The sequence below is a fragment of the Pseudomonas sp. B37(2017) genome, from assembly GCF_002112885.1.
GTDB lineage: Bacteria > Pseudomonadota > Gammaproteobacteria > Pseudomonadales > Pseudomonadaceae > Aquipseudomonas > Aquipseudomonas paraglycinae.
The window spans coordinates 274857-390199 of the sequence record NZ_NEIX01000001.1; the positions used below are offsets into that span (position 1 = coordinate 274857).

Here is a 115343-nt window from a genome sequence, read left to right on the forward strand (position 1 = left end):
CGGAAACTGTCGCAGATCCGGCGGCTGATCGCCGTTGAACAGTTCCGGGCTGGCCACTGCGATGTGCCGTTCCATCACCAGCAATTGACTGACGCAGTGGGGCGCTGCCGCGAGACCGAAACGGATGTGGCAATCGACTTCCGTCAGGCTGTCGTGGCCGATCTGGTTACTCACGCTGAGGTTGATGTCCGGGTAGCGCTGGCAGAACGCGCGCAGGTGCGGCGACAGCCAGCGGGTGGCCCAGGTCGGCGGTGCGAGTACTTTCAGGCGCTGGCGCAGATTGGGCACGCGCACTGCTTGCAGGGCACGTTCGATGTGATCGAAGGCCTCGGCCAGATGCGGGGAAAGATTGCTGCCGGCTTCGGTCAGCGACAGCCCTTGAGGCGTGCGCACGAACAGCGCCACGCCGAGGTAGTCTTCAAGCTGTTTGATCTGGCGACTGACCGCGCCCTGGGTGACGTTCAGCCCGATGGCGGCCTGACTGAAACTGCGATGACGGGCGACTTCTTCGAACACGCGCAGGGTGTTGAGCGAGGGCAGTTGACGCATGGAGGCGGGACTCCGGATCGGGCGGTTTTTGTTGTTTTGGAATGAGGGCTATCTGACTATCGGGACGGTGCGGATGCAAGATGAATTCGCAGCGGGCAGGCAAAAAAAATCGCAGCCCTGGCTGCGATTTTTTCGAGCGTCAGAAGTAATACCCGACGTTCACATATAACTGGTTTTCCCACTGATCCAGTCCCCCCGCACCAAGGCTCTGGGTGTAGCTGCTGCCACCGATGTACGGATCGTTTTTACCGAACAGCCATTCGGTCGCGACCCACAACTTGCTGACCGAGAACGACGTTCCGAGGATCATCCGCTCGGACGTCTTGAACCCGCTGGCAGACTTGTCGAAGGCGCTGTAGTTGGCGTACAGCTTGATCCCGCTGATCTGGTCGAACAGGTATTTGCCGCCGACGTCGTAGCTCAGGTCAGCCACGTACAGATTTCCGCGACTGGCCACGTTGTAAGTACCGTCGTATCCACCGAGGGTCACCAGTTCATCGGTGCCGGCATTGCGTGGCGACATCTGCTGCCGCGCCGCCTGCAACTGCACGCCCCACGGGCCGTTCTTGCCGAGGTAATGCACGGCCACAGCGTTGCGTCGGCCGTCGTTGTCGGTGTCCTTGTTTTCAAGAGTCGAGGTCAGGCCGGAGATCCCGACTTCGGATTTCCACGACCCCAGATCCAGCGACCTGGCCACTCGCAGCACCACGGTGCTGCGTTCCTGGTTGTCACTGCCGTCGGCTACGTAACTGTCGGCCCCGGATACGACGCTGGAATAGGTCACGCCTTTGCTGGTGCCTTTGCCTTGCCACGCCGGACGCAGGTAATAACCGGCCTGAAGGTTCCAGTCGCCGCTTTGCTGGATGTACTTGGCGCCGACCTGTTGCACGTCTTCCAGGCCGATGACGTTGCCCAGGGTTTCGTAGAAGGTGCTGCCGAAGTACGGCTGCAAACCGAACGGCACGGTGTTCAGGCCCACTTGCACTTGCTGGTCCGGGTTGAACTTGTAGCCGACCCACGCGAACTTGGCGAAGCGGATATCGCCATAGTCCTTGGTGTACTGGTACGGGTAGGAGCGACCGTAGAAGCGGTATTGCGCTTCTCCGATCCAGGTGTCGGAGTTGTACTTGGCGCTGAGGAACACCGTGTCGAGACCGAACTTCTGAATGTCGCGATCCGGGTCCACATCCCAACGGGCACGAATGGCGCCGTCAAGGTCGAGATTGTCGGTAACCTGGACCGCCATGGCTGGGGCGGCAATGCTGCAGAACAGAGCGATGGAGGTGGTGCGCAGGCGCAAAGAGGCAGGGAAGGGCATGGAGCGGCTCTCGATTGTTTTTATTAGAGATGCCGCGCAGTTTTGCGATCTGCAGGTTGTTGAACAAACGATAAAAACGGTGGGGAAACCTGCATCGAATGCATGTTACTCGGAAAATCCTGTAGGACAATTCGCCATTGTCGTGGGATGCTTTGCGCCTTGTCAGTGGTTTTCGAGTGCCTTGTATGAAACGCAAAATGCCCGGCCTGAATGCACTCAAAGCATTCGAAGTGGCCGGCAGCACCGGCAGCTTCACCCGCGCCGCCGAGTTGCTCAATGTCACCCAGAGCGCGGTCAGCCGTCAGGTGCGGCAGTTGGAAGAACAACTCGGCGAGAGTCTGCTCGAGCGCCGCCATCACCATCTCGAACTGACCGGTGCCGGCAAGATTCTGCTGCGGGCGCTGCACCAATCGTTCGACAAGATCGAGCTGACGGTGCGCAGCATCCAGCAGAAAACCCACGCCAACCGCCTGCACATCAACGCGCCGCCCACCTTCACCAGCCGCTGGCTGATGCCACGTTTGGGGCGCTTGCGCGAGCAGCATCCGGAACTGGAATTGAGCATCACCACCCGCTTGCAGGACAGCCTGGCGGAAACCAGCACCCTCGATTGCGCGATCCGTTTTGGCGACGGCGAGTGGGACGGGCTCGACAGTTCACTGCTGATTCAGGAACGGCATATCGCGGTGTGCGCGCCGAGCCTTTATGCGCGGGAGGGTGGCGAGCAGGGCATCGACCTCAATCGCCTGACCCTGCTGCATGTGCTGGCCCGCGAGGATCAGCGTTACCTGACCTGGAAACACTGGCTCGACGCGGCGCGGATCACGGGTGTCGATACCCAGGGCGGTTATGAATTCGACCTGTTGGACCTGGCGATTCAGGCGGCGGTCGATGGTCTGGGAATCACCATTGCCGACTGGCACATGGTTGCCTCGGAGCTGGCCAGCGGGCAGTTGACCCAGGTGCACAACGTGCATGTCGAAGGTCACCAGTCCTACTGGCTGGTGACCCGCCCGGAACAGACGCAGATGCCGCAGTTGCAGGCGTTCAGTCAGTGGTTGCAGGAAGAGATCTGGCTGGCGCAGCGCCAGCTTGAGCCTTCGAAGGCGATTTTCTGAGTAACGTGCCTTTTTCGAATGTTTGATCGCCGGATAAATCGTTTGTTGAACCCGCTGTCGATGACAAGACTGGCGGCATCGATAAAAACAAACGATGGGCGATGCACATGCGAGTCGAGCGAAATTTTGTTAACGGCCACTTCATCGAGCCGGCCAGCGCGGCGCTGATCGCGGTCTACAACCCGGCCACCGAAGCGTTGATCGGCCAGGTGTCGGCCGCCACTGCCGAAGAGGCCACGGCGGCAGTCGATGCCGCCGCCAAGGCGCAAAAGACCTGGGGCAAACTCACCAGCATCGAACGCGCCGAGCACCTGCGAGCGTTTGCAACGGCCCTTGAAGATCGCGCCGAAGCCATCGGCGCCGCACTGGCCGCCGAGTCCGGCAAAAGCCATAGCGACGCCAGCAACGAAGCCCGTTATGCCGCGCAGATCACCCGTTACCACGCTGAATGGGCGCGCCGCATCGAAGGCGAGATCATTCCCAGCGACAGCCCCGACGAAAACCTGTTTCTGCACCGCGAGCCGATTGGCGTGGTCGCGTGCCTGATTCCGTTCAACTACCCGGTCTACACCCTGTTGCGCAAAATCGCTCCGGCGCTGATTGCCGGCAACACCGTGGTGGTGCGTCCGAGCAACAACACCCCGACGTCGGCGTTCGAAATCGCCAAAGCGGTGGAGCAATCGGGCATGCCGGCCGGTGTGATCAACATCCTGACCATGGATCACGCCACCGCCGCCGCCGTGTGCACCCATAAAGCCGTGGGCCTGATCACCCTGACCGGCAGCGTCAACGCCGGGCGCATCGTTCTCGATTACTGCAAGGCCAACATCGCCAAGCCGTCGCTGGAACTGGGTGGCAAGACCCCGGCAATCATAGAGGCCGACGCCGATCTTGAAGCCGCCGCGAGCGCAATCATCGCCTCCAAAACCACTCACTGCGGCCAGTTGTGCACGGCAGTGGAGCGGGTCTATGTACAGGAAAGCGTCTACGACCGTTTCCTTGCATTGCTCAAAGCGAAGATCGCTGCCGTGAAGTTCGGCGACCGCGCCACAGACGCGAGCCTGATGGGCCCGCTGGTCAACGCCAGTTCGCAGAAGAACATTCACGCCATGGTCGAGCGTGCGATTGCCGACGGCGCCGTCCTCGAAAGCGGCGGTGTGCTGCCTGAAGGCCCGGGACATTTCTACCCGCCAACGCTGCTCAGCGGTTGCCGCCAGGACATGGAAATCGTCCAGGAAGAAATCTTCGGCCCGGTGCTGCCGGTGCTCAAGTACCGCGACATCGACGAAGCGCTGGCCATGGCCAACGATCACCAGTTCGGCCTGTCGTCGGTGCTGTACTCCGAGAACTACCGCACCGCGCAGAAAGTCGCCAACGCCATCGAAGCCGGCGAGTTGTACGTCAATCGCACACCTGCCGATCCGTATCAGGGCTATCACGCCGGCTGGAAACGCTCGGGCCTGGGCGGCGATGACGGCAAGCACGGCATGCTCGAATTCACCCAGACCCGACTCGTGGTCATGAAGTACTGATCCACCGCCTCACGCCTCACGCTACACCTATAAAAACAATTATCAGGGGCGCCCGGAGCACGGGTTGCCCGAGGTCACTTCAATGTCCAAGCATGCATCCTCTGCTGCCGCTGTTCAGGGTTCCAACTCGGCTTCGAAAAGCCGGAGCGACAAGGGAAGTCGCTATTTCCAACTGATGTTGCTGGTGCTCGCCGCCGGCGCGATCTACCCGATTCTGTACCTGCGCCAGGTCTATCAGACCACCATGCTCGAGGTGTTCCAGATCAACCACAGCGAGCTGGGTTATCTGTACTCGATGCTCGGGACGATTTTCCTGCTCAGCTACTTGCCGAGCGGTTGGCTGGCCGACCGTATCGCGCCGCGTTTCCTGATCTTCTTCTCACTGGTGGCCACCGGCGTGCTGGGCCTGTGGTACTCGACCGCGCCGTCGATGACCGGGCTGATGATCATCTTCGGCTGCTGGGGTCTGACCACCGGCCTGACGTTCTGGGCCTCGGTGCTCAAGCGCGTGAAGATGATTGCCCATCACACCGAGCAGGGCCGGTTCTTCGGCATTCTCGATGGTGGTCGCGGACTGGTTGAAGCGCTGTTGGCAACGGTTGCGCTGGGGCTGTTCGCCTACGCCACCGAAACCCGTGGCGAGTCCACCGCCGAAGGTTTCAGGCACGTGGTTTACCTCTACGCCTTCACCTGTATCGCCATCGGCTGTGTGCTGGTGCTGATCAAGGACCCGAAGTCGATGGAAGACACGCCGCCGGTGGAGAAGGGCAAGTTCAACCTGTTCACGGATCTGGCAACGTTGGTGAAGATCCCTGAACTGTGGCTGGTCACCGCGATCGTGTTTTGCGGTTATCACATCTTCTGGGCCACCTACAGTTTCTCGGACTACCTGCAAGGCAGCGGCCTGACCGCCGTCATGGCCGGCACCATCACCACCATCAAACTGTGGATGCGCCCGATCGGCGGCATCGGCGGCGGCTGGCTGGGGGACAAGTTCTCGAATATTTCGGTGCTGATCGTCGCGCTGTTGCTGGCGAGTCTGGCGATTGTCGGTCTGATCGTGTTCCCGGCGCTCAACAGCATGGGGTTGCTGATCGCGACAGTGATTTTCATCGGCCTGATGACCTACGCGATTCGCGGTCTGTACTGGGCGATCCTCGACAGCTGCAACATTCCGCTGCGCATCACCGGACTGGCCATCGGCATCGTCTCGGTGGTCGGTTACATGCCGGATGCTTTTATTCCGTTGATCAACGGCTACCTCACTGAGCATTTCCCTGGCGCCCTCGGCTACAAGCTCTATTTCGGTTACATCGCCGCAATCGGTCTGATCGGCACTCTGGCTGCCGTGACCCTGCGTGCCCGGATCAATCGCAAATCTTTGAAAAAGACAGGTGCCTGAGATGAAAATCGTCGCCCTTGAAACTCATATCGTCGCCGTACCGCCACCGCACATCGGCGGCATGTACTGGCTGTTCGTCAAGCTCAAGACTGACTGCGGCATTGAAGGCGTCGGCGAGATCTACGCCGCGACCTTCGGCCCCAAAGCCATGCTGCCGATCATCGAAGACGTGTTCGAACGCTACCTGTTGAATCAGGACCCGCACCACATCGAGCGCTTCTTCCGTCAGGCCTATTCGAGCGGTTTCACCCAGCGTCCCGACCTGACCATGATGGGCGTGGTCAGCGGTCTGGAAATGGCTTGCTGGGACATCATCGGCAAGGCTGCGAACAAGCCGGTCTACGAACTGCTCGGCGGTAAGGTTCACGAACGCCTGCGTTCCTACACCTACCTGTACCCGGTCAACAGCCGTGGCGAGTACGACTATGACGACCCGGATCTGGCCGCTGAATGCGCCGTTGAAAACATGAACAAAGGCTTCACCGCGGTGAAGTTCGACCCGGCCGGGCCGTACACCGCGTACTCCGGGCATCAGATTTCGCTGGAAGTGCTGGAACGCTGCGAAACCTTCTGCCGCAAGATCCGCGAAGCAGTGGGCAACAAGTGCGATCTGCTGTTTGGCACGCACGGGCAAATGGTGCCGTCCTCGGCGATTCGCCTGGCCAAACGCCTGGAGAAATACGATCCGCTGTGGTTCGAAGAACCCGTGCCGCCGGGCCAGGAAGAGGCCATGGCGCAGGTCGCGGCCAAGACCAGTATTCCGATTGCCACTGGCGAGCGCCTGACCACCAAGTACGAATTCTTCAAGCTGTTGCAGGCCGGCGGTGCGTCGATTCTGCAGATGAACGTGGCGCGCTGCGGCGGCCTGCTCGAAGGCAAGAAGATCGCCAGCATGGCCGAGGCCTATTACGCGCAAATCGCCCCGCATCTGTACAACGGTCCGATCGGTGCAGCGGCAAGTTTCCAGCTCGCGGCCTGCACGCCGAATTTCCTGATCCAGGAAAGCATCGAGACCTGGGGCGGCTTCCACGCCGAAGTCCTGAAAAAACCGTTGCAGTGGGAGGACGGCTACATCATCCCGTCCACCGAGCCAGGCCTGGGCGTGGAGCTGAACATGGACGTGGTGCGCAAGCATTCGCCGTACACCGGTGAGCGTCTGCACCTGCAAATGGCCCCGACCCCGGCCGACGTCAAAGACACATCGCCGGCCAAGGGCTGACGGGATTTCCCCGCCCGGCAACGGGCGGGTTCGATAAAAAGACTTACGCGGTAACCGTGCATGACATACGACTACATCATCGCTGGCGCAGGCGCCGCTGGCTGCGTGCTGGCCAATCGGCTCTCGGCCTCGGGCCAACATACGGTGCTGCTGCTGGAGGCGGGCGGCAAGGACAGTTCCCTGTGGTTCAAGATCCCGGTCGGCTTCGCCAAAATGTATTACAACCCGACCTTCAACTGGATGTACTACAGCCAGCCGCAGAAGCAGTTGGGCAATCGCGAAATCTACGCTCCGCGTGGCAAGGTCCAGGGTGGTTCGGGCTCGATCAACGCGATGATCTACGTGCGTGGTCAGGCCCATGACTTCAATGACTGGGCGGCCAACGGCAACGACGGTTGGGGCTTCAAGGATGTGCTGCCGTATTTCCGCAAACTGGAAAACCATCCGCTGGGCGACAGCGAATACCACGGCGGCAGCGGCCCGATCAGCATCACCCCGATGGCCGGCCAGACGCACCCGATCTGTGACGTGTTCCTCAAGGGCTGCGATGAGCTTGGTTACCCGCGCAGTGATGATTTCAACGGGCCGAAATTCGAAGGCGCGGGCATCTACGACGTCAACACCCGCAACGGTCAGCGCAGCTCCAGCAGCTTCGCCCATCTGCACCCGGCGCTGAGCCGGCCGAACCTGACGGTCGAACATTACGCGCTGGTTGATCAAGTGCTGTTCGATGAAAGCCAGCAGCGCGCCACCGGTATTTCCATCACCCAGCATGGCGTGGCGCGGACCTTCACGGCGCGCAAGGAAGTGATCCTGTGCGCCGGCGCCGTCGACACGCCGAAGATCCTGCAACTGTCCGGCGTGGCAGATCGTGCCTTGCTGGCCAAGCATCAGATTCCCGTGGTGAAACACCTGCCGGCAGTGGGGCAGAACCTGCAGGATCACCTGTGCGTCAGCTACTACTACAAGGCCAATATTCCGACCCTGAACGATGAACTCAGCTCGTTGTTCGGCCAGTTCAAACTCGGCGTGAAATACCTGCTGACCCGCAAGGGCGCGCTGGCGATGAGCGTCAATCAGGCTGGTGGTTTCTTCCGTGGCAACCCGGAGCAGAGTCATCCGAACCTGCAGCTGTATTTCAACCCGCTGTCGTACCAGATTCCGAAAAACAACAAGGCCAGCCTCAAGCCCGAGCCGTACTCAGGTTTTCTGCTGTGCTTCAACCCGTGCCGCCCGACCAGTCGCGGGCACATCGAGATTGCTTCGAAGAATCCACGTGATGCGGCGCTGATCGACCCGAATTACCTGAGCACGCAAAAGGACATCGATGAGGTGATCCAGGGCAGTCGCCTGATGCGCAAGATCATGGGCGCGCCTTCATTGAAGGGCATCACGGTTGATGAAGTCTTGCCGGGGCCGGCGGTGGAAACCGACGAGCAAATGCTGCAGTACTTCCGTGACAACTGCGGCTCGATCTATCACCTGTGCGGCTCCTGCGCGATGGGTGCAGACGAGCAATCTTCTGTGGTCGATAAGCGCCTCAAGGTGCATGGTCTCGACGGGTTGCGGATCGTCGATGCGTCGATCTTCCCCAACGTGACGTCGGGCAATACCCATGCGGCGGTGCTGATGGTGGCGGAGAAGGGCGCGGATCTGATTCTGCAGGATGCGTAATGCCCGGTGACACTTGATCGCAAGCGTCTTTCCAGCGTGCACTAGGCTTTGAATGCCGGCCCATTACGGGCCGGCATTGCTGTTTTGGGAGGACTGTTTTTTTGATTCAAGGAGCGACCGATCATGGATGATCTGGTGAAAGAAGTGGTAACGCTGTTGCAGTATCTGATCCCGGGGGTTGTCTCGGCCTGGATTTTCTACACCCTGACGGCGTTCAAGCGGCCGGATACGTTCGGGCAGATTGTGCAGGCGTTGATTTTCACGTTTGTGATTCACGGGATGGTGCTGGGGATTGGGGCGGTTTGTGTGTGGGTGGGGGAGAAGGGGTTTTCTGTAGGAAAATGGGATGCGAAAGCTGAAGCGTCGTGGGCATTTTTTGCTTCGCTGCTGCTTGGGTTGATGGATTGCTGTCTGGCAACCAATGGCAAATTGCATAGGTGGTTGCGCAGTAGAAACGTAACGAAACAATCTTCCTATCCCAGTGAATGGTTCTGCGCTTTTGCTCAATATGACCGATTCATCACCCTTCATCTGGAGGATGAAAGGCGCGTTCTAGGCTGGCCAGTCGAGTGGCCGCCGGAGTCGAACACCGGGCAGTTTTTGATGAGGTTTCCACGCTGGCTCAACGAAGATGGCAAATTGGATCCTATTGGCGCCGAATTTTTGCTGATAGATTCCGCGAAGGTTAAATGGGTTGAATTCAGCCCGGCATCAGAGGGTTCATCATGACCGCAAGAGCACCGCAACCAATGCCACAACATCTGGAGCGACTTTTCGTTGGGCCCGACGGGAAGCTGTTGGAGAAACCATTGATCACGGGCCCAAAGGCCCCTCCACCGCTGAAGTACCCCCCATCACCGCAAGCCCGCTACTAACCCCATCCATCCTTCACCGCCCGGCGAATGCCCTCCAGCAACATCGCAAACGCCGGGTTGTCATTGTTCTCCCGCCAGATCAGATGCAGTTCGCTCTGCACCCCTTCGCCCAGATCGATCTCGCGAAACACCACATTCCTGAACACCACGCTGGTCGCGCAACGCGGCACCAGTGCCAGCCCCATGCCCGCGTTGACCAGCGCCAGAATCGTCAGCGAAGACCCCAGCCACTGCACGTAATCCGGAGCGACCCGGGCCGAACGCAGCATACCGGTGAGCAATTCGTTGAACGGCGGATAGGCCGCATGGGAATACATCAGGAACGGCTGCCCATCCAGGTCCTTCACTGACACGTCGTCGGCCTCGGCCAGTCGATGACCACTCGGCACCGCCAGCACAAACGGCTCACGCACCAGGCATTCGGTGGCGTAGCCCGGCTCCAGCAATGGCGCGCGGACGATGCCCAGATCGATGCGTCGGGCGCGCAGGGCTTCGTGTTGCTGATAGGTGTTCATTTCGGTCAGGTCGATCTTCACCTGCGGCTGCTTGAGGCGCGCCTCGGCGATGACCTTGGGCAGAAACTCGTACACCGCGCTACCGACAAAACTGATGTTCACCGAACCGATATCACCCTCGGCAAAACGTCGGGCGGTGACGGCGGCCTGTTGCGCGCGTTCGAGCAGGTTTTGCGCCTCGATGAAGAATGCGCGGCCGGCAGCGGTGAGCGCCACACTGCGCGTACTGCGGGTAAACAATTCGACACCCAGATGATGTTCCAGCAACTGGATCTGCCGGCTCAGTGGCGGCTGGGTCATGTTCAACCGCTCGGCGGCACGCCGGAAGTTGAGCTCGGTGGCGACGGTGGTGAAGCAGCGCAGTTGGGTCAGTTCGAACATTGATCTAATCCAGGTATCAATCGAATGCCAAGTTAGATTAGACGGGATCAATTGCCCCGTCCATGATCGCTCTACGCCTCAAAGGCCACCGCTATCCCTACAAAAACAAAGATCGGGAGTCGCCCCTTGAATACCCTCCAGAGTCCGCCGGACATCACGGTACTCGCCCGCGCCGCCGCCAAGGTCAAGCGCCATGTGCTGCCGTTGTTCGTGGTGATGTTCATCGTCAACTACGTCGACCGGGTCAACATCGGCTTCGTGCGCAGCCATCTGGAAACCGATCTGGGTATCGGCGCTGCTGCCTATGGCCTTGGCGCCGGTCTGTTTTTCATCGGTTACGCCTTGTTTGAAGTGCCGTCCAACATGCTCCTGCAACGCTACGGCGCCCGGGCCTGGCTGACGCGGATCATGTTTACCTGGGGCGCCGCCGCGATGGCCATGGCGTTCGTCAAAGGTGAAACCAGTTTTTACGTGTTGCGCTTCATCCTGGGCGCTGCCGAGGCCGGGTTCTTTCCGGGAATCATTTATTACTTCACCCAATGGCTGCCAGCCTCGGAGCGCGGCAAGACCATGGCGGTGTTTCTCAGCGGTTCGGCGATTGCTTCGGTGATATCCGGCCCGGTGTCCGGCGCGTTGTTGCATATCAGCGGTTTGGGTATGCACGGCTGGCAATGGATGTTCCTGATCGAAGGCGCCGCGTCGGTGGTGCTCTGCGGGTTTGTCTGGTTCTGGCTGCAATCCCATCCGCGTCAGGCCAAGTGGCTGAGCGAGGAGGAGCGTGAAGCGCTGGTGACGGCAATCGCTGAAGAGCAGCGTGCCCGTGAAGCAACTCACGTCGCCAAACCATCGATGTTCAAACTGTTGGCGGACCGGCAGATCGCGCTGTTCTGCTTCATCTACTTCTCCATCGCCCTGACCATCTACGGCGCCACTTTCTGGCTGCCGAGCATGATCAAGAAGATGGGCAACCTCGGCGACTTCCAGGTCGGGCTGCTCAACTCGGTGCCGTGGATCATTTCCATCGTCGCGATGTACGGCTTTGCGGCGCTGGCCGGCAAGTGGAAATTCCAGCAGGCGTGGGTCGCGCTCACTCTGGTGATCGCCGCGTTCGGCATGTTCATGTCCACCACTGGCGGGCCGATTTTCGCCTTCGTCGCCATCTGTTTTGCGGCCATCGGCTTCAAGGCTGCTTCGGCACTGTTCTGGCCGATTCCGCAAAGCTATCTGGATGCGCGCATCGCAGCGGCGGTGATCGCGCTGATCAACTCCATCGGCAACCTCGGCGGCTTCGTTGCGCCGACCGCGTTCGGCTTTCTGGAGCAGACCACCGGCTCTATCGAGGGCGGTCTGTATGGCCTGGCCGCGACTTCGCTGGTAGCGGCAGTAGTGATCTTCTTCGCCCGCATGGCGCCCGGCGCCAAAGGCAAAACCCCGGCAAAGCCTGAACCCGAAACCGCCGTTGCGCCGACGGCCAACCCGGTGGTGAGCCACTGATTCCGACTCAACAGGAGCGTCATTTTGAAAATCACTCGCGTAACCGTCACTCCGATCGCTTTCCGTGATCCGCCGCTGCTCAATGCCAGTGGCATCCACGAACCGTTTGCCCTGCGCTCGATCATCGAGATCGAGAGCGACAACGGCTACATCGGCCTCGGCGAAAGCTATGGCGATGCCCCGGCGCTGGCGATCCAGCAACAGTTGCAGTCGCAGTTGATCGGCCTTGATCCGTTCAACCTCAATCAGTTGCGTCGGATCGTTCAGGCGACGGTTGCTGCCAACAAACCGGCCAGTCTGGCGGGTGCTGAACTCGCCCCCGGTTCTCACGCCAGCAAGGCCGTGAGCAACGCGTATTCGGCGTTCGAAGTGGCGTTTCTCGACTTGCAGGCGCGCTATTTGAATGTGCCGTTGGTGGATCTGCTGGGCGGGGCGGTGCGTGATGAAGTGCCGTTCAGCGCCTATCTGTTTTTCAAGTACGCGCAACACGTCGATTCACCGTACAAGCCGGACAACTGGGGCGAGGCGCTCAACGAGCAGCAGATCGTCGCCCAGGCCGCGCGAATGATCGAGGCGTACGGTTTCAAGAGCATCAAACTCAAGGCCGGTACGTTGCCGCCGGAACACGAAGTGGCGTGCATCAAGGCGCTGAAAAAGGCCTTTCCCGGTTATCCGCTGCGCATTGATCCCAACGGCAACTGGTCGCTGGAAACCTCGATCCGCATGGCCGAGTTGCTGGGTGATGATCTGCAGTATTACGAAGATCCGACCCCGGGCCTTGAAGGGATGGCCGAGTTGCACAACCGTACCGGGTTGCCGCTGGCGACCAACATGGTGGTCACCGATTTCGACGAGTTCCGCCGCAGCGTAGCTTTGAACAGCGTGCAGATTGTCCTCGCCGATCACCATTACTGGGGCGGCCTGCGCGACACCCAGACCCTGGCGAAAATGTGCGACACCTTCGGCCTCGGCGTGTCGATGCATTCCAACTCACACCTGGGCATCAGCCTGATGGCGATGGCTCACGTGGCGGCCGCCGTGCCGAATCTGGACTACGCCTGCGACACCCATTACCCGTGGCAGGAACCGGATGAAGAGGTGATCAAGGGTGGCAAACTGCCGATCGTCGACGGCTGCGTGAAGATCACTCGTGCACCGGGCCTGGGGTTGGAGCTGGATCACGATCAACTGGGCAAGCTGCATGACCAGTACCTGACCTGCGGCATCCGCCAGCGCGATGATGTGCGGCAGATGCAGCGCTACAAACCTGACTGGAAAGCGGTGAAACCGCGGTTCTGATCGAGCAAAACCAGAGGGCGCCTAACGGCGCCCTCTGTTGTTTCAGAGCGTGCGCATCAACCAGTCGCGAAACGCCTTCAGCGATGGCAGCGACTCATTACGCGCGGGATACACGAGGTAATAGCTGCGCCGGCTGCTGATCGGTTCGCCCAGTTGCAGCAGCTCGCCGTTGTGCAACTCATCCTCCACCAGAATCCTCGGCACCAGCCCGATGCCGATATTGGCGCGCACCGCCTGGATCAAGTGCGAGGTCATCTCGAAACTCGGCCCGATGCGCATGCTGCGATGGGGCAGGGCGTGATGGCTGAACCACTCGGACCAGGCCTGAGCGTTGCTGCTGACGTTGAGCAGCAGTTGCCCGGCGATATCCTTGTCGGAAGCCAGACGTTCGGCATCGGACAGCTGCGCGCTGGCGATCACCACCAGTTCTTCGGTGTGCAGACGGTGGGCGGTCAGCCCCGGCCAGTCACCGCCGCCGACACAAATCGCCGCGTCGATTTCGCTGGTGTCGAAGTCGATGGTTTCGATGCGTGAATGCAGGTGCACGGTCATGCCGGGATGCGCGGTGTAGAAATCCTTCAAGCGCGGCAGCAGCCATTTCGAGCCGAAGGTCGGCAGTGTCGCCAGGCGCAAACTGTGGATGCCCGAGCCAAACGCCATGGCCTGCAACGTCGCGCTGCGAATCTGGCCGAGGGCTTCGGACAGTTCGCGCTGATACATGCGCCCGACGTCGGTAAGGATCACCCGTCGGCCTTCGCGGCTGAACAGGCGCATGCCGAGCATCTTTTCCAGAATCTGCACCTGCCGGCTGACCGCGCTCTGGGTCAGCGACAGTTCGTGGGCGGCGCGGGTGTAGCTTTCATGGCGTGCGGCGGCTTCAAACGCCAGCAGCAACGACATCGAGGGAGTGAGGGTTCGCGGATTCATTCGTTTTAGTCATGGATTGCGGGTCGATTTTACGGTTGTCCCGGCGTCGCTCTGCAATGAACATAGGACCTATGAGATGGCGGGAGCGTGACGCAATCATTCATTGCGCACAACTGTTCACCGCCACACGGCCCGTTTTTGACCGAGATTGCCCTCCCGATGATTGCCCAGCTGTCGCCTTCCACCGCGCTGAACACCGATTACCAACAGTTTCTCAAAGCCCTTGAAACCAGCGGTTTTCGCGGCGAAATCAGTGCCGACTACGCCAGCCGCGTGGTGCTGGCCACCGACAACTCGATCTATCAGCGCTTGCCGCAAGCGGCGGTATTCCCGCGTGACGCCGACGACGTAGCGCTGCTGGCGCGTCTGATCGCCGAACCGGCGTACCAGAAAGTGGTGATCACGCCTCGCGGCGGCGGCACCGGCACCAACGGCCAGTCGCTGACCGACGGCATCGTCGTCGACCTGTCGCGGCACATGAACCGCATCCTCGAAATCAACGTTGAACAGCGTTGGGTGCGGGTGCAGGCCGGCGTGGTGAAGGATCAACTGAACGCCGCGCTGAAATCCGCCGGGCTGTTTTTCGCCCCGGAACTGTCGACTTCGAACCGTGCAACCGTCGGCGGCATGATCAACACCGACGCCAGCGGCCAGGGCAGCTGCACTTACGGCAAGACCCGCGACCACGTGCTGGAGCTGCACATGGTCCTGCGCGGTGGCGAGCGTTTGCACGGCCGCCCGCTGGAAGAAAGCGAACTGGCAGCGGAATGCGCCCGCGAGGGCCGCGCCGGCGAGGTGTATCGCTGCGCGCGGCAGATCATCGATGAGCAGGGTGAGTTGATCCGGGAAACTTTCCCCGACCTCAACCGTTGCCTGACCGGCTACGACCTGGCGCACCTGCGCGAGGCCGACAATCGTTTCAACCTCAACAGCGTGCTGTGCGGCGCTGAAGGTTCGTTGGGGTTTGTGGTCGAGGCCAAGCTCAACGTATTGCCGATCCCCAAGCACACGATGCTGGTGAACATTCGCTACGCCGGCTTCATGGATGCCTTGCGCGATGCCCGGGCGCTGATGGCGCTCAAGCCATTGTCGATCGAAACCGTCGACTCCAAAGTGCTGTTGCTGGCGATGCAGGACATCGTCTGGCATGGCGTCGCCGCATACTTCCCGGAAAGCGCCGAGCGGCCGACGCTGGGGATCAACCTGGTTGAGTTTTGCGGTGACGATCCCGAGGAGCTGCAAGGTCGGGTCGAGGCCTTCGTCCAGCACCTGGGCACCGACGCCACCGTCGAGCGCTTGGGCCACACGCTAGCTGTCGGGCATGCGGCGGTGAATCGCGTCTACGGTATGCGCAAACGCGCGGTGGGTCTGCTCGGCAACGTCGCCGGTGAAGCGCGACCTCAGCCGTTTGTCGAAGACACCGCTGTGCCGCCGCAGCACCTGGCCGAGTACATCGCCGAACTGCGCGACCTGCTCGACAGCCACCAATTGCAGTACGGCATGTTCGGCCACGTCGATGCCGGCGTGCTGCACGTGCGGCCGATTCTCGACATGAAGGATCCGCAACAAGCCGCACTGGTGCGCCCGGTGTCGGACGGCGTCGCCGCGTTGACCCAGCGTTACGGCGGCCTGCTGTGGGGCGAGCACGGCAAAGGCCTGCGTTCGGAATACGCGCCGGCCTTTTTCGGCGAGTTGTACCCGGCGCTACAAGCCTTGAAGGCGGCGTTCGATCCGTTCAACCAGTTCAACCCCGGCAAGATCGCCACGCCGAACATTCCCGGCGCGGCGTTGTTGAAGATCGACGAAGTGACCCTGCGCGGCGAACTCGACCGGCAGATCGACGAAAAAGTCTGGCAGGACTACGGCGCGGCCATGCACTGCAACGGCAACGGCGCCTGCTACAACTTTGATCCCGACGATGCGATGTGCCCGTCGTGGAAAGCCACCCGCCAGCGCGCGCAATCGCCCAAGGGCCGCGCTTCGCTGATTCGCGAATGGCTGCGTTTGCAGGGCGAGGCGGGTGTTGATGTGTTGGCCGATGCCAGCCGCCGTCCGCCGTTTTTCAGCACATTGCTGCAGCGCTGGCGCAACAGCCGTGCGCAGGAACAGGACTTCTCCCACGAGGTGTACGACGCCATGGCCGGGTGCCTGGCGTGCAAGTCCTGTGCGGGGCAGTGCCCGGTGAAAGTGAACGTGCCGGACTTCCGCTCGCGGTTTCTCGAGCTGTACCACACCCGTTATCTGCGGCCGGCGCGGGATTATCTGATTGCCTCGCTGGAGTACACGATTCCGTACATGGCGCGGATTCCATTTCTCTACAACGGCTTGATGGGGGCTTCGTTCAGTCGTCGCTTGATCGAGCGCCTTGGTGGCATGGTCGATGTGCCGTTGCTCAGCCGTTTCGATTTCCACGCGGCGATGCGCCGCTGGCAGGTTCAGCCGGCGTCGGTCGAGGTACTTTCGGCGCTGACCCAGGCACAACGTGAACGCAGCGTGGTGCTGGTGCAGGATGCGTTCACCCGTTACTTCGAAGCACCGCTGCTGGCGGATCTGATCGAGTTGATTTCGCGCCTCGGCTATCAGGTCTATCTGGCGCCGTTCAGTGCCAACGGCAAACCGCTGCATGTGCAGGGTTTCCTGTCGGCGTTCAATCGCGCGGCGTTGCGCAATGCCGGGCAGTTGCGCGCGCTGGCCGAGATCGGCGTGCCGTTGGTGGGGCTCGATCCGGCCATGACCCTGGTCTATCGCCAGGAGTATCTGAAAGTGCCGGGGATGGAGAAATGCCCGGAGGTGGCGCTGGTGCAGGAGTGGTTGCTCAAGGTCATGCCGGAGCAGGCCGATCAGCGCCGCGACGACACTTTCCGCCTGCTGGCGCACTGCACCGAAAAAACCAACGCTCCGGCCGCCACCCGCCAATGGGAGCAGGTGTTCGAACGTGTCGGCCTGAAGCTGGCGACCCAGGCCACCGGTTGCTGCGGCATGTCCGGCACTTACGGACACGAAGCACGCAATCGCGAGACGTCGGCAGTGATCTACGAGCAATCCTGGGCGAAGCAGATCGAGGCCCCGGCGGAGAAGGGCGAGGCGCTGGCCACCGGGTATTCCTGCCGCAGTCAGGTCAAGCGCCAGGCCGATCAACAGTTGCGCCATCCGTTGCAGGTCGTGCTGGAAACCCTGCGCACAGCGTGATCGCTGTTTGAGAACCGCTAGCGATTGGATCGGCTTTTCATGTTATAAGGTAACGCAAATTATGCGGCCGCTTTCGGGCGGTCGCATCGATCAACCTTTCGATTGCGATACCTCCATGACGATTGCGGTTCCCCGTTCTGCCCCCTCGGCGACTGGCCGGTTGCTGTCCATTGATGCGCTGCGTGGCCTGGTGATTCTGTTCATGTTGCTGGACCACGTGCGCGAAACCTTTCTGCTGCATCGCCAGGTCTCCGACCCGATGGACATCGCCAGTACCGAGCCGGCGCTGTTCTTCAGCCGTACCCTGGCGCATCTGTGCGCGCCGGTGTTCGTGCTGCTGACCGGGTTGTCGGCGTGGCTGTTCGGCGAGAAGTACGACGGCAAGGCTGACGTCAGTGCCTTCCTGTTCAAGCGCGGTTTGTTTCTGATCGCGCTCGAATTCACCCTGGTGAATTTCGCCTGGACGTTCCAGCTGCCACCGACCGTGATCTACCTGCAAGTGATCTGGGCGATCGGCCTGAGCATGATCGCGCTGTCGCTGCTGGTCTGGCTGCCACGCTGGCTGCTGCTGACGTTGAGCGTTGCGATCATCGCCGGGCACAATCTGCTTGACGGACTGCACTTCGGAACCGAGTCCGTGCTGCACGTGCCATGGGCAATCCTGCATGACCGCGGCTGGATCGAGGCCGGCGAGACTTTGCGCCTGCGCACCTCGTACCCGTTGTTGCCGTGGATCGGCGTGATCGGTCTGGGTTACGCGCTGGGGCCGTGGTTCGCTCGCGCAGCCGATGCAGGCGTGCGCCAGCGCCGCTTGTTGATCGCTGGCGTCGCCGGGCTGTTGGGGTTCGTGGCACTGCGGTTGGTCAACGGTTACGGCGAGAAACCCTGGGCATTCGGGGACGGCGGTCTGCAAACCCTGATGAGCTTTTTCAACATCACCAAATACCCGCCGTCGCTGTTGTTCATCGCGCTGACGGTGAGTGTCGGGCTGCTGCTGTTGCTGGTGTTCGAGCGTGCGCAGGATCGGCGCTGGATTCGCTGGCTGACCGTGTTCGGTTCGGCGCCGATGTTTTTCTACCTGCTGCACCTGTATGCGCTGAAGGTGCTGTACCTGATTGGCGTGGCGCTGTTCGGGCTCAATCAGGGCACCTATTTCGGTTTCTCGTCGGTGACGGCGGTGTGGCTGGCGGCGGTGGTGCTGGCGGTCGCGTTGTTCCCGGCCGTGCGCTGGTTCTCGGGATTGAAGGCCCGGCGCCGCGACATTGCCTGGTTGAAGTATCTCTAGAACGGCTTAGCCCGTTTTGCCTTCGCGGGCATTGCGGGCGAAATCGATAAACGCCTTGAGCGGCGCCGGTACGTGGCGTCGGCTCGGGTAGTACAGATGGAGGCCGGGATAGTACGGGCACCAGTCCGCCAGCACCTGTACCAGCCGCCCACTCGCCAGGTGTTCCCGGGCCATGTCCTCGAACACATAGGCCAGACCCAAGCCCTGCAATGCGGGGCCGATCATCAGGCTGACATCGCCCAGGGTCAGCGGGCCGTTGACCTCGATTTCCTGAACGATGCCACCGCGTTCGAATTCCCAGCGGTACAGCGCGCCGCTGGGAAACCGGTGACGGATGCAGGGCAGGGCGTGCAGATCCTCCGGTTTTTGCGGCGCGGTGTGCCGCTCCAGAAACGCCGGTGAAGCGACCACCACCGAACGCAGGGTCGGGCCGATCGGTAGTGACACCATGTCCGCCTCCAGCCGATTGCCGAACCGCACCCCGGCATCAAAACCGCCGGCGACGATATCCAGCAGCGCGTCGCTTTCGACCACTTCCAGGCGGATGTCCGGATAGGCTTGCAGGAACGCCCCGGCAATCGGCAGCAGCACCAGTTCGCACGCTTGGCGCCCGGCAGTGATGCGCAGGTTACCGGAAGGTTTGTCGCGAAAGTGGTTGAGGTCTTCGAGGGCGTCGTCGATGTCGCGAAACGCCGGTTTCAGCCGCGCATACAGCCGTTCGCCAGCTTCGGTCAGGGCGACGCTGCGGGTGGTGCGATTGAACAGGCGAACGCCGAGGCGATTTTCCAGCGCTCGCAATGAATGGCTCAGGGCCGACGGTGTCAGGCCCAGATCCACCGCTGCACGACTGAAATTCAGATGCTGGGCAATGCAGAGAAAGATCGACAGATCCGCCGTGGACGGGTTTTTCATTTGTGAGCGCCTTTCACAAAGTCATGCAAATTTGTTGGGATTATCACATCAGTAGCACGGCTTTAAAGTCGACTCAACTCATCAAGAAGGCCCGGCAATCTCGCCAGGGTCACCGACAGGAGGAGTTGATATGCGTACCTGGCTGATTACCGGAGCTTCCCGTGGTTTTGGCACCCTTATCGCTGAACAGGCCCTGCGTGCCGGTGACGCGGTGATTGCCACCGCCCGCAACCCGCAAGACATCACCGACCGCCTCGGCGATCACCCGAACCTGCTGGCGGTGCGCCTCGATGTCACCCGCGAAGAAGAAGCCCACCAAGCGGTGGCTGCAGGCATCAAGCGCTTCGGCCGCATCGACGTGCTGATCAACAATGCCGGCTTCGGCGTGCTGGGCGCCGTTGAAGAAACCAGCGCCAGCGAAACCGAGCGCCTGTTCGCCACCAACGTGTTCGGTCTGCTCAACGTCACCCGCGCCGTGCTGCCACATATGCGCGCCCAGCGCAGCGGACGGGTCATCAATATCTCGTCGATTGGCGGCTATCAGGCGTACATGGGCTGGGGCGTCTACGGCTCGACCAAGTTCGCAGTGGAAGGCATCAGCGAAGCGCTGCATCAGGAACTGGCGCCGCTGGGCATTCATGCCACGGTGGTCGAACCGGGGTTCTTCCGCACCGACTTCCTCGACGAGCAATCGCTGATCAAGACCGCCCTGGTGCTGCCGGACTACGACGAAACCGTCGGCAAGATGCGCACGTTTGCCGAAGCGGCCAACCATGCACAACCGGGTGATCCGCTGAAGTTTGCCGAAGCGATGCTGGCGCTGGTCAACGCGCCGAACCCGCCGCAACGGCTGGCGCTGGGCAGCGACACGATTGCGCGGATCGAAGCGAAGAACCGCTTGGTGGCGCAGGAGTTGGCTGAGTGGAATGAGCTGGCGCTGTCCACGGATTTCAAGGACTGACACAAAAACTGTGGGAGCGGGCTTGCCCGCGAAGGCGGAGTGTCAGGCACCTTAAACGGAGACTGACACTCCCTCTTCGCGGGCAAGCCCGCTCCCACAGGGTTTATCGGATCGACCGGATCAGCGGCGATCCAGCCACACCGTCTGCGCATTGCAGAACTCGCGAACGCCGAAGTGCGACAGCTCACGGCCGAAACCGCTTTTCTTCACGCCGCCGAAGGTCACGCGCGGGTCGCTGGCGGAGTAGCCGTTGATGAACACGCCGCCGGTTTCCAGTTCGCTGGTCAGTTGCTGGGCCAGGGCGACGTTGGCGGTGTAGATCGTGGCAGTCAGACCGAACTCGCTGTCGTTGGCCAGGGCCACGGCGTGAGCGCAATCGCGGGCGGTGATGATTGAGGCCACCGGGCCGAACAGTTCCTGCTTGAACGAAGTCATGCGGTCGGTGACATCGGCCAGTACGGTTGGCTCGTAGTAGTTGCCCGGCCCTTGGCCTTTGCCGCCGCCGAGCAGCAGGGTGGCGCCTTCTTCCAGGGTGTCGCGCACTTGTTGATCCAACTCGTCACGCAGATCGAAACGGGCCATCGGGCCGATGTAGTTGTCGGCGGACAACGGATCGCCCATCTTCAACTGGCGGGTGGCTTCGACGAATTTGCGGGTGAATTCTTCGACCACGCCTTCTTCGATGATCAGGCGTTTGGCGGCGGCGCAGACCTGGCCGGAGTTCTGGTAACGACCGATCACTGCCGCTTGCACGGCTTCGTCGATATCGGCGTCGTTGAGCACGATGAACGGGTCGGAGCCGCCCAGTTCCAGCACGCATTTCTTCAGCGCGGCACCGGCCTGTGCGCCGATGGCCATGCCGGCGCGGACGCTGCCGGTCAGGGTCACGGCAGCAATGCGCGGATCAGCAATGGCGGTGGACACGCCTTCCGGGGTGACGTTGATCACTTCGAACACGCCATCGGCAAAACCGGCGCGGGTGAAGGCGTCGCGCAACAGATAGGCGCTGCCCATCACGTTCGGCGCATGCTTGAGCACGTAGGTGTTGCCGGCGATCAGCGCCGGGACTGCACCGCGCAGCACTTGCCAGATCGGGAAGTTCCACGGCATCACGGCGAGGATCGGGCCGAGTGGGCGGTACTCGATGCGCGCCTTGCCGCCTTCGACCAACGTCGCTTCGGCGTTGAGCATGGCCGGGCCGTGTTCGGCGTACCACTCGCAGAGTTTGGCGCATTTCTCGATTTCGCCACGGGCCTGGGCGATCGGTTTGCCCATTTCCCGGGTGATCATGGTCGCCATGTCTTCGCTGCTGTCACGCAGAGCACCGGCCAGCGCAGTCAGGGCGCGGGAGCGATCCTGCAGCGGTTTGCGTTTCCACTTGTTGAAGCCGAATGCGGCGCGGCTCAGCGCAGCGTCGAGGGCTTCGGCGGATTCGAAGGCGTAGTGACCGATCTGCTCGCCGGTGGCGGGGTTGATCGAGATGGCGTGGGTCTGGCTGGAAATCGGGCTCATGGCATCGTCCTGCGAGGTCAGTGGATGCGCTCAGAGTAGGGTGGCGTTTGGTTTCTGGAAACTGAATAATAAAGAGCGTTTCTTTCACGATTGGAGAATGACTGTGGATCTGGTGCAACTGGAAATCTTCAAGGCCGTTGCCGAGCACGGCAGCATCAGCGCGGCGGCGGCGCAGATCCATCGCGTGCCGTCGAACCTGACGACCCGCATCAAGCAGTTGGAGGAAGACCTGGGCGTCGACCTGTTCATCCGCGAGAAAAGCCGCTTGCGCCTGTCGCCGGCCGGCTGGAGTTTTCTCGAGTACGCGCGACGGATTCTCGACCTGGTCCAGGAAGCGCGCGCCACGGTGGCCGGCGAGGAACCGCAAGGTGCGTTCCCGCTTGGCTCGCTGGAAAGTACGGCGGCGGTGCGGATTCCCGGTTTGCTGGCGACCTACAACCAGCAACACCCGAAGGTCGATCTGGACCTGTCGACCGGGCCGTCCGGGACGATGATCGACGGTGTGCTTTCCGGGCGACTGGCGGCCGCGTTCGTCGACGGCCCTGTTTTGCACCCGGCGCTGGAAGGCATCCCGGCGTTCGAAGAGGAAATGGTCATCATCTCGCCGCTTCATCACGGGCCGATCCAGCGTGCTGCGGATGTGAACGGCGAGAACATCTATGCGTTCCGCTCGAACTGCTCCTATCGCCATCACTTCGAAAAATGGTTCAGCACCGATGCTGCGGTGCCGGGCAAGATTTTTGAAATGGAGTCCTATCACGGCATGCTCGCCTGCGTCAGTGCGGGTGCCGGCCTGGCTTTGATGCCGCGCAGCATGCTGCAGAGCATGCCTGGCTGCGCGACGGTCAGTGTATGGCCGCTGGCGTCGGATTTCCGCTTTCTGACGACGTGGCTGGTATGGCGGCGGGGCACGGTTTCGCGCAGTCTGAGCATGTTTGTGCGCTTGCTGAAAGAGCGCGGTGTGGTGCGCGCAGAAGAGAATTGACACGTTGTGTCATGGTTGTATCTTAGGCGTCCTGTTTCGCAATATAAAAAACTATACAGCGCTAACGATTAGCCAGAAGGAATCAGCGATGACCACAGCCCTGAGCGGAAAAGAAGCGGTAGGTGAGCGTTTTGTGCTGGAAACCATGCGCCACGCCCAGCAGTTGACCTGGAAGGCCGTGGACGAGATTGCCAAGGTGATCAAACCCGGGATGCGCGAATCGGAAGCGCATGCGCGAGGCAAAGAAATTCTCGTCGAACTGGGCATGGACCGGATCTGGCATCCGCTGTTGATCCGCTTCGGCGCCAACACGCTGAAGACCTTCAAGGAGCGTTCCGACGGCGATCCGGTGCTGGGCGAGAACGACATTTTCTTCATCGACATGGGCGTGGTCTGGGAAGGTCACGAAGGCGATGCCGGGGCGACGTATGTCACCGGTTCCGATCCGCAGATGATTGCCTGCGCAGCGGCCTCTAAAGAACTCTTCGACAAGGTCGAAGCCTTCTGGCGTCAGGGCGTGACCGGTGTCGAGCTGTACCGTTACGCCACCGATCAGGCCGAGACGATGGGCTGGAAGCTGAATCTGGACATCAAGGGCCACCGGGTCAGCGATTTCCCTCACGCGATTTATCGGGGTGGCAATCTGGGTGACTTTGATCAGGCTCCGAATGCCGGTGTGTGGATTCTGGAAATCCAGATCGAACACCCCGAGCTTCCGTACGGTGCTTTCTATGAAGACCTGCTCATTTGATTGAAAAGCTTGCCCGGTTCGGAGATTCGCCGAACCGGGCATTTTTTATTGGCCGTCGATGCTGCGGGGCAGGTCGAGCGGATTACCGTCGCGCAACACCTCCGGCAGCAACGCATCGGGAAAGCCCTGATACGCCACCGGCCGCAAGAAACGCTCGATTGACGTCATGCCGACCGAGGTGAAGCGACTGTCTGAGGTGGCCGGGAACGGCCCGCCGTGTACGGTGGCGAAGGTCACTTCCTGCGGATGGGCGAAGGCGTTGACCACGATGCGTCCGGTGCGGCATTCGAGGATCGGCAGCAGACGCCGGGCCAGATCCAGATCGCGATCTTCAAGGTGAATGGCTGCGCTGAGCTGACCCTTGAACGAACGGGCAACTGCCAGCAGCTCTTCCTCATCGCTGACCGTCACCAGCAGTGCAGCCGGGCCGAACACTTCATGGGCCAGCGCGGTTTCGTTGAGAAAGTGCTGGCCACCGACTTCCAGCAACGCCGAGCGGCCCTCAAACTGGCCATCCGACGGCGCGCCGACCGCTACCAGATTCGCTCCCACACTTTCCATTGCCACCAGCCCTTTGACGTATGAACCGTGAATCCCCGGCGTCAACATCGTGCGTGCCGGCGCTTCGCTGACCCGTTTGATCATCGCGCTGCGCAACGCTTGCAGACCTTCGCCTTCGATTGCGATCAGGATCGACGGACACAGGCAGGCTTGCCCGACATTCACCAGCATCCGCTCGATAAAGCCATCACCGACTTCACCGCCACGCGCGGACAGAGCTGCAGGCAGAATGAACGTCGGGTTGACGCTGGTCATTTCGGTGAACACCGGAATCGGATCAGGCCGCAACTGCGCGCGACGATAAAGCGCCATGCCGCCCAGCTCTGAACCGGTGAACGTCACCGCTTTAATCAACGGATGATCGACCAGCGCCTCACCGATGACATTGCCGCCACCGCGCACCATGGAGAAAACCCCTTCGTGCAGGCCATGCATCTGCACCGCTTTGCGGATAGCGCGAGCCTGAATTTCCGAGGCCCCAGGATGCGCGTTGTGCGCCTTGAGAATCACCGTCGCACCGGCCGCGAGTGCCGACGCAGTGTCGCCGCCGGCTACCGAATAGGAGATCGGAAAATTGCTCGCACCGAAGATTGCCACCGGGCCGATGGCGACTTTCTGCAGGCGATGATCCATCCGTGGTCGCGGCTGGCGATCAGGTTGCGCCGGGTCGATCGCCAGTTGCAGAAAGCGACCTTTGCGCACCACCTCGGCGAACTGATGGAACTGGGTCGCGGCCCGGGCGGCTTCGCCTTCGAGCTGCGCCTGAGGCAGGCCGGTTTCCAGCGCAGCGCGGGCGGCCAGTTCCTCGCGCACGGCGTCGAGGTTGTCGGCGATGCTTTCGAGAAACGCCGCACGTTCGGCCAGCGAAGTGTGGCTGTAGCTGTCGAAGGCCGCATCGGCGAGGGTTGCCGCCTTATCGACTTGCGCCGCGCCGCCGAAGGCGAATTCCGGTTCGATCAGCGAGTTGGTCGCCGGATTCAGCGCCTTCATCGTGCCCTCGGTGGCGGGCACGTCAGCGGCGCCGATCAGCAGGTGGCCGGTCAGACTCATTTCGCTTCCCCCTGGGACTGAAGGCTGGCGATCAGTTCGTCCGTGGTGGTGATGACATGAGCGAACGTCGGGCCGTTGAGTTCGTGGGCGGCGTGCATCATTTCTTCCTTGAACGCGGCAGTGGCATCGCGCACCAGCGTGACGTGATAGCCGAGTTCCGATGCATAGCGCGCGGTGGCTTCGATGCAGGTGTTGGCCAGCAGGCCGACGATGATCAAGTGGGTGATGCCTTGCTGTTTCAGGCGAAAATCCAGGTCGGTGTTGGCGAAACCGCTGGAGCCCCAGTGTTCCTGAACCACGATGTCGCCGTCCTGCGGTGCGAAATCCGGGTGCCATTCACCGCCCCATTCGCCGCGTGCGAAGTGGTGCATGTGCATGATCTTTTGTTGGGTCGGGGTTGGGTGATCCCAGTTCTCGTAGTCGCCTTTGACCCAGCGGTGATGGGGTACGATGACGACCGGAATCGGCAGGGCCCGCACGGCGCGATCGAGTTTGCGCAGGTTGTCGAGCAGACCGTTCTGCTCGGCCATCGGCTTGATCAGCGGAAAGATCTTGCCGCCGTCCGAAAGAAAATCGTTGTACGGATCGACCAGCAGGTAGGCGGTTCTGTCGAGCGGATAGAGAGGTTTCGACATGACGATGTACTCCGGCAATGAGAGTGATCGATGCTCAGGGCTTGTTCCCGCATCGTGTTGATATGATAATCATAGTAACTGTGAAAGAGGCAAGCCCTGATGGCTGTAAACGATAGTCTTCCCGACACGCTGTGCCCGATTTCCCGGGCCGAGTCGATCGTCGGCGACCGCTGGACGGTGCTGGTTTTGCGCGAATTGTTCATGGGCAGCCATCGCTACGACGAGATCCTGGCCCAGACCGGCGGTACGCCGCAGATGGTCGCCGCCCGTCTGAAAAGCCTGGAGGCGGACGGGCTGGTCGAGCGCCGCTTGTACAACGAGCGGCCGAAACGCTACGAGTACCACCTCACCGCGAAGGGCGAGGCGTTTTACCCGGTGGTGATTGCGTTACGCGCCTGGGGCGAGACCTGGTGCAAGTCGCCGGAGGAAGGGCTGGCGGTGAACATGACCCACAAGAATTGCAACCACAGCGCCGGCCTCGGGCCGTTGTGCGATCACTGCGGTGAGGTGTTGCGCCGTGAGGATCTGATCAGCCAGCCGCAAGAGGCGTACGCCGCGGAACGACAGGCGCGGCGTGAGGCGTTCAAAAACAAGTGACCGGAATCACGGTGTGCCGTTTCGTCCATGTAACCGGTAAGCGGGGCGCTGGCTCAAACGTTCGTAATAAGCGCTCACCGCCGGCAAGTGCGGATGTTCCAGCGGCGTCTCGAACCAGCGATTGACCGACAGGCCGATCGGGATGTCGGCGAGGGAAAACTGCTCGCCGCTGACATAGGCGCCGGTCTTTTGCAGCTGCCGGTCGAGGATCTCCATGTGCCGTGCCCACTCCCGGCAACCGGCCGCGAGAGCAACGCTGTCCTGATGCGCAGGTGACTTGCGTACCAGCGACATGAACGCGTAAGACCAGGACTTGTTCAGCTCCGAAGCCTGCCAGTCGATCCATTGATCCACCCGTGCGCGGGCGCGCGCCTCGCTCGGGTACAGTTGTTCGCCGTCATAGCGCGACGCCAGATAGCGAATGATCGAGTTCGATTCCCACAGCGTGAAGTCATCGTCCTGAATCACCGGCACCATCGCGCAGGGATTGAGTGCGAGGAACTCCGGCGTCAACGTCGATTGAAAACCTGAGCCCCAGTCTTCGCGTTCGAAGGGCAGGTTCAGTTCAGCACAGGTCCACAGCACTTTGCGCACATTGATCGATGAGGCTTTGCCCAGAATTCGCAGCATTGGATTTCCATCTCCGGTTGTCGTTGGGCGTAAAGAAATAGCACAACGCAAAGCAGAAGGCCCGCACAGGGCGGGCCTTGTTGGTGCATCGACTCAATCTCAGAGACTGCCCGCCAGCTTCCCGGAGGTCAGCCGCCGACGGTACGCACTGTCACGAGTCGCCAGCCAGAAATACAGCGGCGAGGTCACCAGCAAGCCAACCACCCACGACAGGTCCGCGCCGTTGATGTGCGCCGACACCGGGCCGACGTACAGCGGCGTGTTCATGAACGGAATCTGCACCGCGATACCGATCGCGTAAGCCAGCAAGGCCTGCGGGTTGTAACGGCCGTAGATGCCGCCATCGACCTGGAAGATCGAGCCGATGTCGTACTGGCCTTTGTGGATGGCGTAGAAGTCGATCAGGTTGATCGCGGTCCACGGCACCAGTACGACCAACAACACCAGCACCATGTCGACGAAGTGGCCGATGAAGTCTGCCGAAGCGCCGACCGCAGCGAAGCAGCAGGCCAGCAGGACGATGATCGAAATCACGGCGCGGCTCTTGGCGGTCGGAATCCAGCGGTAGGCAAAGGTCTGCACCAGCGTGATCAGCGACAGCACTGCGCCGTACAGGTTGAGGGCGTTGTGGCTGATCACGCTGAGCAGGAACAGCACCAGCATCAACGGGCCGATGGCGCCGGTGGCGAGTTTCACCGCGTCCATGGTGTCCATGCCCACCGGGGTTGCCAGTACGGCGACCGCGCCGAACACGAACGACAGGCTCGAACCCAGCGCCGATCCCAGATAGGTCGTCCAGAAGGTCGCCGCCACCGGCACATTCGCCGGCAGGTAACGCGAGTAGTCCGACACGTAAGGCGCAAACGCGATCTGCCACAGCGCCGCCAGCGACACGGTGGCGAGCCAGCCCGAGATGTTGAAGCTGCCGCGAGTGAGGAAATCATCGGTCTGGATGTGGGTGAGGATGTAACCGAAACCGACCACGATGCCGATTCCCAGCACCCAGGTGCCGATGCGGTTGAGCACGTGGATGAAGCGGTAACCGATGATCCCGATGATCCCGGAACCCAGCGCGCCGATGACGATGCCGACCGGCACCGGAACGCTGTCGACCACGCCATGCAGCGACTTGCCGGCGAGCACGATGTTGGAGGCGAAGAAACCGATGTACATGACGCCGGCGATTAACACCACCAGCAGCGCGCCGAGGGAGCCGAACTGCGCGCGGCTCTGGATCATCTGCGGAATGCCCATCTGCGGGCCCTGCGCCGAGTGCAGCGCCATCAACACACCGCCGACCAGATGGCCGACCAGAATGGCGACGATGCCCCACACCAGGTTCAGGTGAAACAACTGCACGCCGAGGGCGCCGGTGACGATGGGCAGCGGCGCGATGTTGCCGCCGAACCAGAGGGTGAACAGATCCCGAACCTTTCCGTGGCGATCTTCAGGCGGCACGTAGCCGATCGTGTGTTTCTCAATGAGCGGTGCGGACGTTGTTGCAGAGGTGGTCATGACGAACTCCAAGGCAAGGACGAGTACGTGGACGTACTTCAGTGAGCGCCGGCACGGACGGCGCATTTCTTGTTGGGGTTGATCATGGGCAAGGAAAGGGGAGAGATAAATTAGTAGTTTTGTTGCTTCAGGCGTTAAAAAAACGAGGCTCTCCGGTCAGGTTGAAACGCTCTGTTTCGGGCGTTTCAGCACCATGAACGACAACGCAGCTGACCTCCATCGGAGCAGCTGTCTGTCGGTAATCCTGCGGCGCGGCTGCGGGTTGAATCCAGCAGCCAGACCGGTTTTTTCAGAGGCGAATCGAAGCCAGCATTCGTTGCAGCATCTCATCGCAGGCCGTGAGCTGATCGACGCTGACGAACTCGTCCGGCTTGTGGCCCTGATCCATGCTGCCGGGGCCGCACACCACTGTGGGAATTCCCACCGCGTCGAACAGTCCGCCTTCAGTGCCAAAGGCCACTGTGCCGAAATCGTCCGAACCACAGAACGTGGCGATCAATTGCGCAGCCTGGCTTCGGGCATCCGTCGCCAGCCCTGGATAGGCCGACAATTCGCTGAAACGGATATCGCTCTGCTCGCTGACGGACCGCATGCGCGGCAGCATTTGCTGCTCGGCGTAGGCCTTGAGTTGTTGGGCGACAAGCGCCGGATCCTGCGAGGGCAGGGCGCGGATTTCGAAGTCGAAACGGCAATCGGCGGGAACAATGTTCAGCGCCTTGCCACCGTTGATCACGCCGGTTTGCACCGTGGAGTACGGCGGGTCGAAACGCGGATCGAAGTGTTCATCCTTGAGTTGCCGACCGATGCGTCCCAGCTCGCCGATCAGCTCGGCGGCGCATTCGATGGCGTTCACTCCAAGTGGCGCGTAGGCCGAGTGACAGGCGTGACCCTGGACATCGCAGCGCATCGCCAGCTTGCCCTTGTGCCCGAGTACCGGTTTGAGTTCGGTCGGTTCGCCGATGATGCACAGCAGCGGTTTGACCGGACGCTGCTCCAGCACTTTGAGCAGCGAGCGCACACCGATGCAGCCGACTTCTTCGTCGTAGGACAGGGCAATGTGCACTGGCAGTCGCAGCGGTGCTTCGATCAACGCCGGCACCAGCGCCAGCACGCAGGCGATGTAGCCTTTCATGTCCGCCGTGCCGCGACCGTAAAGCTTGCCGTCGTGCTCGCTGAGTTCGAACGGCGGCAGCGTCCACGGCTGGCCATCGACGGGCACCACATCGGTGTGCCCCGACAGCACGATGCCCGGCTGATCGGCCGGGCCAATCGTGGCGAACAGATTGGCCTTGCTGCGCTCATCGTTGTAGATCAGCTCGCACGGCACATCGAAACTTTCGAGGTAGCTGCGCACGAAGTCGATCAATTGCAGGTTGGACTCGCGGCTGGTGGTGTCGAACCCCACCAGCGTCTTGAGCAACGCGACGCTGTCGCTCATCGGTCGTCTCCGGCAACCCCGTAACCCGGCGCCTTGGCCGGGTCGAGGGCGCGGTCGATGTAGTCCTGAAGCTGCGGGCGATAGGCGTCCCAGAGTTTCTGCAATTGGCCGATCGGGTCTTCATCGGCCCAGTCCACCCGCAGGTTGACGATGGGCCAGGTCAGTTCACCGACCACGACCACGGCTGCCGAATGCACCGGGCCTGCTTCACCGCCCAGGGCCTGAGCGGCGTGCAGGGCGTTGATCAGGCGATCGGCCAATTGACCTTCGCCTTCTTCGAACGCGCTGACCATGGCTTCGATCACCGAGCGCCCGGCGAGCATGTTGCCCGCCGCCACGCATTGCTCGCCGGATACGGCGTTGTGCACGCCCAAGGTTTGCGCGCCGCTGAAATGCGCGGTCTGGCCGAGGTGGTTGATGGCCGTGATCTGCCGGTACTGACTGTAGCCGTTGCGGGTCAGCACCTTGTCCAGCGCCGCCTCGGGCGCCAGGCCTTGCTCCATCAAGGCGAGCACTTCCGGGCCGAGCGACGGCAGGGTGATGTTCTGGCTCGACACCGCGCCGACACCCGGCAACAACCACGGGCAGCGGGCGCCGACGGCAATGCTGGAGGAGCTGATGGCGATGCCGAACTGACCGGTTTCGGGGCAACGGGCGGCGATGGAAAATGTCATGTGTGGCCTCCTTTCGCTAAGGTCGAATTACTCGGGAATCACCGCAACCACATCAATTTCCATCAGCCACTGCGGCTGACCCAGAGCCGACACCACCAGACCGGTGGAGATCGGGAACACGCCCTTCAGCCATTTGCCGACTTCCTGGTACACCGGCTCGCGGTAGCGCGGGTCGATCAGGTAAGTGGTGGTCTTGACGATATGGCTCAGGTCGCTGCCGGCCTCTTCGAGCAGTTGCTTGACGTTGCGCATGGCCTGTTCGGTCTGCGCGCGCGGGTCGCCGAGGCCGACCAGCTCACCATCGAAATTGGTGCCGACCTGACCACGGACATACACGGTGTTGCCGGCGCGTACGGCCTGGCACAGGTCGTTATCCAGGGTCTGGTTCGGGTAAGTGTCCTTGGTGTTGAACATGCGAATGCGGGTGTGGGTTGGCTGACTCATGTGCGGCTCCTGACGAAATCGGACCCGGCGCGACGGGCGCCGGGATTGAAGAAGGAAATCAAGCGTCGACGGTGTCGACAGCGTTGTTGTGCAGCGCGGCTTCGCGTTGTTCGGCATCGCGATAGGCCAGGTATTTGCGCTGGGTGGCGATGTGATCGGCCACGTGCTTGGCGTCGTGCCACACACCCCAGATGAACGACGAGCCGCGTCGCGACTGCCACGGCAGACCGAGGAAATACACGCCCGCTTCGCTGGACACGCCGCGCTGGTGCTGCGGCTTGCCGTTGTCGTCGAACGCGGCAACTTTCAGCCACGAATAGTCCACGGCAAACCCGGTGGCCCATATGATCGAAGTGATGCCGGCGGCGGCCAGATCGAGATCGGCCAGCGGGTTTTTCACGCATTCAGGATCCGGATACGTTTCGCGGGCCTCCGGTTCCAGCGGCAGATCGAGGCCGTTGCGTTCGATGTAGGCGTCGGCGGCATCCAGCAGCGCGAGGTAGTTCTCGTCGCCACGCTTGAGGTTGTCGCGCAGGTCCTGTTTGAAGGTCACCACGCCATCGCTGAACGATTCGGTGACGCCGACCAGGGTCATGCCACGGTGGGCCAGACCACGGAAATCGATGGTGCGGCCACCGTGGGCGCCGCTGACGGCGATGGTCACGTGCTCGCGGCCGGGTTTCATCGCGGCCTGGTCCCACTCGCCGAGTACGCCCAGCCACCAGCAGAAATCACGGTTGCGGTAAGCGCGAGGAGGGCGATCGTGAGCGCCGACCGAGAGGTAAACCTGCTTGCCCGAGCGCTGCAATTCATCGGCAATCTGTACGCCCGACGAACCGGCACCGACCACCAGCACTGCGCCGGCCGGCAGTTGTTGCGGGTTGCGATAGTCGGCCGAGTGGATCTGCAGCAGACGCTCATCTTTCGGCGCAATCGCCGGGATCACCGGACGCTGGAACGGACCTGTTGCAGCGACGACGCGGGCCGCTTCGATCACGCCTTCGGAGGTCTCGACGGTGAAGCCCGGGCGCCCCACATTACGCACCACGCTTTTCACATCGACGCCGGTGCGGATCGGCGCGTTGAATTTCTTCGCATAGGCTTCGAAGTAATCGGCGACACGTTCCTTGTGGGCGAAACCGTCCGGATCGACGTCGTCGAATTCCATCCCCGGAAATCGGTCGTGCCACGCCGGACCGTTGGCCACCAGCGAGTCCCAGCGCCCGGTGCGCCAGCGTTCGGCAACGCGGTTGCGCTCCAGCACCAGGTGCGGCACACCGAGTTTGCTCAGGTGTTCACTCATGGCCACACCCGCTTGACCGGCGCCGACAACAAGCGTGTCTGTTTTTATTATTTCAGTGGTCATCTCTGATCCCTTCTCACGAGGCCGTTGGATTCAGGTCGCTGTCGACCTGTTCTCTGTGCTTGGGATCAGACTAGGGAGGGGGGGGGTATCGGTAAAATATTATTAAGCTGGCATGTGAAGATAAAAACGTGATGCAGAGGCCTGAAAGCCCCTTAAATACGGGGCTTCGACCTGGCACCGGAATCCGGGACAACAAAAAAAAGGACCGCCGACAGGGTTGTCGGCGGCCCTTTTCAAGGCGTGTTCAGATCACAAGGACTCAGCGATCGAGAAACGCCAGCAGGTCTTCATTCAATTGCTGCGCATGGGTCACCGCAAAGCCGTGCGGTGCGCCTGCGTAGACTTTCAGTTCAGCGCCCTTGATTTGCGCAGCCGCTTGTTTGCCGGTGGTTTCGAACGGAACGATCTGATCGCCATCACCGTGAATCACCAACGTCGGTACGTCGATTTTCGCCATGTCCGGGCGGAAGTCGGTTTCCGAGAACGCGGTAACGCAATCCACGGTGCCTTTGAGCGAGGCCAGCAGCGCGATGTTCAGGGTTTGGGTCAGCACGCCGTCGGAGACTTTCTGACCCTGATTGGTGCCGTAGAACGGGGCGTTGAAGTCTGCAATGAACTGCGCGCGATCCTTCAGCAGGCCGGCCTTGATTCCGTCGAACACCGACTTGTCGACGCCTTCGGCAAAGTCCGGTTTCTTGCCGAACAGCGGTGTCACCGCGCCTAGCAACACCAGCCCGGCGACACGCTCGCTGCCGTGGCGCGCAATGTAGCGGCTGACATCGCCGCCGCCCATGGAGAAGCCGACCAGGGTCACGTCACGCAGATCCAGGTGCTCGATCAACTGCGCGATGTCGTCGGCGAACGTGTCGTAGTCGTAGCCGGTCCACGGCTGCTCGGAACGGCCGAAACCACGACGGTCGAAGGCGATGGTGCGGTAGCCACGGCTGCTCAGGTATTCCATCTGGTATTCCCACATGTCGCCATCCAGCGGCCAGCCGTGGCTGAACAGCACGGGCTTGCCGCTGCCCCAGTCCTTGAAATAGATCTCGGTGCCGTCTTGGGTCGTGAACGTGCTCATGAAAACTCCTTGGGTGTGGGCCTGCGTGGATGCCGTGATGGCAGCGTTCACTATCGCGACAAAGGGCATTGGCCACTTGTACGCAGGTGCTAAGTTTCGTGGCGCACGCGTTAACGGTTTGGCGACATGAGTTGTAAGATGCAACCGCATCGAACCTGCCGTTTTGCCGGAGACACCCCAAATGAAGCGCAAAAGCCTTGCGGGCAATGCCTGCCCGATCGCCCGGACACTCGACCTGATCGGTGACTGGTGGTCGTTGCTGATCATCCGCGATGCGCTGGAAGGCATTTGTCGTTTCAGCGATTTCGAGAAGAGCCTGGAGATTGCCAAGAACATGTTGAGCACCCGGCTCAAAGGGCTGGTGGAACGCGACATCCTGCGCCTGGTGCCGGCGTCCGATGGCAGCGCTTACAAGGAGTACGTGCTGACGGAAAAGGGGCGAGCGTTGCAAACCGTGATCGTTGCGTTGTCGCAGTGGGGTGGGGAGTTCATGTTCGAGCCTGGCGAGCCGGGGTCGGTGATGGTGGATGCACAGAAGCGTCAGCCGATCAGGAAGCTTGAGTTGCTGTCGGCCGATGGTCGGGTGCTGGCGCCGGACGATGTGGCGACGAAACTGGCGGTTGAGCACTGAGAGGAAACTGAAAAGCAGGTCCCGGATGACATTTACTGATGCCGCTGGTCGGCAATACACATTTAGTAATAACAAAAATTGACGTCAGAATAGTGGCTCATTACTATCGCGCCACTATTTTGATATCAGTTTCCGTCTCGAGGGATCGAACATGTACTCACCCGCCCTTGGGGCGAGGTTGTGCCTGGCTTTGCTGTGCCTGTCTCCGCTTAACGCTGTATTTGCTGCACCCACTCCTGGTGAAACCGACCTGATCCGTGAACGCCAGGATCGACTGCTCGACGAGCAGCGCCGTCGCCTCGAAGAACTCAAAGACCTGCCGGGCAAGGAAGCCCGGCCAGTTCAACCGGTGGCGCCGACCGACACCCGTTGTTTCCCGATCAAGGACATCGAACTCAAAGGCGCCGACAGCCTGTCGGACAGTGACAAGGCGCGCCTGCTCAAACCGTACATCGGCCAGTGCCTGGGCGTGGCGCAGCTCAATGAACTGCTCAAGACCATTACCGACCATTACATCGGGAAGGGGCTGGTGACCAGCCGTGCCTATCTGCCGCAGCAGGATCTGTCTGCCGGGCACCTGAAAGTGCTGGTGGTCGAAGGCAAGCTCGAAAGCCTTAAAGGGGCCGAGAACAGCAAACTTTCCGAGCGTGAACTGGCGATGGCCTTTCCCGGCAAGGCCGGCGAACTGGTCAACCTGCGCGAGATCGAGCAGATGGTCGATCAGCTCAATCGACTGCCGTCCAATCAGGCCAAGATGGAATTGTCTCCGGGCAAGAACGTCGGCGGCAGCGACGTGCTGGTCAACAACGCGGCGCAAAAGCCTTGGCGCGCAGGCCTGTCGCGCAGCAACGACGGCCAGCGCAGCACCGGTGAACAGCAGTGGGGCACCACGTTCGATTGGGACAGCCCGTTGGGTCTGGCCGACCAGTTGAGTCTGCGCGGCGGCCACGACGCGATGACCGATCACCAGCACACCTCCAACAACGCGATGCTCAACTACAACCTGCCGTGGGGCTGGTGGAATTTCAGCTACACCTACAGCCAGAGCGAGTACCGCTCGCTGATCGCCGCCAGCGGCTTCAATTTCAAGCAGACCGGTGACAGCGAAAACCATCAGCTGCGCGCCGAGCGGGTGATCCACCGCGACTCGGTCAGCAAGACCTCCCTCAGCGCCGGACTTTCATATCTGCGCACCAACAACTTCATCGAAGACAGCAAGCTCAAGCTGAGCAGCAACCGCATCAGCGAAGCGCAGTTCGGCTTCAACCACGGACGTCGTATCGGCAGCGCCTTCGTCAACTTCGACGCCGGCATGCAGGAGGGTATCGGTGCATTCGACGCTCAGGGCATCCACGACCCGGGCCCCGGCGAGCCGGACGCGCGCTACCGCAAATACACCGCAACCCTGAGCTATCTGCAGCCATTCAAAGTGTGGGGCGAGTCCTTCACCTTCAGCAGCCTGATGACCGGTCAGCGCAGTGAAGACGTGTTGTTCAGCCCGCAACGCACCAGCCTCGGCGGGCTGTCGTCGATCCGTGGCTACAAGGATCAGTCGTTGTCCGGCGACAGCGGCGGCTACTGGCGCAACGACCTGCGCTGGGCACGCCCGGTGAGCGCCGAATGGCTGCGCCCGGTGTTCGCCGAATACGGCACCAGCCTCGGCTACGACCAGGGCGTGATCCGTGGCGACCGTTACAACGGCGAGCAACACGGGCGCATGTCGAGCAACTCGCTGGAGCTGTTTGCGCGTGGCGAACACGTGGCAGCCAGTGTGACTTTTGCCCATTCCCTGGAACGACCGGCCGCACTGACCGAGCGCGAAGCGCCGATCTATTTCCGCCTGGATTTCTTTATCTAATTCTGCCTGCTCCGAGATTCTAATATGGACATTCGCCACCTGGCTTTTCTGGCCAGTCAGCCTTCTGCTGCCGTAAAAAACCGCGAACGCTTCTGGGGCATGCCCAAACGCGGCCTGGCGTTCCTGCTGGCCAACGTCATGTTCTGGCAGCCGATGTGGGCGCAGGCAGACGGAATTGTGGTCAGCGCGCCCGGCACCACGCTCGACCGGGCGGGCAACGGCGTGCCGATCATCAACATCGCCACGCCCAACGGCGCAGGGCTGTCGCACAACCAGTTCCACGATTACAACGTGGACGCCCAAGGCCTGATCCTCAACAACGCGACCAGTCGCACTCAGTTGACGCAGATGGGCGGGATCATTCTAGGTAACCCGAACCTGCGTGCAGCGGCTGCGCAAACCATCCTCAACGAAGTCAACGGTGGCAGTCCGAGCCAGTTACGCGGATATACCGAAGTGGCGGGGCAGTCAGCGCGGGTGATCGTCGCCAACCCGTACGGCATCAGCTGTAACGGTTGCGGCTTCATCAATACACCACGCGTCACCCTCACCACCGGTAAACCGGTACTCGATGGCGCGGGTCGGCTGGATCGTTTCCAGGTCGATCAGGGCAGCGTATCCATCGATGGCAAAGGTCTGGATGCCGGCGCCGTCGACAGCTTCGAAATCATTACCCGCAGTGCGCAGATCAACGCGCAGATCCACGCCAAACGCCTGAACATCACCACCGGTCGCAACGATGTAAACGCCGAAACGCTGAACGCCACCGCGCGTGCCGATGACGGCAGTGCCAAGCCGCAGCTGGCGATCGACTCTTCGGCGCTCGGCGGGATGTACGCCGGGGCAATCAAACTGGTCGGGACCGAGGCCGGTGTCGGCGTGAAACTGGCAGGAGAACTGGCGGCCAGCGCCGGTGATATCCAGATTGACGCCAATGGCCAACTGACGCTGGCCAAAGTCACGGCCAGCAATGCGGTCGACATCAAAGCCAAGGGTCTCGAAGCCCAGCAGTCCGTTTACGCGGGCACGCAACTGGCGGTGCAAACCGCACAGGATCTGGTCAACCAGCAAAGCCTTGCTGCCAGGGACAGCGTTCGCCTGACCAGTGGCGGCAAACTGGTCAATGCCGGCGTGATCGAGGCCGGGGTGAATGCGGACAACAGCCGCAACAGCAATGGCGATCTCACCCTCAACAGCGGCACCGTGAGCAACCGTGGCAGTGTGTTGGCCAGTCGCTCGCTGAGCGCCAATACCGCAGGTTTGTTCGATAACCAGAACGGTATCGTTCAGGCCAAAAACGTCGCGCTGAGCACCACTCGCCTGGTCAACCAAGGTACTGGTGCGCGGATCTACGGCGAAACCAGCCTTGCTTTCAATGTCCCGGCCATCGTCAACCTCAGCGGCTTGATCCGCTTCGCCGATGGCCAGGCGGCAACACTCTCCGTCGACAATCTGGACAACCGCAAAGGCCGGATTGAAATCGCCGGCGGCAGCCTGAAACTCAATGCACGGGCGTTGCATAACGACGACGGCAAAATCATCGCCGGACGTCTGGATATCGATACCCGACAACTCGACAACGCTGGCGGCCTGATTGCTGCCAGCCAAAGCGCAACCAAGGTTGTCGCCCGCGAGCGTCTGGACAACGGCAAAGGCAAGATCCAGGCAAAAACCGACCTCGTCGTATCGGGCGCGGAGCTGCTCAATCAGGGCGGTACGTTGGCCGCCGATTCGATTCGGATCACCGGCACTCGGCTGGACAACAGCAGCAAGGGTGTCATCAGTGCCGAAAACGGCAATGTCGATCTGACGCTGGATCAGGATCTCGACAACCACGACGGCAAGGTTCAGGCATCGAAACGCTTGAGCATCGCTGCCCAGAGCATCGACAACCGCAATGCCAGCCTGACCGGCAAAACGCTGGGGTTGACCAGTCGCGGCAAACTCGACAACACCCAAGGCACGATTTCATCGGATGACAGCGTGCTGGCCAGCGAAGACCTGGACAACACTCAGGGCCTGATTCAGGGCAACACGACCCTGAACCTGACCGTCCGTGATCTGGACAACACCAACGGCCAACTGCTCGGCGGTGTAGTCGATGCGACGCTGGACAATCTCACCAGCAATGACAAAGGCGCGATCAGCGCCGAGACCGGCAAGCTCACGCTGGTCGTCAACAAGCACCTGAACAATGCCTTGGGTCGATTGCAAGCCAGCCAGGGTGACGTGGATGTTCACGCCGGCAGTGTCGACAACCGCAAGGGTGTGGTGGCTGCGCAACAGTTGCTGTTGGTCGCTCGCAATGGCCACATCGACAACCGTGGCGGGCGGGTGATCGGCGATCGCCTCGACCTGCAAGCCGCCAGCCTCGATAACGGCGAGGGCGGTCTGTTGGCGGCGGGCGTTGACGGCGCTCGGCTGATTCTCAAGCAAACCGTTGCCGGTCAGTCGCAACTGCTCAATCAAAAGGGCCGGATCCAGAGCGACGCTGACCTGTACATCGAAAGCGACACGGTCGACAACCGTGCCGGTGTCCTGCTGGGCAAAACCATTGAAGTCAACGCGACCGAACTGAACAACAGCGACAAGGGCGGCATCGTCGGCACGGGCGGTGACATTACGCTGAAAATCGCCGGGGTCTTCAAAAACGTCACGGGCGTGGTCGACGCCGCCGAGCAACACCTGCTGCTCGAACAACTGGTCGAACTCGACAATCGCGGCGGCACATTGCGCGGCCAGCGTCTGGACATCACCAGTACGTCCATCGACAACCGTGACGCGGGCCAGATCATTGCGGGCAGCGATGGTCTGAAAATCGTCGGCAGCACCGTGCTGAATCAGCAGGGTGCAATCCTCGCCAATGGCAGCCACGCAGAACTCGCGCTCGGCGCCGGCAACCTGCAGAACCAGGGCGGTACGCTACAGTCCGACACCCTCGACATCACCAGCGCCGACCTCGACAACAGCGCAGTCAACGGCAAGGCCGGTTTGATCTCCAGCCTGCTGGGCGATTTGAAGTTGACGGTGACACGTCTGACCAACCGCGCCGGCAAGATCTTCGGCAAAGACCAGGTCGTTTTCGATGGCTCCAGCCTGGACAACGCGGGCGGTGAGATCAGCGGTAATCGACTGGGCCTCGAAGCGGTCAGTCAGATTCTCAATCAGGGCGGACTGATCGAGTCGGCGACGAACCTGAAACTGATCGGCGGCCAACTGAACAACAGCGCTGGCGGGCAGATTCGTGCACTGGGCGGAGCGTCCAGCCAGATCAAACTGACTGGCAACCTGAACAACCAGAACGGCGTCATCGAGATCGGCAGCCAGGATCTGGAACTTGCCGGCGCCCAGCTCAACAACCTCAGCGGCAGCGTTCGTCACGCCGCTCAAGGGCTGTTTGATCTGGATCTGAGCAACCTGACCGGCACTCAAGGCAGCCTCACCGGCCTGGGCAAAGGCGTTTGGGATATCGCTTCGGTCAATGGCGTGGGCACCTGGCAATTGAACGGTGGCCTGACTTACACCAGCACGCAGGGTCTGACCCTCAACGCCGGGGATCGTATTGCCAGTGCCTCGGCACTCAAACTGAATGTCGCAAGCCTGGAAAATGCCGGCGAACTGGCCAGCGACGGTGACCTTACGCTGAGCCTGGGTGGCAACCTGATCAACAGCGGACGGGTGTCCGCCAAACAAAAACTGGTTATCGGCGCCAACGACCTGATTCAGCGGGATGGTCGTCTGGTCAGCGGTGGCGACACCGAGCTGACGCTGAGCGGCACGCTCGACAACCTGGGTCGACTGATTGCCAACCAGAACCTCACAGTCTCCGCTGTGCGGATCGACAACAAAGGCACGTTGGGCGCACAAGGCAATCTTCTGTTCAATGCCACCAACGGCATCAGCAACGGCCCTGACACGCTGCTGTTCAGCGGCGGCACGATGGAACTGCACGGCAACAGCCTGAGCAACTTCTATGGCGATATCTACAGCCGCGGCAAGCTGACATTCGACGCTGTGGGCGGTGGCCGGGCCTCATCGTTCAGCAACCTGTCGGGCACCCTCGAAGGTGAAGGTGACATCGACATCAACGCCGTTTCGTTTGAAAACGCCAAGGCCGAATTCGAGATGACCTCGGGGCAGTCGTCCGGCAGCCTGAGCTGGGTGTGTGGCCAGCATTGCGGAGGCGGCGACGGCTGGAAACGCGGCACTATCACCATCACCACCGATTTCAACGACAAGGTCCTGAGCGACTCGCGTGCGGCACGGTTTGTTGCGGGCAAGAACCTCACCATTCATGCCAATAACGTCGAGAACCGCTACAGCCTGCTGGCCGCGAACGGCGATCTGACCGTGTCTGCCGACAGTCTGCTGAATCAGGGGGCCGTGTCGCGCTCGGGCCATCGGGTGGTGAAGATCGGTACTCCCGGGCACATCGACAACAGCCTCTGGGACAAGATGGAGTTCACCGACATCCCGGCCTTCAACGCGGCAACCGCTGCGGGCAACTTCGACGAGGAGCGCTTCAACGAACTGGTCAGCCGCTCCAGCGACTCACGCTTTTCGCAGATGAGTGACGTCACCACTTGGGATGAAAACGGCAACAACGTCTATTCGGCGGTGCTCCAGGCCGGTGGCAAAGTCAAACTGGACGTCGCTCACAGCATCCAGAACGGCACGCTCTACGACAACACCTACGATCAACTGACCGGCAAGCTCTCCAGCGATCAGACGACCTCGGTCGGCGGTATCAACATCAACCTGGGCAAGCACAGCACCGACGCCAGCGCCCAGGCGCCGAAAGACATCACCCGGATCGAGCGCGTGGACGCCGATGGCGTGAAGCAGATCAGCTTCGTGCCTGTCGACTTCAAAGGCGTGCCGTTTGCCGCTGTGGATCCGACGGCGTCCTCGACATTCCGTCTGCCGAAAGGCCCGTACGGCATGTTCGTGCAGAGCTCGAATCCGCAGAGCCGTTACCTGATCGAAACCAACCCGGAGCTGACCCAGTCCGCGCCGTTCATGAGTTCCGATTACCTGCTGGGCAAACTCGACTTCAGCGCCGATGAAGCGGCGCGCCGACTTGGCGATGGCCGCTACGAGACGCGACTGATCAGCGACGCAGTGATGGCCCAGACCGGTCAGCGTTTCCTGGCCGGTGGACTGAACAACGATTACGAGCAGTACCGTTATCTGATGGATAACGCGCTCGCCAGCAAAAATGAGCTGAACCTGTCGGTAGGCGTGAGCCTGACGTCCGAGCAAGTGGCGGCATTGACCCACGACATCGTCTGGATGGAAGAGCGGGTTGTCGACGGTCAGAAAGTGCTGGTGCCGGTGCTCTATCTGGCCCAGGCCGAGTCACGCAACGTGCGTGGCGGCAGTCTGATTCAAGGTCGTGACCTGGAACTGATGGCGGGGAATGATCTGGTCAACGTCGGCACGTTGCAGGCGACCAAGGATCTGTCTGTCGACGTCAAAGGCAGTCTTTATCAGGGTGGGCTGGTCGAAGCCAACGAGCGCATCACGCTCATGGCCTCCGACAGCATTCGCAACGCATTGGCCGGTGAGATTCGTGGCAATCAGGTCAGCCTCACCAGCCTCAAGGGCGACATCGTCAACGATCGCACCGCCGTCGCCGTACGTGACGGCAACGGTATGCGCACTCTGGTGGACGAAGGTGGCAACATCAGCGCACGCGACACGCTGACCATCAAGTCGGGCAACGACCTCGTCAACTCGTCATCCATCAGCAGCGGCGGCGATGCCACCCTGAGCGCCACTCGCGACATCAACCTGTTGGCGACGCGCAACGAAAGCGAACTGCACGAATCGTTCGATGGCGGCCATCGCTCGGTCATCACCACCACCGTGGAGAACCTCGGCTCCAGCGTGAAAAGCGGCGGCAACCTGAAGCTCGACGCCGGCCGCGACATCAATGTCATCGCCAGCACCGCCGAGGCCAAGGGCAACCTGACCGCCGACGCCAAACGCGATATCTACCTGTCCTCTGCGGGCGACGAACACAACGTCGAAACCCACAGCAAGGACGGCAAGAAGCGCGTTCACGAAGAAGACAACCACACCGTCCAGAAGGCTGCCGAGTTCATTGCCGGTGGCGATGTCAAAACCAGCTCCGGTCGCGACACGACCCTGGTGGCAAGCAAGATCAGCGCAGGCAATGAAGCCTATGTCTACGCGGGCAATGACCTGAATCTGCTGGCCGCGCAGAACAAGGACTACACCCTCTATGACATGAAGGAGAAGGGTGGTTTCGGCAACCTGAAACTGCAGCGCGACGAAGTCACCCAGATCACCCATGTCGGCAGTGAAATCAAGACCGGTGGCAACCTCTCGCTGGTCAGCAAGGGTGACCAGGCCTATCAGGTGGCGAAGCTCGACAGCGGCAAGGACATCATCCTGGACAGTGGCGGCTCCATCACCTTTGAAGGGGTGAAGGATCTGCATGACGAGAGCCACACCAAAACCAACAACAACGCCGCATGGGTATCCGCCAAAGGTCGCGGCAACACCGACGAAACCCTGCGCCAGACCCAGATGATTGCCAAGGGCAACATCGTGCTGAAAGCGGTTGATGGGCTGAAGATTGATATCAAGGATGTGAACCAGGAGTCGGTCAGCCAGACCATCGACACCATGGTCAAGGCAGATCCGCAGTTGGCGTGGCTGAAGGATGCTGAAGCGCGGGGGGATGTTGATTGGCGGCGAGTGAAGGAGATTCACGAGTCGTTCAAGTATGAGAATTCGGGGGTTGGTCCGGCGGCACAAATCGCTATTGCGATCATGATGTCGTTCGTAATGGGGCCTGGTGGGTTGGCGTTGGTGAGTGGGGGCGCCACTGGTGCAATTGCCACGAGTCTGGCTACCACGGCTGTGACCAGCACCATTAGCAACAAGGGCAATCTGGGTGCAGCGTTCAAGGAAACGTTCAGCGCGGACAGTCTGAAGAGCGCGGCGATTGCCGGGTTCACAGCAGGTGTACTCAATTACGCCGATGACAATTGGTTCAAAGCTGCAGCCGGTGGCGCCAAGAACGCGAACATTCTTACCAGTTCCAATTTTACGGATGTTGCGATTCGGACGACGGGGCGAGCAGTCATAACCAGTGGCATTTCCACTGTTACTGGTGGGGGCAACTTCGGGAGCAACTTCGGTTCCGCGCTCCTGGGTGAGGCGGGCAACGTTGGCATGGCGACCGGGTTCGATTGGGTGGGTGCCAATACAATCAGATTCCCTGAGGGAAGCGTCGAGAAAGTATTCGCTCATGCGCTGATGGGCGGCTTGCTATCGCAGGTCATGGGTGGCGATTTTGCGACTGGAGCGGCGGCGGCAGGGCTCAACGAAGCAGCAATCAATGCGATTTCCGGGTTCGCAGGTGGAAATACGGAACTGGAGAAAACGCTTTCTCAACTGACTGGACTGATTGGCGCAGCGGCAGTGGGTGGTGACCTTTCATTAGGTTCGGATATTGCTAAAAACGCGACGGAGTACAACCACCAGGGTGAGGGCCACTCCCACCTGGACCAATTGCAAGGTCACGGGATTCAGGAGGTTGATGAAGAACTAAGGCATACGCTTGGTGAACATATTCCGCTTCAGGAGCAAGAAGCGGTTGGTGATTTGACGCTGAAAATTGATCCGGGCCTCAGTCCTGGGATGGCGGGTTCTGTACTTGGTATCAAGGTCCCGGGTGGTGGGGCAAAAGGTGGCACAAGTTGGACAGGTTCGGGGCCAGTATCAGGGGTTTTAGGTTTGGAGCCAAACTCTTCTTCCTCCAAGGCTATACTTAACTATTATCCGTCGACCAGAAGTGGAGCGATTGAATTTGTTTTTGACCCTAAAACAAATTATTTCGCTGTTGGTAAGCCGAGTACGAATCTGGGTGGTTCTCCTCATGAGCAGCTAGGCGCTACCATAGGTGCTAATCCAACGACTTTGGTAGGCGGGATGTTTAAACGAGGTCCAAGCGGAGAGATTCTAACCAATGAGCACAGTGGGCATTATTGGCAAAACTGGAATCCAGAGGTTCGATTTAATTTTGAGGAATCAATGAAGCAGTATGGAATCAATGTGAAGCATAATCCGGGGATTTGAAGTATGAGTGCCTTGTCAGGGAAAAGAATTCTAGGTGGCGACTTCTTGATTTGTCAGGATGAGCTTGGAGGCTGGCGACTTGATGGGGGCTCGGCTTCCTTTAATTTGGTGGATGACTCAGACTTTAAACGCGTGATTTCTTTACTTGAATTTTCTATTAGTGAGGTGAAGTTGGAGTTGGGTTCCGCATTTCCTTATTATGCACTGATAGGCGTGGGGTTGAAGCACGAGTCTGATTATTGGATTGATCTCGCCCTGAATTGGGTTGGTCAATTGAATTCTCAAGAGGCTCTTAAGTTTCTTGAGCAATTGCAGTACATATCCGCGGACAAAAAAGTTTCTCAAAAAAACAGAGGTCAGGCTAAGAAAGAAATAAAAAGGTTGCGGGGGCTTACTAGTTGAATGACAGATGGGGTACACCACGTTTAATTAAAACGTGGCTTTCTGAAGGATTGTCCGCTCTCCCGGGAGAGGAAAAGGGGACAATACGTGGAAACCATTATGAGCCATCATGAGAGTTACCCCATATCATGGGTTGCACCTATATTGCCATCAGTGTCACTCGCTGGAATTCCTTTGAGAAAAAGGGGGCGGATTTATTTGATTTAATAAATCTGTCCCCTTTTTATGCACGCTCCGGGAGTGCCGCATGTGCATTTTGGAGTTAAAGACCCTGCGACTGGAAAATATATTTCTAACAATCATGTTCCCTACGCGGACTAGGATGTAAATATGTCTATCGTTCAGAAGGGTGTTGTTGTCGCTGGCGAATATTCTGGCTGGAATATTTTTGTTGCTGATGACAGTGATGGCGACACTGGTGGGTATTACCTTTACTTGAAAAAAAGTGATACCGAGGGGTTTGATTACTGGTTTGAGCATGAGGTAGGGCTTCAAAATCAGCTAGTTGATTTTGACGTGAAGTGGATGGATTAATATGCGAAAAGCGAAAAAATTGGCGGATTTATTTGATTAATTAGATCCAGAAGAAAAGGGGGCGGATTTATTTGATTTAATAAATCCGGCCCATTTTTTCGTCGATAAATAGGTGATTGGGATGGACCAAAAAGTATACGAGTTGCTTAACAGTATTCCGGAGGAAGCAGGTTATGCGGTGAGTGCAGGGGATCTTGATCCAGAAGACATACCACTAAACCGAATTGAAGCTGTGAAGGAATTGCTTCTAGATACAGTCAGTGATGACGAGCGATTTTTTGCAGCGAAACTACTGACCAGTTGGGGAGTTCATGAAGGTCTGGTTGCTCTTGAAAGAAGTATGGAGAGCCCGGAAAGTTTGGAAGGTACATACAGTCATCGGCTGCATGGATATGACGATACGTATTGCCAGATACTAATGGCTGTGACTAGATATTTTGCCAATGTGGCTGATAGGGGAGATACAGACTTGGCGCGAGCGCAGGTTTTTTCTCCCTTGACGAAAATTATTGAATTGTCGAATAGCAAACCCTTTGAGATAGGGAAAATTTTTGATTTTGTCGTTAATGAAAAATATCTTGAATATTTGCCTTATATAAGGGATCACCTTTCCTTGATAATCGATCATCCAGATATTCATCGCTGGAAAATCTATGATGCTATCGAGTGCTTGTTGAAGCTGGATTCGAAGTTTGTTATGTCTCTCCTGAAAGAAAAAAATAAGACGGTTGAAGATTTCAGACCGTCAGTGGCACGTTGAATGAAGATCGGCAGTCGACGCGGTCTAAGTTAAAGGGGGGCAAGGAATACACTGATCAATGCTTGTATGCTTGCGGAATGCATCTGCAATTGTAAAGCAGAAGGTTTAATAATGAATCCGAGAACCTATGAATTGCTCAATGGTATTCCAGAACATGCAGACTATGCCGCAGAAGCAGGAGATCTGGAGGTTGAGGATATTTCACAGGATAGACTCGGCTCTGTGAAAGAGCTACTTCGTGAATCGAATGATGAATTAGTACGATTTTATGCTGCAAAGCTGTTAACGAGTTGGGGCGCTCGTGAAGGCCTGGTCGCCTTGGAAGAGTTTATGAGTAAGCCTGAAGTTTTTGAAGGGCTATATGTTCACCGGTTACATGGTTATGATGATACCTATCGTCATATATTAATGGCGGTGACAATGTACTTTGCAAATGTCGCTGATAAAGAAGGGAAAGAAGTCGCAAGGGTACAGGTTTGCGATCTTCTTTTGAAGATTGTTGCGTTGGCCGGAGTGAGGCCTTTCGAAATTTCCGAAATGCTTCGCTTTGTTAGGCGTGAAAACTATATCGAATACTTGGCGCCACTAAAGCAGTATCTTTTGTCGATAATTGATCATCCAGAGGTGCATCGTTGGAAAGTTTATGATGCTCTGGAATTATTTATGGCTTTCGATTCGGGTTTTGTCGTGTCTTTATTGAAAAGTAAAAATATGTCTATTGATGATTTTAGCCCCCTGAGTCAAAGCTGATGGCGGTCTAGCTTGGGAGGGGGGGTATTCTATTTAATAAATATGCTTCCTTGTTTTGAAAACCTTTTGTTTCATGCTTTTAGCATTTGATGGGAATGCATATGTCACTCTCGGAAACTGCAAAATTTTTAATGGGAATTTTGGAGGGAGAACCGCCAAGCACGGTATTGAATGGGGTGCTGGAGACTGATCCCGGTATGGATAAGTATGAATTGGCTAATGTTTTCCTGACGAGATTTGATCGCTTGGACAGTAAGGTTCTGCCTGCGATATGGCATTGGAAAAGCGTCAGATCAATTAGAGGTATGTCTGACGAACAATTTGATGAGACCGTGCTTGCTCTGATGCGGTCCGCGGGTTATAGGGGTTGAAAGGAAAGATGAAAGGGGGCGGTTCTGTCCCTTCAAAATTAATGGGAACAAAAGCTCAGGCACAACCATTGCTAATGGATCGGTTGATGTGTAAACCCAAAAATTCACTGGTGATTGTCGGTTTATTGATCCGAACCTATATGCTCTTTGTTTTGATAGGCGCATGTGTCGTGGCGATAGCCACAGTTGCTTATTACTTTAAACATGGTGAGTGGGCGTTTAGCCTGAAGGGGGTCATCAGAACATTGATAGGGGCCGGAATTTACTCATCTTTCGCTGTCGTGTCCTTGTTCTTACAAGCATTCCTTGCCAGGCGCAAAATCAGACACGAAAAGCAAAAAGATTGAGCCCTGGAAGAATGCCTCCCCCTAAAAAACGCCCCGAACCTGGCGGGGCGTTTTTTATTGTGGATACCCCCCTGCGGCGTATCACCGAAACGCCGGCACCACATGCTTGATAAACAGCTCCAGCGACTTCTTCTTCTCCGCATGCGGCAAGCTGTTGTCGCACCAGAAACTGAACTCATCCACCCCCAGTTCCTGGTAGTACTTGATCCGCGGAATGATCTCTTCCGGCGTGCCGATCATCGCCGTCTTGTGCAGGCTCTCCAGTTCAAACTCCGGACGTCCGGCAAACTTCTCTTCCGGGCTCGGGGCGAGGAAGCCGTTCACCGGCACTTCTTTGTTGCCGAACCAGGCATCGAACGTGCGATAAAAACGTGAGATGGCTTTAGCGCCAACCTTCCAGCCTTCCGGGTCATCCGCCGAGTGCACGTGGGTATGACGCAGCACCATCAATTGCGGACGCGGCACGTCCGGGTTGTTGTCCAGCGCCGTCTGGAATTTGTTCTTCAGATCGAGAACCTCTTCATCGCCCTTCATCAACGGCGTGACCATCACGTTGCAGCCGTTGGCCACGGCGAAGTTGTGCGAGTCCGGGTCCCGGGCGGCGATCCACATCGGCGGGTTGGGCTTCTGGATGGGTTTCGGCACGCTGGTGGAGGTGGGGAATTTCCAGATCTCGCCGTTGTGGGCGTAGTCGCCTTGCCACAGCGCGCGCACCACCGGGACCATTTCCCGCAGCGCCTGGCCACCGCTGGACGCGGGCATGCCGCCGGCCATGCGGTCGAATTCCACCTGATAGGCGCCGCGGGCCAGGCCGACTTCCATCCGGCCGTTGCTGATCACGTCGAGCAAGGCGCATTCACCGGCGACCCGCAGCGGGTGCCAGAACGGCGCGATGATGGTGCCGGCGCCCAGGTGAATGGTGGTGGTCTTGGCCGCGAGGTAGGCCAACAGCGGCATCGGGCTCGGCGAGATGGTGTATTCCATCGCGTGGTGTTCGCCGATCCACACGGTGCTGAAACCGCCGGCCTCGGCCATCAACGTCAGTTCGGTCAGGTCTTCGAACAGTTGACGGTGGCTGACGCTTTCGTCCCAACGTTCCATGTGTACGAACAGGGAAAATTTCATGACGCTACCTCGAATCTCTTGTGGTCGGCCGGTCGCTTGCCGGCCTGTTTAAGTGCAATCGTGCGGGTCAGGCGAAGGCGGGAAGGGCGCCCATCTTGCCGTGGCAGTACACCAGCGGGCCGGCGTCCTGCTGAGGGACGATGAGGTTTTTCACCGCGCCGACCATGATCGCGTGGTCGCCGCCTTCGTATTCGCGCCACAGCTCACATTCGATGATAGCTGTCGCGTTGGCCAGGATCGGGTTGCCCAGTTCGCTCAGCGTCCACTCGATGCCCTGCGCCTTGTCCTTGCCTTTGCGGGCGAAGGCATAGGCTTCGCTCTGCTGGCCGCCGGACAGGACGTGAATGGCAAAGCGTTTGTTCTTGATCAGGACGGGGTAGGAGTCGGAACTGTAGTTGGGGCAGAACAGCACCAGGGCCGGGTCCATCGACAGCGAACTGAAGGCGCTGGCGGTCAGACCGACGATTTGGCCGTCGTCATCCAGCGTGGTGATGACGGTAACGCCGGACGGGAACGAGCCCATGACTTGTTTGTAGACGGCAGCATCGATCATTGGTCAATCCTCGAGTGCGGTGGAGCGTGTTTTTATGTGTTTATGGGTCTGATGGTATACCGTAATACATCGATTGCAAGCGCTTTTTTGGTGAAACGATAAACGTGGTTCATCCGTCGGAAACTCAGCATTTACGGGGCTTTTCTCTAGCCGCGAACGCTGGCTATCGGGGAGGATGCCGGATCAGATGCCGTCGCAAACAGCGGATCAGTCTTGTGAAAATGTTGGAATACCATAATATGGTCTGCATCTGAGGGGCGGCCACGAAGCACCCCCGGTTTGGCTTCATACAACGATAAGAACAGACCCAATCGAGTTCATTTTTATGTCCCAGATGTCCCGGCAAGATCCGTTGATCGAGAATCACACGGTCGACTACGTCCCACTCGCGGAACGCCACGGGAAGGCCCGCGACCTTTTCACCCTTTGGTTCAGCACCAACATTGCGCCACTGCCCATTGTCACCGGCGCCATGGTGGTTCAGGTGTTTCATCTCGACCTGCTCTGGGGGCTGCTGGCGATTGCGCTGGGGCACATGATTGGCGGCGTGGTGATCGCCCTGGCGTCGGCGCAAGGCCCGCGCATGGGCATTCCGCAGATGGTCCAGAGTCGTGGCCAGTTCGGGCGTTACGGTGCGCTGCTGATCGTGTTCTTCGCGGCGATCATCTACATCGGCTTCTTCATTTCCAACATCGTGCTGGCCGGCAAATCCATCGTCGGCATCGCGCCGTCGGTGCCGACGCCGCTGAGCATTTTGATCGGAGCCCTGAGCGCTACGGCCATCGGCGTGATCGGCTACAACTTCATCCACACGCTCAACCGCATCGGCACCTGGGTGATGGGCAGTGCGCTGCTGGCCGGGTTCATCTACATCTTTGCCCATGAGTTGCCGGCGGACTTCTTTACCCGTGGCAGCTTCAATCTTTCAGGATGGCTGGCGACGGTGTCTCTGGGGATCATCTGGCAGATTAGCTTTTCACCGTACGTCTCCGACTATTCCCGTTACCTGCCGGCGGATATCGGGATCAGCAAGCCATTTATCGCGACTTATCTGGGCGCCACGCTGGGCACGATTCTGTCGTTCACCTTCGGCGCGGTGGCGGTTCTGGCGACCCCGGACGGCACCGAAGCGATGGCGGCGGTCAAACAGTCGACCGGTTGGCTGGGACCGATTCTGATGGTGCTGTTCCTGCTCAACATCATCAGCCACAACGCGCTGAATCTGTATGGCGCGGTGCTGTCGATCATCACCTCGATCCAAACCTTTGCCAGCCAATGGACGCCGAGCATCAAGGTGCGAGTGATCTTGTCGAGCATCGTGCTGACGGGCTGCTGCGTGGTGGCGCTGGGGGCGTCGGCGGATTTCATCTCCGAGTTCATCGGGCTGATTCTGGCGTTGCTGCTGGTGCTGGTGCCGTGGGCGTCGATCAACCTGATCGACTTCTACCTGATCAAGCGTGGCAGCTACGACATCGCCTCGATCTTCCGCGCTGATGGCGGCATTTATGGGCGCTTCAACCTGCACGCTATCATTGCCTATTTCATCGGCATCATCGTGCAGCTGCCGTTCGCCAATACATCGTTGTACGTCGGGCCTTACGCCAACCTGGTGGAAGGCGCGGACCTGTCGTGGCTGGTCGGCCTGATCGTGACATGCCCGCTGTATTACTGCCTGGCGACCCGTGGGCAGACGCAGCAGAGCAGGGCGGCGCGGTTGGGTTTTACCGACTGATCCTTCGCAGGCTGTTCAGACAATGCCCGGCACTTCGCCGGGCATTGTTGTTTCCGCATCCCGACGGTCACGCAAATTGGCCATTTCGATCCCCTTTTGGCCAACGGGCTACTGTGCCGCGTCTACGCTGTCAGGAAGAATCGGAGCCACAACTAGATGCTGCACCTTCCTTGCCCTTGGCTGATTTGCAAGCCGCTGCCGTGTACAGAACATAAAAACCATCGACTCACGCTGCATTCGGGGAAACACAACATGGTCACGATGAAACGCATTCTGGGCGCCACTGTTTTCGGGCTGACGCTGCTGGCGAGCGCCGTACAGGCCGAACAGCGCGAACTGCGGGTGTACAACTGGGCGGATTACATCCTGCCGTCGGTGCCCAAGGATTTCGCCGCCAAAAGCAACATCAAAGTGACCTGGGATACCTTCGACACCAACGAATCCCTCGAAGCCAAGCTGCTGACCGGCAACTCCGGCTATGACCTGGTGGTGCCGTCGAACCAGTTCCTCGATACCCAGATCAAGGCCGGGGTGTTCCAGAAACTCGACAAGTCCAAGCTGCCGAACTGGAGTCACCAGGACCCGGCGCTGCTCAAGTTGCTCGACGTCAACGACCCCGGCAATCAGTACGGCGTGCCGTACATGGTCGGCACGGTGCTGATCGGTTTCAACCCGGCCAAGGTCAAGGCTGCACTCGGCGAGAATGCGCCGGTGGACAGTTGGGACCTGGTGTTCAAACCGGAGAACATGGAAAAGCTGAAATCCTGCGGCGTGGCGATGCTCGATTCGCCGACGGAAATCCTGCCGCTGGCCCTGCATTACCTGGGCCTGGACCCGAACAGCCAGAACCCGGCCGACTATGAGAAAGCCAAGGACCTGATGCTCAAGGTTCGCCCTTACGTCACCTACTTCAACTCGGCCAAGTACATGACCGACATCGCCAACGGCGACATCTGCGTGGCCATCGGTTATTCCGGCAGCTTCTACCAGTTCGGCAACCGCGCCAAAGAAGCGAAAAACGGCGTAGTGGTCGACTGGCGCCTGCCGAAGGAAGGCGCGCCGATCTGGTTCGACACCTTCGCCATTCCGAAGAGCGCGAAGAACGTCGAAGAGGCCCACGAGTTCCTCAACAACCTGCTTGATCCAAAGGTCATCGCTTCCATCAGCGACTTCCTCGGCTACCCGAATGCCAACAAGGATTCGCTGCCGCTGATCAACAAGGAAATCACCGGCAACCCGAACCTGACACCGACCAGCGAAGCGCTGAAGAAGCTGTACGTGGTGCAGCCGTTGCCGCAGAAACTGGAGCGGGTGCGGACGCGGGTGTGGACCAGCATCAAATCCGATAAGTAGCAGTTCACATTACTGTGGGAGCGAGCTTGCTCGCGATAGCGTTGTGTCATTCAACAGATTAGTTGGCTGATTTGACGCCTTCGTCGGAACGCCGCCCGGAGCAAGCTCGCTCCCACAAATTTTACTTCGCCTGACCTTCCTGCGTTTCGCTCTCGGGCGACTTGTCCTTTGTCAGGATCAGACTCAGCACCACCGACGCCAGAATCAGCCCGCCAACAATCGCCAGCGACCACTCCACCGGCATGTGAAACCACGGCATCACCGTCATCTTCCCGCCGATGAACACCAACACCAGCGCCAGTCCGTACTTGAGCAGATGAAAGCGGTCGGCCATGTCCGCCAGCAGAAAGTACAGCGCCCGCAGGCCCATGATCGCGAAGATGTTCGAAGTGAAAATGATGAACGGATCGGTCGTCACCGCGAAGATCGCCGGGATGCTGTCGACCGCGAACATCAGGTCGCTGGCCTCGATCAGCACCAGCACCAGAAACATCGGCGTGGCCCAACGCACACCGTTCTGCAGCACAAAAAAACGCTCGCCGTGAAAGCCGTTGGTGATCCGCAGATGCCCGCGCACCCAGCGCAAGAGCGGGTTGTTATCGAGGTCCGGTTGCTGCTCGGCGAACACCAGCATCTTGATCCCGGTGATGATCAGGAACACACCGAACACATACAGCAGCCAGGTGAATTGCGACACCAGCCACACCCCGGCAAAGATCATCGCCGCGCGCATCACGATTGCCCCGAGCACGCCATACAGCAGCACCCGGCGCTGCAACTCCGGCGGCACGGCGAAATAGCTGAAGATCATCACGAAGACGAACATGTTGTCGATCGACAGCGACTGCTCGATCAGATAGCCGGTGAGAAATTCCAGGGTCTTGACCTTGGCGATTTCGGGACCGAATTCGCCGTTGAGATACCACCAGAGCAATCCGGCGAAGGCCATCGCCAGCATGCACCAGGCGATCACCCAGGATGAGGCTTCACGTACCGAGACCCGATGCGCCTTGCGCCCACCGAAGACGAACAGGTCGACGGCCAGCATGGCGAGGACAAAAACGATGAAGGCGACCCACATCCAGGGTTCGCCGATGTTGATGGGGTGCATGCCGTTCTCCCTGTCTTTATGTTTTTCGGGGTAGACGGGGCCATGCTAGTAGGAGCCTTCCGACAAAGAAAAATCGTTTATTTCGTGGGTATTGTTCGTCAAAAGCGAAGTGTCGGACGACATGGGCAGAGCGCGGGTAATACTTCATTCAACACTTCTTTGCTAACCTCGCTGTCGAGTCAGTCCACCACTTTGGGAGCTACGATCATCGACACGCCAGATCCTCAAGCCGTCTGCAGCCCGATCACCAGCGCTGCCATCTTCATCGTGGCGACCCTCAACGCCGAGGCCGAGGCCGCCGAAAAAGTCCGTGGCTGGTGCGCCGATATCGCCGGCCTGACACGCTCGGTGGGCAAGCGCGTTCCTTCGGGCAACCTGTCCTGCGTCTGTGGTTTTTCTTCCAGCGCGTGGGATCGTCTGTTCGGTAATCCACGCCCGGCGTCCTTGCATGACTTTCGCGAGTTCGGCGTAGAAGGGCGGCGCGCGGTTTCCACGCCTGGCGATCTGTTGCTGCACATTCGCGCCGATCAGATGGACCTGTGTTTCGAATTGGCGACGCAGTTGATGTCGGCGCTGGATGGCGCCGTGACGGTGACCGACGAGGTGCAGGGCTTCCGCTATTTCGATATGCGCAGCATCATCGGTTTTGTCGACGGCACGGAAAATCCGGTCGGCCGCAAAGCCGAGCATTTCACCCTCGTGGGCGATGAAGATCAGACGTTCAGTGGCGGCAGTTATGTGCTGGTGCAGAAGTATCTGCACAACATGAAAGCGTGGAACGAATTGTCGGTCGAAGCGCAGGAGCGGGTGATCGGGCGCACCAAACTGTCCGATATCGAGCTGGACGATTCGGTCAAGCCGAGCAATTCCCACAGCGCGTTGACTACCATCACCAAGGACGGCGAAGAGGTGAAAATCCTGCGCGACAACATGCCGTTCGGTAGACCCGGGGCGGGGGAGTTCGGTACTTACTTCATTGGCTATGCGCGTTCGCCGGAGCCGTTGGAGCAGATGCTGGAGAACATGTTTGTCGGCAAGCCACCCGGCAATTACGACCGGTTGCTGGACTTCAGCACCGCCGTCACAGGGAGTCTGTTCTTCGTGCCTTCGGCGGATTTGCTGGAAGAACTGGCAGAGCGATAAAAAAACGGCGGGATCAATCGATCCCGCCGTTTTTGCATTTACTTGCCTGCCGACAGTGCTGGCGTACGCGGCGGCACCAGACGTTTCGAACCCGTCGCCTCGAACGCTGCTGCCAGGCGCAGCAACGTCGAATCGTCATAAGCGCGACCGGCAAACGTCAGCCCCACCGGCATGCCGATGTCAGCCATCACGCCCATCGGCACGGTTACGGTCGGCACGCCGAGGTGGCGGATCGCGAGGTTGCCGTTGGCGACCCAGATGCCGTTGCTCCAGGCGATGTCCGCCGAGGCCGGGTTGACGTCGGCGTCGGCCGGGCCCACGTCGGCATTGGTCGGGAACAGCACGGCGTCGAGGCCGAGGCGATCCATCCAGTCTTCGAGGTCGAGCTTGCGGGTTTTTTCCAGGCCGCGTAGGCCGTCCGGCAGCGTCGGGATCTGATCCCACGGCGTGATGCCGCGTTCGGCCATGCGCACGTATTCGTCCATGCCGGCGGCGAGGTCGCCTTCACGGTTGGGAAGGGTGCCCGGGTCGTGGGGGAAGATTTTTGGCCCGTCGACGTCTGCCAGACGGTTGAGTTTCGGGTCGCCGTTGGCGCGCAGGAAATCATCGAAGGCCCAGGCCGACAGGTCCCAAAGTTCGTGGTGCATGAACTCTTTGGAGACGATGCCGCGATTGAACACGGTCGGTGCACCCGGACGATCGCCCTCGCAGTTGGAGACCAGCGGGAAATCCACTTCGATCACTTCGGCACCGGCGGCTTCGAGGGCCTGACGGGCCTGTTTCCACAGATCGATCACCGAAGCGCGGGTGTTGATGCGCTGCCCGGTCGGGCCGCCGATGCCCGGCTCGTCGCTGGTGCCGGCCTCAGGGTCGGCGTTGATGTACATGCGCGGCACGCCCAGGCGTTTGCCGGCCAGCGCATCACTTTTCACCGCGAGTTCAAGGTAAGAAGCGGGGCGCACCGAGGCGACGCTCGGGATCGGCACCCAGGGTTGCAGGCGCCACAGGTCGCCACGGGGGTCGGTGTCTTCGGCGACCACCACGTCGAGCACTTCCAGCAGGTCGGCCATGGTGCGAGCGTACGGCACCACCACGTCCATGGTCGGCGTCAGCGGCCAGTTGCCGCGTACCGAAATCACACCGCGCGACGGCGTGTAGGCGCACAGGCCGTTGTTCGACGCCGGGCCGCGACCGCTCGACCAGGTTTCTTCCGCCAGACCAAATGCCGAGAAGCTGGCAGCGGTGGCAGTGCCGGCACCGTTCGACGAGCCGGAAGCAAACGGCGCGGTCAGGTAGTCAGCGTTGTACGGGCTTTCGGCGCGGCCATAGACGCCACGCTGCATCCCGCCATTGGCCATCGGCGGCATGTTGGTCTTGCCCAGGCAGATCGCACCGCCAGCACGCAGGCGTTCGATGGTGAACGCGTCGCGCTGGGCCACCAGATCGGCGAAGGCCGGACTGCCGGACGCGGCGGTCAGGCCTTTGACCAGATAGCTGTCCTTGGCGGTGTAGGGGATGCCGTCCAGCGGACCGAGGGTTTCGCCTTTGGCGCGACGGGCATCGGAGGCTTGCGCTTCTTTCAGCGCTTCAGGGTTGCGCACGATCACTGCGTTCAGGGCAGTGGCGGTGTCCGGGCCGTCAAAGGCGTCGATGCGTGCCAAGTAGGCCTGCACCAGTTCAACCGCCGTGGTCTGGCCGGATTCGAGCGCCGCGCGCAATTGGGCAATGGAAACTTCAGTGACTTCGATCATGCTGTTACCGCCGACAGGTTCGCTAAAGGGTGGTTGATCATTGTTATCGTCGAAAGATGTCAAAGATTCTTGATGGGCGAAACTCTACCCTGAAATTTGCCCAATGGCATGCATAAAGTCGATAAATATCGGTTAATTTCATCGGAGAAACTCTCCCGGCGTCTCGCCGAACTGTTGGCGAAACGCCGCGATAAACGCCGACGTCGAGTCATAACCACAGGCCAAAGCCACGTCGGTGACGCGTTCGCCGCGCTCCAGCGGTGTCAGCGCACCCAGCAGACGCAGGCGCTGACGCCAGGTGCGGAAGGTCAAACCGGTATCGCGCAGGAACAGCCGAGTCAGAGTTTTCTCGGTAACGCCGAACTTTTCGCTCCAGTGCGCCAGGGTCGTCTGCTGTTCCGGATGTTGCTCCAGACTCTGATAGATCTGCCGCAAGCGACTGTCCTGCGGCAGTGGCAGCATCAGGTCGATGGGCGGCGCCTCGGCCAGTTGATCGAGGATCACCTGGGCCAGACGCCCGTGCGGGCCGCTCTGGTCATATTCGACAGGTATCTGACTGAAGGCCCGAATCAGCTCACGCAAAAGATCGCTGACGCCGAGCACATGACAACGCTCCGGCGCCCAACTGGCGACGCTGCAATCGATGTACAGGCTGCGCATTTCCGTGTGCGGCGAACTGAAAACCCGATGCGGCACACCCGCCGGAATCCACACCGCCCGCTCCGGCGGCGCAACGAAACGACCGACGGCGGTCTGCACTTCGAGCACACCCTGTATCGCGTAGGACAACTGCACCCACGGATGGCTGTGGCGGCGGGTCAGCGCGCGATTGGGCAGCGATTCGGTGCGCCCGTACAGCGGACGCGGCAGGCTCGGCAGCCCGGGAATGCTGCGTCTGACGCTCTTGTCGTGTCCTTTTGGCGGCATCTGTGGGTTCTTCGGCGTTAGTCGGTAATTTCCAGTCACGTTAGAGTCGCTTCCACGTACTGGCAACCCCCGGATGAACAAACCATGACGCGCCCACGATTTTTGCCCGACAACTTCACCCTGACCCTGATCGGCGTGGTGCTGCTGGCCAGCTTCCTGCCCGCCAGCGGTCAGGTCGCGACCGGTTTCGGCTGGCTGACCAACATCGCCATCGCGCTGCTGTTTTTCCTGCACGGTGCCAAGCTGTCGCGCGAATCGATCATCGCCGGCGCCGGCCACTGGCGCCTGCATTTGCTGGTGTTCGGCCTGACCTTTGTCCTGTTCCCGCTACTGGGGCTGGCGCTCAAGCCGCTGTTGTCACCGCTGATCGGCGATCAGCTGTACATGGGCATGCTTTACCTGTGTGCGCTGCCGGCGACGGTGCAGTCGGCGATTGCTTTCACCTCGCTGGCACGGGGCAATATTCCGGCGGCGATCTGCAGCGCGGCGGCATCCAGCCTGTTCGGGATTTTCCTTACGCCGCTGCTGGTGACGCTGCTGCTGAACGTCCACGGCGACGGCGGCTCGACCCTCGACGCGATCGTGAAAATCAGCGTGCAATTGCTGCTGCCATTTATTGCCGGTCAGATTGCCCGTCGCTGGATCGGCGCCTGGGTCGGTCGCAACAAGAACTGGTTGAAATTCGTCGATCAGGGCTCGATTTTGCTGGTGGTCTACGGCGCGTTCAGCGAAGCGGTGAACGAGGGCATCTGGCACCAGATTCCGGTGATCGAACTGCTGGGGCTGGTCGTCGCGTGCTGCGTCCTGCTGGCGCTTGTGCTGCTGGCGTCCACAGTGCTGGGCAAACTGTTCGGTTTCAATCTGGAAGACCGCATCACCATTCTGTTCTGCGGCTCGAAAAAGAGTCTGGCCACCGGTGTGCCGATGGCGCAGGTGTTGTTCGCCGGCAGCACGATTGGCGTGCTGATTCTGCCGCTGATGCTGTTCCATCAGATTCAACTGATGGTCTGCGCAGTGCTGGCGCAGCGCTATGCGAAGCGGCAGGAATCGGTGCCTGAACTGATGGCGCAGGTTGATCCTTGATCCTCATCGAGCGGGCCAGCGGGTATGCAGGAACTCCTGCAAAAATTCGGTGAAGGCCTTGACCTTGGAAGTCATGGCGGCGCGCTCCTGCACACAGGCATAGATCTCGAGCGGTGCGGCGCTGGCAAAGGTCGAGCCGCCGCCCGGTTCGAATAAAGAGACCAGTTGACCACTCTCCAGATAGGGCGCGGCAACGAATTCCGCCAGTCGGGTGACCCCGGCACCATGAGCAGCCATTTGCGCCAGGGCGTCGATATCGTCGCTGATGGCGGTCGCATTGATCCCAGCCTCAAAGCGCTGACCCTGCTCAACGAACCACCAGCGCAGTAGTCGTCCGTCCAGCGGATAGCGGAACGCCAGGCAGGCGTGTTGCTGAAGATCCGCCGGAGTCGACGGGCGACCGGCTTTTTGCAGGTAGTCAGGGCTGGCGCAAATCACGAACGGCACTGTCGCAACCTTGCGCGCGATGATGCCGTCTTCCAGTTGCGGCTCGATGCGCAGACTCAAGTCGATACCTTCGTGGAGGTGATTGATTTTGCGGTCGGTCGTCGAGAGCTCAAGCGTCAACTGCGGGTAGCGTTCGGCGAAACCGGCAATTACCGGGGCCAAAACATGGCGTCCGAACCCGGCGGTGGAGGCAATACTCAAGTGTCCCTGGAGTTGCGTCTGCGCGTGGCTGATGGCGCTCTGCGCGGACTCCAGATCGAGCGCGATACGTTTTACTTTCTCGAAATACACCGAACCACTCTCCGTCAGCGCCATGCTGCGGGTGGTGCGTTGCAGCAGGCGTGTGTCGAGGTGATTCTCAAGGCGACCAAGGGTCTGACTGACGGCGGCGGCACTCACCCCGAGGGTTTTGGCGGCGCCGACAATCGATCCCGCCTCAACGACTTTGATAAAACAATCGATTGCACCCAAGAGGTTCATGCGTTGATCCTGGCAAAGACGAATTCATAAGATTTTGTTTATAAAATGCTCACGGCGATCAGTCTAGTTGCGGGGTGGCAGACTTGTTAGGGTGCTCGGCGCCTATCCACTTCGGTCAACAAGGACTGACATGAATCAGAGACTCTCTCCAAGAACCACAGTATTCAGCCCGCGCAAGCTGTCTGCCCGTGCCATGCCGTACGTATTCGCGTTGTACATGGCGATCATCATGGCGTTTCTTATGTCGCTGGTAATCACCGCCTCCAATTTCGGGATTGATGCTGATTACCTTAGCAATACGCTGCACGCCTACAAACTGGCGATGCCCGTGGCGTTTCTGTGCATTCTCGTGGTCCGGCCGATTGTGGTGAAACTGGTCGCACTGACCGTCCACCCGCAAGGCTGAACTGGAGGCAGGCTACAAGGCCCCGGAGTATTTCACCGCCGCCGCTGCCCGCGACGGCACGTTGAGCACCCGCAACAACGACGACACATGAATCCGCACTGTGAACGGCGAAATATCCAGTTCACGGGCGATTTCCTTGTTGGTCTTGCCTTGGGCGATCAGCCGCAGCACCTCTTGCTGACGCGGGGTGAGGGCAGTGCCGGTGTCCAGCGGCAGCAGGCCGGACGGGGCGAATTTCACCAGTACCTCACCTTCACGAATCGCCCGGATCGCCTGACCCATCTCATCGGGTGCGATGTTCTTGCCGATAAAACCATCGATGCCGGCCGCCATGACGTCGCCGATCAACGCTTCGTCATCGACCATCGACACCACAATCAGCGTGGTTCTCGGCAAACGCCGGCGCAGTTCCGCGAGCTGACTGACACAGGTCAGGCCGGGAAAGCGCAGATCGAGGATCAAGGTGTCGGGCTCATCGCCGGCCGGCAGCAGGGCGAGCACGCTGTCGAGGTCGCCGGCTTCTTCGATCAGGGCGTCGGGCAGCAAGCGCTGGACTGTGCGCAGCAGCGCTTCGCGAAACAACGGGTGATCGTCGGCTATGATGATTCGGCACGTCATGGCGCAACCCTCCCTGGGTCTGTATTGCTCATGGCATGCACCTTAGCATCGGGCGAAGGCATTGCCTGTTGATTCGTGCGTTTATGACGACTGCTGCACAAGGACGTTCCCCCATGAAGTTCGAAAAGAACACCGAGCTCGACCAGGCCAATCTGCGCATCATCATCGCCAGCATCGCGCTGGTTTACATGGCCGTGCTCGGTTTCCTGCCGGGCCAGCGCTTCGATACCTATCTGCCGGTGGTCACCTACATTTCCCTGTTTCTGCTGGCATCCGTCGTGCTGCGCCAGGCCATCGTGCGCTGGCCGGGGCATTATCCGGCGCGGCGGATTTTCGGCATGCTCCACGATTACACCGGCACCAGTTTCGGGTTGGTGGTCGGTGGTGAGGCGGCGTTGCCCATTTATGCCGTCATGGTCTGGGTCAACCTCGGCAACGGCATGCGCTACGGCTCGCGCTATCTGGCGATCGCCACGGTGTTGGCATTGCTGGCGCTGCTGGCGGTCTATCGGTTGACGCCGTACTGGCAGGCGCAACCGTTCATGGTGTTGATGCTGATGATCACCAGCACGGTGATTCCGGTGTATGCGCACCTGCTGCTGGAGCGTACGCGCAAGGCATCTGAAGAAGCGGTTGCCGCCAACCTTGAGAAGTCGCGTTTCCTGGCTCAGGCCAGTCATGACCTGCGTCAGCCGATCCATTCCATCGGACTGTTTACCGCGTGCCTGCGCGAGTCGCGGCTGGGCGAGGAGGAGCGGCGGCTGGTGGACAGCATCGACCGTTCGCTGCTCAACGTGTCGCAGCTGTTTCGCTCGATTCTCGATCTCTACACCCTCGACAACGGGCGGATTCTGCCCCGGTTGCAGACGCTTGAACTGGGCGAATGGCTGGCGGATCTGATCCGCCAGAACGCCGAAGCCGCACGCTGGGCGGGTGTCGAAATGCGCTTGCGGCCTTGCGAACACTGGGTGCGCACCGATCCGGCGTTGCTGGCGACCATGGTGCAGAACGTGCTCTCCAACTGCTTCAAATACGGTGCGCACCGGCCGGTGCTGATCGGTGTGCGCAAGCGCGGCGCGGGGTTGGCCATCGCGATCTATGATCGCGGCAGCGGGATCGCCGAAGAGCATTTGCCCAAGGTGTTCGAGGAGTTTTATCGGGTACGCCAGCTGCGCGACAAGGACGTCGAAGGCGTGGGCCTGGGGCTGTCGATTGTCCGGCGTCTGGGGCAATTGATCGGTGTCGACGTCGCGATCCGCTCACGGCTGGGGCATGGCACGGCGGTGACCTTGCATGGACTGCCACTCGCGCCGCCGCAGGTGCCGGTCAATCGGGAGGAGGCTCGGCAAATCGGTTTGCTGACGGGGTTGAAGGTGTGTCTGGTGGAAGATGATCGCAACGTTCTGCTGGCGACCTCGGCGTTGCTCGAGCGCTGGGGCTGCGTTGTGCAGGCGGAACTGAGCGGGCAGGGCCTGGTCACGGACTGCGACATCATCGTTGCCGACTATGACCTCGGCTCCCACAGCACCGGCATCGAGTGCATCGATGAAGTTCGCCGTCAGCGCGGTTATGCGGTGCCGGCCATGATCATCACCGGGCATGACATCGAAAAAATCCAGGCGGCCCTGCATGATCGCCAGATCGCCATTCTGTCCAAGCCGGTACGCCCGGCCGAGCTGCGCGCGACCTTGCGCGCGCTGCGCGACCGGCAGACCGAAGCGGTCAGCGCTTACACAGATAGTCTTGCGTGATGGTGGTTTGCAGGCAGTTGTACTGACCCATGGTGCGGCAGATGTTTTTCTCCGAGCCCGAGACTTCGGCGCTCTTGTAGCCCCAGACCTTGCAGCGGCCTTCAGCCGTGGCCAACCCTTGAGCGGCGGAGGTTTGTCCGCTCTCGAACTGGCCCAGTTCATAGGAGACCTGGACAACGCCGTCGGTCTTGCTGCCGCCGGTGGCTTCCCATTGCTTGGGGGTGGCGCAGCCGGTCAGAACGACGGCCGCGAGGCTGAGGGTGGCGATGAGTGTTTTCATGATCGAGCGGTATCCTTTACCGGGTGAGACGAGGCGTTGGTACGGTTTTTCTGCGCCGGATTACTGGTACGGAATCGGTGACGCACCTTTGGGCAGGCAAGACAGGGGAGGCGTCATGATGCCCATGCTAGCGACGGCCATGATTACGCCGCTGGGCTGCTCGCAGTTGTATTCGCCGGCGGCGGTGTAGGCCGTGTAATAGGTGAGGGTGCTGTCGTTGCGTACGTTGGCGATTTTACTGACCGGCTGGCCAATGACCGTCTGGGCACGTTCTTTCATGCTGTCTTCGGTGGGTTTTACGGTCTGGCAACCGGCGGCGCCGAGGAGCAGGGCACTGAGGACTGTGATTCTGGCAAGGCTGAAGTGCGGTTTCATGGTGTTTCTTCCTTGGTGTTGTTGTTTTTCCAGGCACAACGATCCCGCGCACTGCACAGCGGCAATGTTGCGGAGCGTCAGGGGTTGCGAGGGAATATAACGCCAGGGACCGGGGTGGTCGATTAGCACAAATGTGCTAGTGCGGCGCAACCAGCGGTGGGCTGGTTGCGCCGATAGCGGTTATTGAGGACTGTTGAACTGGTCGGAATAGCTGCCGCTCATGAGGGCGGAAGCGACCTGGTCGGAGCCGACGCCTGCGCGGGAATAGGCGAGCCGGTTGGCACCGACCTTGTCTGCGCCATCGGCGGCGAGGGCGCGTGCGCCGACGTGGTCGGAGCCGTCAGAAGCGACTGCTCCAGCGCCAACGTGGTCGGAGCCGTCAGAAGCGACTGCTCCGGCGCCGACATGATCTGAACCGTCAGAGGCGACCGCTCCAGCGCCAACATGATCGGCACCGTCGGAGGCAACAGCCCCAGCACCGACGTGATCCGCGCCGTCAGAGGCAACAGCTCCAGCACCGACGTGATCCGCGCCATCAGAGGCAACAGCCCCAGCGCCAACATGATCGGCACCGTCGGAGGCAACAGCCCCAGCACCGACGTGATCCGCGCCGTCAGAAGCTACTGCTCCGGCGCCGACGTGATCCGCGCCGTCAGAAGCTACTGCTCCGGCGCCGACGTGATCTGCACCGTCAGAAGCAACGGCGCCTGCGCCAACGTGGTCCGCGCCGTCAGAAGCAACCGCCCCCGCACCCACATGATCCGCCCCATCCGACGCCAATGCCTGCGCCTTCGCAGCCCAGACATTGGGCATTGCCACCGTTGCCGCAACTGCCAGGACGAGGCCCGGCCAAAGCGTGTGCTTCATGATTTTCTCCACGCCCCATCAGCCAAACAGCAACCGAGCGTTACCCGTCATTCGTTCATTGACGGAAGGCTCGTCGGCCCGGGGTCAACCAGATTGGTGAATGGCACGGGGGCACCGGAGGGGTGCACGGGTGTCGACGGTTTACAGGAAATCTGGACAGCGAACTGAAAAGTATAGTTCGCCCTTGGCGAGAGGCAGGCTGAAGGGCCGTGAAGGCGATAGTCGGTTAGCTTCCTTGCAGGCCGGCGCTAGAAAACAATCAGTCTAAAAACCGCGTAGCGCAATGTCGCGCGTTTGCTAGGCTCAAGAATGTAGGCGAAGACGCAGACTGATGCGCAAGCGGATAGCAAGGGGACGTGGGGCGCGTTCCGAAGGGTACACGGTTAGAAAGATCTCCGCGCTGAGATCCAGCCCTTATGCCGTGTGAAGCAGCCGAGACCGTACCCCTTTCAATTTGGTCCGGTACTGTGAGAAGCCTGATAAACCTTGTAAGCCAGAGACCAGCACTGGCCGCCTACTCAAACGTCAAAGCCCGCCTCGTGCGGGCTTTGACGTTTTCGGGCGTTAGATACTGGCCAGCGCTTGCGCCAGATCCGCGCGCAGGTCTTCGATGTCCTCGACGCCCACCGACAGACGCACCAGACTGTCACCGATGCCGAGCTTGGCACGGGTTTCCGCCGGAATGGTCGCATGAGTCATGATCGCCGGGTGCTCGATCAGGCTTTCCACACCGCCAAGGCTTTCGGCCAGAGCGAAGATCTGCACGTTCTCCAGGAAGCGGCGAGCGCCTGCCAGATCACTGTTCAGATCCAGGGAAATCATCCCGCCGAAACCACGCATCTGACGCTTGGCCAGTTCGTGCTGCGGATGGGATTCCAGACCCGGGTAGTAGACGCGTTTGACCTGCGGTTGCTGTTCCAGCCAGCGCGCCAGCTCCAGCGCGTTGCTGCAATGACGCTCCATACGCAGCGCCAGGGTCTTCACGCCGCGCAGGGTGAGGAACGCGTCGAACGGGCCGGAGATTGCGCCGACGGCGTTCTGCAGAAAGCCCAGACGCTCGGCCAGCGCAGGATTGTCACCGACCACCGCGATCCCGCCGATCACGTCGGAGTGACCGTTCAGGTATTTGGTGGTCGAGTGCAGCACTATGTCGAAACCCAGTTCCAGCGGGCGCTGGATCCACGGGCTGGCGAAGGTGTTGTCGGCCACGCAGAGGATCCCGCGCGCCTTGCAGATGCGCGCGATGGCGGCGAGGTCCGATAGGCCCAGCAGCGGGTTGGTCGGGCTCTCCACAATCACCATGCGCGTGTCGTCCTGCAACGACGCTTCGAACGCCGACAGATCCGCCAGATCGACGAAGCTGAAACGATGCCCGGCACTGCGCTGACGCACCTTGTCGAACAGACGGAACGTGCCGCCGTACAGGTCATTGCCGGACACGATGTGCGAGCCGGCGTCGAGCAGTTCGAGCACGGTGGAAATCGTCGCCAGCCCGGACGCAAAGGCGAACGCCTGGGTGCCGCCCTCCAGATCCGCCACGCAGCGCTCCAGCGCAAAGCGCGTCGGGTTGTGCGAGCGGCCATAGTCGAAACCCTTGTGCACGCCAGGGCTGTCTTGCAGGTACGTGGAGTTGGCGTAGATCGGCGGCATCAGCGCGCCGGTGGTCGGGTCCGGCGTTTGCCCGGCGTGGATCACGCGGGTGGCGAAGCCCTGTTGACGGGCGTTCTTGTCGTGCTGGCTCATGCCAGGGATCTCCGTAATTGATTGAGCATGTCGACGCGGGTGATCAGGCCGTGGAAGCCCGAAGCGTCGGCGATGATGGCCACCAGGCCGCTGCTGAGCACAGCTTCCAGTTCAGCCAGCGTGGCGCCGGGGGCGAGGGTTTGCAACTTGTCCGTCATCGCTTTGGCGACGGGTTTGCTGAAGAGCGAGGCGTCTTCGTGTACGCGCACCAGAATGTCCGACTCGTCGATCACGCCGACCAGTTGCTTGCCATCCACCAGCACCGGCAGTTGTGAAACGTCTGCCAGGCGCATGCGCTGGAACGCGGTCATCAGCGTATCGTCCGGGCCGACGCTGACGACTTTGCCGTCTTCGAAACGTCGGGCAATCAGGTCGCGCAGGTCGCCGTAGCGTTTGCGCTGCAGCAGGCCCTGATCGGTCATCCACTGGTCGTTATAGACCTTCGACAGGTAGCGAGTACCGGTGTCGCAGACGAAGCTGACCACGCGTTTCGGCTCGGTCTGTTCGCGGCAGTAACGCAGCGCGGCGGCCAGCAGGGTGCCGGTGGACGAGCCACCCAGAATGCCTTCGGCTTTCAGCAACTGGCGTGCGTGATCGAAGCTTTCTTCGTCGCTGATCGAGTAGGCGCTGCGCACGCTCGACAGGTCGGTGATCGACGGGATGAAGTCCTCGCCGATGCCTTCCACCGCCCAGGATCCGGCGGTGCCCAAGTGCTTGCTGCGGCTGTATTCAGCCATCACCGAACCGACCGGGTCGGCCAGGACCATTTCAAGATCCGGTTGCACGCGTTTGAAGAAACGGGTCAGGCCGGTCAGCGTGCCGGCCGAGCCGACACCGACCACGATCGCATCGAGGTCATGCTCGGTCTGGGCCCAGATTTCCGGCCCGGTGCTGCACTCGTGGGCCAGCGGGTTGGCGGGGTTGTTGAACTGGTCGGCGAAGAACGCACCGGGAATGTCCTTGGCCAGACGCGCGGCGACATCCTGGTAGTACTCGGGATGACCCTTGCCGACATCGGAGCGGGTGATGTGCACTTCGGCGCCCATGGCCTTGAGGTGCAGGACTTTTTCGGTGGACATTTTGTCCGGCACCACCAGCACGACGCGGTAGCCCTTGGCGCGGCCGACCAGGGCCAGGCCCAGACCGGTGTTGCCGGCGGTGGCCTCGACAATCGTACCGCCCGGTTGCAGTCGACCATCGCGCTCAGCGGCGTCGATCATGGCCAGACCGATGCGGTCCTTGATCGAACCGCCGGGGTTCTGTGATTCGAGTTTGAGAAACAGGGTGCAGGGACCGGTATCGAAGCGGGTGACTTGTACCAGCGGCGTATTGCCGATCAGCCCAAGTACGGCAGGGCGTGAATCCTTTGACATCTCTTCACCTCTTTGTGGTGTTGATCGCGTTCCATTCGCGGGGAAAAAGCTCGCGTGCAACATAGGCTCAGACCTGAGCTGTCGCAACCTTTAAACGGCCGGAAATACAGCCATTTCGATCTAACGATAGAACGAAATCGGACAGGGGAAGGAAGTGATTTGCAGGGGTTTATACGCAGGCGTCATCGAGTATTGAAAGGGCGTCTTCAGCGTCACGAAGCGCTTGATCCGGCAGTGAAAATCCTGCAGCGAAAATCGCTCAGTGGTTGCTCATCAAACCGTGCAGCACGCCCAGTCGCAAGCCGGGTTCGGAGGGCACCATTTGCGAGATGCCGAACACTTTGAACGCTGCCAGCATGACCACCAGGCCGCCGGGGAGGATGCTCTGGCGATGGGGTTGCAGGCCGGCCAGTTTCAGCTGTTGAACATTGCTGACTTCCAGCAGGCGCAACGACAACCGCAACAGGCCGCCGTAGGTGATGCCGCTCTCGCCATGATCGTTCAGGCGATTGGCCTTGAGCACTTTGGCGAGCATCCGCGCGGTGCCCGAAGAACCGATGGTCTGCTGCCAGCCCTGGGAGCGATACCGACGAGCGACTTTTTCGAATTGCAGGATGGCCACGCGTTCGGCTTCTTGCAGCGCACCGGCGGAAATTTCGCCATTGCGAAAGTAACGCGTGCTCAATGTGCCGCTGCCGAGGGCGATGCTTTCGGTCAGCAGCGGTTGCGCGCCCTGGCCGAGAATCAGTTCAGTGGAGCCGCCGCCAATGTCGACCACCAGGCGCATGTCATCGGCGACCGGCAGGGTATGGGCCACACCGGCATAGACCAGACGCGCTTCTTCATGCCCGGAAATCACATCGATGCGAAACCCCAGATGCCGTTCCGCGCTGGCCAGAAACAGCTGCGCATTGTCCGCCTCGCGCACCGCGCTGGTCGCCACTGCGCGCACGCGACCGGGCTCGAAACCGCGCAGCTTCTTGCCGAACCGCGCCAGCGCCTGCCAGCCGCGATCCAGCGCCATTTCATCCAGTGCCCGGCCGTCGAAGCCTTCGGCCAGCCGCACCGGCTCGCGCAAGGTTTTGACCTCCTGAATCATGAAGCCCTTTCTGCTGCGCACCGACTGGCCAATCATCATGCGAAAGGCATTGGAACCGAGATCGATGGCGGCAAACAGCGAGATGTCTTCTTTCATGGGGATCCTTGCAAATCTTCCGTCGGGAGGCGCGGGACGGTTTGCGAGGATTTTGCCGTGGGTTCGATGACAACCTGATGACGCGGGTGGGGCGGTTCAGTGAATTCATCGCTGTCATGACACTGTCATTATCGGCTGCCAATACTTGGCCCCAATACATCGCGTGCTTTTCATGATTCGGCTGCCTTCCGGGCAGCTTTTTTTTGCCTGCGATTTAACGGGCGCGCAAGATTTGCAATCCCGGACGATGCACGATTAATATACGATCCATATACACTTCGTATCGGATATTGCCATGGGCATCGTAAAAATTTCAGAGGACATGCACGAGAATCTGCGCATCTCCAGCAACGCACTCAGCCGCTCGATCAACGCGCAGGCCGAACACTGGATGCGCATCGGCATGCTCGCCGAGCTGTATCCCGACCTTGATCACCACGCCATTTGCCGGTTGCTGATTCGTGCCGAACAGTCGGGCGGTCTGGATCTGCAGCAAGTCTGCGCACTGGCGGATGCCGCGCAGAATGCCTCGGTCAAAGAGGCGGCCAAGGCATGAGAAATCCGATCAAGATCAACACCCAGGCCGAAATCGCCCAGTCCCGCGAGGCCGGCAGACTGGCCGCCGAGGTGCTTGCGATGCTGGTGCCGCACGTCAAGGCTGGCGTGACGACCGATCAACTCGACCAGTTGTGCAACGACTACATCGTCAATGTGCAGAAAGCCATTCCGGCCAACGTCGGTTATCACGGCTTCCCGAAAACCGTCTGCGCGTCGGTCAACGAAGTGGTCTGCCACGGCATTCCTTCGAAGCGCGTGCTGAAGGACGGCGACATCGTCAACCTCGACATCGCGGTGATCAAGGACGGCTGGTTCGGCGACACCAGCCGCATGTACGTGGTCGGCGAACCGACGCCCGAGGCGCGGCACCTGATCAAGACCACTTACGACGCCATGTGCGCAGGCATCCGCGTCGTGCGTCCGGGCGCCACGTTGGGTGACATCGGGCATGCGATCCAGACGTTGGCGGAGAAGGAAGGTTTCAGCGTGGTGCGCGAGTACTGCGGGCACGGGATCGGCAAGGTTTATCACGATGAGCCGCAGGTGCTGCATTACGGTTATCCGGAGCAGGGCTTGAAGTTGAAGGCGGGGATGATCTTCACCATCGAGCCGATGCTCAATGCCGGCAAGCGTCATGTGAAGAGTCTGGCGGATGGCTGGACGGTTGTGACCAAGGATCAATCGTTGTCGGCGCAGTGGGAGCACATGGTGGCGGTGACGGAGGATGGGTTTGAGGTGTTGACGGCTTGGCCGGACAAGATCGAAGGCTATCCGCCAGTCAACTGATTGGCGCAGAACTTGTGGGAGCGGGCTTGCCCGCGAAGGGGCCAGCAAATTCAGTATTGATGTTGAATGTGCCGGCCTATTCGTCGGATCGCCGCCCGGGGCAAGCCCGCTCCCACAGGGTTCCGTTGTTTTCTGAAGAACTTAGTGTGATCCGGCAGCTTTGTTCAGATCACTTTCGGCCCACTCGGTATAGACGCAAGCATCCGCCGTCGCCCACCGCACCCGAACCGGATCCCCTGCCTTCAACGGCATCCCCGCCGCCGACAACGCTTTCACCGTCATCGAAGTCCCACCCGAAGTCACCACACTGCACGTCTGGCTTTCACCCAGAAACAACACCTCAACCACCTTCGCCGAAACCTCGTTCCAGCCCGCTGCCAACGGCTCACTCGCCGCCTGCTGCACACTCAACGCCAACGCCTTTTCTGGACGCACCATCAGCAAAACATCCTGCCCGGTCTGCAATCCAGCGGTCAGGCGAATCGACAGCGACTGCCCCTCAAAACTCGCCGCCGCATTACCCTGTGCCTTGAGCTTGAGAAAGTTCGAGTTACCCAGAAACGACGCCACAAACGCATTCGGCGGATTCTGATAAAGGTCATACCCGCTGCCGAGCCCGACAATCTTGCCGTGACTGAAAATTGCGATGCGCTGGGACAGGCGCATGGCTTCTTCCTGGTCGTGGGTCACGTAGACGATGGTGATGCCGAGGCGACGGTGCAGCTGGCGCAATTCATCCTGCAAGTCTTCGCGAAGCTTCTTGTCCAGCGCACCGAGCGGTTCGTCCATCAGCAGAATGCGTGGCTCGTAAACCAGCGCCCGTGCAATGGCGACCCGTTGCTGCTGGCCGCCAGACAGTTGCGAAGGGCGGCGATGGGCGAATTGCTCCAGCTGCACCAGTTTCAGCATCGCATCGACGCGTTTTTCACGTTCAGCCGCAGCGAGTTTGCGGATCGCCAGCGGGAACGCGATGTTGTCGCGCACCGACAAATGCGGGAACAGCGAATAACGCTGGAACACCATCCCGATGTCACGCTTGTGCGGCGGCACGTTGATCAGCGACTGGCCGTTGACCAGGATCTCGCCGCTGCTCGGGGTTTCGAAGCCGGCGAGCATCGACAGCGTGGTGCTTTTGCCCGAGCCGCTGGAGCCGAGGAAGGTCAGGAATTCGCCGTCCTTGATGTCCAGCGAGATGTTGTCCACGGCCGCGAAATCGCCGTAGTGCTTGTTCAGGTTGCGCAGGCTGACCAGGGGTTTGTCGTTCTGCTGGGATGCGTCTTTGATCACGGCACTCATGTCGTACTCCTGGGCGCTCAGGCGCTGATTTCGTTGCGCCGGCGCAGGGCGGCGGCGATCACCATGACCAATACCGACAGGCCGATCAGCAGCGTCGATGCGACGGCGATCACGGGCGTCAGGTCCTGGCGCAGGGTGGTCCACATTTTCACGGGAAGGGTTTGCAGGGTCGGGCTGGCCATCATCACGCTGAGCACCACTTCGTCCCACGAAACCAGGAAGGCGAAGAGGGCGCCGGCCACCATCCCCGGACGAATCGCCGGAAAGGTCACCTTGAACACCGCTTGCAGGCGTGACGCACCGCAGATCACCGCTGCGTCTTCAATCGACTGATCGAACAGCTTCAGCGAGTTGATGATCGAGATGATGGTGAACGGCAGCGCGACGATCACATGGCTGACGACGAAGGCGAACATCGTGCCGGTGTAGCCGAGCTTGAGGAACAGCGCGTACACCGCCACGGCGATGATCACCAGCGGCACGATCATCGGCAGGGTGAACAGACCGTAGAGCATTTCCCGGCCGGGGAAGCGTCCGCGCACCAGCGCAAAGGCCGTCGGCAAACCGAGGGCGACGGCGCAGATCGTGGTCAGCACCGCGACCTTGAGGCTGGCAAGTGCTGCGCTCATCCAGTCGGCGTTGGAGAAGAACTGCACGTACCATTTCAGCGTCCAGCCCGGTGGCGGGAACACCAGCCACTGGGAAGAACCGAACGACAGCAGGACGATGAACACGATCGGCAACAGCAGGAACAGGCCGATCAGCCCGGTGGTGAAATACAGGCCGAAGCGCATCCGGCGACTCATGGCATTGGGCGTCAGGAGCATGTCGGCTTACCTCGCGTTACTGGCGCCAACCGGGGATTCCGGTTGCAGCTTCAGGTAGACGTAGAACAGCACCAGCGTGATGACGATCAGCAACGCGGCGCCGGCGCTGGCCAGGCCCCAGTTGAGGAACGACTGCACCTGCTGAATGATGAATTCCGGCAGCATCATGTTCTGCGCCCCGCCCAGCAGCGCCGGGGTGACGTAGTAACCGAGCGACATTACGAACACCATCAACCCGCCGGACGCCAGACCCGGCCGGCACAGCGGCAGGAACACCCGGAAGAAGTTGGTCCACGGGCTGGCACCACAGATCGAACCGGCCTGCAGGATCATCGGGTCGATGGCCTGCATGGTCGCCTGCAACGGCAGCACGATGAACGGGATCATGATGTAGCTCATGCCGATCACCACGCCGGTCAGGTTGTGCACCATTTCCAACGGCTGATCGATGATGCCCATCGCCATCAAGGCTTTGTTGATGACGCCCGAAGCCTGCAACAGCACCAGCCAGGAATAGGTGCGGGCGAGGAGGCTGGTCCACATCGACAGCAGCACGATGTTCAGAATCCAGCGGCCCCAGCCCCGTGGCACCAGGGTGATTGCCCAGGCCAGCGGGAAGCCCAGCAGCAGGCTGAACACCGTCACCAGTCCCGCCACCGAAAAGGTGTTGAACAGCACCCGGGCGTACGCCGAGTTAGCGAACAATTGTTCATAGTTGCCAAGGCCCGGCACTGGTTCCAGCACGCCGCGCAGCAACAAGCCAATCAGCGGGGCGAGAAAGAACAGACCGAGGAACAGCAGCGCCGGCGCGAGATTGCCGGCGCCGCGCCAGCGTTGCTTGAGGGACGGGGCTTGCGCCATGGCACTCGCCTTTTTGCCTTCAGCCAGGCCGGCAGCGCTCGGGGCGCTCCCGGTGGCAGTGGAGGGACGGGACGCGGTGGCCGCCATTTTCATTTGACCAGCCATTCGTTCCACCGTGTCGCGATGGCCGGACCGTTCTTGGCCCAGTACGCGAAATCAAGAGTGATCTGATCCTTAGCGTAGGCAGTCGGCAGGTTCGGGGCCAGCGTCGAGTCCAGACGCGCCACGCTGTCGACGTTGACCGGGGCGTAGGCGGTCAGGTTGGAGAAGTCGGCCTGGCCTTTGGCACTGCTGGCGCTGGCCAGGAACTTCATCGCCGCGTCCTTGTTTTTCGCGCCCTTTGGCACCACCAGAATGTCGGCCATGACCAGGTTCTGTTTCCAGCTCACACCGACCGGTGCGCCGTCTTCCTGCAGGGCGTGGATCCGGCCGTTCCAGAACTGGCCCATGCTCGCTTCACCGGAGGCCAGCAGTTGCTGCGACTGCGCGCCGCCGCCCCACCAGACGATGTCTTTCTTGATGGTGTCGAGTTTCTTGAAAGCGCGATCAAGATCCAGCGGGTAGAGCTTGTCGGCCGGCACGCCATCGGCGAGCAGGGCCAGTTCAAGCACGCCGGGGCTTGGCCATTTATAGAGGGCGCGTTTGCCGGGGAAGGTCTTGGTGTCGAACAGCGCGCTCCAGTCCTGCGGCTTGTTGGCGCCGAGTTTGCCCTCGTTGTAGCCGAGGACGAAGGAGAAGAAGAACGAACCGACGCCGTGGTCGCTGACGAAACGCGGGTCGATCTTGTCGCGCTGGATCTGTTTGAAATCGAGGGGTTCGAGCAGGCCTTCGGCGGCGGCGCGCAGGGCGAAGTCGGCTTCGACGTCGACCACGTCCCATTGCACGTTGCCGCTTTCGACCATGGCCTTGAGTTTGCCGTAGTCGGTCGGGCCGTCCTGCACGACGGTGATGCCGCTGGCCTTGCTGAACGGATCGGCCCAGGCCTGTTTCTGCGCATCCTGGGTGCTACCGCCCCAGCTGACAAAGTTCACACTCTCGGCGGCCATCGCGGCCTGACCGGTCACGCTCAGCAGTCCCGCGAAAAAGATCGCGGTTGCAGCTTTGTTCAACACCATTTTTACGCCCTCATTGTTGTGTTTTTGAGCGGGCTTGCGTTGTTGCCCGCCTGTCGGGAGCAGTAGCTGGACGGTTTTTCAGGTCGTCCGGTCTATGGAATATCATATTATGGTATTCCAAACTTTGTGCAAGCACTTTGCCGTACCGGCTATCTGGCAAACGGGGTTATTCGGTGAAGGAAATGCTCTCGACCACCTCAAGATCGTAGCCAGTCAAACCGGCATATTTCAGCGGCGGGCCCAAGTGGCGCAGCTTGCCGACGCCCAGGTTCTGCAGAATCTGCGCCCCGGTGCCGACCTCCGAATAAATCCGCGATTGCGAACGACTGAACTGCCGAGGCGGCTGAGTCAGTTGCGGAATGCGCTCCAGCAGCGCCTGGGAAGACTCATGATTGGCCAGCACTACGACCACACCATGCCCTTCGGCCGCGACCCGTTGCAACGCCGCCCACAACGTCCAGTTCGTCGGCCCGCTGTACTCGGCGCCGACCAGATCCCGCAGCGGATCGATCACGTGCACGCGCACCAGCGTCGGCTCTTCGCGGCGCAGTTCGCCCATGACCATCGCCATGTGCACGCCGCCCTCGATGCGATCTTCGAAGGTGATCAAGCGGAACGTGCCGTGCACCGTCGGCAGTTCCCGCTCGCCGATGCGTTCGATGGTGTGTTCGGTACTCAGGCGATAGTGGATCAGGTCGGCAATGGTGCCGATCTTGATCCCGTGCTTGCGGGCGAAGACTTCCAGATCCGGACGACGGGCCATGGTGCCGTCGTCGTTCATCACTTCGACGATCACCGAGGCGGGCGTGAAACCAGCCAGCCGCGCCAGATCGCAACCAGCCTCGGTGTGACCGGCACGGGTCAACACGCCACCTTCCTTGGCGCGCAGCGGAAAGATATGGCCCGGCTGCACCAGGTCTTCTGCGCGTGCGTTCGGCGCCACCGCAGCGGCCACCGTACACGCGCGGTCGGCCGCGGAAATCCCGGTAGTCACGCCGACCGCCGCTTCGATGGAGACCGTGAACGCGGTGCTGAATACGCTGCCATTGCTCGGCACCATTTGCTCCAGCCCCAGGCGCTGGCAATGATCGTCGGTCAACGTCAGACAAATCAGCCCTCGAGCCTCACGGGCCATGAAACTGATCGCCTCGGGCGTGCAACGGTCGGCGGCCAGTAGCAGGTCGCCTTCGTTTTCCCGATCCTCGTCATCGACCAGCAACACCATTTTGCCGAGGCGATAATCTTCGATGATTTCTTCGATGCTGTTGAAGGCCATGCTGGACTCTCGATGTGGGTGAAATTCGTGGTATACCATAATACAAAATCAACCAAGAGGTTACTATGAAGGCGTACTGGATTGCACACGTGGACATCACCGATCCCGATCACTACAGCCAATACACGCAGCGCGCGCCGAAAGCGTTCGCCGAGTTCGGCGCGAGGTTTTTAGCCAGAGGCGGGCGCAGCGAAGCAATGGAAGGGCGGACGACGCCGCAGCGCAGCGTGGTGATTGAATTCGAAAGCTATGAGCAGGCGGTGGCGTGCTATCGCTCCGCGGCGTATCAGGAAGCGAAGAGCTATCGCGAGGAATGGGCGAGGGCGGAGATCATCATTGTGGAAGGGATGGCGCCGTAACGGCTTGCTTTGATCGTTCCCACGCTCTGCGTGGGAATGCAGCCCGGGACGCTCGGCGTCCCTTCCACAGCCGAACGCGGAGCGTCCGTTGAGCCATTCCCACGCGGAGCGTGGGAACGATCAGCAAAGGAGGAAGGTGACTATCAACGCATGAAATGAATCTTGCCGCTGTCGTCATTGCCCATGTACATGCCATAAACCCCGGCCTGGCGTTCCTCGATGTAGCGTTCGAGGATCTGCCGGATCGCCGGGTAGTAGATCTGCTCCCACGGGATGTCTTCCGGGGCGAAGAATTGGCAGGCGAGGGTTTCCGGGCCGTACTGGCCGGTGATCTCCAGCGCGAGGGCGCGGAAGATGATGTAGACCTCGCTGATCTTCGGCACGCTGAAGATCGAGTACGGCGAGACGATTTCCGCGCGTACGCCGCTTTCTTCCCAGACTTCGCGCAGGGCAGCCTGTTCGGTGGTCTCGCCGCTTTCCATGAAACCGGCGGGCAAGGTCCAGGTGCCGGGGCGCGGGGGAATCGCTCGTTGGCACAAGAGGTATTTGCCGTCCTGCTCGATGATGCAGCCGGCGATGATCTTCGGGTTTACATAGTGGATGTAGCCGCAGCCGCGGCACATCAGGCGCTCGTGCGTATCGCCCGGCGGCACCTGCTGACCGAGGTCAGCGCCACCGCATTTCGGGCAAAAGCTCGGGCTGAACATGTCAGTGACCTATGCGCGGTTCTTTCAGCGCGATGGGCAGGGTGATCGGTGGAGTGGCGCCGGTCTCTTCCTGCTTGCGCTTGAGGTAGTCGAGGGCCACGGCAGCCGCAGCGCGCACGTGATCGACGCACGCCTGATGCGCCGCCAGCGGATCGCCGCTCTTGATCGCCTCGACCATTTTTTCCATTTCGTGATTACTGGCGCCGCGACGGTTTTCCTGGGAGACCGACGTCGCCCGCAGGTAGCTGATGCGCGCCTGCAACTGACGCAGCTGAGTGGCCGCGACATGGTTGCCCGAGCCTTCCAGCAGCACGTCGTAGAAACCCTGTACCGAGTCGATCACCTGTTGCAGTTCGCCGTCCTTGAGCGCCTTGCGGTTCTCGTCGAGGGCTTTTTCCAGGGCCTTGATGTCCTTGGCCTTGGCGCGCAGGGTGAACAGCTGGACGATCAGGCCTTCGAGTACGCAACGCAGCTCATAGATGTCGACCGCATCGGCGAGGGTGATGATCGCTACGCGCGGGCCTTTGGCGTCAGCGAACTCGACCAGACCTTCGGATTCCAGGTGACGCAAGGCTTCACGCACCGACGTACGGCTCACGCCCAGGCGATCGCACAGATCGCGCTCCACCAGGCGATCGCCCGGCAGCAGCTGGAAGTTCATGATGGCGCTTCGCAGTTTATCCAGCACGATTTCGCGCAGGGTGACGGGGTTGCGATTGACCTTGAAGCTGTCGTCGAGTGGCAGGCGTTTCATGGGGTCCGCTCTTTAAGGTGGCTGTCCATGCCAGACGGGCATCAAAACAGCCGAGGGGTTAACTGGAGGCCTCGGCGTCGGCTTCGGCGAAGGCTTCACGGGCGAGCCGGAAACTGTCCACGGCTGCCGGGACGCCGCAATAAATACCGACCTGAAGCAGAATTTCGCGTATTTGCTCACGACTCAGGCCGTTACGCAAGGCGCCGCGCACATGCAGTTTCAGTTCGTGCGGGCGGTTGAGCGCCGAGATCATCGCCAGGTTGATCATGCTGCGCTCCTTGAGCGACAGGCCTTCGCGTCCCCAGACGTGACCCCAGCAGTATTCGGTGACCATTTCCTGCAACGGGCGGGTGAAGTCGTCGGCGTTCTCGATCGAGCGCTGCACATAGGCTTCGCCCAGCACCTGGGTGCGGATCTTCAGGCCCTTTTCGTACTTGTCGTTGTTCATCATTACCCCTCACACCACCATTCCCTGTGGGAGCGAGCTTGCTCGCGATAGCGTCAGCACCCGCAACATTGATGTCGACTGACACTACGCCTTCGCGAGCAAGCTCGTTCCCACAGGGTTTCGCATTATTTTCTCAACCCAGTGTCGGCAACGCGCCGAGCTTGCCCTTGTGATAAATCATCGGCGTCACCGGCTGCTCCGGCAGGATCAGGTTCTTCACCGCGCCAACGATGATCGCGTGGTCGCCACCGTCGTATTCACGCCACAGTTCGCACTCGATGATCGCCGTGGCTTTGGCGAGGATCGGGTTACCGAGCTCGCTCAAATGCCACTCGATGCCGTTGGCCTTGTCCTTGCCTTTGCCGGCGAAGGCGTAGGCCTCGGCGGTCTGGTCGGCGGACAGCAAATGGATCGCGAAACGCTTGCTGTCGCGCAGCACCGGGTAGGTGTCGGAAGCGTAGTTGGGGCAGAACAGCACCAGCGCCGGGTCAATCGACAGCGCACTGAAGGCGCTGGCGGTGATGCCGACGATGCCGCCATCCGGGTCAAGGGTGGTGACCACCGTGACCCCGGACGGAAACGAGCTCATGACGTCTTTGTAAATGCCGGGTTCGATCATGTCGCAGGACTCCTAACGCATCACAAACGGATCAGGCATCGGCGCCTGGGAGAGGTTGATCCACACCGTTTTCAGTTCGGTGTAGGCGAGCACCGAATCGATGCCGCTTTCGCGTCCATAGCCACTGTTCTTGAAACCACCGATCGGTGCCATTGCCGACACCGCGCGGTACGTGTTGACCCAGATGATCCCCGAACGCACGTCCCGGGCCAGGCGATGGGCGCGGCCCAGATCGCGGGTCCAGATGCCGGCGGCGAGGCCGAACTGTGAGTCGTTGGCAATCGCCAGCGCTTCGGCTTCATCCTTGAAACGGATCACCGAGGCCACCGGGCCGAAGACTTCTTCCTGCATGATCTTCATCGAGTTGCGATCGCACTCGAACAGCGTCGGCTCATAGAACCAGCCGTCGCCCACACCGCTCGGCCGCTTGCCGCCCAGACGCAGGCGCGCACCTTCGGCAATCGCATCAGCCACCAGACCTTCAACCACCGCCAGTTGCTGCGCGGTGGCCATCGGGCCCATTTCGCTGCTGTCGTCCTGCGGGTTGCCGATGCGGATGCGCTGGGCGCGCTCCACCAAACGGCTGACGAACTCGTCGTAGATTTCATCCTGCACCAGCAGTCGCGAACCGGATACGCAACTCTGCCCGGACGCCGCGTAGATCCCGGCGATGGCGCCGTTGATCGCGCTGTCGAGATCGGCGTCGGCGAAGATGATATTCGGCGACTTGCCGCCCAGTTCCAGCGACAGTTTGGCGAAGTTCTCGGCACTGCTGCGCACCACATGCCGGGCCGTGGCCGCGCCGCCGGTGAAGGCGATCTTGCGGATCAGCGGATGACGGGTGAGGGCGGCGCCGGTGCTCGGGCCGTAGCCGGTGACGACGTTGACCACACCCGGCGGAATCCCGGCTTCGAGGGCCAGGCGCGCCAGTTCCAGAATGGTCGCCGAGGCGTGCTCGGAGGGTTTGATCACGATGGTGTTGCCCGCCGCCAGCGCCGGCGCCAGTTTGATCGCAGTCAGATAAAGCGGGCTGTTCCACGGAATGATCGCGGCGACCACGCCCATGGCTTCGTGCACGGTGTAGGCGAACAGATCGGGTTTATCCAGCGGCAGGGTGCCGCCTTCGAGCTTGTCGGCGAGGCCGGCGGTGTAGTGGAAGAACTCCGGCAGATAGCCGACCTGACCCCGGGTTTCGCGGATCAGTTTGCCGTTGTCGCGGCTTTCCAGCTGCGCCAGTTGTTCCTTGTTTTCAGCGATCAGGTCACCGAGACGACGCAGCAGTTTGCCGCGCGCGGTGGCGGTCAAACCACGCCATGCCGGGCTGTCGAACGCGGTCTGCGCGGCTTGCACGGCGCGCTCGACGTCGGCTTCGTCAGCGTCGGGCAGTTCGGCCCAGGGTTCGGCCAGCGCCGGGTTGAGGCTTTCGAAAGTCTTGCCGGAGAGGGCGTCGACCCATTCTCCGCCGATGCACATCTGGAAGCGTGCGAGCGTCATGCAACGATCCCCTTTATATGGTTTTGTCGGGCGTGTGCGGTGTCGAGAAATTCCAGCAGCGTCTGGTTCACCAGCCGTGGCGACTCTACCGGCATCATATGCCGTTGTTCGGGCAGCACGGCAACCTTCGCGCCGGGAATGCGCGCGGCCAGTTGCTCGGCCATTTCCGGGGTCGATCCGGGGTCCAGCTCGCCAGTGGCGATCAGCGTCGGCGCCTGGATGCTGCCCAAGTCGTCGGCGCGGTACATGTCCTGGGTGGCGAACAGTTCGTAGGTGGTCAGGTAGCCTTGCGGATCATTGCCGGCGAGGGTCTGGCGGATCGCGGCGATCTGCGCCGGGTTGGCCGCCTGATATTCGCGGCTGAACCAGCGCGACAGCGCCGCTTCGGCATTCGCGTCCGGCCCGTGTTCGGCGGCTTGCGCGGTGCGGGCGATGACGCCGGCGCGCTGCTCTTCGCTGCGGTTGAACACGCTGTTGAGCACCACCAGGCTTTTCAGGCGTTCCGGGTAATGCAGGGCAAACGCCCGCGCCACCAGACCGCCCATGGAGAAGCCGATCACCGACGCCTCGGGCAATTGCAGGTGGTCGAGCAGCTCCAGCAACTGATCGGCATAGCCGAGCAGGGCGGTGCCGCTGGCCGGTCGCGGGCTGGCGCCATGGCCGAGCATGTCGTAGGCGATCACCCGGTATTGCGTGGCCAGGCCAACAATCTGGCCGCCCCACATTTCTTTGTTCAGGCCCACGCCGTGGATCAACACCACGGGTTGGCCTTGGCCGGTCGCCAGATAACTGGTGCCGGCCGGGGTGAGTTCAGCGGTGAGCCGAATCATGGAGCGCTCCTGCAATGCCTTTTTTTATTGTGATTACTGGGCTTTTTCGGCGGCCAGTTCTTCCAGATCGATGTAGCGGTTGCCGATGCGCGGATGCAGGCGACCACCGTCGGCGCAACCGAGCACCACGACGATTTCGTCGGCGCGCGGGGCGTCTTCGATCTGCATTTCCAGCGTGATGTAGTGCGAGCGCAGGCCTTCGTCGTCCTTGTGCATCATCGGAATCTGAATTGAAGTGCCCGGACCGCCGCGCTTGTTGGTGAAGCTCAGGTAACTCTTGGCCTTGACCGCTTCGCGGTAGTGATTGCCGAAGCGCAGGGTGTGGATCACCGCCGACGCGTGCTCGATTTCGCCATCGGCGCCGACCACCGCGGCTTTGCCGTAGGCCTCGATCTTCTCGGCACCGCCGATGATGCCCACCAGACGCTCGACCATCATTGCGCCGAGGTCGGAGCAATTGGCGCGGATCTGCGGCTTGAGGTCTTCGACAAAGCCATTGCCGACCCACGGGTTCTTCATCACGACGGCCAGGCCGACCATGGTCACCGGGGTATCGGACGCCTTGCCGCCTTCGATGAAGGTTTCTTCGACATAGCTGACGATCTTGCGAATTTCGAAACTCATGAGCTGCTCCGTAGGGGATAAAGAGTGTCTGTGCGTCTGATGGTATACCATAATACCGATCGTGCAAGTCCCCCTCGCAAGAATCCCTGCCATCAGTCGGACGAATGCCCGCGTATTCAGCCGCCGCTGTAGTCCCTTTCGGTTAACAAAAGATAACGTTGCGCCGATTGTCAGACGTTTCGAATGCCCGATAGGATGAGCCAGCTTCCGAAGGGGCTCTGGATGGCGGGTTTCAGGACTATGCTTGTGACCAGGCAGTCACCGTGAGCACCCTTGCGGCGCCCTTTAAGGTCCATGACCAACAATAATAAACAGGGGAAGGTCTATGAGTCGTTGCCGCCCGCCGGCGTTACGCAACACCGCGTTGCTGGCCACAGCACTCTCTCTGCTGGGCTTTGCCACATTGTCGGCGCCGGTTCTCGCCGCCGAAGCGCCTGCCGATGTGGTCTATTCCACCGAATCGGCCAAGGCCTCGAAAAGCCTGATGCTCGATGTCGTTCACGCCGGAACCCGGCTGGTGGCGGTCGGGGATCGCGGGCACATTCTCTATTCCGACGACCAGGGCAAGACCTGGACCCAGGCCAAAGTGCCGAGCCGCCAGTTGCTGACCGCCGTGTATTTCGTCGATGACAAGCACGGCTGGGCCGTCGGCCACGACGCGCAGATCCTCGCCAGCGAAGACGGCGGCCTGACCTGGACCAAACAGTTCGAAGACCTCAAGCGCGAATCGCCGCTGCTCGACGTCTGGTTCAAGGACGTCAACAGTGGTCTGGCCGTGGGTGCCTACGGCGCGCTGCTGGAAACCACCGACGGCGGCAAAAACTGGGAAGACGTCAGCGATCGCCTCGACAACGAAGACCAGTTCCACCTCAACGCCATCGCTTCGGTAAAAGACGCCGGCCTGTTCATCGTCGGCGAGTCGGGCAGCATGTTCCGCTCCGCCGACTGGGGCCAGACCTGGGAAAAACTCGAAGGCCCGTACGAAGGCTCGCTGTTCGGCGTGATCGGCACGGCGCAACCGCAAACCCTGCTGGCTTACGGTCTGCGCGGCAACCTTTACCGCTCCACCGATTTCGGCAGCACCTGGGAGCAGGTCGAACTGAAAGCTGCGCGCGGTTCGCTGGAGTTCGGCCTGTCCGGCGCCACACTGCTCGAAGACGGCTCCATCGTCATCGTCGGCAACGGCGGCTCGGTGGTCAGCAGCAGTGACAACGGCGAAACCTTCAGCGTATTCAACCGTCCGGATCGCATCTCGCTGTCGTCGGTCACCGCCGCCGGCAACGGCAATCTGATCCTGAGCGGGCAGGGTGGCGTTCGGGTCACTTCGTCGAACGGCGCCGAGCTGGGCAAATGAGCCGAATCAATAATAAGAAGGCGGGGCTATGACTTCCTTGAGCACTCATCATCAGGACAAGGCGACGTTTCTCGAGCGCCTGATCTTCAACAACCGCCCGGCAGTGATCGTGATCTGCCTGCTGGTCAGCATTTTCCTGTTCTGGCAGGCCACGCTGATCCGTCCGTCCACCAGTTTCGAAAAGATGATCCCGCTCAAGCATCCGTTCATTGAAAAGATGATGGAGCACCGCAACGATCTGGCGAACCTGGGCAACACCGTGCGTATATCGGTGGAAGCGAAGGACGGCGACATTTTCTCCAGGGAGTACATGGAGACCCTGCGTCAGATCAACGACGAGGTGTTCTACATCTCCGGCGTCGACCGTTCCGGCCTCAAGTCGCTGTGGAGCCCGAGCGTACGCTGGACCGAAGTGACCGAGGAAGGTTTTGCCGGCGGCGAAGTGATCCCGCAGAGCTACAACGGCTCTCAGGACAGCCTCGATCTGCTGCGCAACAACGTGCTCAAGTCCGGTCAGGTCGGGCGTCTGGTGGCCAACGACTTCAAGTCGAGCATCGTCGACATCCCGCTGCTGGAGTCCTACCCGGACCCGCAGGATCAGGGCAAGCTGCTGGCGCTGGATTATCGCCAGTTCTCCCATGAGCTCGAAGACAAGATCCGCAACAAGTTCGAAGCGCAGAACCCCAACGTCAAGATCCACATCGTCGGCTTCGCCAAGAAGGTCGGTGACCTGATCGACGGCCTGGTGATGGTGGTGATGTTCTTCGGCATCGCTTTCGTCATCACCCTGATCCTGCTGCTGTGGTTCACCAACTGCCTGCGCAGCACCGTGGCAGTGTTGAGCACCACGCTGGTGGCGGTGGTCTGGCAACTCGGGTTGATGCACTTTTTCGGGTTCGGCCTCGATCCGTATTCGATGCTGGTGCCGTTCCTGATCTTCGCCATCGGCATTTCCCACGGCGTGCAGAAAATCAACGGTATCGCCCTGCAATCCGGTGAGGCGGACAACGCGTTGACGGCCGCACGGAGGACCTTCCGTCAATTGTTCCTGCCGGGGATGATCGCGATTCTGGCGGACGCCGTCGGCTTCATCACGCTGCTGATCATCGACATTGGCGTGATCCGCGAGCTGGCCATCGGTGCTTCCATCGGCGTGGCGGTGATCGTGTTCACCAACCTGATCCTGCTGCCGGTGGCGATTTCCTATGTCGGCATCAGCAAGCGCGCCATCGCCAAGAGCAAGAAGGACGCGCACCGCGAACATCCGTTCTGGCGCCTGCTGTCGAATTTCGCCAACCCGAAAGTCGCGCCGATTTCCATCGCTCTGGCGCTGGTCGCCTTCGGTGGCGGTCTCTGGTACAGCCAGAACCTGAAGATTGGCGATCTCGACCAGGGTGCGCCGGAACTGCGTCCGGACTCGCGCTACAACAAGGACAACAACTTCATCATCAGCAACTACTCGACCAGCTCCGACGTGCTGGTGGTGATGGTCAAGACCAAGTCCGAAGGTTGCTCGCGCTATGAAGCCATGGCGCCGATCGACGAGCTGATGTGGAAGATGCAGAACACCGAGGGCGTGCAGTCGGCAATCTCGCTGGTGACCGTGTCCAAGCAGATGATCAAGGGCATGAACGAGGGCAACCTGAAATGGGAAACCCTGTCACGCAACCCGGACGTGCTGAACAACTCCATCGCCCGGGCCGACGGCCTGTACAACAACAGTTGCTCGCTGGCACCGGTGCTGGTGTTCCTCAACGACCACAAGGCCGAAACCCTGGATCGCGCGGTGCATGCGGTGCAGGACTTCGCCAAGGAAAACAACAAGGAAGGCCTGGAATTCATCCTCGCGGCCGGTAACGCCGGGATCGAGGCGGCCACCAACGAAGTGATCAAGAAGTCCGAGCTGACCATCCTGATCCTGGTGTACATCTGCGTGGCGGTCATGTGCATGATCACCTTCCGCTCGTGGGCGGCGACCTTGTGCATCGTGCTGCCGCTGGTGTTGACCTCGGTGCTGGGCAACGCGCTGATGGCGTTCATGGGTATCGGCGTGAAGGTTGCGACGTTGCCGGTGGTGGCGCTGGGCGTGGGGATCGGCGTGGACTACGGCATCTACATCTACAGCCGTCTGGAAAGTTTCCTGCGTGCCGGCCTGCCGTTGCAGGAAGCCTATTACCAGACCCTGAAATCCACCGGTAAAGCAGTGCTGTTCACCGGTCTGTGCCTGGCCATCGGCGTGTGCACCTGGATCTTCTCGGCGATCAAGTTCCAGGCCGACATGGGCCTGATGCTGACCTTCATGCTGCTGTGGAACATGTTCGGTGCGCTGTGGCTGCTGCCGGCACTGGCGAAGTTCCTGATCAAGCCGGAGAAACTGGCGGGGCAGAAGGGGAATTCGTTGTTTGCTCACTGAGCCGGTTGGCTGAAATGAAAAAGCCGCAACCTTTAAGGGTTGCGGCTTTTTTATGTCTGCGGTGAGGGCAAGCGGTCTCAAGGCTTAAGAAAGTTCGGTGCCTAGCACGACGCTAAGCGCACTCCGCGCATCATCCAGCTGCACCAACGTCGCATGCCGCGCGCCTAGCGCATCCCGATTCTCGATGGCCGTCAAAATCGCCTTGTGCCGAGGCAACGCCAGTTCATGCAGGTTCGGCCGCTGATTCGAATGCTTCAGAGCCTCGGCAATCGCCACCGACAGCATGTTGCACAGGTTCGCCAGCAAGTCGTTATGAGTCGCGTCGGCAATCCGGCTGTGGAAGTCCAGATCCGGTTGCAGCAAGGCTTCCGGGGTCGGCGCCGCTTCCATGCGCTGGTAAGCCTCGGCAATCGACGCGATATCAGCATCGGTGGCGTGCTGGGCGGCGAGGGCGGCGGCGGCCGGTTCGATGATGCTGCGCACGCTGGTCAGGACGTTGAAGAACTCGTTCTGCGGGCTGCTTTGCATCAGCCAGTGCAGCACGTCCGGGTCGAGCATGTGCCATTCGCGGCGTGGTTTGACCACGGTGCCTACGCGCGGTTTCGAATACACCAGGCCCTTGGCGACCAGCACTCGCGTGGCTTCGCGCAACACCGGCCGGCTGACCGCGTATTCCTCGCAGAGCAAGGCTTCGGCGGGCAGCTTGTCGCAGGGCAGGAAGCGTCCGGAAACAATCTGCATGCCCAGTTCCTGGACGATGCGCGAGTGCATGCTTTTACGGTCGGAAGGTTTGCGGTAATCCATGGGGAGTGGCGCGATCCTGAGCGATGGAGATGCCGCGCATCATAGCAGGCACCACACAGTCTTGAGGCAGATACAGAGCAAATGTGGGAGCGGGCTTGCTCGCGAAAGCGGTGTGTCAGACAAACACAGGTTGCTGACAATCCGCTTTCGCGAGCAAGCCCGCTCCCACAAGGGGACGGCGGTGTTAGTGGGAATGGCGCGGGACTTCAGCCCCTCGGCAACCTACCAGGAAGTCGAAATCGCAACCTTGATCCGCCTGCAGCACATGGTCGATGTACAGCTGACGATAACCACCCACCAACAGCTGCTGCGGCGGTTGCAGATCCGCCATGCGCGCTGCCAGTTCAGCGTCCGGAATATCCAGGTGCAAACGCCCGCTGGCGCAGTCCAGCTCGATCCAGTCGCCTTCCTGCACCGCCGCCAAAGGCCCGCCGGCCGCTGCTTCCGGGGCGACGTGCAACACAACCGTGCCGTATGCCGTGCCGCTCATGCGCGCGTCGGAAATACGCACCATGTCGGTCACGCCCTGCGCCAGCAGCTTGGCCGGCAGCCCCATGTTGCCGACTTCGGCCATGCCCGGATAACCCTTCGGCCCGCAGTTCTTCATCACCAGAATCGAGTTCTCATCGACGTCCAGTTCCGGGTCGTTGATCCGCGCCTTGTACATGTCGAAGTTCTCGAACACCACCGCGCGGCCACGATGCTGCATCAGTTCCGGCGTGGCGGCTGACGGCTTGAGCACCGCGCCCAGTGGCGCCAGGTTACCGCGCAACACGCAGATCCCGCCGTCGGCGCGGATCGGGTTGTCGAGGGTGCGGATCACTTCGTCTTCACCGTAGATCGGCGCGTCCTTGGTGTTCTCGCCGATGGATTTTCCGTTGACGGTCAGCGCATTCGGATTCGGAATCAGATTGGCCTCACCGAGGCGGCGCAGCACGGCCGGCAAGCCGCCCGCGTAGTAGAACTCTTCCATCAGGAAACGCCCGGACGGTTGCAGGTCGACGATGGTCGGCATGCCACGGCCCATCCGGGTCCAGTCGTCCAGATCCAGCTCGACACCGATGCGCCCGGCGATGGCTTTGAGGTGGATCACCGCGTTGGTCGAACCGCCAATGGCCGCATTGACCCGGATCGCATTTTCGAAGGCTTCCTTGGTCAGTATTTTCGACAGCTTCAGATCCTCACGAACCATCTCGACCGCACGCATGCCTGACATGTGCGCCAGCACATAACGCCGCGCATCCACCGCCGGAATCGCCGCGTTGTGCGGCAGCGAAGTACCCAGTGCTTCGGCCATGCAGGCCATGGTCGACGCGGTGCCCATGGTGTTGCAGGTACCGGCCGAGCGGGACATGCCGCCCTCGGCCGCGAGGAAATCGTCAATCGTGATGGTGCCGGCCTTGACCTGCTCGCTGAGCTGCCAGACCACGGTGCCGGAACCGATGTCCTTGCCCTTGTGCTTGCCGTTGAGCATCGGCCCGCCGGTGACGACAATCGCCGGCACGTCGCAACTGGCCGCGCCCATCAGCAGGGCCGGGGTGGTCTTGTCGCAACCGGTCAGCAGCACCACGCCGTCAATCGGGTTGCCGCGAATCGCTTCCTCGACGTCCATGCTCGCCAGGTTGCGGGTGAGCATGGCGGTCGGGCGAAGGTTCGATTCGCCGTTGGAGAACACCGGAAATTCCACCGGAAAACCACCAGCCTCGATCACCCCGCGTTTGACGTGCTCCGCGATCTGGCGGAAGTGCGCGTTGCACGGGGTCAGTTCCGACCAGGTGTTGCAGATGCCGATGATCGGCTTGCCGTGGAACTGATGGTCGGCGATGCCCTGATTCTTCATCCAGCTGCGGTACATGAAGCCGTTCTTGTCGGCCGTGCCAAACCATTGGGCGGAGCGCAGGGTGGGTTTCTTATCAGACATGATCGATTCTCTTATTGTAAGACTATTGTTTGCGAGCTTCGGCTAAACATAAGCGCAAAATCGACGGTTTGGAAGTGTTGTTGCGTAATTAGTATTACTATATAGTCGATTTCGACGGAGGGATGGCCCTGGCGATTTTCCGCGAGAGGCGTCCCCCGAGGTTCCATAAAAACAACAATCGGAGACCGATCTCATGAGCCAGGAACTGCGGCTTGTCCGGCGCATCACGCTGAAACTGATTCCCTTCCTGATCCTGCTGTACCTGATCGCCTATGTGGATCGCTCCGCCGTCGGCTTCGCCAAGCTGCACATGGGCGCCGACATCGGTATAGGCGATGCCGCCTACGGCCTCGGCGCCGGGCTGTTTTTCATCGGCTACTTTCTGTTTGAAATCCCCAGCAACCTGATGCTTGAACGCTTCGGCGCGCGGCGCTGGTTTGCGCGGATCATGATCACCTGGGGCGCGATCACCATCGGCATGGCCTTCGTCCAGGGCCCGCACAGTTTCTACGTGATGCGCTTTCTGCTCGGCGCGGCGGAGGCGGGGTTCTTTCCCGGCGTTCTGTACTACATCACCCAATGGTTCCCGGTGCGCCATCGCGGCAAGATCCTCGGACTGTTCATCCTTTCCCAACCCATTGCGATGATGATCACCGGCCCCGTGTCCGGCGGCCTGCTGGGCATGGACGGCATCCTCGGCCTGCATGGCTGGCAGTGGCTGTTCATCGTCATCGGCACCCCGGCGATCCTGCTGACCTGGCCGGTATTGCGCTGGTTGCCGGACGGCCCGCAGCAAGTGAAATGGATGGACCAGGCCGAGAAGGACTGGCTGACCGGCGAGCTGAAAAAGGACCTGCAGGAATACGGCCAGACCCGTCACGGCAATCCGCTGCATGCGCTGAAAGACAAACGGGTGTTGCTGCTGGCGCTGTTCTACCTGCCGGTGACCCTGAGCATTTATGGCCTGGGCCTGTGGCTGCCGACCCTGATCAAACAGTTCGGCGGCAGCGATCTGGTGACCGGTTTCGTGTCATCGGTGCCGTACATCTTCGGGATCATCGGCCTGCTGATCATTCCGCGCAGTTCCGACCGTTTGAATGATCGCTACGGCCATCTGGCGGTGCTCTATGTGCTGGGCGCCGTTGGCCTGTTCCTCAGTGCCTGGCTGTCGTTGCCGGTGGCGCAACTGGCGGCGTTTTGTCTGGTGGCGTTCGCGCTGTTTTCCTGCACGGCGGTGTTCTGGACGCTGCCGGGGCGGTTCTTTGCCGGCGCCAGCGCGGCGGCCGGGATTGCCTTGATCAACTCGGTGGGCAACCTCGGTGGCTACATCGGCCCGTTCGTGATCGGCGCCTTGAAGGAATACACCGGCAACCTCGCTTCGGGCCTGTACTTCCTGTCCGGGGTGATGGTGTTCGGGCTGATTCTGACGGGCGTCGTCTATCGCTTGCTCGAGCGCAAGCATGTACTGCCGGTTAACCAATTCGCCGCCAGCGCACGGGGTGCTACCCGTACCTGAATGACTATCACCGACCCTGTGGGAGCGAGCTTGCTCGCGAAGTGGTCGGCACATTCAACATTTGTGGTGACTGATGCACCGCCTTCGCGAGCAAGCTCGCTCCCACAGGGATCAGCGGTGTTTTTGAGGTAATAGGAGAAAAACATGCATCTGGTTCAATTCGAATTGAGTAGCGGCGAGCGCCGTGTCGGGGTGGTCGAGGACGGTCTGGTGCGTGAAGTGCAGGATGCGCGCACGGTTCGCGATCTGGCCCTGGCCGCGATCGAGGCCGGCAGCACCCTCGCGCAGCAAGTGCAAACCCTGGGCCTGGGCATCAGTCACGATTACGCCGAATTGCTGGCCAACCTGCGCATCCTGCCGCCACTGGATCACCCGGACCCGGCGCACCTGTTGGTCAGCGGCACCGGCCTCACGCACCTCGGCAGCGCCTCGGCCCGGGACAAGATGCACCAGCAGGCCGGCGATGAAGCGGCGATGACCGACACCATGCGTATCTTCAAGTGGGGCGTGGAGGGCGGCAAACCGGCGGCGGGGCAGGCGGGCGTGCAGCCGGAGTGGTTCTACAAAGGCGACGGCAGCATTGTCGTGCGTCCCGGTCAGCCGTTCCCGCTGCCGCCGTTTGCCGAAGACGCCGGCGAGGAACCGGAAATGGCCGGCCTCTACATCATCGGCCACGACGGCAAGCCGTATCGCCTCGGTTTCGCGGTGGGCAACGAGTTCTCCGATCACGTCATGGAGCGCAAGAACTACCTGTACCTCGCCCACTCGAAACTGCGCAGTTGCAGCTACGGCCCGGAGCTGCGCGTCGGTGAATTGCCGCAACACTTGGCCGGTACGAGCCGCATCCTGCGCGACGGCGAAGTGCTTTGGCAGAACGAGTTCCTCAGCGGCGAGGCCAACATGTGCCACAGCCTCGCGAACCTCGAATACCACCATTTCAAGTACAGCCAGTTCCTGCGCCCCGGTGACGTGCACATTCACTTTTTCGGCACCGCGACCCTGTCGTTCGCCGATGGCATCCGCACTCAGCCCGGCGACGTGTTCGAGATCAGCCAGGCCGAATTCGGCGCACCGCTGGTCAACGGCATCGCTCCGGTCGCAGCGGCATTCGAACCGGACAGCATCGGCACCCTTTAAGGAGATCCCATGACTCAGATTCTCGGTCACAACTACATCGGCGGTCGTCGCAGTGCGGCGGGCGACGTCAAGCTGCAAAGCGTCGACGCCACCACGGGCGAGGCACTGCCTCACGACTTCATTCAGGCCACGGAAGCGGAAGTGGACGCCGCCGCCAAGGCCGCTGCGGCGGCGTATCCGGCGTATCGCAGCCTCAGCGCCGAACGCCGCGCGCAGTTTCTCGATGCGATTGCCGATGAGCTGGACGCGCTGGGCGATGATTTCGTCGCCGTGGTCTGCCGCGAAACCGCACTGCCGGCCGGGCGGATTCAAGGTGAAAGAGGTCGCACCAGCGGCCAGATGCGGCTGTTCGCCAAAGTCCTGCGGCGCGGTGATTTCTACGGTGCGCGGATCGATCTGCCGTTGCCGGATCGTCAACCGCTGCCACGTCCGGATCTGCGCCAGTACCGCATCGGCCTCGGCCCAGTGGCGGTGTTCGGTGCGAGCAATTTTCCGCTGGCATTCTCCACCGCCGGCGGCGATACCGCGTCGGCGCTGGCGGCCGGTTGCCCGGTGGTGTTCAAGGCCCACAGCGGCCACATGGCCACCGCTGAGCTGGTCGCCGATGCACTGATCCGTGCAGCAGAAAAAACCGCCATGCCGGCCGGTGTGTTCAACATGATCTACGGCGGCGGTGTCGGTGAATGGCTGGTCAAACATCCGGCCATTCAGGCGGTAGGTTTCACCGGTTCGCTGCGGGGCGGACGGGCGCTGTGTGACATGGCCGCCGCGCGGCTTCAGCCGATCCCGGTGTTCGCCGAGATGTCGAGCATCAACCCTGTGATTGTGTTGCCTCAGGCCCTGGCCGAGCGTTCGGAAACCGTCGCCCGCGATCTGACCGCGTCGGTGGTGCAGGGCTGCGGTCAGTTCTGTACCAATCCGGGCTTGGTGATCGGCATTCGCTCGCCACAGTTCACCGCATTCGTTGAGCAAGTCGCAGCGCTGATCGGTGATCAACCGGCGCAAACCATGCTCAATGCCGGCACCCTCGGCAGCTACGGCAAAGGCCTGGAAAAACTCTTGGCGCACGCCGGCATCGAGCATCTGGCGGGCAATCCGCAGCAGGGCAATCAGGCGCAGCCGCAGTTGTTCAAGGCCGATGTCAGCCTGCTGATCGATGGCGATGAAGTGCTGCAGGAAGAAGTGTTCGGCCCGACCACGGTGATCGTCGAAGTGGCCGACAAGGCGCAGCTGAGTGCGGCGTTGCAGGGCCTGCATGGGCAACTGACGGCGACAATCATCGGCGAGCAGGCGGATTTCGAGCGCTTCCCGGAGCTGACGCCGTTGCTGGAACAGAAGGTCGGGCGGATCCTGCTCAATGGTTATCCGACCGGTGTCGAAGTGTGCGATTCGATGGTGCACGGCGGGCCTTATCCGGCGACGTCCGATGCTCGCGGTACCTCGGTGGGGACGCTGGCGATCGATCGTTTCCTGCGCCCGGTGTGCTTCCAGAACTACCCCGACAGCCTGCTGCCGGAACCGCTGAAAAACGCCAACCCGTTGCGTATTCAGCGGCTGGTCGACGGCAAGCCATCGCGCGACGCCCTCTAACTCACGCCACATGATCGTTCCCACGCTCCGCGTGGGAATGCCTCGAGGGACGCTCCGCGTTCCAGCTCTGGAAGGGACGCGGAGCGTCCCGGGCTGCATTCCCACGCAGAGCGTGGGAACGATCAAGAGCTGGAGCGTTGGAGCGATCAGGGCGGGAGCTCAGCGCCTGCTTTGAGCTATCATTGGCCCTTTCCCCCTGAAAGACATGATTGCCATGACTGCCGTAACCGACACCCTTCTCAACGCCCTCGAACACTGCGGTATGGTCGAAATCGACGGCCTGCACGCTTTCGAATTCGCCCTCGACGAAGACGACAACCTGCACATCGAATGCATCGATGGCCGGGCAGCCAAGCATTGGGAGTTCACCCCGGCTCAGGTGGCAGCGGCGACGTTTGATGAAGATCTGCAGAGCTGGCTGATCGTCGGTTTTTCCAGCGACACCAAAACCGTTGGCGAACACCGTCTGGTCTGCCTTGGCGATGTACTGAGCAGCGCCGACGACGAGGATGAAACCGAATGAACATGCGTAAATTCTGGCCATTGCTGATGGCCGGCAGCGTCGGCGCGATGGGGCTTTCCAGTGCCTCGGCCGAAAGCTTCCAGTTGCTGGTCGGCTCCTACACCGCCGGCACCAGCGAAGGCATCTACAGGATGAACTTCGACAGCGCCACCGGCCAGATCGACGCCAAGCCGCTGCAAGTGATCAAGAGCGAAAACCCGTCGTGGCTGACCCTGTCCAAGGATCAGCACCGGGTGTTCGTGGTCAATGAAAACGGTCCTGGCCAGACAGATCCGGTCGGCCGCGTCAGCAGCTATTCCATCGATCCGAAGACCCACGCCCTGACCCTGATCAATCAGGTCCAGAGCCTGGGCAACGAGCCGACCCATTCGAGCCTCAGCGGCGACGCCAGCCATCTGTTCGTCAGCAACTACTCGGTGGTTGAAGATCCGGGTGGCACCCTCGCGGTGTTGCCGGTGGGCAGCGACGGCAAGCTCAAACCGGTGGTGCAGATGAGCGCGCACCCGGCGAGCCGGGTCAATCCCGAGCGTCAGGCCTCGAACCACGTGCACTCGACGGTGTCCTCGCCGGACGGTCGTTACGTGTTCTCCAATGATCTGGGCGCCGACAAGGTCTTCATCTACCAATTCGACCCGAAAGCCAACCCGGATCTGCCGCTGACCCCGGCGAAAACCGCGTCGGTGCAACTGCCAGCCGGCAGCGGCCCGCGTCATCTGCTGTTCAGCGCTGACGGCAAACACGCCTGGCTGACCATGGAAATGAGCGCTCAGGTTGCAGTATTCGACTACAAGGACGGCGTCCTGACCCAGACGCAAATGGTCGATCTGGCTGCCGGCCAGCCGACGTCGGACAAGGCTGCCGCCGCGCTGCACGCGTCTGCCGACGGCAAATTCCTCTACGTCAGCAACCGTGGCACCGCCAATCAGTTGCTGGTGTTCGCAATCGACCCGGCCAGCGGCCAGCTCAAGGAACTGCAACGACGTTCGGTGGAAGGCGATCACCCGCGTGAGTTCAGCCTCGATCCGAGCGGCAAATTCCTGCTGATCGCCAACCAGAAGAGCAACCAGATTGTCGTGGTCGAGCGCGACGGCAAGACCGGTCTGCTGGGCAAAACCGTGCAAAAACTGCCGATGGACGCCCCGAGCGACCTCAAGTTTCTCGTGCGTCAATAAGCCGCAGGCCCCGGTCTGCGGGGCCTGAAGCTTTGTATTAATCCTGCTGATAACAGGTAATGTTGCAAAGCATTTCAAGCGATCAACCCTCGAGCGTTAAGTTTGCTTCACGGCCCAACCGGGCAAGCAAGCCAACTGAACACGAGGGTTACCGCCATGAACTTCAATCTCTTCTCCGTGATTGCCGCCTCCGCCATCTCCGCCACCGTGGCTCTGCCAGCCAGTGCCAACGTTGAAATCAGCGACAAAAAATCCCACACCCAGAGCTACACCCAGAAATACCTGCAACAAAGCGCCAACTTCTACGCCGCGCTGGATCACAAAGCTCAACACTGAAATTTCCGTCACGCCCTGGAACTGCCCAAGGCTGCGATCCTTTGATCTTGTTTCTCAAAAAGCAAAATCAAAAGATCGCAGCCTTGGGCAGTTTTTCGCCTGCGTATCGAGCGGCGATAGCTATTTTCAAACGACGAGATAGACCGGCTAAATAATCAACGAAGCTGATGGTTACTATGGAAAACCCTGAGTGGTTACCCCGGCTTTTTTGATCGATTCTGTGGACCTCGAAACATTGTCCACGGAGCACACATCATGGCCACTTCAATCATCACTTCCGCCAAACGCGGCGCCTACGTGGCCATCGGTCTGTACCTGGTCATGGTGCTGTTTGTCAGTCTGGCGTCGCAGTCGCAACACAGCTTCGAAGCACCGATCGACGTCGCCCATCCCGGCATCCAGTTCGAACTTCGCTCGCAAAACGCGGCGGTAGATTCAGCTGAACTCGCGGGAGTCGGCGGAGCATGAAAGGCTACAGACTCTGGGTCATTGCCGGACTGGCGTTCATGACCAACGGCGCTTCCCTGTTGGGATTCGGCCAGGGTTCAGTCGGCGGACTGGCCCGGGCCATAGAGGCCAACCACAGCATTGCTCACAACATCGAGCGGGCCAATGCGCTGGGGCTGCTGGCCGGCAACCCACCGGTGAAAACCCCCAGCGGTTTTCTCGGCCCGTTCGAAGTGGATTGCTCGGCCATCGGCATGTGTGAAGTGCTGGCGTAAAGCGCCTACTTTTTCATGATGCCGGTGAACAGCTCCGACTCCAGAAACCGCTGCAACCAGGCCTGCAACCGCACGTAAGGCGTCTGCGCAAACCAGTCACGATCGACATGGGCGAACTGGCGAACGAACGGCAGCAACGCGATATCGGCCAGGCTCGGATGCCCGGCCAACAAGTAATCGCGACCCTCGAGCAGCTCATCGAGCTGCTGCAAGAACAGCGCACCTTCCGCGCGATAAACCTCCATCGGCTGTTCCGGATAACGCTCGGCATACTTGTAGCGATTCAAGTGAACCTTGAACACTTGATCGTTGGCTTCGATCAACTCGGCGATCCTTGAATCGCCACCCAGCAACCAGTCATCCGGATCGTTCTGCGCCAGCGCCCAGCGCATGATCTCCAGGCTTTCATCGATCACCTGACCGCCCGCATCCAGCACCGGCACCGTGCCCTTGGGCGAGATCGCCAGCATCTCCGCCGGTTTGGCTTTCAGGCTGACTTCGACGATCTCCACCGGCACACCCGAATAACGCAGGGCCATCCGCGCCCGCATCGCGTACGGGCAGCGGCGGAAGGAATACAGCGTGTTCATTTCACCTCCAGTGTGCTCAAACCGTTGCCCTGGCGCTGTACCTGAATCTGCACCGGAATCCGCTCGTGCATTTCCTGCACGTGGGAAATCACCGCGACCTTGCGGCCCTGAGCCTGCAAGCCGTCGAGGGCGTCCATGGCCAGTTGCAGGGATTCGGGGTCGAGGCTGCCGAAGCCCTCGTCGATGAACAGCGATTCGATCTTCAACGTGCTCGACGCCATCGAGGCCAGACCCAGCGCGAGGGCCAGCGACACGAGGAAGGTTTCGCCGCCGGACAACGAATGCACCGAGCGCAGTTCGTCGCCCATCTCCGTGTCCATCACCAGCAGGCCGAGCATGCTGCCGCCGCGCTTGAGGCGATAGCGCTTGACCAGTTGCCGCAGCTGCACGTTGGCGTGATGCACCAGCAGGTCGAGGTTGTAGGCCTGGGCGATCTTGCGGAAGGTGTCGCCGGTGGCCGAGCCGATCAGCGCATTGAGCCGCGCCCAGCGCTGATACTCGGCATAGGCGTCGGCGATCTGCTGCGCCAGCGCCTGATTGGCGTTCTGGCGGCGCTGGTCTTCGGCTTGTTCGGCGCGCAGTTCGGCGCAGTGTTGCTCACTGGCCGTGCACTGGTTTTGCAGGTCGGAGAGGGCGCTGGCGAGTTGTTCGGCATCCAGATTGCCGTTGTGCTGGGCTTGATGATCGAGCAGGCGCTGATCGCGTTCCTGCAACAACACCTTGGCCTGCTCGACGGCTTTTTCGTTGAGCAGCAGGCGCTGGCGCAGTTCATCGACTTGCGCGTCATCGACTCGCAGCAGGTCTTCGAGGCCGCCGTCATCCAGTTCCGGATGGCGAGCGCGCCAGTCTGCGATCTTGCCGGCCAGATCGCGGTCTTCGCTTTCCAGCGCTTGCAGACGCTCCTGCTGCGCTTTGAGTTCGGCGGCGATTTGCACGAGTTGCGTACGCGCGTCCTGCAGCGCCTGAGCCGTCGTGGATTCGGAGTTGCGCGCCTGTTCCACGGCCTGTTCCAGTTGCTGCTGCCAATGCTCGGCGCAGGTGTGATCGCCCAACAACTGCGCAAGCTTGTGCTGGCTGGCGAGTTGCTGTTCGGTCAGCGCGTTGAGCTGCTGTTCAGCGTTTTGCAGCTGCTGAACACGGCCCTGTTGGCGGTCCTGTTCTTTCTCGAGTGTCTGCTGGCGTTGTTGTTGCTCGGCCAGCTCTTCCTTCTGCTGATCGACTTGCGCCAGACGTTCGGCAATCTGTCGGTCGAGCTGCATGAAGGTCGCGGCCGGTTCGGCGCGCAGGGCTTCGAGGGTGTCGCTCGGCAGCAGTGTGGAGAAGGCCGCCAGTTCTTCGTCCAGGCGCTGGCGGTCAGCGCTCAGCTCGCGCTGCTGATTGCTCAGGTGCTGCGACGCTTGCTGGTGTGCGGTTTCGGCCTGACGCAATTGCTGGGTCAGCCGCGCCGCATCCTGTTGCAACGTGAGCAGGGCGGTCTGGCGCTGTTCGTCCTGGGTGATGCTCTGGTTCAGCTGTTCATTCTGGCGAGTCAGCCACGCAGCTCGCTTGTCACTGTCCTGATTCAGCAACGACGCCGCCAGCGGATGCGCCTCGATGCTTGGCGTCAGCGTCTGCTGCTGAGCCGCCAGTTGCTCCTGCTGTTGCAGCAGTTCTTTTTGCCGGGCAATCACGCCACCGACATCGGCGCGCAACTCAGTGAGTTTTTCCTTAAGTTGATCGACCGCTTGCTGCGCGCTGGCCTGCTCGCTTTCGTCGTGACGGCCGAGGCTTTGCAGCAGGGCTTCCGGCTGGTGGTACGGGTGTTCGTTGCTGCCGCAGACCGGGCACGGCTGGTCGTCCTGCAATTGCGCGCGCAGCTCTTCGACACTGGCACTGCGGGCCAGACGCTGACGCTCGAGCAGTTCACGAGTGACGTTGAGGGTCTGTTCGGCGACGGTCAGCTCGGACTTGGTTTTCACCCCGTCCTGGGTCAGGCGCTCGCGCTCCTGTTGCGCATCGACCTGACGCTGTTGAAGCTCGGCACTGCGCTTGTCCAGATCCTGCTGACTGGCCCACAGGCGCGTCATGTCTTCGATGGCGCGCAGTTGCTTGCGGTTGTCCTGCAACAGAGTGCCGAGGATGCCGATCTGCTCGGCGACGGCGTCCGGCTCGGCGCCGGCCTCCTTGAACAGCACTTCCAGCTGCTGCTTTTGCGTGGCGAGCGCTTCGGTGGCGCGGGCGGCGTTTTCTTCGAGGGAAGCCAGTTCGCCTTGGCCCTTGTTCAACCGATTGCCGATCAGCATCAGTTGCTGCAAGCGGTCGCGATAGGCATTCCACGCTTCGCTCAACGGCGCCAAGTGAGCGCTTTGCTCAAGATCGGCGGCAATGCGCTGCAAGCGTTCGGCGACTTGTTTTTGCTGATCGAGCAAAGTCTGAATTGTGCTCTGGCCCTGGGCGCAGGTCTGCTCAGCGGTTAGCTTCGCTTCAGTGCCGGATGCAACATCTTTGGCGAGGCGGGCGAGGGTGCTTTGCTCCTCGAAAGCCTGACGCAACAGTGGCGCGCTTTCGCTTTGCTGCGTTTGCGCCTGGGTCAGGGCGATCTGCGCTGTGGCGAGATCCTGTTCCAGTCGCGTCTGGCGCTCAGCCAGTTCGCCTTGTTGCCGGGTGTGCGCATTGATCTGTTCCGCCAGCGGCGTCAGCTGTGCATCCAGTTCGGTTTTGCGGGCGAACTGGTGACGTTGCGGGGCAAGTTGTTCCAGGCGGGTGAGCTTCAGACGCTCGCCGGCCAGCGACTCCCGTTCGTGCTCGGCGCTGCGCAGTTGTTCGACGGCGGCCTGTTGCGAGTCTTGCAGCCGCAGCAGCTCCTTGAGCCAGCCGTGCTGCTGCTCGATTTGCTTGAGCTGCGCCTGCTGCAACTTCAGTTGTTGCTGGGCGGCGTTGAAGCGCTCGTCCAGTTCCGCGCGAGCCTCGGGGGCCAGCGGGGTCACGCCGGTGGCTTGATCCTGCAACTGCTTGTGAGCTTCGCGGGCCTCTTTGGTCTTGTCGAATGCGCGCCGGCCGAGGCGGGTGTAGAGCGCGGTGTCGGTGAGTTTTTCCAGCAGTTCGCTGCGGTCGTTGTCATCGGCCTTGAGGAAGGCGCTGAACTCGCTCTGGGCCAGCAGCACGGCGCGGGTGAACTGTTCGAAGTTCAGGCCCAGCGCAGCTTCGAGCTGAGTCTTGTACTCGCCTTTCTGGCTGGCGAGCAGTTGATCCTGATCGATGTCGCGCAGGCTCTGACGGCTGGCCTGCAACTTGCCGCCGGCCTTTTCCCGGGCGCGGTTGGCTTCCCAGCGCGCGCGATAGCGACGGCCATCGACGCCGACAAAATCCACTTCGGCAAAACCTTCGCCGGTGCCACGACGCAGCAGGGTGCGCGGGTCGCCGGTGGCGATTTCGCCGTCGGCGTCCGGCACCTTGGCGTCACGTCCGGTGTTGTTCAGACGCGGCACGGCGCCGAACAGCGCCAGGCACAGCGCATCGAGCAAAGTACTTTTACCGGCGCCGGTCGGGCCAGTGATTGCGAACAGGCCGGCGCTGGCCAGCGGTTCGGCGGTGAAGTCGATCTCGAACGGGCCGGCCAGCGAAGCGAGGTTCTTCAAACGAATGGCGAGAATCTTCATGGCTGCTCGCCCTCCATCTGTACGTCTTGCAGCAGCTCGGCGAAGTCCTTGAGGGTTTGCTCATCGACCTCGCTGCCGTAGTTGTCGAGCCAGGCGCGGCTGAACAACTCCTGCGGCGTGAGCTGGTCCAGTTCGATCAGCGCGCTGCCGTCCTCAGCGCCGTCAGCGCCACGGTTACCGGCGTATTCGGCGGCGATCCGCACCAGTCGCACTGCCTTGCCTTGCAGGGCGCTTTCGACCTGATGGCGCAGATCCGGCTGAGGCTCGTCGAGGCGTACCCGCACTTCCAGCCACGGTTGGCGCTGGGTTTCGGCCAGCAGGTCGATGTTCGGCAGGTCCGCCAGTTGCAGCAGAATTTCCGCCAGTGGCGCAGGGCCGAGGCGCTGAAGATTGACGGAGCGGGGGATCAGCATCGGCTCGACGCTGACCAGGGTTTCGCCGTCCAGAACGACGTCGAGCACCTGATGCTGATAACTGATCTCCGAAAACGACAACGGGATCGGCGAGCCGCTGTAGCGAATCCGCTCTTCACCGTTGACCTTCTGCGGCTTGTGCAAATGGCCGAGCGCGACATAGCTGATGCTCGGCCCGAACAGGCTGGCGGGCAAAGCTTCGGCGTTGCCGATGATCAGGCTGCGCTCGGAGTCTTCCGACACCGAGCCGCCGGCCATGTGCGCGTGGCTGATGGCGACCAGTGCCTGGCCCGGCTGGCGCTTGGCATTCGCCGCTTCGATCAGCCATTCATGCACCTGACCAATGCCACGCAGATAGTTGTCGCCCAGATGCGCGCCGGTCACTTCGGCAGGCCGCAGGAACGGCAGCGCCAGGCACCACGCGGCGATTTCGCCGGACGCATTCGGCAGCGGCAACAAAAGACGCTCTGCATCCAGTTGCCCGTCATCCAGCCACAACACTCGGCCCAGCGCATGCGTGCGCAAACGCCGCATCAACGGCGCGGGCAGTTCGATCCGCGAACCGGAATCGTGGTTGCCGGCGATCATCACGATGGTCAGCAACGGCTGCTGCTCGTGGGCATTGACGATGAAATCGTAGAGGCGTTCCTGGGCTTTGACCGGTGGATTGACCGTGTCGAAGATGTCGCCAGCGATCAGCAGCACGTCCGGCTGCGCCAGCTTCAATTGGCGCAGCAGCCACTCGAGAAAACAGGCGTGCTCGAAATCGCGCTCCTGGCCGTGCAGGTTCTGCCCAAGGTGCCAGTCGGAGGTGTGAAACAGACGCAAGGCTGACTCCGCAATATAAAGAGGTGATGGCCGCAGGAAAAAGGCGCGGCGAAAAAGAAGAGAGTTTACGGGCAAAAGCCTCGATCGGACTGCAACTACTTCGGATAAAGCGGCGGCAACCCGCTGTCCCCGACCGGATCCTGCACCCGCTCCGCCGTTGGGATCGTCCGGATCGCCCGCCACAAATCCTCACCCTGCCAATGCTGCCCGGTCTCGCTGTACAGCGCTCCGTTCAAGCCGTCGAGCGCATCCGACAAGGGGACAAACCGCGCCGCCATATCCGCCAGGGTTTCCGGCTGTTGGCGGGCCCAGGCGTCGAGGGCCTGGCGGGTGGCGTGGGGGTCGTTGGCCTGGCTGGCGCGTTTGATGTCGTCGAGCAGGGTGCGCGGGCTTGGGCCGGTTTGCGCGGCGCGCAGGATTGCCGGTTGCCAGCGGGCACGCCACCAGAGGCCGAAGCCGAGCAGGGTGGTGCAGGCGAAAACGAACGTGCTGAGTTTCCACCACCACAAGGCTTCGCTGTCGGCCGCGCTGAGCGGTAGTGCGTTGCCCGCCGGGGTGTCGACTTGCAGGCTCGGGTTGTTCGCCACTTGCAGGGTACGTGCCGGCAGGCTGGTGTGTTCCAGGTGGTCTTCGAAAGTGTTCCACCAGACCACGTCCACCGTTGGCAATTCGATCGAGCCACTGCGGCTCGGCACCAGCGCTTCGCGTTCTTCACGGCTGCCGATCAGGCCGCGGTCGCTGCTCTGGTTGTTCAGCACCGGTTGATCCGGATAGCGGCGCAGGCCATTGGCCTCGGTGGCGGGCAGGGCGGGCAGCTGCGAGCTGGCCAGGCCTTCGACCTTGAGGGTCAGGCTGCGGGTCAGGGAGTCGCCGACCTGAGTGTGTTCCGGCTCCGGGTTCCAGCTCTCGCTCAGGCTCAGGCTGCGGGCCGGCAGCCACGGTGCGTCGCTGGGGTAGGTCATCGGTTTCGGTTTGACCGTCAGCGACGTGGCGCTGGAGCTGACGCGCATCAGTTTGCCGGGCTTGGGCCCCTGCGCCGTGGCGTCCTGCGAGGGCTGGGTGTCGACCAGTGTGGCGCTGAACGTCTGCGGGGCGATGCTCAGTAAACCGCTGTGCTGCGGATAGATCGCATAACGCATCTCGATCACGCCATGGCGCACACCGTTGATGTCTTTTTCATAGGTGCGCATGTCGCCCAGTTGCTCGATGCGCGCGTCGGCGATCTGCAACGGCGTCAGGCTGCTGTCGTCGTACAGCGACACCGAATGGTAGATGCGCAACGTCAGGATGGCCTGGGCCTGCACATAGACGTTGGTCTGGTCGAGGCTGGCTTCGATGAACACCGGTTCGCGGGCATTGTTCTCTTCGCGGGTGTCGCTCTCGATCACCTGCACGGTGATCGGCTGGCTCTCGACGTCGCCCAGTTTCAGCGGCGGGATTTCAACGCTGCCGTTCTGCTTGGGCAGCAGCGTGATGATCCAGCGAGTGGTGGCGCGGTTGTCACCGTTGAGCGTGTTCAACTGGTTGACCTGACGCGTGCCGCGCACTTCGAACAGCGGCTCCAGCGGGCTCAGATCCGGTTTGCCGAACTGCGTGACATCGTTGGATTCGAGGGTGAGTTCGACCGTCTCGCCGGAGTTCAGGCGACTGCGATCCACACTGGCCGTCAGCTCGGCCGCCTGGGCGGTGGCCGTGCAGATCAGTAGGGGCAGCAAGAGAGCGGTGAAACGGGTCATCGAATGTTTTCCTGATCCTGATGTTGTTGCTGTTCGTACCAGAATTTGCGTCGCAGCAGTTCGCCCGGGTCATCCGGGATCTTGCCCAGCCATTGTTCCAGCGCCTGCTGTTGCTCGCCTTCGAGGTTGTCCTCATTGGGGCGCAGCAGCGGCTGGGTGTTCTGCTCCTCGCCCGGTTCGCTGTCCGGCAGCTCGTTGGCACCCGGCAACGGCGGGGTAGTCGGTGGCGGCTCGCTGGCGGACTCGCCGGTTTGCGGCTCGCTGTGGGTTTCGCTTTTGACCGCTGGTGGTGGTGCGGTCGGTGGCGGTGGTTCATCGCCCGGTATGTTTGGCTGCGCCGGTTTGTCTTGCGGTTCGGCCGGCGGCGGGGCGTTTTTCTGTTTCAGCAGGTTTTCCACCAGCGCCTTGTTGGTCAGCGCCGGACGCAGATCCGGCTGACGTTCCAGGGCCTGTTCGTAGGCGTCCAGCGCTGCTTCCAGCTCGCCGCCTCTGGCCAGGGCGTTGCCACGATTGTAGTGGGCGTGGGCGTCATTGCCCTCGGCGAAACGCTGAGCGGCGCCACTGTAGTCGCCGGCCTCGTACAACGCCACCCCTTGCCATTGCGGATCTTCGAAATGCTTCGCCGCTTCGGCCGGGCGCTTCTGTTTGAGCAGATGCAGGCCTTGCTGATCGGGGCGCAGCCACAGGTCTTCGAAGTCGAAGGCATAGCTCGGTTGCGGCAATGCCAGCAGCAACGGCAGGCAGAACAACCAGCCACGCCGCCCGGCGCACGCGGCGAGCAGCAACAGTGGCAACAGCAGCCAGTAACCCTGATCGGCCCAGGTGTCGAGGCGCACGGTCTGGCCATCGTTGCGCAGGCTGCGCGGGCCATCGAGCAGGCCGAGGTCGCCCAGATCGGATTCATCCAGCCGTGCGCTGCGGTACTCGCCGCCGACTGCGTTGAGGAATGCGCCGAGGCCCGGGCTGTCGAGTTGCGGTACCCGGATCGCGCCCTGGGCGTCCTTGAGGAAACTTCCGTCCTCCTGAGCAATCGGTGCACCCTCGGCGGTGCCGATGCCGAGCATCAACAACTGCGCCGATTGGCCGCTGAGCGCATGGCGAATGCCCTGGCGTTCTTCTTCCGACAGCGAAGAACCGATCAGCAGAATCCGCCCCTGACCCAACGCACCCTGCTTGAGCAACGCCAACGCCTTGCTCACTGCCAGATCGGCGCGATGGCCGCTTTCCGGCATCAGCGAAGGCTTGAGCGCGTCGAGCAGGTTGCGACTGGTCGCCAGGTCATCCGACAGCGGCACCAGCGTATGGGCGCTGCCGGCGTAAACGACGATGGCGGTCTGGGCGTCGCTGCGCACTTTCAGCAGGTCGAACAGCTTGCGCCGGGCCTGTTCCAGTCGCGTTGGCGGCGAATCGGTGGCGAGCATTTCCGGGGTCAGCTCCAGCACCACCACCAACGGATCGGCGGGTTTCTGGCTGGTCTGTTCGACCCGCTCCCAGCTCGGCCCGAGCAACGCCAGAATCGTCAGCAGCCAGGCCACGCTCAGGGCGACCCACGGCAACTTGCTGTCGCGACCGCTGCCGCCACTGAGCAGCGTGGCGTGAAAGGCCGGCGGCAGAATCATCTGCCAGCGACCTGCGCGCTTCTGTCGGTGCCAGAGCTGCCAGATCAGCCAGCCGAGCAACGGCAGCAGCAACAGCCACCAGGGGCGGAACCAGTGCGGCCACAGGGCGATCATCGGCGCCTCCGCAAACGCAGGCGCTTGAGGCGCTCGCGCCAGTCAGGCAGGGGGCTTTGCAGATACAGCTCCTTGGTGAACAGCCGTTGCAGCGGGTTGTCCGGCCACAACACACGGGCGACCAGCAAAATGCTCAGCAGCAGCGCGAATGCCAGCGGCCACTGATACAACGCCTGTGCCGGACGGGCCTGGGTCGGTTGCTGAGTCACCGGTTCGAGCTGATCGAGGGTGTCCTTGATCGCTTGCAGTTGCTGGCCGTCGCGAGCGCGGAAGTACTGGCCGCCGGTGACCTCGGCGATGGCCTTGAGCGCCGGTTCGTCGAGATCGAGGGTCGGGTTGCCGCCGAGCAACGCCGTGGCGCCGCTTTCTTCAGGATCGGCACCGATACCGATCGGATAGATTTTCACACCTTCGCTGGCGGCCAGTTTTGCGGCGGTCAGCGGGTCGATTTCGCCGCCATTGTTCGCGCCGTCGGTGACCAGAATCAGCACCCGGCTCTGGGCCGGACGCATGCGCAGGCGCTTCAGGGCCAGGCCGATGGCGTCGCCAATCGCGGTGTTCTTGCCGGCGATGCCGATCCGCGCTTCGTCGAGCCAGACCCGCACGGTGCGCCGGTCAAACGTCAGCGGCGCTTGCAGGTAAGCCTGGCTGCCAAACAGGATCAGGCCGACGCGGTCGCCATCGCGGCTTTCGAGAAAATCACCGAGCAAATGCTGAACCAGCGACAGGCGACTGACGTCTTCGTCGTTCCATTGCATGTCCGGGAAGTCCATCGAGCCGGACACGTCCACCGCCACCAGCAGATCACGGCCGCTGGCGGCAATCGGCAGCGGTTCGCCGAGCCATTGCGGGCGGGCGGCGGCGATCAGCAGAAACAACCACAGCAGCATGAACGGCGCTTGCTGGCGCCACGCTGGCAGATTGGCCCGGGCGCGACGGCGGGCGAGGCCTTCCAGGTCACCCAGAAAACTCACTTTCAGCGCCGGCTCGCCGCTGTCGGCCACCGGCAGCACAAGGCGCATCAGCCACGGCAGCGGCAACAGCAGAAAGATCCACGGCCAGGCGAACTCAAACATGTTTGCGGATCCAGGTGTCGACTGCCTGGGTCAGGCCGGCGATGGCTTTGTCGTCGAGCTTGCACTCGGGTTTGTAGGCGCCTTCGACGAGCACCATCCAGCGGGTCAGGCCGGCGGCGGGGCAACGGTTGTCGAGAAACGCCAGCCATTTGCGGCCGTTGAGGGTGTGGCTCTGGCTGTAGGGATAGTGGTTGCGGCACAGGCGCTTGAGCAGGCCGTTGAGCTGCTGCAGCCAGGCACCGGCCGGGGCACCGTCGTAGGGTTTGGGCATCTGCGCCAGTTCGGCGAGTGCGGCGATGCGCACCGGGTCGAGTGGCAGTTCGGCGCGCACGATCGGTTTCTTCTTGATCGGAATGAAACGTCGCAGCCGCCAGATCGCGAAACCGATTACCGGCAACAGTAAAAGCAGCAACCACCAGCCCGGCGCCGGCGGCCAGAAGGCAATCGGTGGCGGGGAGATCAGCGGTTGCAGTTGTTCGAGGCCGTTCATCGACCTTTCCCCGGACGCTGCGGGTTCAGGAACTCGCGCATCTGTTCGACCATTTCGCTCTGGGTGCTCAGCGGCATCAGCAGTACGCGCAGCTTCTGCGCGAGCAACTCCCAGCGGGCGATGCGCGCTTCGGCCTGGGCGCGGTAGGTCTGGCGCAGGTCGAAGTTGAGGGTGTCGAGTTCCAGCTGCGCGCCGCGTTCGGCGAATCTCAGCAGCCCAGCAGCGGGCAGGGCGTGGTCCAGCGGATCGGAAAGCGGCAGCATCAAAAGGTCGCAATGGCGCGACAACAGGCTCAATTGCTGCTCGGCGCTGTCGGACAGTGCGCGCTCGTCGCAGATCACGATCACCAGACTGCCCGGTCGCAGCACTTCGCGGGCCCGGCGCAACGCCACTCCAAACGCATCGCGATCCGGCTCCCGCTCGCTGTGCAGCGACTGATTGACCTTCACCAGCCGGTTGAGCAGTTGCAAAAGGCTCTGCTTGCTGCGACGCGGTTTGATTTCGTAGTGCTCGTTGTCGCCGAACACCAGCCCGCCCACCCGGTCGTTGTGACCCAGCGCGGCCCAGCCGATCAGCGCCGCTGCCTGCGCTGCGAGCACCGACTTGAACATCAGCCCGGAACCGAAAAACAGCCGCGTGCTTTGCTCGACCATGATGAAAATCGGCCGTTCACGTTCTTCATGGAACAGTTTGGTGTGCGGTTCCTGCGTCCGCGCGGTGACGCGCCAGTCGATGGTGCGCACGTCGTCGCCGGCCTGATAGACCCGCACCTGATCGAAGTCGACGCCACGACCACGAAACTTGGAGTGGTGCAGGCCGATCAGCGGACTGCGCTGGCTCGGCGTGGAAAACAGCTGCACTTCGCGCACGCGGTGACGCATCTCGATCAGCTCGGCGAGGCTGATGCGGATGCCCGGTTCGGACGGCAGAGAGGCGTTCATCGGGGTCAAGCGACGGCTACGACGTCGAGAATCCGTTGCACCACCCGATCCTGGTCGATGCCAGCGGCTTCGGCCTCGAACGACAGAATAATGCGGTGACGCAACACGTCGAACAGCACAGCCTGGATGTCTTCCGGGCTGACGAAGTCGCGACCGGCCAGCCAGGCGTGGGCGCGGGCGCAGCGGTCGAGGGCGATCGAGCCGCGCGGGCTGGCGCCGTAGGCGATCCACTCGGCCATTTCCGGGTCGAACTTGGCCGGGTTGCGCGTGGCCATGACCAGTTGCACGAGGTATTCCTCCACGGCGTCCGCCATATACAGACCGAGGATTTCCTTGCGCGCGGCGAAGATCGCCTGCTGGCTGACCCGGCGTTCGGGCTTGGTTTCGCCGTTCAGGGCTTCGCCACGGGCTTGTTGCAGGATCCGGCGTTCGACGGCGGCGTCCGGGAAACCGATTTTCACGTGCATCAGGAACCGGTCGAGCTGGGCTTCGGGCAGCGGATAGGTGCCTTCCTGCTCGATCGGGTTCTGCGTGGCCATCACCAGAAACAGCGGCGACAGCTCGTAAGTACTGCGCCCGACACTGACCTGACGTTCGGCCATCGCTTCGAGCAATGCCGACTGGACCTTGGCCGGGGCACGGTTGATTTCGTCCGCCAGCACCAGGTTGTGGAAGATCGGGCCTTGCTGGAACACGAAGCTGCCGGTTTCCGGGCGATAGATCTCGGTGCCGGTGATGTCGGCCGGCAGCAGGTCCGGGGTGAACTGGATGCGATGGAACTGGGCTTCGATGCCCTCGGCGAGCTCTTTGATCGCTTTGGTCTTGGCCAGACCCGGAGCGCCCTCGACCAGCATGTGGCCGTCGGCGAGCAGGGCGATGAGCAAGCGCTCGATAAGTTTTTCCTGGCCGAGAATCTGCGTTGAAAGAAAGGTTCGCAGCGCCAGCAGCGCTTCACGATGTTCCATCGATGACTGTTCCTGGAAAGGGTGGCCACAGGCGTTCGGATAACGCCGGGGCTGGGGGCGTTACTTTAATCCATCGCAGGGGGTGGCGACTAACGGCATTTTGCGCAAAGTGCGGGAAATGACCGGGGCAATTGTTGGAATTTTGTAGGGCGGGGGATGTGCGGTGTTCTTTCGGGCCCTATCGCGAGCAAGCTCGCTCCCACAATGAACCATGTTCTCCTGACAGAACGCGGTCACTGTGGGAGCGAGCTTGCTCGCGAAGGCGCCAGTTCAGACACCCTCAAATCTGGCTGATGTAAGTGCCAGTACCATCAAGAATGTTCTTCAGGGTTTCCTCAACCTCGGCCAGATCCACCATGTCCGGATTGAAGGTGATTTCCAGCACATCATCCCCGTTCAACGCATCGGCATCGGCGGCCGCGATTTCGATCTTCAGCAGAGTCTTGGTCAAGGTGACCTTGACGCCATCAAGGGTCGACGGCTCGCCATCCAGGGTGATCTCCAGCTCGTCCTCGTCCGGGTAGCGGCTCATCAGGAACATGTCGCCCTTGTCGCTGTGGCAGCAGAGCATGGCCATGTTGTCTTCTTCGTCGTCGCACGGGTTGACGATCAAAAGGGCGGTGGTCATTTGCATGGGGAATTCCTGCCTCGGCGGGCTTGTTGGTCGCAATTGGGCGCGATTCTGCCAGCCCCCGGGAATTTCTGCATGTGAGAGTGTCAGAGGATGTGTCGTGAACGCGACACAGGTCAATGGTCATTCCTGGCACGCCTGTACCGTAAAAACGGGCATTCAGACCGGCGTTCCGCCCTATGAATGCTAGTGTTTACCGATGCGCAGGCCTTGGTTTACGTGCCAATGACCGAATATGTCGCAGCACCGCAAGCAGACACATTGTCGCACCCATTAAGCTGCGCAACGGATGAGCACCCGTAAAGGCATTGCCAGGGCCCCGCGAGCGGCGCCGGGCAGTCGTTTTTGCAGATGCCCATTCATGGAAGGTGAATGTGACCTGAGTGTCTCGTCCAGCTTCACCCACCTGTCACCCTGTTTCCTCTGCCCGAGAATCAGGAACAGGGCGACGGAACGCCCCGAAAGGGGTTTTGTACGCGACGCTTTCCATCAATAACAAGCCCAAGCGGAGTACCACAGATGGCGTTCTTCACCGCAGCCAGCAAAGCCGACTTCCAGCACCAACTGCAAGCGGCACTGGCGCAGCACATCAGTGAACAGGCACTGCCACAAGTGGCGCTGTTCGCTGAACAATTCTTCGGCATCATTTCCCTGGACGAGCTGACCCAACGTCGCCTCTCCGACCTCGCTGGCTGTACTCTTTCTGCGTGGCGCCTGCTTGAGCGCTTCGATCACGCGCAACCACAAGTGCGCGTCTACAACCCCGATTACGAACGTCACGGCTGGCAGTCGACCCACACCGCGGTCGAAGTGCTGCACCATGACTTGCCGTTCCTGGTGGACTCGGTGCGTACCGAGCTGAACCGTCGCGGCTACAGCATCCACACCCTGCAGACCACCGTGCTCAGCGTGCGTCGTGGCAGCAAGGGCGAGTTGCTGGAAATCCTGCCAAAAGGTTCGACCGGCGAAGGCGTGCTGCACGAGTCGCTGATGTACCTGGAAATCGACCGCTGCGCCAACGCGGCCGAACTGAATGTGCTGACCAAGGAACTGGAACAGGTCCTGGGTGAAGTCCGCGTCGCGGTCGCCGATTTCGAGCCGATGAAGGCCAAGGTGCAGGAAATCCTCACCAAGCTCGATAACAGCGCATTCGCCGTCGATGCCGACGAAAAGAACGAAATCAAGAGCTTCCTGGAATGGCTGGTGGGCAACCACTTCACCTTCCTCGGCTACGAAGAATTCACCGTGACCGATGAGCCGGATGGCGGCCACATCAAGTACGACCAGGATTCCTTCCTTGGCCTGACCAAACTGCTGCGCACCGGCATGACCTATGACGAGCTGCGCATCGAAGACTACGCCGTCAATTACCTGCGCGAACCGACCCTGCTGTCGTTCGCTAAAGCCGCGCACCCGAGCCGCGTACACCGTCCGGCCTACCCGGATTACGTGTCGATCCGTGAACTCGACGCCGACGGCAAAGTGATCAAGGAACACCGCTTCATGGGCCTGTACACCTCGTCGGTGTATGGCGAAAGCGTGCGTGTCATCCCGTTCATCCGCCGCAAGGTCGAGGAAATCGAGCGCCGCTCGGGCTTCCAGGCCAAGGCTCACCTGGGCAAGGAACTGGCTCAGGTTCTGGAAGTGCTGCCGCGTGACGACCTGTTCCAGACCCCGGTCGACGAACTGTTCAGCACCGTGATGTCGATCGTGCAGATCCAGGAACGCAACAAGATCCGCGTGTTCCTGCGCAAAGACCCGTACGGTCGTTTCTGCTACTGCCTGGCCTACGTGCCGCGCGACATCTACTCCACCGAAGTTCGCCAGAAGATCCAGCAAGTATTGATGGAGCGCCTGAAAGCCTCCGACTGCGAATTCTGGACCTTCTTCTCCGAGTCCGTGCTGGCCCGCGTGCAACTGATCCTGCGCGTCGACCCGAAAAACCGCATCGACATCGACCCGCTGCAACTGGAAAACGAAGTGATCCAGGCCTGCCGCAGCTGGCAGGACGACTACGCCGCCCTGACCGTCGAAACCTTCGGCGAAGCCAACGGCACCAACGTGCTGGCCGACTTCCCGAAAGGCTTCCCGGCCGGCTACCGCGAGCGTTTTGCAGCGCATTCGGCCGTGGTCGACATGCAGCACCTGCTCAACCTGAGCGAGAAGAAGCCGCTGGCCATGAGCTTCTACCAGCCGTTGGCCTCCGGCCCGCGCGAGCTGCACTGCAAGCTGTATCACGCCGATACCCCGCTGGCCCTGTCCGACGTACTGCCGATCCTGGAAAACCTCGGTCTGCGCGTGCTGGGTGAATTCCCGTACCGTCTGCGTCACACCAACGGTCGCGAGTTCTGGATCCACGACTTCGCGTTCACCGCAGCCGAAGGTCTGGACCTGGACATCCAGCAACTCAACGACACCCTGCAGGACGCGTTCGTCCACATCGTCCGTGGCGATGCCGAGAACGATGCGTTCAACCGTCTGGTGCTGACCGCCGGCCTGCCATGGCGCGACGTTGCGCTGCTGCGTGCCTACGCCCGCTACCTGAAGCAGATCCGCCTGGGCTTCGACCTCGGCTACATCGCCAGCACCCTGAACAACCACACCGACATCGCTCGCGAACTGACCCGGTTGTTCAAAACCCGCTTCTATCTGGCCCGCAAGCTCGGCAGCGATGATCTGGACGACAAGCAACAGCGTCTGGAGCAGGCCATCCTGACCGCGCTGGACGACGTTCAAGTCCTCAACGAAGACCGCATCCTGCGTCGTTATCTGGACCTGATCAAAGCGACCCTGCGTACCAACTTCTACCAGACCGACGCCAACGGCCAGAACAAGTCGTACTTCAGCTTCAAGTTCAACCCGCACTTGATCCCTGAGCTGCCGAAACCGGTTCCGAAGTTCGAAATTTTCGTTTACTCGCCACGCGTCGAAGGCGTGCACCTGCGCTTCGGCAACGTTGCTCGCGGTGGTCTGCGCTGGTCCGACCGTGAAGAAGACTTCCGTACTGAAGTCCTCGGCCTGGTGAAAGCCCAGCAAGTGAAAAACTCGGTCATCGTGCCGGTGGGTGCGAAGGGCGGCTTCCTGCCGCGTCGCCTGCCACTGGGCGGCAGCCGTGACGAGATCGCGGCCGAGGGCATCGCCTGCTACCGCATCTTCATCTCGGGCCTGTTGGACATCACCGACAACCTGAAGGACGGCAAACTGGTACCGCCGGCCAACGTCGTGCGTCATGACGACGATGACCCGTACCTGGTGGTCGCGGCGGACAAGGGCACTGCAACCTTCTCCGACATCGCCAACGGCATCGCCATCGACTATGGCTTCTGGCTGGGTGACGCGTTCGCGTCCGGTGGTTCGGCCGGTTACGACCACAAGAAAATGGGCATCACCGCCAAGGGCGCGTGGGTTGGCGTACAGCGCCACTTCCGCGAGCGCGGCATCAATGTCCAGGAAGACAGCATCACGGTGGTCGGCGTGGGCGACATGGCCGGTGACGTGTTCGGTAACGGCCTGTTGATGTCCGACAAGCTGCAACTGGTTGCCGCGTTCAACCACATGCACATCTTCATCGACCCGAACCCGAACCCGGCCACCAGCTTCGTCGAGCGTCAGCGCATGTTCGACCTGCCGCGTTCGGCCTGGTCCGACTACGACACCAGCATCATGTCCGAAGGCGGCGGCATCTTCTCGCGCAGCGCGAAGAGCATCGCCATCTCGCCACAGATGAAAGAGCGCTTCGACATCCAGGCCGACAAGTTGACCCCGACCGAACTGCTGAACGCTTTGCTCAAGGCGCCGGTGGATCTGCTGTGGAACGGCGGTATCGGTACTTACGTCAAAGCCAGCACCGAAAGCCACGCCGATGTCGGCGACAAGGCCAACGATGCCCTGCGCGTGAACGGCAACGAACTGCGCTGCAAAGTGGTGGGCGAGGGCGGTAACCTCGGCATGACCCAACTGGGTCGTGTGGAATTCGGTCTCAATGGCGGCGGTTCCAACACCGACTTCATCGACAACGCCGGTGGCGTGGACTGCTCCGACCACGAAGTGAACATCAAGATCCTGCTGAACGAAGTGGTTCAGGCCGGCGACATGACCGACAAGCAACGCAACCAGTTGCTGGCGAGCATGACCGACGAAGTCGGTGGTCTGGTGCTGGGCAACAACTACAAGCAGACTCAGGCCCTGTCCCTGGCGGCCCGCCGCGCTTATGCGCGCATCGCTGAGTACAAGCGTCTGATGGGCGACCTGGAAGGCCGTGGCAAGCTGGATCGCGCCATCGAGTTCCTGCCGACCGAAGAGCAACTGGCCGAACGCGTTGCCGAAGGCCATGGCCTGACCCGTCCAGAGCTGTCGGTGCTGATCTCGTACAGCAAGATCGACCTCAAGGAGCAGCTGCTGGGCTCCCTGGTGCCGGACGACGACTACCTGACCCGCGACATGGAAACGGCGTTCCCGCCGACTCTGGTCAGCAAGTTCTCCGAAGCCATGCGTCGTCACCGCCTGAAGCGCGAGATCGTCAGCACCCAGATCGCCAACGATCTGGTCAACCACATGGGCATCACCTTCGTTCAAAGGCTCAAAGAGTCCACCGGCATGACCCCGGCGAACGTGGCGGGCGCTTATGTGATCGTGCGCGACATCTTCCACCTCCCGCACTGGTTCCGTCAGATCGAAGCGCTGGACTATCAGGTTTCCGCTGACGTGCAACTGGAGCTGATGGACGAGCTGATGCGTCTGGGCCGTCGCGCTACGCGCTGGTTCCTGCGTGCCCGCCGCAACGAGCAGAACGCTGCCCGTGACGTCGCGCATTTCGGTCCGCACCTGAAAGAGCTGGGTCTGAAGCTGGACGAGCTGCTGAGCGGCGAAATCCGCGAAAACTGGCAGGCGCGCTATCAGGCGTACGTCGCCGCCGGTGTTCCGGAACTGCTGGCGCGTATGGTGGCGGGGACTACCCACCTCTACACGCTGCTGCCGATCATCGAAGCGGCCGACGTGACCGGTCAGGACCCAGCCGAAGTGGCCAAGGCGTACTTCGCCGTGGGCAGCGCGCTGGACATCACCTGGTACATTTCGCAGATCAGCGCCTTGCCGGTTGAAAACAACTGGCAAGCCCTGGCCCGCGAAGCGTTCCGCGACGACGTCGACTGGCAGCAACGCGCGATCACCATCGCTGTTCTGCAAGCGGGCGGCGGTGATTCGGACGTGGAAACCCGTCTGGCACTGTGGATGAAGCAGAACGACGCCATGATCGAACGCTGGCGCGCCATGCTGGTGGAAATCCGTGCCGCCAGCGGCACCGACTACGCCATGTACGCGGTGGCCAACCGCGAGCTGAACGACGTGGCGCTGAGCGGTCAGGCAGTTGTGCCTGCTGCGGCGACTGCGGAGCTTGAGCTTGCTTGAGTAGCCGTTGAATGAAAAAGCCCCGCTCTCGAAAGAGGCGGGGCTTTTTATTTATGGCGGGTTTAAGCGCGGGTCTGCGAGATATCAATCCTCGTCAATCAAATCCTCGTACGTGTCAGGCGTAGCGCCGGGGTAATCAACATTCCTTTGCAGGATTTCGAGGTTGAACTTCAGGGTTGTACCTGCGCGCTCACTGAAATATTGAGCGTTGCTATTGGACTGGATGATTCCGGCATTTCGGGCTTTCAGGTAAATATTTGCGTTGTTTGTGCCCAGGTCATCAAGTGTGATGATTCTTTTGTTGTCATCCAGCAAGTTGAAGGAGGTTGTTTTTCCGCCAGCACCCGGCATGGCGCTGAGCTTCCCGGTAGCGCCTTTGCTGATGTAGTGAGCAAAGTAACCATGACCGCGAATCTCGATGTTGTAGTAATCCTCGTAACATGCGAAGTAGGCAATGAATTTGGGGTAGGTTCGGGTCGGTCCAACCGGGTGGCGCGGTTGGGACGGCAGCGTGGTGAGGACATTGGCTTCGCTGGCAGGGTAACTTTCATTCAGCAGATTCCGGAAAGTCAAACGGCTGCCGTTATATTCCAGGTGTGCGTAAAACGATCTTTTTTGATTCAGGCTCATAATGATCTTCCATGATGTCGAGTGGGTCTTGCGTGGTGTGGCGACTAATCTAATTGAGGTTTTTTCAGATGGAAGTCTGCAAGCGTTGCGAGGTATTGCTGTGTGAGGGACATGACGGCTGAGGGCAGTTTTAAAGCGGGTTTGAATGTTGTTTTATACTTCTATTTTAATATGTGTATTTCGAACCAATACCTCTCCCTGGCGATCTCCTTTCCGGGAGATGCCAGGGGGCAAAGGGGGGCTGTCAGTGCAGGTTTTGCCCCTGCTCGTGATCAAGCATCGACACGTTACCTGCCGACCTGGTCAATAAATTACTGAGCGACTGGTCAAATTTCTGCAGCGCCCGAACTTGTACGTTCTGCTGTTCATTGATATCCGCCACGATATCTTCCGAACGTTTGTAATCCGCCCACAACGGACTCAGCGCTCTGGCGTCCGTCCCTTGGGCCGTGCCGATATAGTTGAACTTCCCGTCATAAAAGTCCGCACTCACATCCGCCTTGACGTCCGAACTGCGCGACGTAATCAACTGGCTGTGAGTGTCGACGATCGCCACCACATCCGGGTTGGCCGCCCGCAGGCTCTGCATGTCCGGGTACACCGTCACCGAGCCGAACTGACGTTGCAGCGAAGCTTTCACCCAATCCACCGCCATGTCCGGTTTCGAGGTGGCGACGTAGGCATCGTGGATCGGCTGCACCAGCAGGCTCTGGCCGAAACCGGTGCCGGCGTTGGCCTGGTAGTTGCGCAGGTAGTCGCGGTTGGTCTGGGTGCTCGGGCTGTAAATCACGCCCAGCGACACGCCAGGGCCAGCCTTGACGGTGGTCATATGGCTGCGGCCAACCGGGTGGGGCAGCAAGGTGTCGAGCGACGATACCGCTTTGGGCGCGGTGGGGACCGAGCAGGCCGTCAGTGTCAGCAGTGAAAGGAACAGAGTGCTGGCGAACGCAGGTTTCATGGTGTTTCTCCCGTGAAACAACTTCAGTCGGAAAGTTTAAGTTGCCACTCTTCGCGGCAGTTGAATCAGACTAAACCTGTGGCGGTTTTATGAAACGACCAATCAGTGAAGTTATCAGGAGACCAATAGTTTGATTTGCTGTAAGCCGCGCAGGTTAATTGCGACCAGTATTAAAAACGCCCAAATCGACGATTTGAGCGTTTTTATTTATGGCTGACGTAACAGCAATCAGTTTTCCAGAGGGATCAACACTTTCTCATCGGGCGACAGCACCATGAATACCAGTAACTTGGCCGGTTTGCTCTTGCTGGCGTTTTTCGAGACCAAATGCTCGGAACCGGCCGGCTCGTACCAGTACTGACCCTTCTTGTAGGTGATCGGTTGTTCACCTTTGACCTGGGAAACGATCTCGCCTTCAAGCACGTAGGCCATGGCGGTGCCGTCGTGTTTGTGGGCGATCGAGGACTGGCCGGGTTTGTAATCGACTTCGATCATCATGGCTTTTTTGCCGGGGACGTTTTTCAGCATCTGATCCTGCAGCACCGAGATTTTCTCGGATGGGGAATCGGTGCCGTGGGCCAGTGCCGAAGCGCTGATGGTGAGGGCCAGAACGGCGAGCGGGGCGGCAAGCAAGTGCAGGACTTTCATGGTGATCACCTGATAAGTGGGGGAGTCGGTAATCACAGTAGTCTGCGGGCCGGGGTATTCAAACGGCCAATATTCGGGAAGTTCGGGTGACCAATCTGGGGGATTTCAGCGCATTCAAATACGCCATCGCGAGCAGGCTCGCTCCCACATTCAACCGTATTCAAATGTGGGAGCGAGCCTGCTCGCGATGGGGGTCTTTAAGGTCAAACGATCGGAAAGGAGTTGAAATCCACGCTATTGGCCAGACGACTGTCGATCAGGTCGATGAAGCCCTGGGCTTCCGGGCGATTGAAATGCGCCTGCATCGCCGCTTCCGACTGCCAGCGGGCGCTGACCGTCCAGCGGTGGCTGTCCTCGGGGCAGCGGTCGACCATGTAGGAATCGCAGCCCGGCGTTTCGCGCAGGGTTTCGACGATCTTCTGCAACTGCTTGCCCAGCTCCTCCGATCGGCCGGCTGCAGCCTGCACCTGTACGGTGTTGATCACTTCGTTGGACATTGCTCACACTCCTGAATCAGGCCGGACGAATCCTGCTCATTGAGGGATAACGCTTGTGCAGGATAGGCCTGCCCCCCCGGATCACCAATAACCAATCGGCGGTTAATCGTTTAGTCCAATCTACCCAACGACCTGTTGCAGAATGTCGCGCAGGCGG

The 115343-nt window shown here is 60.8% G+C and carries 99 protein-coding genes (2 of these 99 cut by a window edge); 43 read left to right on the forward strand and 56 right to left on the reverse strand.

Features of this window, described 5'->3' with window-relative positions:
* Together CAF90_RS01445 and CAF90_RS01450 are read right to left on the reverse strand one after the other, a co-directional pair.
* Positions 1-549, reverse strand: partial view of a LysR substrate-binding domain-containing protein gene (locus CAF90_RS01445; protein ID WP_085602965.1) — the 5' portion only. It extends 327 nt beyond the left edge of the window; 549 of the gene's 876 nt are visible here — the first part of the coding sequence; its start codon is at positions 547-549; its stop codon lies beyond the left edge, outside the window.
* A gap of 139 nt (positions 550-688) precedes the next feature.
* Positions 689-1867: a hypothetical protein gene (locus CAF90_RS01450; RefSeq protein WP_085602967.1), complete on the reverse strand. Its 1179-nt coding sequence runs from the start codon at positions 1865-1867 to the stop codon at positions 689-691.
* A 185-nt stretch (positions 1868-2052) separates the two neighbouring features.
* On the opposite strand from CAF90_RS01450, the gene CAF90_RS01455 reads away from it, so the two are divergent.
* The 6 genes from CAF90_RS01455 (at position 2053) to CAF90_RS01480 (ending at position 9541) form a co-directional block, all read left to right on the forward strand.
* Positions 2053-2985 carry a LysR substrate-binding domain-containing protein gene (locus tag CAF90_RS01455; RefSeq protein ID WP_085602969.1) on the forward strand — a complete coding sequence of 311 codons (933 nt, stop codon included), beginning with the start codon at positions 2053-2055 and terminating at the stop codon, positions 2983-2985.
* 107 nt (positions 2986-3092) lie between these two features.
* The gene (gene aldA, locus CAF90_RS01460) at positions 3093-4517 is read left to right on the forward strand and encodes an aldehyde dehydrogenase (protein ID WP_085605102.1); all 1425 of its coding nucleotides are present in this window, start codon (positions 3093-3095) and stop codon (positions 4515-4517) included.
* An 82-nt stretch (positions 4518-4599) separates the two neighbouring features.
* On the forward strand, positions 4600-5919 hold the full coding sequence (locus tag CAF90_RS01465; protein ID WP_085602971.1) for a nitrate/nitrite transporter: 1320 nt from the start codon (positions 4600-4602) through the stop codon (positions 5917-5919).
* 1 nt (position 5920) lies between these two features.
* Complete coding sequence (locus CAF90_RS01470) at positions 5921-7138, forward strand: mandelate racemase/muconate lactonizing enzyme family protein (RefSeq protein WP_085602972.1); 1218 nt, start codon at positions 5921-5923, stop codon at positions 7136-7138.
* A 60-nt stretch (positions 7139-7198) separates the two neighbouring features.
* Positions 7199-8812, forward strand: coding sequence for a GMC family oxidoreductase (locus CAF90_RS01475; protein WP_085602973.1), 1614 nt, complete (start codon positions 7199-7201; stop codon positions 8810-8812).
* 123 nt (positions 8813-8935) lie between these two features.
* Positions 8936-9541, forward strand: a complete 606-nt coding sequence (locus CAF90_RS01480) for a DUF6338 family protein (protein WP_085602975.1) — start codon at positions 8936-8938, stop codon at positions 9539-9541.
* Positions 9542-9683: 142 nt separating this feature from the next.
* On the opposite strand, the gene CAF90_RS01485 is transcribed toward CAF90_RS01480, so the two are convergent.
* The gene (locus CAF90_RS01485) at positions 9684-10583 is read right to left on the reverse strand and encodes a LysR substrate-binding domain-containing protein (RefSeq protein ID WP_064379392.1); all 900 of its coding nucleotides are present in this window, start codon (positions 10581-10583) and stop codon (positions 9684-9686) included.
* Positions 10584-10709: 126 nt separating this feature from the next.
* Between CAF90_RS01485 and CAF90_RS01490 the strand changes: the two genes are divergently transcribed.
* Positions 10710-12077 carry an MFS transporter gene (locus CAF90_RS01490; RefSeq protein WP_085602977.1) on the forward strand — a complete coding sequence of 456 codons (1368 nt, stop codon included), beginning with the start codon at positions 10710-10712 and terminating at the stop codon, positions 12075-12077.
* 24 nt (positions 12078-12101) lie between these two features.
* A complete protein-coding gene (locus CAF90_RS01495) occupies positions 12102-13376 on the forward strand; it encodes a glucarate dehydratase family protein (protein ID WP_085602979.1) in 1275 nt (424 codons plus the stop codon).
* 42 nt (positions 13377-13418) lie between these two features.
* On the opposite strand, the gene CAF90_RS01500 is transcribed toward CAF90_RS01495, so the two are convergent.
* A complete protein-coding gene (locus CAF90_RS01500) occupies positions 13419-14303 on the reverse strand; it encodes a LysR substrate-binding domain-containing protein (RefSeq protein ID WP_085602981.1) in 885 nt (294 codons plus the stop codon).
* Positions 14304-14462: 159 nt separating this feature from the next.
* Between CAF90_RS01500 and CAF90_RS01505 the strand changes: the two genes are divergently transcribed.
* Both CAF90_RS01505 and CAF90_RS01510 read left to right on the forward strand, forming a co-directional pair.
* A complete protein-coding gene (locus tag CAF90_RS01505; RefSeq protein WP_085605105.1) occupies positions 14463-17492 on the forward strand; it encodes an FAD-binding and (Fe-S)-binding domain-containing protein in 3030 nt (1009 codons plus the stop codon).
* A 115-nt stretch (positions 17493-17607) separates the two neighbouring features.
* Entirely contained in the window at positions 17608-18777 is a 1170-nt protein-coding gene (locus tag CAF90_RS01510; RefSeq protein ID WP_085605108.1) for a DUF1624 domain-containing protein, read from the forward strand.
* 6 nt (positions 18778-18783) lie between these two features.
* Here the strand turns inward: CAF90_RS01510 and CAF90_RS01515 are convergent, their stop codons facing one another.
* The gene (locus tag CAF90_RS01515) at positions 18784-19689 is read right to left on the reverse strand and encodes a LysR family transcriptional regulator (RefSeq protein WP_085602983.1); all 906 of its coding nucleotides are present in this window, start codon (positions 19687-19689) and stop codon (positions 18784-18786) included.
* A gap of 130 nt (positions 19690-19819) precedes the next feature.
* On the opposite strand from CAF90_RS01515, the gene CAF90_RS01520 reads away from it, so the two are divergent.
* Positions 19820-20650, forward strand: coding sequence for an oxidoreductase (locus CAF90_RS01520; RefSeq protein WP_085602985.1), 831 nt, complete (start codon positions 19820-19822; stop codon positions 20648-20650).
* Between the two features lie 120 nt (positions 20651-20770).
* Here CAF90_RS01520 and CAF90_RS01525 read toward each other — a convergent pair whose 3' ends face one another.
* Positions 20771-22162, reverse strand: coding sequence for an aldehyde dehydrogenase family protein (locus tag CAF90_RS01525; protein ID WP_085602987.1), 1392 nt, complete (start codon positions 22160-22162; stop codon positions 20771-20773).
* A gap of 103 nt (positions 22163-22265) precedes the next feature.
* On the opposite strand from CAF90_RS01525, the gene CAF90_RS01530 reads away from it, so the two are divergent.
* Together CAF90_RS01530 and CAF90_RS01535 are read left to right on the forward strand one after the other, a co-directional pair.
* Entirely contained in the window at positions 22266-23147 is an 882-nt protein-coding gene (locus tag CAF90_RS01530; protein WP_085605111.1) for a LysR family transcriptional regulator, read from the forward strand.
* An 88-nt stretch (positions 23148-23235) separates the two neighbouring features.
* Positions 23236-23898 (forward strand): M24 family metallopeptidase, encoded by a 663-nt coding sequence (locus CAF90_RS01535; RefSeq protein ID WP_085602989.1) that lies wholly within the window; start codon positions 23236-23238, stop codon positions 23896-23898.
* Between the two features lie 45 nt (positions 23899-23943).
* On the opposite strand, the gene CAF90_RS01540 is transcribed toward CAF90_RS01535, so the two are convergent.
* Together CAF90_RS01540 and CAF90_RS01545 are read right to left on the reverse strand one after the other, a co-directional pair.
* The gene (locus CAF90_RS01540; RefSeq protein WP_085602991.1) at positions 23944-25509 is read right to left on the reverse strand and encodes an aldehyde dehydrogenase (NADP(+)); all 1566 of its coding nucleotides are present in this window, start codon (positions 25507-25509) and stop codon (positions 23944-23946) included.
* Positions 25506-26144 (reverse strand): isochorismatase family cysteine hydrolase, encoded by a 639-nt coding sequence (locus CAF90_RS01545; RefSeq protein WP_085602993.1) that lies wholly within the window; start codon positions 26142-26144, stop codon positions 25506-25508. The genes CAF90_RS01540 and CAF90_RS01545 overlap by 4 nt, the downstream gene beginning before the upstream one ends.
* Positions 26145-26243: 99 nt before the next feature.
* Between CAF90_RS01545 and CAF90_RS01550 the strand changes: the two genes are divergently transcribed.
* Positions 26244-26741, forward strand: a complete 498-nt coding sequence (locus CAF90_RS01550) for a helix-turn-helix domain-containing protein (RefSeq protein WP_085602995.1) — start codon at positions 26244-26246, stop codon at positions 26739-26741.
* Positions 26742-26747: 6 nt separating this feature from the next.
* On the opposite strand, the gene CAF90_RS01555 is transcribed toward CAF90_RS01550, so the two are convergent.
* The 7 genes from CAF90_RS01555 to CAF90_RS01585 form a co-directional block, all read right to left on the reverse strand.
* Positions 26748-27371 (reverse strand): glutathione S-transferase family protein, encoded by a 624-nt coding sequence (locus tag CAF90_RS01555; protein WP_085602998.1) that lies wholly within the window; start codon positions 27369-27371, stop codon positions 26748-26750.
* A 99-nt stretch (positions 27372-27470) separates the two neighbouring features.
* Positions 27471-28886, reverse strand: a complete 1416-nt coding sequence (locus tag CAF90_RS01560) for a cytosine permease (protein WP_085603000.1) — start codon at positions 28884-28886, stop codon at positions 27471-27473.
* Between the two features lie 289 nt (positions 28887-29175).
* Positions 29176-30324, reverse strand: a complete 1149-nt coding sequence (gene argE / locus CAF90_RS01565) for an acetylornithine deacetylase (protein WP_085603002.1) — start codon at positions 30322-30324, stop codon at positions 29176-29178.
* Complete coding sequence (locus CAF90_RS01570) at positions 30321-30998, reverse strand: DUF1028 domain-containing protein (protein ID WP_074688650.1); 678 nt, start codon at positions 30996-30998, stop codon at positions 30321-30323. Before CAF90_RS01570 ends, argE begins: the two co-directional genes overlap by 4 nt.
* 27 nt (positions 30999-31025) lie before the next feature.
* A complete protein-coding gene (locus tag CAF90_RS01575; protein WP_007950460.1) occupies positions 31026-31442 on the reverse strand; it encodes a RidA family protein in 417 nt (138 codons plus the stop codon).
* Positions 31443-31500: 58 nt separating this feature from the next.
* Entirely contained in the window at positions 31501-32808 is a 1308-nt protein-coding gene (locus tag CAF90_RS01580; protein ID WP_085603004.1) for an NAD(P)/FAD-dependent oxidoreductase, read from the reverse strand.
* Positions 32809-33067: 259 nt separating this feature from the next.
* Complete coding sequence (locus tag CAF90_RS01585) at positions 33068-33886, reverse strand: alpha/beta fold hydrolase (RefSeq protein ID WP_085603006.1); 819 nt, start codon at positions 33884-33886, stop codon at positions 33068-33070.
* A 181-nt stretch (positions 33887-34067) separates the two neighbouring features.
* Between CAF90_RS01585 and CAF90_RS01590 the strand changes: the two genes are divergently transcribed.
* The 8 genes from CAF90_RS01590 to CAF90_RS01630 all read left to right on the forward strand — a co-directional run bounded on the left by CAF90_RS01590 (position 34068) and on the right by CAF90_RS01630 (position 47651).
* The gene (locus tag CAF90_RS01590) at positions 34068-34517 is read left to right on the forward strand and encodes a helix-turn-helix domain-containing protein (protein ID WP_085603008.1); all 450 of its coding nucleotides are present in this window, start codon (positions 34068-34070) and stop codon (positions 34515-34517) included.
* Positions 34518-34668: 151 nt separating this feature from the next.
* Positions 34669-36375, forward strand: a complete 1707-nt coding sequence (locus tag CAF90_RS01595) for a ShlB/FhaC/HecB family hemolysin secretion/activation protein (RefSeq protein ID WP_085603010.1) — start codon at positions 34669-34671, stop codon at positions 36373-36375.
* Positions 36376-36399: 24 nt separating this feature from the next.
* On the forward strand, positions 36400-44487 hold the full coding sequence (locus CAF90_RS01600) for a DUF637 domain-containing protein (protein WP_085603012.1): 8088 nt from the start codon (positions 36400-36402) through the stop codon (positions 44485-44487).
* Between the two features lie 3 nt (positions 44488-44490).
* The gene (locus CAF90_RS01605; protein ID WP_085603014.1) at positions 44491-44889 is read left to right on the forward strand and encodes a hypothetical protein; all 399 of its coding nucleotides are present in this window, start codon (positions 44491-44493) and stop codon (positions 44887-44889) included.
* 330 nt (positions 44890-45219) lie between these two features.
* Positions 45220-45423, forward strand: coding sequence for a hypothetical protein (locus tag CAF90_RS01610; protein WP_085603016.1), 204 nt, complete (start codon positions 45220-45222; stop codon positions 45421-45423).
* Between the two features lie 121 nt (positions 45424-45544).
* Positions 45545-46183: a hypothetical protein gene (locus tag CAF90_RS01615; protein WP_085603018.1), complete on the forward strand. Its 639-nt coding sequence runs from the start codon at positions 45545-45547 to the stop codon at positions 46181-46183.
* A gap of 111 nt (positions 46184-46294) precedes the next feature.
* Positions 46295-46933 (forward strand): hypothetical protein, encoded by a 639-nt coding sequence (locus CAF90_RS01620; protein ID WP_085603020.1) that lies wholly within the window; start codon positions 46295-46297, stop codon positions 46931-46933.
* 367 nt (positions 46934-47300) lie between these two features.
* Positions 47301-47651, forward strand: a complete 351-nt coding sequence (locus CAF90_RS01630; protein ID WP_139834493.1) for a hypothetical protein — start codon at positions 47301-47303, stop codon at positions 47649-47651.
* Between the two features lie 81 nt (positions 47652-47732).
* Here the strand turns inward: CAF90_RS01630 and CAF90_RS01635 are convergent, their stop codons facing one another.
* Both CAF90_RS01635 and CAF90_RS01640 read right to left on the reverse strand, forming a co-directional pair.
* A complete protein-coding gene (locus CAF90_RS01635; RefSeq protein ID WP_007950451.1) occupies positions 47733-48776 on the reverse strand; it encodes an LLM class flavin-dependent oxidoreductase in 1044 nt (347 codons plus the stop codon).
* 67 nt (positions 48777-48843) lie between these two features.
* Positions 48844-49329 (reverse strand): flavin reductase family protein, encoded by a 486-nt coding sequence (locus CAF90_RS01640; RefSeq protein WP_007950450.1) that lies wholly within the window; start codon positions 49327-49329, stop codon positions 48844-48846.
* A gap of 325 nt (positions 49330-49654) precedes the next feature.
* On the opposite strand from CAF90_RS01640, the gene CAF90_RS01645 reads away from it, so the two are divergent.
* Together CAF90_RS01645 and CAF90_RS01650 are read left to right on the forward strand one after the other, a co-directional pair.
* Complete coding sequence (locus CAF90_RS01645) at positions 49655-51061, forward strand: cytosine permease (RefSeq protein ID WP_085603026.1); 1407 nt, start codon at positions 49655-49657, stop codon at positions 51059-51061.
* Positions 51062-51313: 252 nt separating this feature from the next.
* A complete protein-coding gene (locus tag CAF90_RS01650) occupies positions 51314-52414 on the forward strand; it encodes a polyamine ABC transporter substrate-binding protein (RefSeq protein ID WP_007950448.1) in 1101 nt (366 codons plus the stop codon).
* A 121-nt stretch (positions 52415-52535) separates the two neighbouring features.
* On the opposite strand, the gene CAF90_RS01655 is transcribed toward CAF90_RS01650, so the two are convergent.
* The gene (locus CAF90_RS01655) at positions 52536-53525 is read right to left on the reverse strand and encodes a TerC family protein (protein ID WP_085603028.1); all 990 of its coding nucleotides are present in this window, start codon (positions 53523-53525) and stop codon (positions 52536-52538) included.
* A gap of 192 nt (positions 53526-53717) precedes the next feature.
* Between CAF90_RS01655 and CAF90_RS01660 the strand changes: the two genes are divergently transcribed.
* Entirely contained in the window at positions 53718-54668 is a 951-nt protein-coding gene (locus tag CAF90_RS01660) for a Dyp-type peroxidase (RefSeq protein ID WP_085603030.1), read from the forward strand.
* Positions 54669-54706: 38 nt separating this feature from the next.
* On the opposite strand, the gene CAF90_RS01665 is transcribed toward CAF90_RS01660, so the two are convergent.
* Positions 54707-56419 (reverse strand): amidase, encoded by a 1713-nt coding sequence (locus CAF90_RS01665; protein ID WP_085603031.1) that lies wholly within the window; start codon positions 56417-56419, stop codon positions 54707-54709.
* 138 nt (positions 56420-56557) lie between these two features.
* On the reverse strand, positions 56558-57346 hold the full coding sequence (locus tag CAF90_RS01670; RefSeq protein WP_085603033.1) for a helix-turn-helix domain-containing protein: 789 nt from the start codon (positions 57344-57346) through the stop codon (positions 56558-56560).
* A gap of 84 nt (positions 57347-57430) precedes the next feature.
* On the opposite strand from CAF90_RS01670, the gene CAF90_RS01675 reads away from it, so the two are divergent.
* A complete protein-coding gene (locus CAF90_RS01675) occupies positions 57431-58429 on the forward strand; it encodes a bile acid:sodium symporter family protein (protein ID WP_085603035.1) in 999 nt (332 codons plus the stop codon).
* Positions 58430-58432: 3 nt separating this feature from the next.
* Here CAF90_RS01675 and CAF90_RS01680 read toward each other — a convergent pair whose 3' ends face one another.
* Positions 58433-59356 carry a LysR family transcriptional regulator gene (locus CAF90_RS01680; RefSeq protein ID WP_085603037.1) on the reverse strand — a complete coding sequence of 308 codons (924 nt, stop codon included), beginning with the start codon at positions 59354-59356 and terminating at the stop codon, positions 58433-58435.
* A gap of 130 nt (positions 59357-59486) precedes the next feature.
* Between CAF90_RS01680 and CAF90_RS01685 the strand changes: the two genes are divergently transcribed.
* A complete protein-coding gene (locus CAF90_RS01685) occupies positions 59487-59762 on the forward strand; it encodes a DUF2798 domain-containing protein (protein ID WP_085603039.1) in 276 nt (91 codons plus the stop codon).
* A gap of 12 nt (positions 59763-59774) precedes the next feature.
* On the opposite strand, the gene CAF90_RS01690 is transcribed toward CAF90_RS01685, so the two are convergent.
* Entirely contained in the window at positions 59775-60380 is a 606-nt protein-coding gene (locus tag CAF90_RS01690) for a response regulator transcription factor (protein WP_085603041.1), read from the reverse strand.
* A 113-nt stretch (positions 60381-60493) separates the two neighbouring features.
* Between CAF90_RS01690 and CAF90_RS01695 the strand changes: the two genes are divergently transcribed.
* A complete protein-coding gene (locus CAF90_RS01695; protein WP_085603043.1) occupies positions 60494-62131 on the forward strand; it encodes a hybrid sensor histidine kinase/response regulator in 1638 nt (545 codons plus the stop codon).
* Here CAF90_RS01695 and yecR read toward each other — a convergent pair.
* Both yecR and CAF90_RS01705 read right to left on the reverse strand, forming a co-directional pair.
* Positions 62103-62411 carry a YecR family lipoprotein gene (yecR, locus tag CAF90_RS01700; RefSeq protein ID WP_007950440.1) on the reverse strand — a complete coding sequence of 103 codons (309 nt, stop codon included), beginning with the start codon at positions 62409-62411 and terminating at the stop codon, positions 62103-62105. The genes CAF90_RS01695 and yecR overlap by 29 nt on opposite strands.
* A 60-nt stretch (positions 62412-62471) precedes the next feature.
* Positions 62472-62786, reverse strand: coding sequence for a hypothetical protein (locus CAF90_RS01705; protein ID WP_007950439.1), 315 nt, complete (start codon positions 62784-62786; stop codon positions 62472-62474).
* A gap of 444 nt (positions 62787-63230) precedes the next feature.
* Here CAF90_RS01705 and CAF90_RS29495 point away from each other — a divergent pair, with 444 nt between their 5' ends.
* Positions 63231-63821, forward strand: coding sequence for a hypothetical protein (locus CAF90_RS29495; RefSeq protein WP_170929398.1), 591 nt, complete (start codon positions 63231-63233; stop codon positions 63819-63821).
* A gap of 396 nt (positions 63822-64217) precedes the next feature.
* Here the strand turns inward: CAF90_RS29495 and CAF90_RS01715 are convergent, their stop codons facing one another.
* The 3 genes from CAF90_RS01715 to CAF90_RS01725 form a co-directional block, all read right to left on the reverse strand.
* Positions 64218-65396 (reverse strand): cystathionine gamma-synthase, encoded by a 1179-nt coding sequence (locus CAF90_RS01715; protein WP_007957389.1) that lies wholly within the window; start codon positions 65394-65396, stop codon positions 64218-64220.
* Complete coding sequence (locus CAF90_RS01720) at positions 65393-66769, reverse strand: pyridoxal-phosphate dependent enzyme (protein ID WP_085603045.1); 1377 nt, start codon at positions 66767-66769, stop codon at positions 65393-65395. The genes CAF90_RS01715 and CAF90_RS01720 overlap by 4 nt, the downstream gene beginning before the upstream one ends.
* Before the next feature lie 259 nt (positions 66770-67028).
* Positions 67029-67964: a Ppx/GppA family phosphatase gene (locus CAF90_RS01725; protein ID WP_085603046.1), complete on the reverse strand. Its 936-nt coding sequence runs from the start codon at positions 67962-67964 to the stop codon at positions 67029-67031.
* A 295-nt stretch (positions 67965-68259) separates the two neighbouring features.
* Between CAF90_RS01725 and CAF90_RS01730 the strand changes: the two genes are divergently transcribed.
* Positions 68260-68520, forward strand: coding sequence for a ParD-like family protein (locus CAF90_RS01730; RefSeq protein ID WP_011334623.1), 261 nt, complete (start codon positions 68260-68262; stop codon positions 68518-68520).
* A complete protein-coding gene (gene map / locus CAF90_RS01735) occupies positions 68517-69308 on the forward strand; it encodes a type I methionyl aminopeptidase (RefSeq protein WP_085603048.1) in 792 nt (263 codons plus the stop codon). The genes CAF90_RS01730 and map overlap by 4 nt, the downstream gene beginning before the upstream one ends.
* Positions 69309-69449: 141 nt before the next feature.
* On the opposite strand, the gene CAF90_RS01740 is transcribed toward map, so the two are convergent.
* From CAF90_RS01740 to ribBA, 5 genes are all read right to left on the reverse strand, one after another.
* Positions 69450-70604: an ABC transporter ATP-binding protein gene (locus tag CAF90_RS01740; protein WP_085603050.1), complete on the reverse strand. Its 1155-nt coding sequence runs from the start codon at positions 70602-70604 to the stop codon at positions 69450-69452.
* A 17-nt stretch (positions 70605-70621) separates the two neighbouring features.
* Positions 70622-71431 (reverse strand): ABC transporter permease, encoded by an 810-nt coding sequence (locus CAF90_RS01745; protein ID WP_007957396.1) that lies wholly within the window; start codon positions 71429-71431, stop codon positions 70622-70624.
* Between the two features lie 6 nt (positions 71432-71437).
* Positions 71438-72385, reverse strand: coding sequence for an ABC transporter permease (locus tag CAF90_RS01750; protein ID WP_085603052.1), 948 nt, complete (start codon positions 72383-72385; stop codon positions 71438-71440).
* Positions 72382-73407: an ABC transporter substrate-binding protein gene (locus tag CAF90_RS01755; protein ID WP_085603055.1), complete on the reverse strand. Its 1026-nt coding sequence runs from the start codon at positions 73405-73407 to the stop codon at positions 72382-72384. The genes CAF90_RS01750 and CAF90_RS01755 overlap by 4 nt, the downstream gene beginning before the upstream one ends.
* A 166-nt stretch (positions 73408-73573) precedes the next feature.
* Positions 73574-74683, reverse strand: coding sequence for a bifunctional 3,4-dihydroxy-2-butanone-4-phosphate synthase/GTP cyclohydrolase II (ribBA, locus tag CAF90_RS01760; RefSeq protein ID WP_085603057.1), 1110 nt, complete (start codon positions 74681-74683; stop codon positions 73574-73576).
* 65 nt (positions 74684-74748) lie between these two features.
* Between ribBA and CAF90_RS01765 the strand changes: the two genes are divergently transcribed.
* Entirely contained in the window at positions 74749-75042 is a 294-nt protein-coding gene (locus tag CAF90_RS01765) for a DUF1330 domain-containing protein (RefSeq protein ID WP_085603059.1), read from the forward strand.
* A 143-nt stretch (positions 75043-75185) separates the two neighbouring features.
* Here CAF90_RS01765 and CAF90_RS01770 read toward each other — a convergent pair whose 3' ends face one another.
* From CAF90_RS01770 to CAF90_RS01800, 7 genes are all read right to left on the reverse strand, one after another.
* Positions 75186-75749, reverse strand: a complete 564-nt coding sequence (locus CAF90_RS01770) for an NUDIX hydrolase (RefSeq protein WP_085603061.1) — start codon at positions 75747-75749, stop codon at positions 75186-75188.
* A 1-nt stretch (position 75750) separates the two neighbouring features.
* Positions 75751-76503 (reverse strand): GntR family transcriptional regulator, encoded by a 753-nt coding sequence (locus CAF90_RS01775; protein ID WP_085603063.1) that lies wholly within the window; start codon positions 76501-76503, stop codon positions 75751-75753.
* 58 nt (positions 76504-76561) lie between these two features.
* Complete coding sequence (locus CAF90_RS01780) at positions 76562-76951, reverse strand: carboxymuconolactone decarboxylase family protein (RefSeq protein WP_085605114.1); 390 nt, start codon at positions 76949-76951, stop codon at positions 76562-76564.
* 133 nt (positions 76952-77084) lie between these two features.
* The gene (locus tag CAF90_RS01785) at positions 77085-77570 is read right to left on the reverse strand and encodes a flavin reductase family protein (RefSeq protein WP_074688589.1); all 486 of its coding nucleotides are present in this window, start codon (positions 77568-77570) and stop codon (positions 77085-77087) included.
* A gap of 12 nt (positions 77571-77582) precedes the next feature.
* Positions 77583-79064: an aldehyde dehydrogenase gene (locus CAF90_RS01790; RefSeq protein WP_085603065.1), complete on the reverse strand. Its 1482-nt coding sequence runs from the start codon at positions 79062-79064 to the stop codon at positions 77583-77585.
* Complete coding sequence (locus CAF90_RS01795) at positions 79061-79894, reverse strand: alpha/beta fold hydrolase (RefSeq protein WP_085603067.1); 834 nt, start codon at positions 79892-79894, stop codon at positions 79061-79063. Before CAF90_RS01795 ends, CAF90_RS01790 begins: the two co-directional genes overlap by 4 nt.
* A 33-nt stretch (positions 79895-79927) precedes the next feature.
* Complete coding sequence (locus CAF90_RS01800) at positions 79928-80518, reverse strand: amino acid synthesis family protein (RefSeq protein WP_007957412.1); 591 nt, start codon at positions 80516-80518, stop codon at positions 79928-79930.
* Positions 80519-80843: 325 nt separating this feature from the next.
* Here CAF90_RS01800 and CAF90_RS01805 point away from each other — a divergent pair, with 325 nt between their 5' ends.
* A complete protein-coding gene (locus CAF90_RS01805; RefSeq protein ID WP_085603070.1) occupies positions 80844-81872 on the forward strand; it encodes a YCF48-related protein in 1029 nt (342 codons plus the stop codon).
* 28 nt (positions 81873-81900) lie between these two features.
* Positions 81901-84285 (forward strand): RND family transporter, encoded by a 2385-nt coding sequence (locus CAF90_RS01810; RefSeq protein ID WP_085603072.1) that lies wholly within the window; start codon positions 81901-81903, stop codon positions 84283-84285.
* 84 nt (positions 84286-84369) lie between these two features.
* Here CAF90_RS01810 and CAF90_RS01815 read toward each other — a convergent pair whose 3' ends face one another.
* Positions 84370-85089 (reverse strand): FadR/GntR family transcriptional regulator, encoded by a 720-nt coding sequence (locus CAF90_RS01815; RefSeq protein ID WP_007957415.1) that lies wholly within the window; start codon positions 85087-85089, stop codon positions 84370-84372.
* Positions 85090-85273: 184 nt separating this feature from the next.
* Entirely contained in the window at positions 85274-87010 is a 1737-nt protein-coding gene (locus tag CAF90_RS01820; RefSeq protein ID WP_085603074.1) for an IlvD/Edd family dehydratase, read from the reverse strand.
* A 193-nt stretch (positions 87011-87203) separates the two neighbouring features.
* Between CAF90_RS01820 and CAF90_RS01825 the strand changes: the two genes are divergently transcribed.
* The 8 genes from CAF90_RS01825 to CAF90_RS01860 all read left to right on the forward strand — a co-directional run bounded on the left by CAF90_RS01825 (position 87204) and on the right by CAF90_RS01860 (position 94006).
* Positions 87204-88526: an MFS transporter gene (locus CAF90_RS01825; protein WP_085603076.1), complete on the forward strand. Its 1323-nt coding sequence runs from the start codon at positions 87204-87206 to the stop codon at positions 88524-88526.
* A gap of 144 nt (positions 88527-88670) precedes the next feature.
* Entirely contained in the window at positions 88671-89663 is a 993-nt protein-coding gene (araD1, locus tag CAF90_RS01830) for an AraD1 family protein (protein WP_085603078.1), read from the forward strand.
* 9 nt (positions 89664-89672) lie between these two features.
* Positions 89673-91253: an aldehyde dehydrogenase (NADP(+)) gene (locus CAF90_RS01835; protein WP_085603080.1), complete on the forward strand. Its 1581-nt coding sequence runs from the start codon at positions 89673-89675 to the stop codon at positions 91251-91253.
* A gap of 214 nt (positions 91254-91467) precedes the next feature.
* Complete coding sequence (locus CAF90_RS01840) at positions 91468-91776, forward strand: DUF5629 family protein (protein WP_085605117.1); 309 nt, start codon at positions 91468-91470, stop codon at positions 91774-91776.
* On the forward strand, positions 91773-92948 hold the full coding sequence (locus CAF90_RS01845; RefSeq protein ID WP_085603082.1) for a lactonase family protein: 1176 nt from the start codon (positions 91773-91775) through the stop codon (positions 92946-92948). Before CAF90_RS01840 ends, CAF90_RS01845 begins: the two co-directional genes overlap by 4 nt.
* 156 nt (positions 92949-93104) lie before the next feature.
* Positions 93105-93284: a hypothetical protein gene (locus CAF90_RS01850; protein ID WP_007941320.1), complete on the forward strand. Its 180-nt coding sequence runs from the start codon at positions 93105-93107 to the stop codon at positions 93282-93284.
* A 255-nt stretch (positions 93285-93539) separates the two neighbouring features.
* Positions 93540-93752, forward strand: a complete 213-nt coding sequence (locus CAF90_RS01855; RefSeq protein WP_085603084.1) for a hypothetical protein — start codon at positions 93540-93542, stop codon at positions 93750-93752.
* The gene (locus CAF90_RS01860; protein WP_085603086.1) at positions 93749-94006 is read left to right on the forward strand and encodes a hypothetical protein; all 258 of its coding nucleotides are present in this window, start codon (positions 93749-93751) and stop codon (positions 94004-94006) included. The genes CAF90_RS01855 and CAF90_RS01860 overlap by 4 nt, the downstream gene beginning before the upstream one ends.
* 5 nt (positions 94007-94011) lie before the next feature.
* On the opposite strand, the gene CAF90_RS01865 is transcribed toward CAF90_RS01860, so the two are convergent.
* From CAF90_RS01865 to CAF90_RS01910, 10 genes are all read right to left on the reverse strand, one after another.
* Positions 94012-94596: a glutathione S-transferase gene (locus CAF90_RS01865; protein WP_085603088.1), complete on the reverse strand. Its 585-nt coding sequence runs from the start codon at positions 94594-94596 to the stop codon at positions 94012-94014.
* On the reverse strand, positions 94593-98234 hold the full coding sequence (locus tag CAF90_RS01870; RefSeq protein WP_085603090.1) for an AAA family ATPase: 3642 nt from the start codon (positions 98232-98234) through the stop codon (positions 94593-94595). The genes CAF90_RS01865 and CAF90_RS01870 overlap by 4 nt, the downstream gene beginning before the upstream one ends.
* The gene (locus tag CAF90_RS01875) at positions 98231-99475 is read right to left on the reverse strand and encodes an exonuclease SbcCD subunit D C-terminal domain-containing protein (RefSeq protein WP_085603092.1); all 1245 of its coding nucleotides are present in this window, start codon (positions 99473-99475) and stop codon (positions 98231-98233) included. The genes CAF90_RS01870 and CAF90_RS01875 overlap by 4 nt, the downstream gene beginning before the upstream one ends.
* Before the next feature lie 95 nt (positions 99476-99570).
* Positions 99571-101211, reverse strand: a complete 1641-nt coding sequence (locus CAF90_RS01880) for a BatD family protein (RefSeq protein WP_085603094.1) — start codon at positions 101209-101211, stop codon at positions 99571-99573.
* Positions 101208-102944 (reverse strand): VWA domain-containing protein, encoded by a 1737-nt coding sequence (locus CAF90_RS01885; protein WP_085603096.1) that lies wholly within the window; start codon positions 102942-102944, stop codon positions 101208-101210. The genes CAF90_RS01880 and CAF90_RS01885 overlap by 4 nt, the downstream gene beginning before the upstream one ends.
* Positions 102941-104020, reverse strand: a complete 1080-nt coding sequence (locus CAF90_RS01890) for a VWA domain-containing protein (protein WP_085603098.1) — start codon at positions 104018-104020, stop codon at positions 102941-102943. The genes CAF90_RS01885 and CAF90_RS01890 overlap by 4 nt, the downstream gene beginning before the upstream one ends.
* Positions 104013-104510 carry a DUF4381 domain-containing protein gene (locus CAF90_RS01895; protein WP_007959331.1) on the reverse strand — a complete coding sequence of 166 codons (498 nt, stop codon included), beginning with the start codon at positions 104508-104510 and terminating at the stop codon, positions 104013-104015. The genes CAF90_RS01890 and CAF90_RS01895 overlap by 8 nt, the downstream gene beginning before the upstream one ends.
* Complete coding sequence (locus tag CAF90_RS01900) at positions 104507-105451, reverse strand: DUF58 domain-containing protein (protein WP_007959332.1); 945 nt, start codon at positions 105449-105451, stop codon at positions 104507-104509. Before CAF90_RS01900 ends, CAF90_RS01895 begins: the two co-directional genes overlap by 4 nt.
* A gap of 5 nt (positions 105452-105456) precedes the next feature.
* Positions 105457-106416, reverse strand: a complete 960-nt coding sequence (locus tag CAF90_RS01905) for a MoxR family ATPase (RefSeq protein WP_007913915.1) — start codon at positions 106414-106416, stop codon at positions 105457-105459.
* 280 nt (positions 106417-106696) lie between these two features.
* A complete protein-coding gene (locus CAF90_RS01910; protein ID WP_003225678.1) occupies positions 106697-107050 on the reverse strand; it encodes a hypothetical protein in 354 nt (117 codons plus the stop codon).
* Between the two features lie 516 nt (positions 107051-107566).
* Here CAF90_RS01910 and CAF90_RS01915 point away from each other — a divergent pair.
* Positions 107567-112453 (forward strand): NAD-glutamate dehydrogenase, encoded by a 4887-nt coding sequence (locus tag CAF90_RS01915; RefSeq protein ID WP_085603100.1) that lies wholly within the window; start codon positions 107567-107569, stop codon positions 112451-112453.
* A gap of 84 nt (positions 112454-112537) precedes the next feature.
* Here the strand turns inward: CAF90_RS01915 and CAF90_RS01920 are convergent, their stop codons facing one another.
* The 5 genes from CAF90_RS01920 to CAF90_RS01940 form a co-directional block, all read right to left on the reverse strand.
* Positions 112538-113083, reverse strand: a complete 546-nt coding sequence (locus tag CAF90_RS01920) for a hypothetical protein (RefSeq protein ID WP_085603102.1) — start codon at positions 113081-113083, stop codon at positions 112538-112540.
* Positions 113084-113327: 244 nt separating this feature from the next.
* Positions 113328-114041 (reverse strand): ATPase, encoded by a 714-nt coding sequence (locus tag CAF90_RS01925; RefSeq protein WP_085603104.1) that lies wholly within the window; start codon positions 114039-114041, stop codon positions 113328-113330.
* Between the two features lie 228 nt (positions 114042-114269).
* The gene (locus tag CAF90_RS01930; RefSeq protein WP_085603106.1) at positions 114270-114689 is read right to left on the reverse strand and encodes a cupin domain-containing protein; all 420 of its coding nucleotides are present in this window, start codon (positions 114687-114689) and stop codon (positions 114270-114272) included.
* 203 nt (positions 114690-114892) lie between these two features.
* A complete protein-coding gene (locus tag CAF90_RS01935; protein WP_007959339.1) occupies positions 114893-115186 on the reverse strand; it encodes a putative quinol monooxygenase in 294 nt (97 codons plus the stop codon).
* Between the two features lie 120 nt (positions 115187-115306).
* Positions 115307-115343: the 3' portion of a PLP-dependent aminotransferase family protein gene (locus CAF90_RS01940; RefSeq protein WP_085603108.1), read on the reverse strand. Its footprint extends 1400 nt past the window's final position; the window shows 37 of its 1437 coding nt (coding positions 1401-1437); the start codon falls outside the window, past its right edge; it ends in the stop codon at positions 115307-115309.

Bases quoted from the DNA above. Each gene is read 5' to 3' on its own strand.
- CAF90_RS01870 (WP_085603090.1), bottom strand. From the start codon at position 98,234: ATGAAGATTCTCGCCATTCGTTTGAAGAACCTCGCTTCGCTGGCCGGC.
- CAF90_RS01535 (WP_085602989.1), top strand. From the start codon at position 23,236: ATGACCACAGCCCTGAGCGGAAAAGAAGCGGTAGGTGAGCGTTTTGTG.
- CAF90_RS01920 (WP_085603102.1), bottom strand. From the start codon at position 113,083: ATGAGCCTGAATCAAAAAAGATCGTTTTACGCACACCTGGAATATAAC.
- CAF90_RS01570 (WP_074688650.1), bottom strand. From the start codon at position 30,998: ATGACATTTTCCATCGCCGCCCGTTGCCCCGAAACCGGTCAGTTCGGC.
- CAF90_RS01915 (WP_085603100.1), top strand. From the start codon at position 107,567: ATGGCGTTCTTCACCGCAGCCAGCAAAGCCGACTTCCAGCACCAACTG.
- CAF90_RS01800 (WP_007957412.1), bottom strand. From the start codon at position 80,518: ATGAGTTTCGAAATTCGCAAGATCGTCAGCTATGTCGAAGAAACCTTC.
- CAF90_RS01600 (WP_085603012.1), top strand. From the start codon at position 36,400: ATGGACATTCGCCACCTGGCTTTTCTGGCCAGTCAGCCTTCTGCTGCC.
- CAF90_RS01775 (WP_085603063.1), bottom strand. From the start codon at position 76,503: ATGAAACGCCTGCCACTCGACGACAGCTTCAAGGTCAATCGCAACCCC.
- CAF90_RS01815 (WP_007957415.1), bottom strand. From the start codon at position 85,089: ATGGATTACCGCAAACCTTCCGACCGTAAAAGCATGCACTCGCGCATC.
- CAF90_RS01610 (WP_085603016.1), top strand. From the start codon at position 45,220: ATGTCTATCGTTCAGAAGGGTGTTGTTGTCGCTGGCGAATATTCTGGC.
- CAF90_RS01750 (WP_085603052.1), bottom strand. From the start codon at position 72,385: ATGAAAATGGCGGCCACCGCGTCCCGTCCCTCCACTGCCACCGGGAGC.
- CAF90_RS01740 (WP_085603050.1), bottom strand. From the start codon at position 70,604: ATGAGTGCCGTGATCAAAGACGCATCCCAGCAGAACGACAAACCCCTG.
- CAF90_RS01540 (WP_085602991.1), bottom strand. From the start codon at position 25,509: ATGAGTCTGACCGGCCACCTGCTGATCGGCGCCGCTGACGTGCCCGCC.
- CAF90_RS01860 (WP_085603086.1), top strand. From the start codon at position 93,749: ATGAAAGGCTACAGACTCTGGGTCATTGCCGGACTGGCGTTCATGACC.
- CAF90_RS01825 (WP_085603076.1), top strand. From the start codon at position 87,204: ATGAGCCAGGAACTGCGGCTTGTCCGGCGCATCACGCTGAAACTGATT.
- CAF90_RS01865 (WP_085603088.1), bottom strand. From the start codon at position 94,596: ATGAACACGCTGTATTCCTTCCGCCGCTGCCCGTACGCGATGCGGGCG.
- CAF90_RS01645 (WP_085603026.1), top strand. From the start codon at position 49,655: ATGTCCCAGATGTCCCGGCAAGATCCGTTGATCGAGAATCACACGGTC.
- CAF90_RS01695 (WP_085603043.1), top strand. From the start codon at position 60,494: ATGAAGTTCGAAAAGAACACCGAGCTCGACCAGGCCAATCTGCGCATC.
- CAF90_RS01885 (WP_085603096.1), bottom strand. From the start codon at position 102,944: ATGATCGCCCTGTGGCCGCACTGGTTCCGCCCCTGGTGGCTGTTGCTG.
- CAF90_RS01880 (WP_085603094.1), bottom strand. From the start codon at position 101,211: ATGACCCGTTTCACCGCTCTCTTGCTGCCCCTACTGATCTGCACGGCC.
- CAF90_RS01730 (WP_011334623.1), top strand. From the start codon at position 68,260: ATGGGCATCGTAAAAATTTCAGAGGACATGCACGAGAATCTGCGCATC.
- CAF90_RS01510 (WP_085605108.1), top strand. From the start codon at position 17,608: ATGACGATTGCGGTTCCCCGTTCTGCCCCCTCGGCGACTGGCCGGTTG.
- CAF90_RS01670 (WP_085603033.1), bottom strand. From the start codon at position 57,346: ATGCCGCCAAAAGGACACGACAAGAGCGTCAGACGCAGCATTCCCGGG.
- CAF90_RS01925 (WP_085603104.1), bottom strand. From the start codon at position 114,041: ATGAAACCTGCGTTCGCCAGCACTCTGTTCCTTTCACTGCTGACACTG.
- CAF90_RS01895 (WP_007959331.1), bottom strand. From the start codon at position 104,510: ATGAACGGCCTCGAACAACTGCAACCGCTGATCTCCCCGCCACCGATT.
- CAF90_RS01720 (WP_085603045.1), bottom strand. From the start codon at position 66,769: ATGTCAAAGGATTCACGCCCTGCCGTACTTGGGCTGATCGGCAATACG.
- aldA (WP_085605102.1), top strand. From the start codon at position 3,093: ATGCGAGTCGAGCGAAATTTTGTTAACGGCCACTTCATCGAGCCGGCC.
- CAF90_RS01850 (WP_007941320.1), top strand. From the start codon at position 93,105: ATGAACTTCAATCTCTTCTCCGTGATTGCCGCCTCCGCCATCTCCGCC.
- CAF90_RS01665 (WP_085603031.1), bottom strand. From the start codon at position 56,419: ATGATCGAAGTCACTGAAGTTTCCATTGCCCAATTGCGCGCGGCGCTC.
- CAF90_RS01475 (WP_085602973.1), top strand. From the start codon at position 7,199: ATGACATACGACTACATCATCGCTGGCGCAGGCGCCGCTGGCTGCGTG.
- CAF90_RS01555 (WP_085602998.1), bottom strand. From the start codon at position 27,371: ATGCTGCGAATTCTGGGCAAAGCCTCATCGATCAATGTGCGCAAAGTG.
- CAF90_RS01840 (WP_085605117.1), top strand. From the start codon at position 91,468: ATGACTGCCGTAACCGACACCCTTCTCAACGCCCTCGAACACTGCGGT.
- CAF90_RS01585 (WP_085603006.1), bottom strand. From the start codon at position 33,886: ATGAGCACGTTCACGACCCAAGACGGCACCGAGATCTATTTCAAGGAC.
- CAF90_RS01680 (WP_085603037.1), bottom strand. From the start codon at position 59,356: ATGAACCTCTTGGGTGCAATCGATTGTTTTATCAAAGTCGTTGAGGCG.
- CAF90_RS01790 (WP_085603065.1), bottom strand. From the start codon at position 79,064: ATGACGCTCGCACGCTTCCAGATGTGCATCGGCGGAGAATGGGTCGAC.
- CAF90_RS01505 (WP_085605105.1), top strand. From the start codon at position 14,463: ATGATTGCCCAGCTGTCGCCTTCCACCGCGCTGAACACCGATTACCAA.
- CAF90_RS01580 (WP_085603004.1), bottom strand. From the start codon at position 32,808: ATGACCACTGAAATAATAAAAACAGACACGCTTGTTGTCGGCGCCGGT.
- CAF90_RS01705 (WP_007950439.1), bottom strand. From the start codon at position 62,786: ATGAAACCGCACTTCAGCCTTGCCAGAATCACAGTCCTCAGTGCCCTG.
- CAF90_RS01910 (WP_003225678.1), bottom strand. From the start codon at position 107,050: ATGCAAATGACCACCGCCCTTTTGATCGTCAACCCGTGCGACGACGAA.
- CAF90_RS01765 (WP_085603059.1), top strand. From the start codon at position 74,749: ATGAAGGCGTACTGGATTGCACACGTGGACATCACCGATCCCGATCAC.
- CAF90_RS01655 (WP_085603028.1), bottom strand. From the start codon at position 53,525: ATGCACCCCATCAACATCGGCGAACCCTGGATGTGGGTCGCCTTCATC.
- CAF90_RS01650 (WP_007950448.1), top strand. From the start codon at position 51,314: ATGGTCACGATGAAACGCATTCTGGGCGCCACTGTTTTCGGGCTGACG.
- CAF90_RS01560 (WP_085603000.1), bottom strand. From the start codon at position 28,886: ATGACCACCTCTGCAACAACGTCCGCACCGCTCATTGAGAAACACACG.
- CAF90_RS01545 (WP_085602993.1), bottom strand. From the start codon at position 26,144: ATGTCGAAACCTCTCTATCCGCTCGACAGAACCGCCTACCTGCTGGTC.
- CAF90_RS01520 (WP_085602985.1), top strand. From the start codon at position 19,820: ATGCGTACCTGGCTGATTACCGGAGCTTCCCGTGGTTTTGGCACCCTT.
- CAF90_RS01455 (WP_085602969.1), top strand. From the start codon at position 2,053: ATGAAACGCAAAATGCCCGGCCTGAATGCACTCAAAGCATTCGAAGTG.
- CAF90_RS01900 (WP_007959332.1), bottom strand. From the start codon at position 105,451: ATGAACGCCTCTCTGCCGTCCGAACCGGGCATCCGCATCAGCCTCGCC.
- CAF90_RS01835 (WP_085603080.1), top strand. From the start codon at position 89,673: ATGACTCAGATTCTCGGTCACAACTACATCGGCGGTCGTCGCAGTGCG.
- CAF90_RS01785 (WP_074688589.1), bottom strand. From the start codon at position 77,570: ATGATCGAACCCGGCATTTACAAAGACGTCATGAGCTCGTTTCCGTCC.
- CAF90_RS01745 (WP_007957396.1), bottom strand. From the start codon at position 71,431: ATGCTCCTGACGCCCAATGCCATGAGTCGCCGGATGCGCTTCGGCCTG.
- CAF90_RS01620 (WP_085603020.1), top strand. From the start codon at position 46,295: ATGAATCCGAGAACCTATGAATTGCTCAATGGTATTCCAGAACATGCA.
- CAF90_RS01635 (WP_007950451.1), bottom strand. From the start codon at position 48,776: ATGAAATTTTCCCTGTTCGTACACATGGAACGTTGGGACGAAAGCGTC.
- CAF90_RS01450 (WP_085602967.1), bottom strand. From the start codon at position 1,867: ATGCCCTTCCCTGCCTCTTTGCGCCTGCGCACCACCTCCATCGCTCTG.
- argE (WP_085603002.1), bottom strand. From the start codon at position 30,324: ATGAGCGACAGCGTCGCGTTGCTCAAGACGCTGGTGGGGTTCGACACC.
- CAF90_RS01500 (WP_085602981.1), bottom strand. From the start codon at position 14,303: ATGAATCCGCGAACCCTCACTCCCTCGATGTCGTTGCTGCTGGCGTTT.
- CAF90_RS01485 (WP_064379392.1), bottom strand. From the start codon at position 10,583: ATGTTCGAACTGACCCAACTGCGCTGCTTCACCACCGTCGCCACCGAG.
- CAF90_RS01935 (WP_007959339.1), bottom strand. From the start codon at position 115,186: ATGTCCAACGAAGTGATCAACACCGTACAGGTGCAGGCTGCAGCCGGC.
- CAF90_RS01890 (WP_085603098.1), bottom strand. From the start codon at position 104,020: ATGTTTGAGTTCGCCTGGCCGTGGATCTTTCTGCTGTTGCCGCTGCCG.
- CAF90_RS01690 (WP_085603041.1), bottom strand. From the start codon at position 60,380: ATGACGTGCCGAATCATCATAGCCGACGATCACCCGTTGTTTCGCGAA.
- CAF90_RS01685 (WP_085603039.1), top strand. From the start codon at position 59,487: ATGAATCAGAGACTCTCTCCAAGAACCACAGTATTCAGCCCGCGCAAG.
- CAF90_RS01675 (WP_085603035.1), top strand. From the start codon at position 57,431: ATGACGCGCCCACGATTTTTGCCCGACAACTTCACCCTGACCCTGATC.
- CAF90_RS01725 (WP_085603046.1), bottom strand. From the start codon at position 67,964: ATGAAAGAAGACATCTCGCTGTTTGCCGCCATCGATCTCGGTTCCAAT.
- CAF90_RS01615 (WP_085603018.1), top strand. From the start codon at position 45,545: ATGGACCAAAAAGTATACGAGTTGCTTAACAGTATTCCGGAGGAAGCA.
- CAF90_RS01780 (WP_085605114.1), bottom strand. From the start codon at position 76,951: ATGAACAACGACAAGTACGAAAAGGGCCTGAAGATCCGCACCCAGGTG.
- CAF90_RS01930 (WP_085603106.1), bottom strand. From the start codon at position 114,689: ATGAAAGTCCTGCACTTGCTTGCCGCCCCGCTCGCCGTTCTGGCCCTC.
- CAF90_RS01590 (WP_085603008.1), top strand. From the start codon at position 34,068: ATGAAGCGCAAAAGCCTTGCGGGCAATGCCTGCCCGATCGCCCGGACA.
- CAF90_RS01470 (WP_085602972.1), top strand. From the start codon at position 5,921: ATGAAAATCGTCGCCCTTGAAACTCATATCGTCGCCGTACCGCCACCG.
- araD1 (WP_085603078.1), top strand. From the start codon at position 88,671: ATGCATCTGGTTCAATTCGAATTGAGTAGCGGCGAGCGCCGTGTCGGG.
- yecR (WP_007950440.1), bottom strand. From the start codon at position 62,411: ATGAAAACACTCATCGCCACCCTCAGCCTCGCGGCCGTCGTTCTGACC.
- CAF90_RS01605 (WP_085603014.1), top strand. From the start codon at position 44,491: ATGAGTGCCTTGTCAGGGAAAAGAATTCTAGGTGGCGACTTCTTGATT.
- CAF90_RS01905 (WP_007913915.1), bottom strand. From the start codon at position 106,416: ATGGAACATCGTGAAGCGCTGCTGGCGCTGCGAACCTTTCTTTCAACG.
- CAF90_RS01845 (WP_085603082.1), top strand. From the start codon at position 91,773: ATGAACATGCGTAAATTCTGGCCATTGCTGATGGCCGGCAGCGTCGGC.
- CAF90_RS01805 (WP_085603070.1), top strand. From the start codon at position 80,844: ATGAGTCGTTGCCGCCCGCCGGCGTTACGCAACACCGCGTTGCTGGCC.
- CAF90_RS01515 (WP_085602983.1), bottom strand. From the start codon at position 19,689: ATGAAAAACCCGTCCACGGCGGATCTGTCGATCTTTCTCTGCATTGCC.
- CAF90_RS01465 (WP_085602971.1), top strand. From the start codon at position 4,600: ATGTCCAAGCATGCATCCTCTGCTGCCGCTGTTCAGGGTTCCAACTCG.
- CAF90_RS01640 (WP_007950450.1), bottom strand. From the start codon at position 49,329: ATGATCGATGCTGCCGTCTACAAACAAGTCATGGGCTCGTTCCCGTCC.
- CAF90_RS01795 (WP_085603067.1), bottom strand. From the start codon at position 79,894: ATGATTCGGCTCACCGCTGAACTCACCCCGGCCGGCACCAGTTATCTG.
- CAF90_RS29495 (WP_170929398.1), top strand. From the start codon at position 63,231: ATGATCGGCACCGTCGGAGGCAACAGCCCCAGCACCGACGTGATCCGC.
- CAF90_RS01480 (WP_085602975.1), top strand. From the start codon at position 8,936: ATGGATGATCTGGTGAAAGAAGTGGTAACGCTGTTGCAGTATCTGATC.
- CAF90_RS01855 (WP_085603084.1), top strand. From the start codon at position 93,540: ATGGCCACTTCAATCATCACTTCCGCCAAACGCGGCGCCTACGTGGCC.
- map (WP_085603048.1), top strand. From the start codon at position 68,517: ATGAGAAATCCGATCAAGATCAACACCCAGGCCGAAATCGCCCAGTCC.
- CAF90_RS01755 (WP_085603055.1), bottom strand. From the start codon at position 73,407: ATGGTGTTGAACAAAGCTGCAACCGCGATCTTTTTCGCGGGACTGCTG.
- CAF90_RS01820 (WP_085603074.1), bottom strand. From the start codon at position 87,010: ATGTCTGATAAGAAACCCACCCTGCGCTCCGCCCAATGGTTTGGCACG.
- CAF90_RS01715 (WP_007957389.1), bottom strand. From the start codon at position 65,396: ATGAGCCAGCACGACAAGAACGCCCGTCAACAGGGCTTCGCCACCCGC.
- CAF90_RS01770 (WP_085603061.1), bottom strand. From the start codon at position 75,749: ATGTTCAGCCCGAGCTTTTGCCCGAAATGCGGTGGCGCTGACCTCGGT.
- ribBA (WP_085603057.1), bottom strand. From the start codon at position 74,683: ATGGCCTTCAACAGCATCGAAGAAATCATCGAAGATTATCGCCTCGGC.
- CAF90_RS01575 (WP_007950460.1), bottom strand. From the start codon at position 31,442: ATGAGTCAGCCAACCCACACCCGCATTCGCATGTTCAACACCAAGGAC.
- CAF90_RS01810 (WP_085603072.1), top strand. From the start codon at position 81,901: ATGACTTCCTTGAGCACTCATCATCAGGACAAGGCGACGTTTCTCGAG.
- CAF90_RS01525 (WP_085602987.1), bottom strand. From the start codon at position 22,162: ATGAGCCCGATTTCCAGCCAGACCCACGCCATCTCGATCAACCCCGCC.
- CAF90_RS01550 (WP_085602995.1), top strand. From the start codon at position 26,244: ATGGCTGTAAACGATAGTCTTCCCGACACGCTGTGCCCGATTTCCCGG.
- CAF90_RS01595 (WP_085603010.1), top strand. From the start codon at position 34,669: ATGTACTCACCCGCCCTTGGGGCGAGGTTGTGCCTGGCTTTGCTGTGC.